Annotated in this window: 102 protein-coding genes, 7 tRNA genes and 2 pseudogenes (1 of these 111 running past the window's edge); 89 read left to right on the top strand and 22 right to left on the bottom strand. The window is 60.4% G+C overall.

The window, feature by feature from the left end; all coding sequences use genetic code 11:
- The 8 genes from AAAX36_RS02820 to AAAX36_RS02785 form a co-directional block, all read left to right on the top strand.
- Window positions 1–1,590: the 3' portion of an energy-coupling factor transporter ATPase gene (locus tag AAAX36_RS02820; protein ID WP_349073913.1), read on the top strand. 315 nt of this gene lie to the left of the window's left edge; the window shows 1,590 of its 1,905 coding nt (coding positions 316–1,905); the start codon falls outside the window, past its left edge; its stop codon occupies window positions 1,588–1,590.
- Window positions 1,590–2,390 (top strand): energy-coupling factor transporter transmembrane component T, encoded by an 801-nt coding sequence (locus AAAX36_RS02815; RefSeq protein WP_349073911.1) that lies wholly within the window; start codon window positions 1,590–1,592, stop codon window positions 2,388–2,390. Before AAAX36_RS02820 ends, AAAX36_RS02815 begins: the two co-directional genes overlap by 1 nt.
- A 30-nt stretch (window positions 2,391–2,420) precedes the next feature.
- Window positions 2,421–2,867 (top strand): pyridoxamine 5'-phosphate oxidase family protein, encoded by a 447-nt coding sequence (locus AAAX36_RS02810; RefSeq protein ID WP_117648255.1) that lies wholly within the window; start codon window positions 2,421–2,423, stop codon window positions 2,865–2,867.
- Window positions 2,868–2,918: 51 nt separating this feature from the next.
- Window positions 2,919–3,329: a pyridoxamine 5'-phosphate oxidase family protein gene (locus tag AAAX36_RS02805; RefSeq protein ID WP_117745769.1), complete on the top strand. Its 411-nt coding sequence runs from the start codon at window positions 2,919–2,921 to the stop codon at window positions 3,327–3,329.
- A gap of 257 nt (window positions 3,330–3,586) precedes the next feature.
- Window positions 3,587–4,657: an N-acetyl-gamma-glutamyl-phosphate reductase gene (argC, locus tag AAAX36_RS02800; RefSeq protein WP_349073910.1), complete on the top strand. Its 1,071-nt coding sequence runs from the start codon at window positions 3,587–3,589 to the stop codon at window positions 4,655–4,657.
- A gap of 134 nt (window positions 4,658–4,791) precedes the next feature.
- Window positions 4,792–6,060, top strand: a complete 1,269-nt coding sequence (argJ, locus tag AAAX36_RS02795; protein ID WP_346976715.1) for a bifunctional glutamate N-acetyltransferase/amino-acid acetyltransferase ArgJ — start codon at window positions 4,792–4,794, stop codon at window positions 6,058–6,060.
- Between the two features lie 81 nt (window positions 6,061–6,141).
- Window positions 6,142–7,122 (top strand): acetylglutamate kinase, encoded by a 981-nt coding sequence (argB, locus tag AAAX36_RS02790; protein WP_117583122.1) that lies wholly within the window; start codon window positions 6,142–6,144, stop codon window positions 7,120–7,122.
- Between the two features lie 69 nt (window positions 7,123–7,191).
- On the top strand, window positions 7,192–8,475 hold the full coding sequence (locus AAAX36_RS02785; protein ID WP_346976716.1) for an aminotransferase class III-fold pyridoxal phosphate-dependent enzyme: 1,284 nt from the start codon (window positions 7,192–7,194) through the stop codon (window positions 8,473–8,475).
- 799 nt (window positions 8,476–9,274) lie between these two features.
- Here the strand turns inward: AAAX36_RS02785 and AAAX36_RS02780 are convergent.
- Window positions 9,275–9,350, bottom strand: a tRNA-Val gene (locus AAAX36_RS02780).
- Between the two features lie 187 nt (window positions 9,351–9,537).
- On the opposite strand from AAAX36_RS02780, the gene asnB reads away from it, so the two are divergent.
- The 19 genes from asnB to AAAX36_RS02685 all read left to right on the top strand — a co-directional run bounded on the left by asnB (window position 9,538) and on the right by AAAX36_RS02685 (window position 34,230).
- The gene (gene asnB / locus AAAX36_RS02775; RefSeq protein WP_349073909.1) at window positions 9,538–11,418 is read left to right on the top strand and encodes an asparagine synthase (glutamine-hydrolyzing); all 1,881 of its coding nucleotides are present in this window, start codon (window positions 9,538–9,540) and stop codon (window positions 11,416–11,418) included.
- Window positions 11,419–11,530: 112 nt separating this feature from the next.
- The gene (locus AAAX36_RS02770) at window positions 11,531–13,093 is read left to right on the top strand and encodes a UDP-N-acetylmuramoyl-L-alanyl-D-glutamate--2,6-diaminopimelate ligase (protein ID WP_349073908.1); all 1,563 of its coding nucleotides are present in this window, start codon (window positions 11,531–11,533) and stop codon (window positions 13,091–13,093) included.
- Window positions 13,094–13,200: 107 nt separating this feature from the next.
- Window positions 13,201–14,112 carry an HAD family hydrolase gene (locus AAAX36_RS02765; RefSeq protein WP_138113161.1) on the top strand — a complete coding sequence of 304 codons (912 nt, stop codon included), beginning with the start codon at window positions 13,201–13,203 and terminating at the stop codon, window positions 14,110–14,112.
- 51 nt (window positions 14,113–14,163) lie between these two features.
- The gene (murI, locus tag AAAX36_RS02760) at window positions 14,164–15,048 is read left to right on the top strand and encodes a glutamate racemase (protein ID WP_349073907.1); all 885 of its coding nucleotides are present in this window, start codon (window positions 14,164–14,166) and stop codon (window positions 15,046–15,048) included.
- Between the two features lie 54 nt (window positions 15,049–15,102).
- Complete coding sequence (gene rph / locus AAAX36_RS02755) at window positions 15,103–15,828, top strand: ribonuclease PH (RefSeq protein WP_349073906.1); 726 nt, start codon at window positions 15,103–15,105, stop codon at window positions 15,826–15,828.
- A 141-nt stretch (window positions 15,829–15,969) separates the two neighbouring features.
- Entirely contained in the window at window positions 15,970–16,611 is a 642-nt protein-coding gene (gene rdgB, locus AAAX36_RS02750) for an RdgB/HAM1 family non-canonical purine NTP pyrophosphatase (RefSeq protein ID WP_022094898.1), read from the top strand.
- Between the two features lie 3 nt (window positions 16,612–16,614).
- Complete coding sequence (dtd, locus tag AAAX36_RS02745) at window positions 16,615–17,061, top strand: D-aminoacyl-tRNA deacylase (protein ID WP_055286755.1); 447 nt, start codon at window positions 16,615–16,617, stop codon at window positions 17,059–17,061.
- 183 nt (window positions 17,062–17,244) lie between these two features.
- A complete protein-coding gene (locus AAAX36_RS02740; RefSeq protein WP_006234957.1) occupies window positions 17,245–17,541 on the top strand; it encodes a Veg family protein in 297 nt (98 codons plus the stop codon).
- A gap of 2 nt (window positions 17,542–17,543) precedes the next feature.
- Window positions 17,544–18,440 carry a 4-(cytidine 5'-diphospho)-2-C-methyl-D-erythritol kinase gene (ispE, locus tag AAAX36_RS02735; RefSeq protein ID WP_349073904.1) on the top strand — a complete coding sequence of 299 codons (897 nt, stop codon included), beginning with the start codon at window positions 17,544–17,546 and terminating at the stop codon, window positions 18,438–18,440.
- 49 nt (window positions 18,441–18,489) lie between these two features.
- A tRNA-Pro gene (locus tag AAAX36_RS02730) sits at window positions 18,490–18,566 on the top strand.
- Between the two features lie 112 nt (window positions 18,567–18,678).
- Window positions 18,679–18,954, top strand: coding sequence for a twin-arginine translocase TatA/TatE family subunit (gene tatA / locus AAAX36_RS02725; RefSeq protein WP_022094895.1), 276 nt, complete (start codon window positions 18,679–18,681; stop codon window positions 18,952–18,954).
- Window positions 18,955–19,060: 106 nt separating this feature from the next.
- On the top strand, window positions 19,061–19,531 hold the full coding sequence (gene greA / locus AAAX36_RS02720) for a transcription elongation factor GreA (protein ID WP_006234960.1): 471 nt from the start codon (window positions 19,061–19,063) through the stop codon (window positions 19,529–19,531).
- Window positions 19,532–19,610: 79 nt separating this feature from the next.
- Window positions 19,611–21,575 (top strand): lysine--tRNA ligase, encoded by a 1,965-nt coding sequence (gene lysS, locus AAAX36_RS02715; RefSeq protein WP_349073902.1) that lies wholly within the window; start codon window positions 19,611–19,613, stop codon window positions 21,573–21,575.
- Between the two features lie 321 nt (window positions 21,576–21,896).
- A complete protein-coding gene (locus AAAX36_RS02710) occupies window positions 21,897–23,465 on the top strand; it encodes a threonine/serine exporter family protein (protein WP_349073900.1) in 1,569 nt (522 codons plus the stop codon).
- 316 nt (window positions 23,466–23,781) lie between these two features.
- Window positions 23,782–24,330, top strand: coding sequence for a hypothetical protein (locus AAAX36_RS02705; RefSeq protein ID WP_055285230.1), 549 nt, complete (start codon window positions 23,782–23,784; stop codon window positions 24,328–24,330).
- Between the two features lie 281 nt (window positions 24,331–24,611).
- On the top strand, window positions 24,612–29,051 hold the full coding sequence (locus AAAX36_RS02700; protein WP_349073899.1) for an acyl-CoA dehydratase activase: 4,440 nt from the start codon (window positions 24,612–24,614) through the stop codon (window positions 29,049–29,051).
- Window positions 29,035–29,724, top strand: coding sequence for a TetR/AcrR family transcriptional regulator (locus tag AAAX36_RS02695; protein ID WP_349073898.1), 690 nt, complete (start codon window positions 29,035–29,037; stop codon window positions 29,722–29,724). Before AAAX36_RS02700 ends, AAAX36_RS02695 begins: the two co-directional genes overlap by 17 nt.
- 192 nt (window positions 29,725–29,916) lie before the next feature.
- Window positions 29,917–32,559 carry an ATP-dependent Clp protease ATP-binding subunit gene (locus AAAX36_RS02690; protein ID WP_349073896.1) on the top strand — a complete coding sequence of 881 codons (2,643 nt, stop codon included), beginning with the start codon at window positions 29,917–29,919 and terminating at the stop codon, window positions 32,557–32,559.
- A 213-nt stretch (window positions 32,560–32,772) separates the two neighbouring features.
- Entirely contained in the window at window positions 32,773–34,230 is a 1,458-nt protein-coding gene (locus AAAX36_RS02685; RefSeq protein WP_349073894.1) for an aminoacyl-histidine dipeptidase, read from the top strand.
- Window positions 34,231–34,355: 125 nt separating this feature from the next.
- Here AAAX36_RS02685 and AAAX36_RS02680 read toward each other — a convergent pair whose 3' ends face one another.
- The 3 genes from AAAX36_RS02680 to AAAX36_RS02670 all read right to left on the bottom strand — a co-directional run bounded on the left by AAAX36_RS02680 (window position 34,356) and on the right by AAAX36_RS02670 (window position 36,833).
- Entirely contained in the window at window positions 34,356–35,660 is a 1,305-nt protein-coding gene (locus tag AAAX36_RS02680; protein WP_349073893.1) for a type II toxin-antitoxin system HipA family toxin, read from the bottom strand.
- Between the two features lie 3 nt (window positions 35,661–35,663).
- Complete coding sequence (locus AAAX36_RS02675) at window positions 35,664–36,191, bottom strand: helix-turn-helix domain-containing protein (protein ID WP_349073892.1); 528 nt, start codon at window positions 36,189–36,191, stop codon at window positions 35,664–35,666.
- 63 nt (window positions 36,192–36,254) lie between these two features.
- A complete protein-coding gene (locus AAAX36_RS02670; RefSeq protein ID WP_349073891.1) occupies window positions 36,255–36,833 on the bottom strand; it encodes a manganese efflux pump MntP family protein in 579 nt (192 codons plus the stop codon).
- A 221-nt stretch (window positions 36,834–37,054) separates the two neighbouring features.
- Between AAAX36_RS02670 and disA the strand changes: the two genes are divergently transcribed.
- The 6 genes from disA to AAAX36_RS02640 all read left to right on the top strand — a co-directional run bounded on the left by disA (window position 37,055) and on the right by AAAX36_RS02640 (window position 42,586).
- On the top strand, window positions 37,055–38,122 hold the full coding sequence (gene disA, locus AAAX36_RS02665; protein WP_022093923.1) for a DNA integrity scanning diadenylate cyclase DisA: 1,068 nt from the start codon (window positions 37,055–37,057) through the stop codon (window positions 38,120–38,122).
- Entirely contained in the window at window positions 38,122–38,850 is a 729-nt protein-coding gene (gene ispD / locus AAAX36_RS02660; protein WP_349073890.1) for a 2-C-methyl-D-erythritol 4-phosphate cytidylyltransferase, read from the top strand. Before disA ends, ispD begins: the two co-directional genes overlap by 1 nt.
- Window positions 38,840–39,334, top strand: a complete 495-nt coding sequence (gene ispF / locus AAAX36_RS02655) for a 2-C-methyl-D-erythritol 2,4-cyclodiphosphate synthase (protein ID WP_006234975.1) — start codon at window positions 38,840–38,842, stop codon at window positions 39,332–39,334. Before ispD ends, ispF begins: the two co-directional genes overlap by 11 nt.
- 3 nt (window positions 39,335–39,337) lie before the next feature.
- Window positions 39,338–40,804 carry a cysteine--tRNA ligase gene (gene cysS / locus AAAX36_RS02650; RefSeq protein WP_117647641.1) on the top strand — a complete coding sequence of 489 codons (1,467 nt, stop codon included), beginning with the start codon at window positions 39,338–39,340 and terminating at the stop codon, window positions 40,802–40,804.
- Between the two features lie 186 nt (window positions 40,805–40,990).
- Entirely contained in the window at window positions 40,991–41,905 is a 915-nt protein-coding gene (rlmB, locus tag AAAX36_RS02645) for a 23S rRNA (guanosine(2251)-2'-O)-methyltransferase RlmB (RefSeq protein ID WP_346981797.1), read from the top strand.
- 3 nt (window positions 41,906–41,908) lie between these two features.
- Complete coding sequence (locus tag AAAX36_RS02640) at window positions 41,909–42,586, top strand: NYN domain-containing protein (RefSeq protein ID WP_349073887.1); 678 nt, start codon at window positions 41,909–41,911, stop codon at window positions 42,584–42,586.
- Between the two features lie 27 nt (window positions 42,587–42,613).
- Here AAAX36_RS02640 and AAAX36_RS02635 read toward each other — a convergent pair whose 3' ends face one another.
- Window positions 42,614–43,954, bottom strand: coding sequence for a DNA-binding protein (locus AAAX36_RS02635; protein WP_349073885.1), 1,341 nt, complete (start codon window positions 43,952–43,954; stop codon window positions 42,614–42,616).
- 223 nt (window positions 43,955–44,177) lie between these two features.
- Between AAAX36_RS02635 and AAAX36_RS02630 the strand changes: the two genes are divergently transcribed.
- Window positions 44,178–44,252: transfer RNA gene (locus AAAX36_RS02630), tRNA-Thr, on the top strand.
- A 531-nt stretch (window positions 44,253–44,783) separates the two neighbouring features.
- Here AAAX36_RS02630 and AAAX36_RS02625 read toward each other — a convergent pair.
- Entirely contained in the window at window positions 44,784–46,184 is a 1,401-nt protein-coding gene (locus tag AAAX36_RS02625) for a PTS transporter subunit EIIC (RefSeq protein WP_349073883.1), read from the bottom strand.
- A gap of 9 nt (window positions 46,185–46,193) precedes the next feature.
- Window positions 46,194–47,612 (bottom strand): glycoside hydrolase family 1 protein, encoded by a 1,419-nt coding sequence (locus AAAX36_RS02620; RefSeq protein WP_349073882.1) that lies wholly within the window; start codon window positions 47,610–47,612, stop codon window positions 46,194–46,196.
- A gap of 151 nt (window positions 47,613–47,763) precedes the next feature.
- Between AAAX36_RS02620 and AAAX36_RS02615 the strand changes: the two genes are divergently transcribed.
- From AAAX36_RS02615 to rplA, 11 genes are all read left to right on the top strand, one after another.
- A complete protein-coding gene (locus AAAX36_RS02615) occupies window positions 47,764–48,597 on the top strand; it encodes a hypothetical protein (protein WP_349073881.1) in 834 nt (277 codons plus the stop codon).
- Window positions 48,598–49,028: 431 nt separating this feature from the next.
- Window positions 49,029–49,110 (top strand) — tRNA-Tyr (locus AAAX36_RS02610).
- Between the two features lie 10 nt (window positions 49,111–49,120).
- Window positions 49,121–49,196, top strand: a tRNA-Thr gene (locus tag AAAX36_RS02605).
- Between the two features lie 3 nt (window positions 49,197–49,199).
- Window positions 49,200–49,276: transfer RNA gene (locus AAAX36_RS02600), tRNA-Met, on the top strand.
- Between the two features lie 96 nt (window positions 49,277–49,372).
- Window positions 49,373–50,563 carry an elongation factor Tu gene (gene tuf / locus AAAX36_RS02595; protein WP_035137538.1) on the top strand — a complete coding sequence of 397 codons (1,191 nt, stop codon included), beginning with the start codon at window positions 49,373–49,375 and terminating at the stop codon, window positions 50,561–50,563.
- Window positions 50,564–50,842: 279 nt separating this feature from the next.
- A complete protein-coding gene (gene rpmG, locus AAAX36_RS02590; RefSeq protein ID WP_022093895.1) occupies window positions 50,843–50,992 on the top strand; it encodes a 50S ribosomal protein L33 in 150 nt (49 codons plus the stop codon).
- Window positions 50,993–51,005: 13 nt separating this feature from the next.
- A tRNA-Trp gene (locus AAAX36_RS02585) sits at window positions 51,006–51,081 on the top strand.
- A 76-nt stretch (window positions 51,082–51,157) separates the two neighbouring features.
- The gene (gene secE, locus AAAX36_RS02580; RefSeq protein ID WP_006234983.1) at window positions 51,158–51,496 is read left to right on the top strand and encodes a preprotein translocase subunit SecE; all 339 of its coding nucleotides are present in this window, start codon (window positions 51,158–51,160) and stop codon (window positions 51,494–51,496) included.
- A gap of 3 nt (window positions 51,497–51,499) precedes the next feature.
- Window positions 51,500–52,036 carry a transcription termination/antitermination protein NusG gene (nusG, locus tag AAAX36_RS02575; RefSeq protein WP_006234984.1) on the top strand — a complete coding sequence of 179 codons (537 nt, stop codon included), beginning with the start codon at window positions 51,500–51,502 and terminating at the stop codon, window positions 52,034–52,036.
- Window positions 52,037–52,156: 120 nt separating this feature from the next.
- The gene (gene rplK, locus AAAX36_RS02570) at window positions 52,157–52,585 is read left to right on the top strand and encodes a 50S ribosomal protein L11 (protein WP_022093893.1); all 429 of its coding nucleotides are present in this window, start codon (window positions 52,157–52,159) and stop codon (window positions 52,583–52,585) included.
- A 117-nt stretch (window positions 52,586–52,702) separates the two neighbouring features.
- A complete protein-coding gene (gene rplA, locus AAAX36_RS02565; RefSeq protein WP_022093892.1) occupies window positions 52,703–53,410 on the top strand; it encodes a 50S ribosomal protein L1 in 708 nt (235 codons plus the stop codon).
- Between the two features lie 127 nt (window positions 53,411–53,537).
- Here the strand turns inward: rplA and AAAX36_RS02560 are convergent, their stop codons facing one another.
- From AAAX36_RS02560 to AAAX36_RS02515, 10 genes are all read right to left on the bottom strand, one after another.
- Window positions 53,538–54,248, bottom strand: coding sequence for a metallophosphoesterase (locus AAAX36_RS02560; RefSeq protein WP_117563789.1), 711 nt, complete (start codon window positions 54,246–54,248; stop codon window positions 53,538–53,540).
- Window positions 54,245–56,161: a BMP family ABC transporter substrate-binding protein gene (locus AAAX36_RS02555; protein ID WP_349073880.1), complete on the bottom strand. Its 1,917-nt coding sequence runs from the start codon at window positions 56,159–56,161 to the stop codon at window positions 54,245–54,247. Before AAAX36_RS02555 ends, AAAX36_RS02560 begins: the two co-directional genes overlap by 4 nt.
- A gap of 93 nt (window positions 56,162–56,254) precedes the next feature.
- Window positions 56,255–57,022 carry a mechanosensitive ion channel domain-containing protein gene (locus AAAX36_RS02550; protein WP_195239368.1) on the bottom strand — a complete coding sequence of 256 codons (768 nt, stop codon included), beginning with the start codon at window positions 57,020–57,022 and terminating at the stop codon, window positions 56,255–56,257.
- Window positions 57,023–57,151: 129 nt separating this feature from the next.
- Window positions 57,152–59,176 (bottom strand): 5'-nucleotidase C-terminal domain-containing protein, encoded by a 2,025-nt coding sequence (locus AAAX36_RS02545; RefSeq protein ID WP_349073879.1) that lies wholly within the window; start codon window positions 59,174–59,176, stop codon window positions 57,152–57,154.
- A gap of 158 nt (window positions 59,177–59,334) precedes the next feature.
- Entirely contained in the window at window positions 59,335–60,129 is a 795-nt protein-coding gene (locus tag AAAX36_RS02540; RefSeq protein ID WP_055250279.1) for an ATP-binding cassette domain-containing protein, read from the bottom strand.
- The gene (locus AAAX36_RS02535) at window positions 60,122–61,045 is read right to left on the bottom strand and encodes an ABC transporter permease (RefSeq protein WP_138374757.1); all 924 of its coding nucleotides are present in this window, start codon (window positions 61,043–61,045) and stop codon (window positions 60,122–60,124) included. The genes AAAX36_RS02540 and AAAX36_RS02535 overlap by 8 nt, the downstream gene beginning before the upstream one ends.
- A gap of 203 nt (window positions 61,046–61,248) precedes the next feature.
- Window positions 61,249–62,229 carry an ABC transporter substrate-binding protein gene (locus tag AAAX36_RS02530; protein ID WP_022093885.1) on the bottom strand — a complete coding sequence of 327 codons (981 nt, stop codon included), beginning with the start codon at window positions 62,227–62,229 and terminating at the stop codon, window positions 61,249–61,251.
- A gap of 160 nt (window positions 62,230–62,389) precedes the next feature.
- Entirely contained in the window at window positions 62,390–63,175 is a 786-nt protein-coding gene (locus AAAX36_RS02525) for a hypothetical protein (RefSeq protein ID WP_022093884.1), read from the bottom strand.
- A 260-nt stretch (window positions 63,176–63,435) separates the two neighbouring features.
- Window positions 63,436–64,839, bottom strand: a complete 1,404-nt coding sequence (asnS, locus tag AAAX36_RS02520) for an asparagine--tRNA ligase (protein WP_138374758.1) — start codon at window positions 64,837–64,839, stop codon at window positions 63,436–63,438.
- 181 nt (window positions 64,840–65,020) lie between these two features.
- Window positions 65,021–65,584 carry a PTS glucose transporter subunit IIA gene (locus tag AAAX36_RS02515; RefSeq protein WP_040359007.1) on the bottom strand — a complete coding sequence of 188 codons (564 nt, stop codon included), beginning with the start codon at window positions 65,582–65,584 and terminating at the stop codon, window positions 65,021–65,023.
- 244 nt (window positions 65,585–65,828) lie between these two features.
- On the opposite strand from AAAX36_RS02515, the gene AAAX36_RS02510 reads away from it, so the two are divergent.
- The gene (locus tag AAAX36_RS02510; RefSeq protein ID WP_138374759.1) at window positions 65,829–66,731 is read left to right on the top strand and encodes an alpha/beta hydrolase; all 903 of its coding nucleotides are present in this window, start codon (window positions 65,829–65,831) and stop codon (window positions 66,729–66,731) included.
- Window positions 66,732–67,153: 422 nt separating this feature from the next.
- Here the strand turns inward: AAAX36_RS02510 and AAAX36_RS02505 are convergent, their stop codons facing one another.
- Window positions 67,154–68,275, bottom strand: a complete 1,122-nt coding sequence (locus tag AAAX36_RS02505) for an IS110 family transposase (RefSeq protein ID WP_270226979.1) — start codon at window positions 68,273–68,275, stop codon at window positions 67,154–67,156.
- A 350-nt stretch (window positions 68,276–68,625) separates the two neighbouring features.
- Here AAAX36_RS02505 and feoB point away from each other — a divergent pair, with 350 nt between their 5' ends.
- The 4 genes from feoB to AAAX36_RS02485 all read left to right on the top strand — a co-directional run bounded on the left by feoB (window position 68,626) and on the right by AAAX36_RS02485 (window position 74,403).
- Entirely contained in the window at window positions 68,626–70,986 is a 2,361-nt protein-coding gene (gene feoB / locus AAAX36_RS02500) for a ferrous iron transport protein B (RefSeq protein WP_138374761.1), read from the top strand.
- A gap of 123 nt (window positions 70,987–71,109) precedes the next feature.
- Window positions 71,110–72,306 (top strand): MFS transporter, encoded by a 1,197-nt coding sequence (locus AAAX36_RS02495; RefSeq protein ID WP_349073876.1) that lies wholly within the window; start codon window positions 71,110–71,112, stop codon window positions 72,304–72,306.
- A gap of 153 nt (window positions 72,307–72,459) precedes the next feature.
- Entirely contained in the window at window positions 72,460–73,836 is a 1,377-nt protein-coding gene (locus AAAX36_RS02490) for an alpha-amylase family glycosyl hydrolase (protein ID WP_349073874.1), read from the top strand.
- A 3-nt stretch (window positions 73,837–73,839) separates the two neighbouring features.
- Complete coding sequence (locus tag AAAX36_RS02485) at window positions 73,840–74,403, top strand: DNA-deoxyinosine glycosylase (protein ID WP_349073872.1); 564 nt, start codon at window positions 73,840–73,842, stop codon at window positions 74,401–74,403.
- Window position 74,404: 1 nt separating this feature from the next.
- On the opposite strand, the gene AAAX36_RS02480 is transcribed toward AAAX36_RS02485, so the two are convergent.
- Window positions 74,405–75,061 (bottom strand): hypothetical protein, encoded by a 657-nt coding sequence (locus AAAX36_RS02480; RefSeq protein ID WP_349073871.1) that lies wholly within the window; start codon window positions 75,059–75,061, stop codon window positions 74,405–74,407.
- 93 nt (window positions 75,062–75,154) lie between these two features.
- On the opposite strand from AAAX36_RS02480, the gene AAAX36_RS02475 reads away from it, so the two are divergent.
- From AAAX36_RS02475 to AAAX36_RS02450, 6 genes are all read left to right on the top strand, one after another.
- The gene (locus AAAX36_RS02475) at window positions 75,155–76,291 is read left to right on the top strand and encodes an aminotransferase class I/II-fold pyridoxal phosphate-dependent enzyme (protein WP_349073870.1); all 1,137 of its coding nucleotides are present in this window, start codon (window positions 75,155–75,157) and stop codon (window positions 76,289–76,291) included.
- Window positions 76,292–76,796: 505 nt separating this feature from the next.
- A complete protein-coding gene (gene rplJ / locus AAAX36_RS02470) occupies window positions 76,797–77,318 on the top strand; it encodes a 50S ribosomal protein L10 (RefSeq protein ID WP_117745807.1) in 522 nt (173 codons plus the stop codon).
- A gap of 102 nt (window positions 77,319–77,420) precedes the next feature.
- A complete protein-coding gene (rplL, locus tag AAAX36_RS02465; RefSeq protein ID WP_006235005.1) occupies window positions 77,421–77,798 on the top strand; it encodes a 50S ribosomal protein L7/L12 in 378 nt (125 codons plus the stop codon).
- A 314-nt stretch (window positions 77,799–78,112) separates the two neighbouring features.
- Window positions 78,113–79,021 carry a UTP--glucose-1-phosphate uridylyltransferase gene (locus tag AAAX36_RS02460; RefSeq protein ID WP_117745808.1) on the top strand — a complete coding sequence of 303 codons (909 nt, stop codon included), beginning with the start codon at window positions 78,113–78,115 and terminating at the stop codon, window positions 79,019–79,021.
- 287 nt (window positions 79,022–79,308) lie between these two features.
- On the top strand, window positions 79,309–82,800 hold the full coding sequence (locus tag AAAX36_RS02455) for a DNA-directed RNA polymerase subunit beta (RefSeq protein ID WP_329738329.1): 3,492 nt from the start codon (window positions 79,309–79,311) through the stop codon (window positions 82,798–82,800).
- Between the two features lie 6 nt (window positions 82,801–82,806).
- Window positions 82,807–87,282, top strand: coding sequence for a DNA-directed RNA polymerase subunit beta' (locus AAAX36_RS02450; RefSeq protein WP_329738328.1), 4,476 nt, complete (start codon window positions 82,807–82,809; stop codon window positions 87,280–87,282).
- A gap of 12 nt (window positions 87,283–87,294) precedes the next feature.
- On the opposite strand, the gene AAAX36_RS02445 is transcribed toward AAAX36_RS02450, so the two are convergent.
- The gene (locus AAAX36_RS02445) at window positions 87,295–87,591 is read right to left on the bottom strand and encodes a hypothetical protein (protein ID WP_349073927.1); all 297 of its coding nucleotides are present in this window, start codon (window positions 87,589–87,591) and stop codon (window positions 87,295–87,297) included.
- On the opposite strand from AAAX36_RS02445, the gene AAAX36_RS02440 reads away from it, so the two are divergent.
- The 6 genes from AAAX36_RS02440 to rpsJ all read left to right on the top strand — a co-directional run bounded on the left by AAAX36_RS02440 (window position 87,484) and on the right by rpsJ (window position 93,122).
- Window positions 87,484–88,002: an RNA polymerase sigma factor gene (locus tag AAAX36_RS02440; protein WP_349073868.1), complete on the top strand. Its 519-nt coding sequence runs from the start codon at window positions 87,484–87,486 to the stop codon at window positions 88,000–88,002. The genes AAAX36_RS02445 and AAAX36_RS02440 overlap by 108 nt on opposite strands.
- Complete coding sequence (locus AAAX36_RS02435; RefSeq protein ID WP_349073867.1) at window positions 87,953–89,029, top strand: DUF4179 domain-containing protein; 1,077 nt, start codon at window positions 87,953–87,955, stop codon at window positions 89,027–89,029. The genes AAAX36_RS02440 and AAAX36_RS02435 overlap by 50 nt, the downstream gene beginning before the upstream one ends.
- 680 nt (window positions 89,030–89,709) lie before the next feature.
- On the top strand, window positions 89,710–90,087 hold the full coding sequence (gene rpsL / locus AAAX36_RS02430; protein WP_006235012.1) for a 30S ribosomal protein S12: 378 nt from the start codon (window positions 89,710–89,712) through the stop codon (window positions 90,085–90,087).
- Between the two features lie 73 nt (window positions 90,088–90,160).
- Window positions 90,161–90,634, top strand: coding sequence for a 30S ribosomal protein S7 (gene rpsG / locus AAAX36_RS02425; RefSeq protein WP_006235013.1), 474 nt, complete (start codon window positions 90,161–90,163; stop codon window positions 90,632–90,634).
- A gap of 19 nt (window positions 90,635–90,653) precedes the next feature.
- Window positions 90,654–92,753: an elongation factor G gene (gene fusA / locus AAAX36_RS02420; RefSeq protein ID WP_117790123.1), complete on the top strand. Its 2,100-nt coding sequence runs from the start codon at window positions 90,654–90,656 to the stop codon at window positions 92,751–92,753.
- Between the two features lie 60 nt (window positions 92,754–92,813).
- The gene (rpsJ, locus tag AAAX36_RS02415) at window positions 92,814–93,122 is read left to right on the top strand and encodes a 30S ribosomal protein S10 (RefSeq protein WP_022094184.1); all 309 of its coding nucleotides are present in this window, start codon (window positions 92,814–92,816) and stop codon (window positions 93,120–93,122) included.
- Between the two features lie 115 nt (window positions 93,123–93,237).
- Here the strand turns inward: rpsJ and AAAX36_RS02410 are convergent, their stop codons facing one another.
- Entirely contained in the window at window positions 93,238–94,014 is a 777-nt protein-coding gene (locus tag AAAX36_RS02410) for a biotin--[acetyl-CoA-carboxylase] ligase (protein WP_349073866.1), read from the bottom strand.
- Between the two features lie 176 nt (window positions 94,015–94,190).
- On the opposite strand from AAAX36_RS02410, the gene AAAX36_RS02405 reads away from it, so the two are divergent.
- The 27 genes and pseudogenes from AAAX36_RS02405 to AAAX36_RS02275 all read left to right on the top strand — a co-directional run bounded on the left by AAAX36_RS02405 (window position 94,191) and on the right by AAAX36_RS02275 (window position 115,172).
- The gene (locus tag AAAX36_RS02405) at window positions 94,191–95,150 is read left to right on the top strand and encodes a beta-ketoacyl-ACP synthase III (RefSeq protein ID WP_349073865.1); all 960 of its coding nucleotides are present in this window, start codon (window positions 94,191–94,193) and stop codon (window positions 95,148–95,150) included.
- Between the two features lie 52 nt (window positions 95,151–95,202).
- Entirely contained in the window at window positions 95,203–95,439 is a 237-nt protein-coding gene (locus AAAX36_RS02400; protein WP_006235019.1) for an acyl carrier protein, read from the top strand.
- Window positions 95,440–95,441: 2 nt separating this feature from the next.
- A complete protein-coding gene (gene fabK / locus AAAX36_RS02395) occupies window positions 95,442–96,386 on the top strand; it encodes an enoyl-[acyl-carrier-protein] reductase FabK (RefSeq protein ID WP_349073864.1) in 945 nt (314 codons plus the stop codon).
- Complete coding sequence (locus tag AAAX36_RS02390; RefSeq protein ID WP_195625288.1) at window positions 96,374–97,300, top strand: ACP S-malonyltransferase; 927 nt, start codon at window positions 96,374–96,376, stop codon at window positions 97,298–97,300. Before fabK ends, AAAX36_RS02390 begins: the two co-directional genes overlap by 13 nt.
- Window positions 97,301–97,330: 30 nt before the next feature.
- Entirely contained in the window at window positions 97,331–98,104 is a 774-nt protein-coding gene (gene fabG, locus AAAX36_RS02385) for a 3-oxoacyl-[acyl-carrier-protein] reductase (protein ID WP_195625289.1), read from the top strand.
- A 39-nt stretch (window positions 98,105–98,143) separates the two neighbouring features.
- Window positions 98,144–99,391: a beta-ketoacyl-ACP synthase II gene (fabF, locus tag AAAX36_RS02380; protein WP_349073863.1), complete on the top strand. Its 1,248-nt coding sequence runs from the start codon at window positions 98,144–98,146 to the stop codon at window positions 99,389–99,391.
- A gap of 3 nt (window positions 99,392–99,394) precedes the next feature.
- Window positions 99,395–99,868: an acetyl-CoA carboxylase biotin carboxyl carrier protein gene (gene accB / locus AAAX36_RS02375; RefSeq protein WP_022094191.1), complete on the top strand. Its 474-nt coding sequence runs from the start codon at window positions 99,395–99,397 to the stop codon at window positions 99,866–99,868.
- Window positions 99,869–99,877: 9 nt separating this feature from the next.
- Entirely contained in the window at window positions 99,878–100,300 is a 423-nt protein-coding gene (gene fabZ / locus AAAX36_RS02370; RefSeq protein WP_022094192.1) for a 3-hydroxyacyl-ACP dehydratase FabZ, read from the top strand.
- Window positions 100,301–100,310: 10 nt separating this feature from the next.
- The gene (locus tag AAAX36_RS02365) at window positions 100,311–101,654 is read left to right on the top strand and encodes an acetyl-CoA carboxylase biotin carboxylase subunit (protein WP_349073862.1); all 1,344 of its coding nucleotides are present in this window, start codon (window positions 100,311–100,313) and stop codon (window positions 101,652–101,654) included.
- On the top strand, window positions 101,641–103,365 hold the full coding sequence (gene accD, locus AAAX36_RS02360; protein ID WP_349073861.1) for an acetyl-CoA carboxylase, carboxyltransferase subunit beta: 1,725 nt from the start codon (window positions 101,641–101,643) through the stop codon (window positions 103,363–103,365). The genes AAAX36_RS02365 and accD overlap by 14 nt, the downstream gene beginning before the upstream one ends.
- Window positions 103,366–103,405: 40 nt before the next feature.
- Window positions 103,406–104,620 (top strand): PTS transporter subunit EIIC, encoded by a 1,215-nt coding sequence (locus AAAX36_RS02355; RefSeq protein WP_349073860.1) that lies wholly within the window; start codon window positions 103,406–103,408, stop codon window positions 104,618–104,620.
- A 150-nt stretch (window positions 104,621–104,770) separates the two neighbouring features.
- Window positions 104,771–105,925: a cation diffusion facilitator family transporter gene (locus AAAX36_RS02350; protein ID WP_349073859.1), complete on the top strand. Its 1,155-nt coding sequence runs from the start codon at window positions 104,771–104,773 to the stop codon at window positions 105,923–105,925.
- 39 nt (window positions 105,926–105,964) lie between these two features.
- Entirely contained in the window at window positions 105,965–106,591 is a 627-nt protein-coding gene (locus AAAX36_RS02345) for a histidine phosphatase family protein (RefSeq protein WP_349073858.1), read from the top strand.
- 459 nt (window positions 106,592–107,050) lie between these two features.
- A complete protein-coding gene (rplC, locus tag AAAX36_RS02340) occupies window positions 107,051–107,671 on the top strand; it encodes a 50S ribosomal protein L3 (protein ID WP_035137484.1) in 621 nt (206 codons plus the stop codon).
- Window positions 107,672–107,717: 46 nt separating this feature from the next.
- Window positions 107,718–108,344, top strand: coding sequence for a 50S ribosomal protein L4 (gene rplD, locus AAAX36_RS02335; RefSeq protein ID WP_006235032.1), 627 nt, complete (start codon window positions 107,718–107,720; stop codon window positions 108,342–108,344).
- Window positions 108,345–108,632 (top strand): 50S ribosomal protein L23, encoded by a 288-nt coding sequence (rplW, locus tag AAAX36_RS02330; RefSeq protein WP_022094197.1) that lies wholly within the window; start codon window positions 108,345–108,347, stop codon window positions 108,630–108,632.
- A gap of 179 nt (window positions 108,633–108,811) precedes the next feature.
- The gene (rplB, locus tag AAAX36_RS02325) at window positions 108,812–109,642 is read left to right on the top strand and encodes a 50S ribosomal protein L2 (protein WP_349073857.1); all 831 of its coding nucleotides are present in this window, start codon (window positions 108,812–108,814) and stop codon (window positions 109,640–109,642) included.
- Window positions 109,643–109,674: 32 nt separating this feature from the next.
- Window positions 109,675–109,935 carry a 30S ribosomal protein S19 gene (gene rpsS, locus AAAX36_RS02320; RefSeq protein ID WP_006235035.1) on the top strand — a complete coding sequence of 87 codons (261 nt, stop codon included), beginning with the start codon at window positions 109,675–109,677 and terminating at the stop codon, window positions 109,933–109,935.
- A 14-nt stretch (window positions 109,936–109,949) separates the two neighbouring features.
- Window positions 109,950–110,321, top strand: coding sequence for a 50S ribosomal protein L22 (gene rplV / locus AAAX36_RS02315; RefSeq protein ID WP_006235036.1), 372 nt, complete (start codon window positions 109,950–109,952; stop codon window positions 110,319–110,321).
- Window positions 110,322–110,327: 6 nt separating this feature from the next.
- Complete coding sequence (rpsC, locus tag AAAX36_RS02310) at window positions 110,328–111,038, top strand: 30S ribosomal protein S3 (protein ID WP_006235037.1); 711 nt, start codon at window positions 110,328–110,330, stop codon at window positions 111,036–111,038.
- A pseudogene (gene rplP / locus AAAX36_RS02305) lies at window positions 111,038–111,433 on the top strand (50S ribosomal protein L16); the annotation flags it as partial. The gene rpsC and the pseudogene rplP, both read left to right, overlap by 1 nt.
- A gap of 107 nt (window positions 111,434–111,540) precedes the next feature.
- Window positions 111,541–111,756: a 50S ribosomal protein L29 gene (gene rpmC / locus AAAX36_RS02300; protein WP_006235039.1), complete on the top strand. Its 216-nt coding sequence runs from the start codon at window positions 111,541–111,543 to the stop codon at window positions 111,754–111,756.
- A gap of 16 nt (window positions 111,757–111,772) precedes the next feature.
- Window positions 111,773–112,033, top strand: a complete 261-nt coding sequence (gene rpsQ / locus AAAX36_RS02295) for a 30S ribosomal protein S17 (RefSeq protein WP_006235040.1) — start codon at window positions 111,773–111,775, stop codon at window positions 112,031–112,033.
- Between the two features lie 118 nt (window positions 112,034–112,151).
- The gene (rplN, locus tag AAAX36_RS02290) at window positions 112,152–112,520 is read left to right on the top strand and encodes a 50S ribosomal protein L14 (protein WP_006235041.1); all 369 of its coding nucleotides are present in this window, start codon (window positions 112,152–112,154) and stop codon (window positions 112,518–112,520) included.
- Between the two features lie 13 nt (window positions 112,521–112,533).
- Entirely contained in the window at window positions 112,534–112,839 is a 306-nt protein-coding gene (gene rplX, locus AAAX36_RS02285) for a 50S ribosomal protein L24 (protein ID WP_117773438.1), read from the top strand.
- A 503-nt stretch (window positions 112,840–113,342) separates the two neighbouring features.
- Window positions 113,343–114,422 carry a Gfo/Idh/MocA family oxidoreductase gene (locus tag AAAX36_RS02280; protein ID WP_349073856.1) on the top strand — a complete coding sequence of 360 codons (1,080 nt, stop codon included), beginning with the start codon at window positions 113,343–113,345 and terminating at the stop codon, window positions 114,420–114,422.
- A gap of 3 nt (window positions 114,423–114,425) precedes the next feature.
- Complete coding sequence (locus AAAX36_RS02275) at window positions 114,426–115,172, top strand: DeoR/GlpR family DNA-binding transcription regulator (RefSeq protein WP_349073855.1); 747 nt, start codon at window positions 114,426–114,428, stop codon at window positions 115,170–115,172.
- Between the two features lie 45 nt (window positions 115,173–115,217).
- On the opposite strand, the pseudogene AAAX36_RS02270 reads toward AAAX36_RS02275, so the two are convergent.
- Window positions 115,218–115,343 (bottom strand): annotated as a pseudogene (locus AAAX36_RS02270) (Hsp20/alpha crystallin family protein); the annotation flags it as partial.

The raw sequence follows: 115,343 nt of genomic DNA, 5'->3' as shown, positions 1-115,343 counted from the left end.
CTTGGCGTGCCATCGGCGCAAATTGCGCAGCTCGTACGCGAGGCGCTGAAGGGTGTGGGCCTGGTGGGCTTTGAGCGCCACGAGACCCATGCGCTTTCGGGCGGCCAAAAGCAGCGCGTGGCGCTTGCCGGCGTGCTCGCCATGGAACCGCGCGTGCTCATATTGGACGAGGCTTCCTCGATGCTCGATCCGCGTGGACGCAAGGGCCTCATGAAGGCTTGCCGCGCGTTGCACGCTCGCGGCATGACCATCGTGATGATTACGCACTTTATGGAGGAGGCTGCCGAGGCCGATCGTGTCGCCGTGTTTCAGACGGGACGAGTTGCCATGCTGGGCACGCCCGATGAGATTCTGACGCGGGCGAATGAACTCGTTCAGCTCAACCTTGACATGCCAGAGTCGTGCCGTTTGGGCATGGCACTTCGTGCGGAGGGCGTGCCCGTTTGCGCGCAGGTACGTGAGGCGGATATGGTCGCCGAGATTGCGCAGGCTTATGCCGAGCGAAGTGGGGCAGGCATCGCGGGGCAGTCTTCCGTATCCCAGTCGGAAATCGCTGACGGCACTGTTCCGGTAGACAACGAGGGCAACGCGTCGGAGCCCGTCATCGAGCTATCCCATGTTTCGTACAGTTATTCGCTCAGTCCGCGCGAGCGCCGCCGCTGGCATAAGCGCTCGGCCACTGCGGGCAAATCGAGCAAACAGGCTCTCTGGGGAAACGACCCAAGCAGCCCGTGGGCGCTGCGCGATGTATCGCTGACGGTGCGTCGCGGCGAGTTCCTGGGCTTGGCAGGTCATACCGGTTCGGGTAAGTCGACGCTGGTCCAGCATCTCAACGGTTTGATTCGCCCCCAGGAGGGATCCGTTCGCGCGCTGGGGCTCGATCTGTCAAACAAGAAAGACGCCGCCGCGGTTAAGGCCAAGGTCGGCGTGGTGTTTCAATATCCTGAGCGTCAGCTGTTTGCCGAAACCGTGGCGCAGGACGTGGCGTTTGGTCCACATAACCTTGGCTTGCCGCAAGATGAAGTCGACCGTCGTGTCGAGTCATCGCTCTCACGCGTGGGCCTCGACCTTTCCACGGTCGGCGACAAGAGTCCCTTTGAGCTTTCGGGCGGTCAGCAACGGCGTGTGGCATTCGCCGGCGTGCTCGCCATGGAGCCCGAAGTCCTGGTGCTCGATGAGCCCATGGCGGGGCTCGATCCGGCTGCGCGCAGGGATTTCCTTGAGCTTATCGATCGACTTCACCGCGATGGCCTGACCGTTGTCATGGTTTCGCATAGTATGGATGACCTGGCCAATTGCTGCGACCGTATTGTCGTGATGAACGAGGGCGCGGTGTTTGCCGAGGGCACGCCCGCTCAGGTTTTTGCGCATGCCGATGAGCTTAAATCAATCGGCTTGGGCGTTCCCGCCGCCCAGCGTATGGCGCTGGCGCTTACGGAGGCGGGCGTGCCGCTGCGCTTTGACGGCCTCTATACGGTTGAGTCGCTGACAGACGAGTTGGTGGACCTGCTAATCGGTTGCTCGGGCGGTCCTTCTAACGTCGCGGACATTGCTAAATTCAAGACGGTCGCGCGAGAGAAGGGCTGCTAATGGAGGCGTTTTCGTTTGGCAGCTACTATCCCGGCGATAGTGCGATCCACCGCCTGGACCCGCGAACTAAGTTGCTCTTGGGCTTTGTGTTTCTGATCACGACGCTGACCGTCGGCGGCTTCCGCGGACTGGCCCCTGTCGCAATGTTTGTCGTGCTGATCTATGCCGTGTCTCGGGTGCCGGTTCGTCGCGTTCTGTCGTCGATGGCGCCGCTGCTGGCAATCGTCGTCGTGGTCGCGGTGCTCAACTTGTTTACCGACCAGAGCGGGCGCATTCTGTGGCAGCTCGGCTTTTTGCAGATAAGCGAGGGCTCGCTGCATTCCGCCGCCTTTATGGCGTGCCGCCTGACCTTGATGATGGCCGGTATGAGCGCTATCACGCTCACCACGCCGACGCTCGACCTCACTGCGGGCTTTGAGCGTCTGCTCGCACCGTTTGCGCGCGTGGGGCTTCCGGCGCATGAGCTCGGCATGATCATGGGTATCGCGTTGCGCTTTATGCCGCAGTTCGCTACCGAGATGAAGCAGACGGCCGATGCGCAGGCGAGCCGCGGTGCGCGCGTGACGGGAGGCCCGCTCGGCGGCGTGCGTATGCTCGGCAGTGTGGCCATTCCGCTGTTCACGGGCGTGTTCCGTCATGCCGAGACGCTTTCGGCCGCCATGGATGCGCGTTGCTATCACGGCGAACAGGGACGCACGCGTCTGCATGCACTTACGTTTGGCCGCGGCGATGCGTTGGCGGCGGTGGTGACGGCGTTGCTGCTCATCTGCGTCATCGTCATCAACCTTCAACTTGTTTAGGCGCGATTCGAGCGCAAGAAAGGGGTCCCTATGACCGACAACGACCGCACGGCTCAGCTTGAGCGCGCCTGTTCGTATCTCAGGCGCATTCCGGCGTGGTATCTGGCCACGACCGATGTAGCCGACGGGCATCAGCCTCGCGTGAGGCCGTTTTCGTTTGCCATGGTCGATGACGGTAAACTGTGGTTTTGTACGTCGCGCGACAAAGATGTGTGGGCGGAGCTGAGCGCGAATCCCAAGTTTGAGCTCTCGGGCTGGAAGCCGGGGGAATGTTGGATCGTATTGACCGGCGAAGCCGCACTTGAGGACGACGCAGTTGCGAGCGACAAGGTGCGTCAAGCGGGTTTTAAGCACATGGTGGGCATTGGCGAGGAACACGAGAGTGCCAACGACGGCCGCCTTGCTTTCTTTTCGGTCCGCAACATTGCCGCGCGCTTCTGTGATATCGACGGCAGCGAGGAGCGCCTGGAGCTCTAGCGTGTCTCAAATTAACTACCCGTTCTGAATTAGCTAGTGCCAGGAGGACACATGGACGGATTGAATACGGTTTTGGAGTATCTGACGTCAGTGCCGGCATGGTATTTGGCGACGAGCGTTGACGGACAGCCGCATGTGCGTCCGTTTTCGTTTGCGCAGATCCAGGACGGCAAGCTGTGGTTTGTAACGGCGCGCACCAAAGATGTGTGGCAGGAGCTGCTGCAAAACCAGCGCTTTGAGGCCACGAGTTGGTGGCCGGGCCATGGCTGGCTCATCTTGCGCGGGCGTGCCGGCTTGGATGACCGGGCTTTAGACGAAATGCGCGAAGCCGGGTGGAAGCATCTAGAGCACCTGGGCGAGCACTATGAGGGGCCTAACGACCCCACGCTCGTCTTCTTTAGCGTCGAGGATCCCGAGGCTTTTATCTGCAATCACGACGAATGGGTGCCGGTCGAGCTCTAGCCGGCTGGCTCATCCTAACAACTTGGTTTTCGCATGGGCGGGCCCCGTATTGCCCGGTGCCGTTAGGAGCGCCGGTCAATACGGGGCCCGCTCCATTTGTCAATTCCTTCAAGCGAATGTGTCGGGATTGTTTCAATGCATGAATATGCAAGCCATTTACGTGTTCATGCATCTTTTGGTGCTAAAGTTTCAACCCACTTCATAACAACCGCTGCGAAATGCGCATCGGTGCATAAATCGCAGACAAGGAGTCTGATATGTCTTTGAAGGTTGGAATCGTCGGCGCGGCTGGATATGCCGGCGCCGAACTCATTCGCCTCGTGCTTGGCCATCCCGAGTTTGAACTTGTCGCCATTACGTCCAACGCCGATGCCGGCCAGCCGCTGTCCGCGGTGTATCCGAGCTTTGCTGGCGTGAGCGATCTGGTTTTCACCACGCATGACGCCCCCGAGCTTAAATCCTGCGACGCCGTCTTCTTGGCCGTGCCGCACACGGCTGCCATGGCACAGGTGCCCGCACTGCTTGCATCTGGCGTCTCCTGCTTCGATCTTTCGGCCGATTACCGTCTGAGCGACGCGTCTGTCTTTGAGGCATGGTATGCCGCCGAGCACACGAGCCCCGAGTTGCTCAAGACCCGCGCTTTCGGCCTGCCCGAGCTGTTCTGCCAAGACTTGGAGATCGCCGCATCTGACCATGCCGACGGCAAACCCGTGTTGGTCGCCTGCGCTGGTTGCTATCCCACCGCAACGAGCCTTGCCGCCGCGCCCGCCGTGCGCGCCGGCTGGGTTGCCCAGAGCGGCCCCGTGATCGTTGATGCCATTAGCGGCGTGACGGGTGCCGGTAAGTCCTGTAACGCTCGCACCCATTTTTGTGGCGCAGACGAGAACCTGGAGGCCTATGGCGTAGGCAAGCATCGTCATACGCCCGAGATTGAGCAGATCCTTGGTCTGACCGATCGTGTCGTCTTCACCCCGCATCTGGCACCGCTCAAGCGCGGCCTGCTCTCCACGGTGACGCTGCCGCTCACGCCGCAGGCTATCGATACCTTGACCCTTGAGGACGTTGTCGACTATTACAAGCAGTTCTACGCTGGACGCACCTTCGTGCGCGTACTCGATGCCGGCCAGCAGCCCAAGACGGCTTCGGTCGTCGGCACCAACGCCGCCCAGATTGGCCTCGCGCTCAACAAGCGTGCGGGCGTGCTGGTGGCGACGGGCGCCATCGACAATCTGTGCAAGGGCGCTGCGGGCCAAGCAGTCCAGTGCGCCAATATCGTCTTTGGCTTTGACGAGCGACGAGGCTTGCCCACAGTGGCGTGCCCGGTGTAGCACATTCGATTGTTAACGATTTGGTAGTCGGGCATCGAGTGGGGCGCCACTCTTAAGCTGGTCTCATGATTACGACTGGCATGGCGCACCAACCGATGTCCGTTTTTTGTTTGACATAAGGAGTCATAAAGACGATGAATACCGAGCTGTTTGATATCAAGATTCGCGCCGTCGAGGGTGGCGTTACGGCTGCGGCTGGTTTTAAGGCTGCAGGCATCCACGCTGGGTTCCGCAAGAACCCCGAGCGTCTGGATTACGCGCTCGTCGTGCCCGATAAACCCTGTCCCGGTGCCGGCGTGTTTACCACCAATCGCTTTTGCGCGGCGCCCGTGCAGGTGAGCCGTGCCAACCTGGGCGGTGCCGACAAGGGCTACGGAATCATCGCCGGCGTTTCGGTCAACTCTGGCAATGCTAACGCCGCCACGGGTGAGACCGGCCTTGCATGCGCGCGCGAGACGTGCAGCATCGCATCGCAGGTCATCGGCTGTGAGCCCCAGCAGATTCTGGTTGCCTCCACGGGTGTGATTGGCCAGATTCTGCCGATCGACACGTTTGAGACCGCCATTCCTGCCGCCTACGAGGCGCTCTCCGCCCACGGTGGCGCCGATGCCGCTCGCGCCATCATGACGACCGACACGCACTCCAAGGAGTACGCCGTGTCCTACGTCAGCGAGGCGGCGGGTCATGCGGGTAATGTCTATACGGTAGGCGGCATGTGCAAGGGCTCGGGCATGATCATGCCCAACATGGCCACCATGATCGCAGTTATCACCACCGATGCCCCCGTCGAGCCTGCGGCACTTCATGCCCTGCTGCTCTCGACCGTCAAGCAGACCTTTAACAAGGTAACGGTCGATTCCGACACCTCGACCAACGACACCTGCATCATGCTTGCCTCCGGCGCCGCTGCCGCAGATGTCGAGCCTATCGTCGAGGGCTCCGATGCCTTTGACGAGTTGGCATTTGCTGTGCACGAGGTGTGCGAGAGCCTGGCGCGCAATATCGCCGCCGATGGTGAGGGCGCATCCAAGCTTGTTACGGTCAACGTTACCGGCGCCGTGAACGACGAGGAAGCCGATATCGCCGCCCGTGCCGTTGCCAACTCGCCGCTCGTTAAGACCTGCATCGCCGGCCACGACTGCAACTGGGGTCGCGTTGCTATGGCACTCGGCAAGTGCGGCGTGAAGTTTAATCAGGAAGACGTTTCCATCGACATGATGGGCATGCCTGTCTGTCGCGATGGTCTGACTGTTCCCTTTGACGAGGACGAGGCTCTACGACGTTTCGAGGCGCCAGAGATCGTGATCTCGGCCGACCTGGGCGCAGGCGACGCGGCAACGACCGTGTGGACCTGCGACCTCACGCATGAGTACATCTCCATCAACGGTGACTACCGTTCCTAGATTCCGGGCACGCTGCGCATCTTGCCGCGATTGCGGACAGCGGAGCACGGCGCGATAACGATATGAAAGACGAGGCAGATTATGAAATTCGCACGCGATTGTCGTTCGAGCGAATCCAACGAAGCAACCGCGCAGCTGCTGTTCGAAGCGCTGCCGTGGATTAAGAACCTGACCGGCAAGACGGTTGTTATCAAATATGGCGGAGCCGCCATGGTTGATGAGCAGCTGCGCCGCGACGTGATGAGCGACATCGTTTTGCTCAAGATCATCGGTATGCGCCCCGTCATCGTGCACGGCGGCGGCAAGGCTATCAACGAGGCGCTGAGCCATTACGATATTCCCGTCGAGTTTAAGAACGGCCAGCGCGTGACCACGCCGGCGACTATGGATATCGTGCGCGAGGTGTTGGGCGGCAAGGTCAACCAGGAGCTGGTTGCTGCCATCAACCACCACGGCAACCTGGCCGTGGGCGTGTCGGGCAGCGATGCCGGCACGCTCATCGCCGAGCCGCTCGACCCCGAGCTCGGTCGCGTGGGCAAAGTGACGCACGTCAACACCGACTATATCGAGCGCTTACTCGACAGCGAGTACATCCCCGTCATCGCAACCGTCGCGGCGGGGGAGGACGGCGGTTTCTTCAACATCAACGCCGATACCGCCGCCGGTGCCGTTGCTGCGGCGCTCCACGCGCATAAGGCGATCTTTTTGACCGATGTCGATGGCCTGTACAAGGACTTTAGCGACAAGGACTCGCTTATCTCCAACCTAACGCTCGACGAGGTTAACGAGATGCTCTACGGCGGCGAGGTCGATAAGGGCATGATTCCCAAACTGCGCGCGGCCGTCGATGCGCTTGCCGGCGGCGTATTTCGTGCTCACATCATCAACGGCACCACGCCGCATTCGCTGCTGCTGGAGCTGCTGACCGATGCCGGCGTCGGTACCGTGATCCATTCCACCGAGACGGCTTACGAGTTCGATACGCATCCGCATCCGCTTTCGACGTTTGCTGCGCGTCTGACCGAGAACCTCGACGAGGTCGAGAAGCTTCAGACGGTCTAGCTGACCCGCAGCCGCCCCATTCCTGCACCCATAGGTCTGCGCCGTCCGGCGCTCAACGAAAGGCATCCCATGTCACTTGCAGCTCAGCAATCGCTTGAATCCCATTACGTTATGCATACCTTTGGCCGCTCTCCGGTCGAGTTTGTCGAGGGTCACGGCATGAAGCTCACCGGCGACGATGACCGTGAGTACCTCGACTTTCTTGCCGGCATCGGCGTGTGCAGCCTAGGTCATGGCAACCTGGCTGTGCTCTCGGCGCTCGAGGCACAGACCAAAAAGCTCATGCATGTCTCCAACTATTTCTACATCGAGCAGCGCGGACAGGTCGCGGCGCTGCTGTCCAAGCTTGCTAACGACGACGTAGATGGTGCGCGCGTGCTTGCCGATGCCATTGTCGCCGGCGATGAGACCACGGCAGCTGCTCTTGGTGCCCCGGCTGCGGGCGAGCGGGTGTGGGAGACGTTCTTTGCCAACTCCGGCGCCGAGGCCAACGAGGGCTCGATGAAGCTCGCGCGCCTGTACGCCAAGCGTGCCGGTAATGGCGGCAACACCATCGTGTGCATGCGCGGTGGCTTCCACGGTCGTACGCTCGAGACCATTGCCGCCACCATGCAGGATTGGCTGCAGGACAGCTTCCGCCCGCTGCCGGGTGGCTTTGTGGCCTGCACGCCCAACGATGTCGATGAACTGCGTGCAATCTTTAAGCAGCTGGGGAGCGAGATTTGTGCCGTGATGCTCGAGCCGATCCAGGGTGAGAGTGGCGTGCACCCCATGACCGAGGAGTTTATGGCGGCAGCGCGCGACCTGGCACACGAAGTGGGCGCCGTGCTTATCGCCGACGAGGTCCAGTGCGGCATCTTCCGCTCCGGCAAGCCATTTGCATTCCAAACCTATGGCGTGGAGCCTGACATCATGAGCCTTGCCAAGGGCATTGCCGACGGCGTGCCCATGGGTGCCGTCGTGGCAAAGAAGGAGATTGCCGACGTGTTTAAGCCCGGCGATCATGGTTCGACCTTCGGCGGTAGCTGCTTGGCCATCGCGGCGTGTGCCGCGACGCTCTCCGCGCTTGTGCGCGGCGATTATGCCGAGCATGCCGCCAAGGTGGGCGCCTATATGGAGCAGGCGCTGGCTAAGCTTCCGCATGTGGTAGAGGTGCGTGGCCGTGGCCTGATGCTCGGCTGCGATCTTGACGATACTGCGGGTGATGCACACGACGTTGTGGCCCGTGCATTGGGGGCCGGTGCCGTAATCAACGCTACGGGTGCCCATACGCTGCGTTTCCTGCCGCCACTCGTCTGCGAGGAAGCCGACGTGGACAGCCTGATCGAGATCCTGTCGGATGTCTTGGGCTAACGCGGCGCAATAACTCAATTTGGACCGGGTTCCGGACTGTGGGCGTGTCCTATGCGGCATGATTCAGCGGTCTGGAGCCCGTTTTGCCTTAGATTTGCTAAGGCAGGGAGACCTGCTGGTCAAAAAACATCAAATATGAGTACTGTTACCGATTTGGTAGCAGCAATTTTGGACTAATAAGGCCAGATAGCAAGTCGAAATGACGATGAAAGCACGATTTTGATCTAACTGTTAGTCCTTATAATGGACATATGTTGCGTAACTTAAGCAAATACTGTCTATTTATATGTTGCAAACAAAGTAGCAGTACTCATTTTTGCCATTTTTTGACCACGGCCTTTGTGACAGACGTGCTGACGGGTTCGAATCCCTCTGCGATGGGCCTGAAAAAAGAAAGGCCTCCATCGCTGGAGGCCTAACAATTCAGTGGTGGGCGATGAGGGATGTCCGCGTGCGGCTGGCGCCGCCCGCTTTCGCTTCGGGTCTACGGCCCTCGCGTGCTGCGCTGGAAAACGCTTGCGCGTTTCCTCAGCTCCGCACCCTTGCGGGTTCGAATCCCCCTGCGATGGGCGCAAACAAAAACGGTCCCCTTTCGGGGACCGCTTCCAATTCGGTGGTGGGCGATGAGGGATGTCGCGTGCAGCTTCGCCGCCCGCTCTCGCTTCGGGCCTACGGCCCTCGCGTGCTGCGCTGGAAAACGCTTGCGCGTTTCCTCAGCTCCGCACCCTGTCGGGTTCGAATCCCTCTGCGATGGGCCCAGAAAAGAAAGGCTCCCATTGCTGGGAGCCTAACAATTCAGTGGTGGGCGATGAGGGATTCGAACCCCCAGCCTTGTGCGTGTAAAGCACCTGCGCTAACCGTTGCGCCAATCGCCCGTGCGGAGAGAGTATAGCAAAACAATCGCCCCATTCACCTCATATCCATTAAAGGTAACTGGCGCGTGTCGGCACGGAGCTGATTCAGTTGAGATTGCCTGAACATTCCGCCCCTCTTTACGCCCTCGGGTATACTCAAAAGCTACTGATTCGATTTGACGCCCAGCAACAGCAGAGGGGATAGTATATGTGCGGTTTTGTCGGTTTTGTCGGTGGGACGGATAACCAATCCGAGGTGCTCACCAAGATGATGGACCGCATCGTCCATCGCGGTCCCGACATGGGCGGCCAGTTTATCGACGGCCGCGTTGCCCTCGGCTTCCGTCGCCTGTCGATCCTCGACTTGACCGAGGCTGGCGCCCAACCCATGGCCAACGAGGACGGTAGCGTCGTCATTGTCTTCAACGGCGAGATCTACAACTTCCAAGAACTCCGTTCCGAGCTCGAGGCCAAGGGCTACAAGTTCCACTGCGGCGCCGACACCGAGAGCCTCCTACACGGCTACGAGGAGTGGGGCGAGGCCGTACTCGATCGCTTGCGCGGTATGTACGCCTTCGTCATCTGGGACAAAAAGAAGAACAAGCTTTTTGGCGCCCGCGACATCTTTGGCATCAAGCCGCTTTACTACTATCCCATGGCCGATGCGGGCGACGGCGCTCCGGGCGTGCTCTTTGGTTCCGAGATCAAGAGCTTCCTGGACTACCCGCACTTCCACAAGGCGGTCAACAAAAAGGCTCTGCGTCCGTACATGACGCTGCAGTATTCGGCGACTGAGGAGACCTTCTTCGAGGGTGTCTACAAGCTGCCGCCGGCGCACTACTTTACCGTCGATATCCCGACCGGCAAGATGAACATCGAGCGCTACTGGGATTGCGATTACTCTGCCGTCGAGAAGCCGTTCGAGGAGTATGTCGACGAGCTGGACGAGGTCGTGCACGAGAGCGTCGAGGCCCATCGCATCGCCGACGTCAAGGTCGCGTCGTTCCTCTCCGGTGGCGTCGACTCCAGCTACATCGCCGCTTGCCTCATGCCCGACAAGACCTTCTCGGTGGGCTTTGACTACAAGAACTTCAACGAGACCAACTACGCCAAGGAGCTTTCCGATAAGCTCGGCGTCGAGAACGTTCGCAAGATGATTACCGCCGACGAGTTCTTCGGTGCGCTCGAGGACATCCAGTATCACATGGATGAGCCGCAGTCCAATTTGTCTTCCGTGCCGCTGTGGTTCTTGGCCGAGATGGCCCGCAAGGACGTTACCGTCGTGCTTTCGGGCGAAGGCGCCGACGAACTCTTTGGTGGCTACGCCTACTACGAGGATACGGTCCCGGTCCGCAAGTACAAAAAGATGGTGCCGCTGCCTATCCGTCGCGCGCTCGGTAACCTGGCGCTGCATATGCCGTACTTCAAGGGACATAACTTCCTGGTCAAGGGTGCCGAGATCCCCGAGAAGTCGTTCCTGGGACAGGCTCTGGTATGGCCGGAGCGCGAGGTCGACGGCGTGCTCAAGCCCGAGTACAACACCGGCGACGGCGCCTTTGAGCTCGCTGCACCCATCTACGCACGCGTGAAGGGTCAGCCCGAACTGGTCAAGAAGCAGTACCTGGACATGAACATGTGGCTCCCGGGCGACATTCTGCTCAAGGCCGACAAGATGTGCATGGCGCACTCGCTGGAGCTGCGCGTGCCCTTCCTGGACCGCAAAGTCATGGAGTTCGCCGAGCACATTCCCGACCGCTACCGCATCAACGAGAACGGCAACAAACAAGTACTCCGCCACGCTGCCAACAAGTCGCTGCCCGATGAGTGGGCCACCCGTCCCAAGGTGGGCTTCCCGGTGCCGATTGTCTACTGGCTGCGCGAGCAAAAGTGGTACGACTATGTCAAGGAGTACTTCACCGCGCCGTGGGCAAGCGAGTTCTTCGATACCGACGAGCTCATGCACCTACTCGATCTGCACTTTGCGGGCAAGGGCGATTTCCAACGCAAGATCTATACGCCGCTCGTGTTCTTGGTGTGGTACAAGCGCTTCTTTATCGACGAGGACCAGCCCACTGTTCAGGCTGCCTAGCCTCGGCTTACGAACGCCTGCGCGTAACGGCTCCTCCGGGAGCCGTTTTTGCGTGGGTGCGTTTCAGTTACTATAAAAACCGTCCCTGCCAAATGGCTGAGAAAGGTGAAAGATGCACCATTCGGATTCCGCGACCGTGACCACGGTCGATACGCTTGCCAAGCTTCTCGATGTGTGCGGCGAGCTGCGCGCATCAGAGCAGGTTGACGAGCGTGCCGTGACCGGCTGCTCGTTTGATTCGCGCGCGGTCTCGGCAGGTGACGTGTTCTTTTGCAAAGGTGCTGCCTTTAAGCTCGCGTTTTTGCGCATGGCGCTCGATGCGGGCGCCGTCGCATTTGTGTGCGAGGAGTCGCTGGTCGAGTCTCTGGAGCCGCTGGCGCAGGAGAGCGGTGCTGCGATGCTGGTTGTTGATAGCGTTCGCACGGCCATGGCCCTGTTGCCGCCGGAGGTCTACGACCGTCCCGACCACGACGTCAAGATCGTGGGCATCACCGGCACTAAGGGAAAGACCACGGCCGCTTTTATGCTCCAGTCCATCATCAAGGCGGCGGGCGAGTCCTGCGGCATGATCGGCTCGGTGAGTACCGACGATGGTATCGAGTGCTATGAGAGCACCAATACTACGCCCGAGGCCCCCGAGGTCTGGCGCCATATCGCCAACTGCCGCACGTCCGGTCGCCAGTCCATGGTCATGGAGGTCTCGAGCCAGGCGCTCAAGTACCAACGCGTCGAGAATCTGCCGTTTGACGTGGCGTGCTTCCTCAACATCGGCCGCGACCACATCTCGCCGATCGAACACCCCACATTTGAGGATTATTTTGAGAGCAAACTCAGGATCTTTGACCAGGCAAAGACTGCCGTGGTGAATCTGGGCACCGAAGAGGTCGACCGTGTGCTGGAGGCAGCGTCGACGGCCGAGCGCTTGGTGACCGTTGGCGTCGAGCATCCCGAGGCGAGCCTGTGGGCGAGCGACGTACGCATGGTCGGCTTTAGCATCGAGTTCAACTTGCATGGCCTGTGTGCCGACGAGTCCGAGGCGGGGGAGAAGGTCCTGCTGGGCATCGCGGGCGACTTTAACGTGGAGAACGCGCTGGTCGCTATCGCCGCCGCGCGCGAGATCGGCATCGGTATCGAGGCTATCAAGAAGGGCCTCTCCAAACTGCGTGTGCCGGGCCGTATGGAGGTCGTGGAGTCGAAGGACGGCCGCGTGATCTGCGTCGTCGACTATGCGCACAACCAGCTTTCGTTCCGTTCGCTTTTCTCGTCGGTCAAGCGCGCGTTTCCCGCCAGCCCGGTCATCGCGGTGTTTGGCGCTGCCGGCGGCAAGGCGCAGGAGCGCCGCGAGCAGCTTCCGCGCGAGGCCGCACCGTATTCCGACCTGATGATCTTTGCCAATGAGGACCCGGCTCACGAGGACCCGATGAAGGTCTGTCGCGAGCTTGCCGAACATGTTCCCGACGATACGCCGAACAAGATCATCCTCGATCGCGAAGCTGCCGTGCATGCGGCGTTCAAGGCGGCGCGCGAGGAGTACGTCAACCCCGATGCTCCTACCATTGTCTTGCTGCTGGCAAAGGGTGACGAGGAGCTCATGCACGTGGGCGACGAGTTCGTGCCCATCGAGAGCGACCTTTCGTTGGCCAATCGCCTGATCGATGTTACCCAGTTTGACTAATGAACCATGATGGCGGCGGCGCCCTGAGTGCGCTGTCGCCATAAGCGTGTTCCCTCAATCAAAACATGCCGTCCAAGTCCAAATCCTTCTACGTAAACGGAGTAACCATGTCCCACAATACCCTGCCGACCGTTGCCGAGCTTTCGGGCGAGATGCGCGAGCGCTTGGCCAAGGTCAAGTACGTCTTTACCGACCTGGATGCCACGATGCTCGCGCCCGGCTCGTGCGTGCTGCGCGACAACGACGGCAACCCTTCGACCAAACTCGTCGAGGCCGTCGTGGCGCTCGCTCGCGCTGGTATCCAGGTGGTTCCCACCTCGGGCCGCAACCGTACCATGATCCACGAGGACGCGCGCGTGCTCGGCCTCAACTCCTACATCGGCGAGATGGGCGGTCTGGTCATGTACGACCTCAAAGCCAACGATTGGGAGTATCTGACCGGCGACATGCCTTACGACCCCGCCTGCGGCCTTACTCCGCACCAAGTGATCGAGCAGACCGGCGTGTGCGAGAAGATCCTTGCCCGCTGGCCGCACAAGATCGAGTACCACAACGACATGTCGACCGGCTACAAGTACCGTGAGGTCACCGTCGGCATGCGCGGCGATGTGCCCGACGATGAGGTCCAGGCCATCCTGGACGAGGCCGGCTGCGGTCTGGTCTGGGCTTGCAACGGCCATCTGACTCACCTGTCCAAGCCGACGACGCTCGAGCTTAATCGCGTCGAGGACGGTCGCGCCTTCAACATCAATCCGGCGGGTCTTAACAAAGGCGTTGCCATTGCGCGCTTCTGCGAGCACCTGGGGATCGAGCGCGAGGAGACGCTTGCGCTCGGCGACTCCGAGTCCGACTTCTACATGGCCGACCATGTTGGCATGTTCTGCCTGGTCGAGAACGGTCTGACGAGCGCCGGTGCCCCGGAGTTCTTGGACGCCTGCGACAATGCCTATATTACGCGCGGCAAGATTGTCGACGGTTGGGTGGCAACGGCCGAGCTGCTGGTCGCAGCCCGTTCGTAGCGCGACGCATCACGATTGGTCGCATTTTTCGAGAGAGAATCTGGTGAGGTAATGTCCGATATCGATAATATGGCCGGGGACACGCGTCCGATCGGCGTGTTCGACTCGGGCCTGGGCGGCTTGACGGTCGCGCGCGCGATCGCAACGGCACTTCCGCACGAGTCCGTCTACTACTTTGGCGACACCAAGCGCTGTCCCTACGGCACGCGTACCGAGGATGAGGTGCGCTCGTTTGCGTTGCAGGCGGGTCGTTGGCTTTCGAAGCACGACGTCAAGATTATGGTCATCGCTTGCAACACGGCGACCGCTGCGGCCTTGCGTCTGGCCCAGCAGGTGCTCGACGTTCCCGTCATCGGTGTGATCGCGCCGGGTGCCCGTGCGGCGATCAACAGCACCCGCTCGCGTCGCGTGGGCGTGCTCGCCACCAACCTCACCATTCGCTCGGGCGCCTACACGCGCGCCATTCAGGACCTGGATGCCGGCGTCGATGTATACGGCTGTCCTGCCTCGAGCTTTGTCGAGGTTGTCGAACACGAGCTCGCCTCGGGTGCACATCTGCAGGAACAGTGGCTTGAGAACGAGGACATCTTCGATACGCCTGCCGTGCGTGCGCTGGTGGGTGCCACGGTTGAGCCGCTGCGCGACCACGGTATCGATACCGTGGTGCTCGGCTGTACGCATTTCCCGCTGTTGGTGGGACCTATCCGCCATGCGCTGGGGCCTGGGGTGCGCGTCGTGAGTTCCGCCGAGGAGACCACACGCGAGCTGACCGATATCCTCACGCGCCGCGAGCAGCTGGCGGGCGATGCCGCCGAGCCACAGCATCGTTTTGCCACGACGGCCGATAACATTGCCGAGTTTGCGGTGGCGGGCAGCTTTATCTTTGGTCAGCCGCTCAAGAGCATCGAACATATCGATATCGATGAACTGAAATAGATGTAAGGCAGCCGCCAAAGCCTTCGCCACATCTTTTGCCGAAAGGATATTTCTATGGAGTATATGCAGGTCAACCGCGCCAACGGCCGCGCCGCCGATGAGCTGCGCCCCATCAAGCTTACTCGCGGCGTCATGAAGCACGCCCACGGCTCGTGTTTGGCCGAGTTCGGTGACACGCGCGTGCTGTGCGCCGCCACTATCGAGGAGGGCGTGCCGGGCTGGCGAAAGGGAGCTAAGGCCGGCTGGGTGACCGCGGAATACGCCATGCTGCCGGCGTCGACCGGCAAGCGCTGCAAGCGCGAGCACGCCAACCGCAAGGGTCGCTCCATGGAGATCGAGCGCCTCATTGGCCGCAGCCTGCGTACCGTCGTCAACATGAAGGCGCTCGGCGAGTACACCGTCACCGTCGACTGCGATGTAATTCAGGCCGATGGCGGCACGCGTACAGCGAGCATCACCGGCGCCTGGGTGGCACTGCACGACGCCCTCGCCATGTGGGTCGAGGCGGGCAAGATCGAGCGCATCCCGCTTATCGGTCAGGTGGCTGCCATCTCCATGGGCGTTGTCGACGGCAATACGCTGCTTGACCTCGATTATTCCGAGGACAGTCATGCCGAGGTCGACATGAACCTCGTCGCCACCGATACCGGTGAGATGATCGAGCTCCAGGGCACCGGCGAGCAGGCGCCCTTCGACCGCAAACGCCTCAACGCCCTGCTTGACCTGGGCGACAAGGGTGTCGCCGAGCTCATCGAGCTTCAGCGCCAAGCCATCGCCTAACCTGCCAAAAAGGGACAGGTTTATTTTGGTAGGTTTTATCTGCTGAAATGCTGCGTTGAAAGGTCCGATCGCCTGAGAGGGGAGGGGTCAAGTGCCCAAACGCCCCTCACGCGGCTTGCTATAGAGACAAGGAGGCCAGTCATGGCACTTGAGAAGATTGACATCGACACCCTCGACCCGGCGGCGACCATCGTCGTGGCAACGGGCAACGCCCATAAGCTCACCGAGATCGAGGCCATTTTGGGCAAGGTCATGCCCGAGGTGCGCTTTGTGGCGCTCGGCCAGCTGGGTGATTTTGAGGATCCCGAGGAAAACGGCACGACGTTTTTGGAGAACGCCATCATCAAGGCCCAAGCCGCGGTTGAGGAGACGGGCCTTATGGCCATTGCCGACGATTCGGGCTTGGTCGTCGACGCGCTGGACGGTGAGCCCGGTGTGTATAGCGCGCGCTATGCGGGCGTGCACGGAGACGATGCCGCCAACAACGCCAAGCTGCTCGTAAATCTGGAGGGCGTGGCCGACGAGGACCGCACTGCGCGCTTTATGAGCGTCGTCGCGCTCATCGACACGGACGGTTTGGTCACCTATGGTGAGGGCGCCTGCGAGGGCGTTATCGCACACGAGGGCCGCGGCGATCACGGCTTTGGCTACGACCCGCTGTTCCTGCCGGTCGACACGCCGGGCAAGACCATGGCCGAGCTGACGGCTGACGAGAAGAACGCCATCAGCCATCGTTTCCACGCGCTCGAGCATCTGTCCGCCAAGCTGACGGGCGAGGAGTAGGCCATGCGTGCGGTGGTGCAGCGCGTGCTCAACGCCGGCGTGACGGTCGATGGCGAATGCGTGGGTCGCATTGGGCGCGGCTACCTGGTGCTGCTGGGCGTGGGTCACGGCGACACACGTGCCGAGGCCGACAAGCTGTGGGGCAAGCTCCGCGGGCTACGTATCAACGAGGACGAGAACGGCAAGACCAACTTGGCGCTTGCCGATGTCGACGGCGAGGTGCTCGTGGTGTCGCAGTTCACGCTGTTCGCCGACTGCCGCCACGGTCGCCGCCCATCGTTTACGGATGCCGGCGCCCCCGATGTCGCCAACGAGCTCTACGAGTACTTCCTGACGCTCGTTCGTCAAGATGTCGAACACGTGGCGCACGGTATCTTTGGCGCCGATATGAAAGTCGACTTGGTCAACGACGGCCCATTCACCATCGTCTTGGACACCGACAACCTTTAGGTTACGCGGTTTTACCAAACCGCGTAACAACTGGTCATGCGAGGTTGTCGTCTGGTACGTATTTGGGACGGGGCTTATTTAGCTAGTTGCGTATGGCCACAACAGGGTGCTATAGTATTAGAGTTTTGTCTATCTTAGGGGTATTATCCCCTTTTTGAATTGCACCTTCTGGAGGCCCTGTTCATGGAAGAGATGGAAGTCAATCATGTCGACGACATCCACGAGAAGCTGACCGATATGGTGGGCGATCGCGTCAAGGTTAAGGCCAACATGGGCCGCACCCGCGTCGTCGAGCGCATGGGCACCATCAAGAGCGTCCACCCCGCCGTCTTTATCGTCGAGGTTGACGAGCGCCGCGGCCGCAAGTCGCGTCAGTCCTACCAGTACATCGATGTCCTCACCGGCCAGGTCGAGTTGTTCGACCCCGAGAGCGGCGAGCATATCTTTACCCCGCTCGGCAATCAGCTCGAGGAGCATTAACGGTGACCGATTGGTCCCTGACTCTTTCCGCGCCGGCAAAGATTAACCTCTACCTGGGGGTTCATACCGAGCGCGATGACCGCGGCTACCACAGGGTCGATTCCCTGATGGCAGCCGTCGGTCTTTCCGATACCGTGACGGTCGCGCCGGCGCAGGCGCTGACCGTCCAGACGGTTCCGGCATCAGATTTTCCCATGCAAAAGAATACGGCGTATCGGGCTGCGGTTGCTATGGCCGAGCATTATGGTCGCGAGGCAAACATCTGCGTGACGATTGAGAAGCGCATTCCATTGTGCGCCGGCTTGGGCGGCCCCTCGACGGATGCGGCCGCGGTCATTGTCGCCTTGGCAGAGCTCTGGGGCATTGATCGCACCGACCCCGCGCTCGATGACATTGCACGGGGCATTGGTGCCGACGTCCCGTTCTTTTTGCACGCGAGCCCTGCGTTTTACGTAGGTGGGGGAGACGTGCTGGCAACTGAGTACTCCGTGCTGCCCGCGACGCCCGTTGTGCTGGTTAAGCCGCGGGAGGCGAGCGTTTCGACAATTGAAGCCTATCGATGTTTTGACGAGGCCCCGGTGCCTGCGGACAAGCCTGGCGCGATAGCTTCTGCCTTGCGTGCTGGTGATGCCGAGACGGCATATGCGCTCATCCATAACAACCTGGGTGTCATTTCCGCACAGATGGAGCCGCAGATTCAAACGGTTCTCGATTGGCTGCGTAAACAGGACGGCACCATTGCTGTAGATGTGTGCGGATCGGGTGCCTGCTCGTTTGCCATTTGCGACACCGCTGCCACGGCCGAAAGGCTTGCCGATGCTGCCCAGCAAAGTGGCTGGTGGGCCTGCGCGACTGAGCTTATTCCCAACACGGTTCAAATTGACGCGCCAAAGAAATAAAAATTTCTCTAGCACGCGGCGAAAATCTTTGTTATTATAGTCGAGCTAACGGGTTGTGGCTCAGTTTGGTAGAGCACTGCGTTCGGGACGCAGGGGTCGCTGGTTCAAATCCAGTCAACCCGACCAGAGCATGAGGAGGGACCGCTTCTTGCGGTCCCTTTTTTTAGCTAGTGTTGTGATACCGCGATACCCGCGGTATACTCATTCGAGCTTGTCTCGCTGTATTGTGGAGGTCTACATGTTTGGACTGAGGGCTCCTGAGCTCATCATTATTCTCGTCGTTGTCCTGATTATCTTCGGGCCCAAGAACCTGCCGAAGCTCGGCAAGTCCCTCGGCTCTACCGTCAAGAATATCCGCGAGGGTATGGAGGGCGACGATAAGGCCGAGACCAAGCAGGCCGAGGAGGTCGTGGTCGAGCAGTCCGAGGAGGACAAGGAGATCGCTGAGCTCGAGGCCAAGCTCGCTGCTGCCAAGAAGAAGCAGGCAGAGGACAGCGACGCGGACGCAGAGTAGTCCCATCCCTTTGGGGTGAGCACCTGACCGGCTTGCCCGCAGGCTAGCCGGTCTTTTTCGTTTTGTTGACAGTTGATTGTTTGATCAGAGTTGGGGAGATATCCGTATGGACGCAAGCCAGATCGTACTGACCGCTGAGGGCCGCCAGAAGCTCGTCGAGGAGCTCGCCTGGCGTGAGGGCGATTACGCCAAGGAGATCGTCGAGGACATCAAGGAAGCCCGCGCGTTCGGCGACCTTTCGGAGAACTCCGAGTACGATGCCGCCAAGGACAAGCAGGCCCAGAATGCTGCTCGTATCGCCGAGATCCAGGCCATTCTTGCCAACGCTCAGGTTGCTGCCACCACGGGCGATCTGACCGTCTCCATCGGTTCCACCGTTTCGCTGATTGATCCCAACGGCGAGGTCATGGAAGTCACGCTCGTCGGTACCACCGAGACCAACTCGCTCGAGCACAAGATTTCCAACGAGTCTCCGGTCGGTCACGCCATCATCGGTCACGGCGAGGGTGATTCCGTCGAGGTCGTTACGCCTTCCGGCAAGACTCGCGTCTACACCATCGCCAAGATCGCACGCTAGACCACGGTCCCGCGTAAAGGTATGTTTTCGCTCCCTGGGACCGAATCCTGGGGAGCGTTTTAGTTTGAGGAGCTAACTTATGGCAGAGAACCAGAACGCCGCCGATCAGGCATCGACGCTCAACGACGAGCGCGCCACCCGCCTGGCCAAGCGCGCCGCCCTGTTCGAGGCGGGCCAGAACCCCTATCCCGAGCACTCTGAGCTTGAGGACTACGTCGCCGATATCGAGGCTAAGTACGCTGAGCTTGCCGATGGCGAGGACACCGAGGACGTCGTGAAGATCGCTGGCCGTGTGGTCGCCAAGCGCGGTCAGGGCAAGATCATGTTCATCGTCGTGCGCGATGCGACTGCCGAGATTCAGCTGTTCTGCCGCATCAACGACATGGACGAGGCTGCCTGGAGTACGCTCAAGGCCCTCGACCTGGGCGACATCCTGGGCGTGACCGGCGTGGTCGTGCGCACCCAGCGTGGCCAGCTTTCCGTTGCCCCTAAGAGCGCGACCCTGCTTGCCAAGGCCGTTCGTCCGCTGCCCGAGAAGTTCCACGGTCTTTCCGACAAGGAGACCCGCTATCGCCAGCGCTATGTCGACCTGATCGCCAACGACGACGTTCGCGAGACCTTCCGTAAGCGTTCGCAGATTCTCTCCACCTTCCGTCGCTTTATGGAGTCCGACGGCTACATGGAGGTCGAGACCCCCATCCTGCAGACCATCCAAGGCGGCGCTACGGCTAAGCCGTTCATCACCCACTTCAACGCGCTCGATCAGGAGTGCTACCTGCGTATTGCCACCGAGCTGCACCTCAAGCGCTGCATCGTCGGTGGTTTTGAGCGCGTGTTCGAGATCGGCCGCATCTTCCGTAACGAGGGCATGGACCTTACCCACAACCCCGAGTTCACCACGATGGAGGCCTACCGTGCCTTCTCCGACCTCGAGGGCATGAAGGCACTCGCCCAAGGTGTCATCAAGGCTGCCAACAAGGCCATCGGCAACCCCGAGGTCATCGAGTACCAGGACCAGACCATCGACCTTTCTGGTGAGTGGGCCAGCCGTCCCATGACCGACATCGTCTCCGACGTGCTCGGCAAGCAGGTCACCATCGACACGCCGGTCGAGGAGCTTGCTGCCGCCGCGCGCGAGAAGGGCCTGGAGATCAAGCCCGAGTGGACTGCTGGCAAGATCATCGCCGAGATTTACGATGAGCTGGGCGAGGACACCATCGTCAACCCGACGTTCGTGTGCGATTACCCCATCGAGGTCAGCCCGCTTGCCAAGCGTTTTGAGGACGACCCGCGCCTGACGCACCGCTTTGAGCTGGTTATTGCCGGTCACGAGTACGCCAACGCGTTCTCCGAGCTCAACGATCCGGTCGACCAGGCCGAGCGCTTTGCCGCCCAGATGGCCGAGAAGGCCGGCGGTGACGACGAGGCCATGGAGTACGACGAGGACTACGTGCGCGCCCTCGAGTACGGTATGCCTCCCGCGGGCGGCATTGGCATTGGTATCGACCGCGTGGTCATGCTGCTCACCAACCAGGCTTCTATCCGCGACGTGCTGCTGTTCCCGCACATGAAGCCCGAGAAGGGTTTCCAGTCCGGTGCCGCTGCCGCCAAGGCTGCCGAGGCCGGCAACGCCGCGAGCCCGTTCGTTAAGTCGCTTAAGCCCACGCTCGATTACTCCAAGATCGCCGTTGAGCCGCTGTTTGAGGAGTTCGTCGACTTTGATACCTTCTCCAAGAGCGACTTCCGCGCTGTGAAGGTCAAGGCATGCGAGGCCGTCAAGAAGTCCAAGAAGCTGCTGAACTTTACGCTCGACGACGGCACCGGCACCGACCGCACCATCCTCTCCGGTATTCACGCTTATTACGAGCCCGAGGACCTGGTTGGCAAGACCTTGCTCGCCATCACCAACCTGCCTCCGCGCAAGATGATGGGTATTCCCAGCTGCGGCATGCTGATCAGCGCTGTCCACGAGGAGGAGGGCGAGGAGCGCCTCAACCTGATCCAGCTCGACGCCTCCATCCCCGCCGGCGCAAAGATGTACTAGGGGGTTACGGCGTTTTGCCAAACGCCGTAACCAGTTGACGCTGCAAGCCCGCCAGAGCGGCAATCTGCCTTTCAACTTCGGCGGCATGACCAAAAGGTCAATGCCGCCTTGTTTCAAGGCACCTTGCTCGCTCTGGCGGGCTTTCGCTGTCGTTGCCAAGGCATCGGCGTTGCCTTGGCTGTCAATAGTCATTGTGGACATTCTTAAACGACTACCCAACGGCTATTGTGCACATGGCTCGCATGACAGCCGTCTCTTTTATGTTTCCTTTAGCCGTTGCTGCCTAGGATGGGGGTTAGTCGGTAGGAAGGGAGCGCCCGTATGGACGATGTGAGCGAGCGTGCAATCGAAGAGGACATGCTCGATCAGTTCAATTACTTTGATGATGAGGACGAGGAGCTGATCGACCGTCGCGAGCCAGCGCCGCTTGACTCATTTGATCTGGTCGATGAGGAGCCCGGCGAGGACGAGGGCGAATCAACGGAGCCCCCACAGCCTTCGCGCCTTGACTCGCTGCTTTCGAGAGCCCCCCTACACCATGGCGTTCGTGCCGGCGCACTCCATATGAAAACTGACTGGCACCAGATCGTGACGGCAGGCGATGAACTTGCCGTCGATGCGCCGCTCACCGATAAATCATCCATCATTTGCCGCACCGGCATGCTTATGCTGGCAAGCGGAACGGGTGCCTGGCGCGTGCGCGATACCATGAATCGTGTTGCCGCCGTACTCGGTGTCACCATCCACGTTGACTTAAGTCTTTTGTCGTTTGAGTGCACCTGCATCGAAGATGGCCACTGCTTTAACGAGGTTGTCAGCCTGCCCACAACGGGAGTCAATACCCATCGCATTTGGATGATGGAGAGCTTCTTAAAGGAAATCGAGACGTATGGGCGCCGGTTTACCGTGCACGAATACCACGAGATGCTCAAGACCGTTGAGAGTTCAAAACCCGATTACTCTCCCTGGCAACAGGGCCTTGCGGCAGCTTGTGCTTGCGGCGCCTTCGTCTTTTTGCTCGGCGGCGGCCCTATCGAGATGGCCTGCGCGTTTGTGGGCGCGGGTGTCGGCAACTTTGCCCGCTCCCATATTCTCAAGCAAGGCCTTGGTCAGTTCAGCGCGCTGACGACCGGCGTTGCGCTCGCTTGCGTTTCGTATCTGCTGGCATTGCTCGGCCTTGGCCAGGTCGTACCGGGGGCAATGTCGCACCAAGAAGGCTATATCGGCGCCATGCTCTTTGTGATTCCCGGCTTTCCCCTCATTACGGCAGGCCTCGACATCGCTAAGCTCGATATGCGAAGCGGCATTGAGCGTCTTTCGTATGCTGTGTCGATTATTGTGATGGCGACCCTCGTAGGTTGGATGGTTGCCGAGTGCGTGGGACTGGCGCCGGATGACTTCGCCCCGCTCGGCCTCTCACCGTTGGCTCTTACGCTCTTGCGCATACTGATGAGCTTCGTTGGCGTATTCGGCTTCTCGGTGATGTTCAACAGCCCGGTAAAGATGGCCGCGGCAGCTGGGTTGATCGGCGCCGTGTCCAATACCCTGCGTCTGACCCTTGTCGATGCGCCGACGATGATTCCCTTCCTGGGCCTCAGCACGGGAATGCCTCCCGAGGCAGCAGCGTTTATCGGCGCGCTGGTATCGGGGCTGCTCGCAAGCTTGGCTGAAGTCAAGCTCACCTACCCGCGCATCGCCCTCACGGTGCCTTCGATTGTCATTATGGTGCCGGGCTTGTATCTGTATCGCTCGATGTATTACATGTGCACCTTCGACACGGTCAATATGCTCGGCTGGTTTGTGCGCGCAGTGCTCATCGTAGCGTTTCTGCCCGTTGGACTGGGTGTGGCGCGTACGCTCACCGACCCTCGCTGGCGCCACACCAGCTAATTGGTGCAAGGGGGACAGGTTACTTTGCACCCCCAATGAGTTGCGGTGAAATAGGGACTGAATTGCTGCTTAAAGGGTCAAAACAGTCCGTATTCCACCGCAACTTATGGGGTCGGGGGGATTATTGGTGCCCTGCATCTTCATAAACTCAACGCTTACGAAGCGCATGCGTTTCGTGCTAGGCTGGTTCCACCACATAAGTAGTCGCAGACGCGCGTACCACGGGCGGGCGAGATGAAGTTCCAACAGCTCCATCTTGCCCGCCCGTTTTTGTTGCGTGGCGCCGCGGCACAACACAGAGAGGAATCTGCCCTTTATGCCTATCAACAAACGAGAGAGCCTGCTGTTCACCTTTATCATGTGCTTTTGCATGGTGCTCTGGATGAGCATCTACAACGTTGCCCTACAGCACGGGGCCATCAACGGCGAGGTTGTTGCCGCTGCGTGGCTCGGCTTCCCCGTTGCCTACATTTTTGCCATGTGCTGCGACTGGTTCGTCGCCAGCCCGCTCGCCAAGGGTTTCGCCTTTAAGTACTTGGTCACGCCGGGCAAGAGCTCGCCACTTGCCATGACGCTCGCCGTCAGCTCCTGCATGGTCGTTCCCATGGTCATCATCATGTCGCTTTACGGTGCCTGCGAGGGTCTGACGCACATGCCCGGCGGCATCCTTGCGAACCTGTATTCCGTGCCCGCGATCTGGATGATCAACATCCCGCATAATTTTGTGATGGCGCTGCCGTGGAACCTTTTGGTAGCCGGTCCGATTTCCCACTTCGTCTTCCGTCGCGCCTTCCCTGTGGGGACGGTTTTCGAGGAGGAGCATGCCGAGCTCTTGGAGCAGGCTATGGCTCCTGAGTGCGAGTAGCTCGCTTAGGGATCTGCTGAGCGCGGGCGACTTGCTTGGTTGGAGCCCTAAGCGTGGATAGCTCTCTCGGCGACATCGCGGGCGTGAGCGGTGCGCATGACCGGAGGGCCCGTGCTGCTCCGTTGCCCGACGTGCTAGCGCGCAGAACAATCTGTTGGTGCATTCGGCGGCTGCTGAAGCGTTTCGGCAGCCGCGTTTTATACGGAGTTTAAATACAACAGTCTGTTGTATTACGTAGAGTGGTATATCTCTAGCAGGAAAAATGCGAGAGACGGAGCATTATGGCGTTGCTAGTAGGACTGGACGTAGGGTCGACGACGACCAAAGTTTACGCGATGCACGAGGATATGACCGAGGCGTGGTGGGGATATCGCCGCCACGGGGCGTGTCAGACAGCGAGCGTGCGCGCCATGCTCGGCGAGCTCGCCGAGCGCTTTCCCCATGAGTCGCTGCGCGTTGCGGTGACCGGCTCGGGTGCGCGCGATATCGCGACCGCGCTGGGCGCCTCGTACGTTCAGGAGGTGGTCGCCAACGCGCTCGCGATCAGCAGGTTCTATCCGCAGACGCGCTGCGCCATCGAGCTGGGCGGCCAAGACGCCAAGATGATCTTCTTCCGCACCAACGATAAGGGAGACATCGAGGTTGCCGACATGCGCATGAACGGCTCGTGCGCAGGCGGTACCGGTGCATTTATCGACGAGATGGCAAAGCTCATGGGGGTCGGCACCGAATCGGGCGAGTTCGAGCAGCTCGCAAGCCGGGGAACGACCGTCCACGAGGTCTCGGGCCGCTGCGGCGTGTACGCAAAGACCGATATCCAGCCGCTGCTCAACGAGGGCATTCCTACCACCGACCTGGCGCTTTCGGCGCTTCACGCGGTCGCCCGCCAAACGATCGGCGGTCTGGCCCAGGGTATCGACATCGAGCCGCCGGTAATCTTCGAGGGCGGTACGCTCGCCTACAACCCCACGCTGGTCCGCGTGTTCCGGGAGCAACTGAATCTATCGGACGATCAGGTTATCGTCCCGCGCGATCCGCAGATCATGGTCGCGCGCGGTGCCGCCCTGTCGCTGACCGACATGTTCGCATCGTCCCAACCGATCGACCTTCCCGACGCTTTTGTCCGGCTGGATAAGCTCGAGACGGTCGCGCCTGCAAGCGGGGAGGGACGTCTTGCCCAGCCCTTTTTTGCCACACCTGCCGAGCAGGCGGATTTTACGGCACGCCATGGCAAAGAGACGCCGGCAAAGGGTCCGGATGCGTATGCGCCCGGAGAGACGGTGCGTGTGGCGCTCGGTATCGATTCGGGGAGCACGACGACCAAGTTCGCCCTGGTCGATGAGGCGGGTGAGCTTGTCGATTCGTTCTACGCGTCTAATAACGGCAGACCGCTCGACGTCGCCCAACAGGGTCTTGTCAGCTTGAAGAACCGCTGGGAGACAGCGGGAGTCACGCTTGCGATCGATGCCGTGGGCACCACGGGATACGGCGAGGAGCTTTTCGCGCGCGCGTTCCACGCCGACTACCATACGGTCGAGACGGTCGCGCACGCCCGCGCCGCGTGCGCATGCGTTCCAGATGCGACCTTCGTGCTCGACATCGGCGGACAGGATATGAAGGCCATCTGGCTCAACCACGGCGTGCTGACCGATATCGTCGTCAACGAGGCGTGCTCTGCGGGCTGCGGCTCGTTCCTCGAGGGTTTTGCCAAAAACCTCGGAATAGCCGTTGAGGATATCGCGACCGAGGCATTTTCGTCCAAAGCCCCCGCCGTTCTCGGCAGCCGCTGCACGGTGTTCATGAACAGCAGCGTCGTTTCCGAGCAGCGGCGCGGTAAGGGTCCGGGCGACATCATGGCCGGTCTCTGCCGTTCGATTATCGAGAACGTGTTCACCAAGGTCATTCGCGTTTCAAATCTCAACCGTCTGGGCGACAAAGTCGTCGTCCAGGGCGGCACGTTCCGAAACGACGCGGTGCTGCGCGCATTCGAGCAGTATTTGGGCAAACCCGTCACGCGTGCGCCCCACCCGGGGCTGATGGGCGCTATCGGTATCGCCCTGCTCGCGCGCGAGGAATGCCGCAAGGGCGACGCCGGCACGTCGTTTATCGGGCTCGATGCCGTGGAGCGCTTCGAGCATCGCGAGTTCGGCGGCGTTACCTGCCGTCGGTGCAACAACCGCTGCCAGCGCGCGGTCGTGGCATTTGGCGACGGCTCGCTTTACGTCACGGGCAATCGCTGCCCGCGCGGCGGCGCCATCTCATGGGATGAGCTCGTGCGCGAGGTTCCCGCGGCGGAGGAGCTGCGTCCGCAGGGTGCTTGCGAGGCACAGGCACCCGGCACGGGGCGCGACCGGACCGCGGCTGCCCCCAATCTCTTTGTCGACCGCGAGAAGCTGCTGTTCGAGTCGTGCCCCACGGTTCCCGTCTGCGGGGGGCGCGATGTCACGATCGGCATTCCCCGTGTGCTCGAGTTCTGGGACACCATGCCGTTCTGGTCGACGTTCTTCAGCACGCTCGGCTTTAAGGTGCGCGTCTCGGGACGCAGCACCAAGGCGATGTACGAGCGCGGTCTGGCGCACGTCACATCCGACACCGTGTGCTTCCCGGCCAAGCTCGTCCACGGGCACATCCGCAATCTCGTCGACGCCGGCGTCGACCGCATCTTCATGCCCATCATCACGACGGTGCCCACCGAAAACACCGCCTCTACCAGCGAGTGGATGTGCGCCGTCGTAAAGGGATACCCCTACGTGATGCGCAATTCCGATAACCCGGAGGAGCGTTTCGGCGTTCCGTTCGATACGCCGCTGTTCCACTGGTACGACGAGGGCGACCGAAACCGCCAGCTCAAGGCGTGGTGCAAGGAGACCTTCGATATCGATGCCGACCTGGTTGCCAAGGCGACCGAGCAGGCGGACCGCGCGCAGCAGACGTTTGAGAACCAGCTGCAGCTGCGCGGCAGGCAGGTGCTCGAGAACGTGCGCGAGGACGGCGGCTACGCGGTGGTGATCGCTTCGCGCCCGTACCACAACGACCCGCTGGTCAACCACGGGCTGCCCAAGCTCTTCTCTGAGCGCGGCATCCCCGTGCTGACGCCCGATGCGGTGCCGGGGGTCTGCAACGTCGATCTTTCCAACAGCCGCATCGACATCGTGAACAACTACCATGCGCGCATGCTGTCGTGCGCGGTCATCGTCGCATCGACGCCCGAGCTCGAGCTCGTGCAGATGGGCAGCTTCGGCTGCGGCCACGATGCGTATCTCACCGACGAGATCGCGCGCATGATGGGCGAGATGGGCTCCAAGGTTCCGATGATGATCAAGCTCGATGAGAGCGACGTCGCCGGTCCCATGGGCATTCGCGTGCGTTCGTTTATCGAGTCGGTCAACCGTCGTCGCGCGGAGGAGCGTGCCGAGGGCGCCCGGGTGCACGCGGTCCATCCGCTCGACGACCCGTATAAGGTCAAGTACACCAAGCGCGACCGGCACGACAAGATCGCGCTGGTCCCCAACACCTCCCATGCGTTCTGCAGGCTCATGACCGCGGCGATGCGCAATCAGGGCGTGCGCGCCGAGGCCCTTGATATCGGGCGCGAGGATGCCATCCGCCTGGGCAAACGCTATGTGCACAACGACATCTGCTTCCCCGCGCAAATCGTGATCGGCGAGGCGCTCGCGGCACTCGAGAGCGGTAAGTACGACCCGCACGACGTCGCCGTGGTGACTGGCAAGTATATCGGCGACTGCCGCCTGACGCACTACATGCCCCTGCTGCGCCGCGCGCTCGACGACGCGGGATACGACTATGTCCCGGTGCTCACCAACGACGACGTCGATGCCCACAATGCGCATCCGGGCTTCAAGCTCGGCCTTGGCCCGAGCATCCAGATCGCCTACGGTCTTCCCATGATCGATGCCCTCGAGGCCATGCTTAGGCGCATCCGTCCCTACGAGCTCGAGAAGGGCGCGGCGGACGCTGCGTTCGACCGCGCGCTCGATGAGGTTATCGAGGGCATGGAGCGCTCCGGGCTGAGAGGCCAGGCGACGGGCTTCAAACGCGCGCTTGCGATCATGGACGCCGTTCCGTACGACCGCTCGAACCCGCATCCGACCGTTCTCATCGTGGGCGAGTACCTGCTCAATTTCCATCTCGGCGCCAACCACGAGATCGAGCGCTACCTCGAGGACAACGGGCTCGAGGTCATCGAGGCGCGCATGACCGACGTGATCCGCAAGACCTATTTCTACAAGCATGCGCAGTCGCGCGAGTTCCACGTCGACCTGTCGCTGCCCGAAAAGGCCTGGTACGCCACGGCGGACAACCTGTTCGAGCTCGCGCACGACCGTTGCGACCGCCTGGGCGCGGCGAGCCCGCTCTACGAGCCGCCGACGCGCATGCCCGAGCTCGTGCGCGCGAGCGATAAGATCCTGCACCATACGTTCGATGCGGGCGAGGGCGTGCTGATTCCGGCGGAGATCCTCGAGCACGCCAAGCGCGGCTGCCGCAACTTCGTGATCCTGCAGCCGTTCGGGTGTCTGCCCAACCATGTCGTGGGGCGCGGGCTCATCCATGCGCTCAAGGAGCAGTATCCCACGGCGCAGTTCCTGCCGCTCGACTACGATCCCGACGTGAGCTTCGCCAACGTGGAGAACCGTCTTCAGATGCTCATCATGAACGCCAAGGCGCAGGGGTGCGGTGAGGTGCATGGCGAGACCGCGTAAGGACGCCGATGCGCCCGATGCACGCACCCGTATCATCGAGGCGTTTTGGGAGCTCATCGAGAACAACAGCATCTTCGAGCTGTCGGTTGGCGAGGTGACCCGTGCCGCCCAGTGCAATCGCGGAACGTTTTACTACTATTTTCACGATTTCGATGAACTCGTCGCCATCGCCATGACCCAGCTGCTGCAGGATAACGAGCTTATCACCGATGCCCTCTGGCATTTTTCGAGCGAGGGCGACCTTTCGGCGTTCGACCGGCGCGACGTCCGCTGCCTGCTGCGGCGCATCGTCATCACCATGAGGGCGGGTGCCGCCGAGCAGGTCGTGCAGGGCATCCATACGATCATCATCGACCGCGTGAGAGAGATCGTCCACCCCGACGGAGAAGAGCTCAAGGCAGATTCGAGCTTTGCGGTGGGCTTTCTGGTCTCGGGCATCATGGGCTTTGTGATGGCGGTCGGCTTTGCCCGGGAGGGCGGCGAGGAGATAGACCTCGAGCAGCTGGGGGACAGCGCGTGCGCGTACCTGAGGGCGGTCGCCATGCAGACGGTGGAAACGGTCGCGCAAGTCGAGGGCGTCGATACATCCGAGCTGCTCGAACGCGTCTCCAAGGAGGCCGATGCCTATCGCGCATCGCGTGCGACGAGTCCCGACGTGGTGAAAGACACCTAGGGTTTCTCTTGCGGGGCGCCTGTCGCGCATCGCGCGGTGAGTCCCGCGATGCGGTCATAACCTGCATTCATGTGAGCCGGGTTTATAGATATTCCTCCAGCTGTTAACATAGACAACCTGTGGGTAAAGAGACAAAAGCGCCGCCGACGGGCGGGCGTTTTGATTTCGATGAACTCATGTAAGGAAACGAGCATGTTAGATAGATTTACCGATCGCGCGCGTAAGGTCATGTCCATGGCCAAGCAAGAGGCGCTCGATCTGCACTCAAATAAGGTGGGCACCGAGCACCTGCTGCTCGCGCTTGCCAAGGAGGACGAGGGCATTGCCGCCGAGGCACTGCGTTCGCTCGACATCTCCTACGATGACATCATGGATACTCTCAAAGAGGTCCAGACCACGGTTCCCGAGCCCAGCGAGGAGACCGAGGCGGCCAAGCTCGCCTTTACGCCGCTCGTCATTAGCGTGATGGAGCGTTCGTTCCGCGTGGCGCGTGAGAACAACCAGACCTACGTGTCGACCGAGCACTTGCTGATCGGCATCGTCGAAGAGGGTAACGGCATGGCCATGGACATCCTCATGCGCCTGGGTGTGTCGTCCGCCTCCATCAAAAAGGCTATCGAGAAACTTACCGCCAAGGACCAGGACAAGAAGCGTCCGCTCGCCGGCGCCGGTGCCGGGCGTCCCGGTGCGGGCCTGCCGTTCTTTAGCGGCTCGGACGCGTCGCAGCAAAAGGGGAGCGGCACCGATACGCTTAAGCAGTTCGCCACCAACCTTACGCAGAAGGCGCGCGACGGCGAGCTCGACCCTGTAATTGGTCGCGAAAAGGAAGTCCAGCGTATGATGGAGATCCTTTCGCGTCGCACCAAGAACAATCCGCTTATCTTGGGCGACCCCGGCGTGGGCAAGACGGCCATCGTCGAGGGTCTGGCTCAGCAGATCGCTGCCGGCAACGTGCCCGAGAACCTCATGAACCAGAACATCTGGACGCTCGACCTGCCGGGCCTCGTGGCGGGCGCCAAGTATCGCGGTGAGTTTGAGGAGCGTCTCAAGAACGTGATCCAGGAGGCCACCGAAGCCGACGACGTCATCCTGTTTATCGACGAGATGCACACCATCATCGGTGCCGGTTCTGCCGAGGGTTCCATCGACGCGAGCTCCATGCTCAAGCCCGTGCTCGCGCGCGGTGCCTTCCAGATTATCGGCGCCACCACGGCCGAGGAATTCCGCAAGTACCTCACCAAGGACCCGGCCTTTGAGCGTCGCTTCCAGACCATCGATGTCGAGGAGCCGAGCGTCGAGGACACGGTCAAGATCCTGACTGCGCTCAAGCCGCGCTACGAGGAGCACCACCATGTGCGCTATACGCAGGGTGCTATCGAGGCCGCCGCGAACCTTTCCAACCGCTACATCCAGGATCGCTTCCTGCCCGATAAGGCCATCGACCTCATCGACGAGGCCGGTGCCCGCGCTCGCATCGCTGCGAATCGCGCGCCCGAGCCGGTGCGCGAGGCCGAGCATCGCATCGAGGAGCTCAAGGCCGCCGCGCAGGAGGCCACCGAGAGCGACGACATGAACAAGGCCGCCGAGATCACCGAGCAGCAGAAGGCCGCCGAGATTGAACTCGCCGAGGCCAAGGCCGCCTGGACCGCCGAGCTCGACGCCAGCCCGCTCACCATCGATGTGAGTCAGATCGCCGATATCGTGTCCGTGACTTCGGGCGTGCCGGTGTCCTCGCTTACCGAGAGCGAGAGCCGTCGCCTGCTGCAAGCCGAAAGCGTGCTCAAGACGCGCATCATCGGTCAGGATGAGGCTGTCGAGGCAGTTGCCAAGGCCGTGCGCCGCAGCCGTTCGCCGCTCAAGGACCCGCGTCGCCCCGGCGGCAGCTTTATCTTCCTGGGTCCCACCGGCACGGGCAAGACCGAGCTCGCCAAGACGCTCGCCGAGTACCTCTTTGGCAGCAAGGATGCACTCATCAGCTTCGACATGTCCGAGTTCGGTAGCGAGTTCGAGGTCTCCAAGCTCATCGGCAGCCCTCCGGGTTACGTCGGTCACGACGAGGGCGGCCAGCTCACCAAGGCCGTTCGTCGCCACCCGTACTCGGTCGTGCTGTTCGACGAGATCGAGAAGGCGCACCCCGATATCTTCAACATCTTGCTGCAGGTGCTGGAGGAGGGCCGCCTGACCGATAGCCAGGGCAAGACGGTCGACTTCCGCAACACCGTGATCATCATGACGTCCAACGTGGGCGCTCGCGAGATTGCGCAGGATGCGAGCGTTGGCTTTGGCACCACCGGCGAGCAAGGTCTCACGTCGAGTGAGATCCGTGGTCGCGCGATGGGCGAGCTCAAGCGCCTGTTCCGCCCCGAGCTGCTCAACCGTATCGACGACATCGTGGTGTTCCAGAAGCTCTCGGGCGAGAATCTCACCAAGATCGCGCACCTGCTGGTGGGCGACCTGCGTCAGCGTTTGATTGCCAACGGCATGAACATCAAGCTCACCGATGCGGCCTATGACAAGATCGTGGCCGAGGGCACCGACCTCACCAACGGTGCGCGTCCGCTGCGCCGTGCTATTCAAAAGCTTATCGAGGACCCGCTGTCCGAGGAGCTTCTGGCCGGCGAGTGGGGCGAGGGCGATACCGTCCTGTGCGACGTGGCCGATGGCAAGTTTGTCTTTAGCCACGGCACGGGCGAGATCCCGGCACCGCGTCCGGCGGGCACGCTCGGTGGCGATACCGCCCCGGCGGCACCGCACACCGGCAACGTCGCGCCCGTGAGCGGCGGCGTGACCTCGGGCCCCGGCGGCATGATGCAAGCCGGTTCCGGCGCGCTGTAGGGTGTGGCGACAATTTGATCTGTGCAATCGAGGCGCTCTGGCAAGGGCGCCTCGATTTGTAGAGCTGCGAAGTTGTGACCGTTACGCTATGCGGTCCGCCGTTAGCCGATGATGCGAGGGCGCTCGGCGTTTTCGACTGGTTTATGCACGCAAAGTCTGGGAATATACAAGTCGCATGTCTTACTGTCTAACCAGTTGCGCCAAGGAGGCACCATGGACTACAAGATTACCGGCTACGAGCCCGCCCAGCTGTTCCATTTCTTTGAGGAGATCAGCGCGATCCCCCGTGGGTCTGGCAACGAGAAGGGCATCAGCGATTTCCTGGTCGCGTTTGCCAAGGAGCGCGGCCTCGACGTGTATCAGGACGAGGTCTACAACGTCATCATTCGCAAGCCCGCATCTGCCGGCGCCGAGAATGCCCCGACCGTGATGCTGCAGGGCCACATCGACATGGTGTGCGACAAGCTGGGCTCCGTTGAGCACGACTTTACGACCGATGGTATCGACCTGGTCGTCAAGGATGGCGTCCTCACCGCTAACGGTACCACGCTGGGCGCCGACAACGGTATCGCCGTCGCTCTGATGCTCACCGTGCTCAACGACGATTCGATTGCTCATCCGGCCCTCGAGTGCGTGTTCACCACCGACGAGGAGACTGGCCTGGTTGGCGCCGAGACGCTCGACAAGTCCCAGATTAGCGCCCGCACCATGATCAACCTCGATTCCGAGGAGGAGGGCGTGGCCACCGTCAGCTGCGCCGGCGGTGTCGTCGTTACCTACACCTGCCCGATCGTGCGCGAGCACAAGACCGGCAGCACCCTTACGCTCGAGATCTCCGGCCTGCTGGGTGGTCACTCCGGCGCCGACATCCACCTGGAGCGCGGCAACGGCAACCTCATCATGGCCCGCATCATCGACCGCCTGATGGTCGCCGGCGAGCCCGCCATCGTCAGCTTTAACGGCGGCACTAAGGACAACGCCATCAACCGTGAGTGCAAGGCTGTTCTGGTTTACGCCGACCACGCTGCCGCCGAGGCAGCGGCCGAGATCGCAAAGGGCATCATTGCCGACGTCACTGCCGAGCTCGAGGTCTTCGACCCCGGCTTTACCTGCACCGTCGAGATTGCCGACGACGCCGAGGTCGAGGCCATGGACCAGAAGTCCGCGCTTGCCCTCATCCGCGCCCTGCGTCTTGCCCCTAACGGCGTGATTCGCCGCAACGTCGCCACCGACGGCTCCGTCGAGGTTTCCTCCAACATCGGCGTGGTTGCCACCTCTGACGACCAGGTCAAGATCATGCTGTCCCCGCGCTCCTCGATCACCTCGCTGCAGAACGAGTTCAAGGACCGCCTGCAGACGCTGGCCGATGTCCTGGGCTTCGACGCCAAGTTTGAGTTCGAGTATCCCGGCTGGAGCTATGCTGAGCATTCGCCGGTCCGCGACGTCTTTGTCGAGAGCTATCGCGAGCTCTTTGGCTCCGAGCTGCGCATCGAGTCCATCCACGCCGGCCTTGAGTGCGGCCTGTTTGCCGAGGCCCTGCACGGCCTGGACGCCATCGCCGTGGGCCCGACGCTCTCCGATGTCCACACCCCGGACGAGAGCATGGAGCTCGCTTCTGCCGAGCGCTTCTACGAGCTGCTCATCGACGTGCTCAAGCGCCTCGCTGCGTAAAGGTTGCGCTAGCAGCAGTCCGGGCTACGTGCCGGTGGATTGCAAATGACATTATGAGAGGGGGCATCCGAGCTTTTGCGACGGGTGCCCCTCTCTTCTTTTAAGAAATGGGAAATTGTGGCCACCTAGCCCATATCCGCCCTGATGAGGTCGAGGGTTCGCTGGCAGTTTTCGCGGACGGGGCCGAGCATATGCTCTCGCAGGTCCGCCATGCCGGGCAGGTCGGCGTATTCATCCATGACCTCTTCCATGCAAATGGGCACCTCGTAGGCGAGGTCCATCATGGTCGTAAAGCAAAACTTCTCGGATAGCCCGGCATCGGTGAGTGCCGCCTCCAGCGCGGGGTCGCCCATACCGTGGTATCGGCGGATAGCGCCTGGACCGATGCGCCCCACACGATTTTCGCCGCCAACGCTCATGGCGAGGCGCGCTCGGCGGCGCATGCGTTCGTATGCCAGCCCCGATGCAACGTCATACATACGGGCCATCATAGCTGTGTCGCCGTTTCCAAGAAGCAGGGAATAGTTCTTCGCATGCGCGTCCGGTGCGCCGATGATGGCGTTAAAGAAAAGAATCTGCGTAAACAGATACAGGTTAAGTTGATGATGACTCGTATTGACGAGGAGTTCCTGAATATCGCGTGCGGTCGGGCCGCCGTCTGCTGTGTACCTTTGAGCGGGCATCACTCCAAGGGCCTGACAGAGGTCTTCTTGATGTAGACGCATGATTGTTCCGTCTTTGACTTTCACGCGGTCATATCGCTCAACAATGAGGGCAGGTTCGTCCTCAAACATACGATATTCGACGTTTGCCGTTGCGATGCCGGCGCGCTGGGCGCTTTTCATGCAGACAAACTCATTCAGAGCCTCGAGTTTAAATCCGATAACGCCATTTTTGAAAATATGCGTCGTGGGCGAGGAGCCCATGCATTCGCACCAGCGGCCGTTTATGAACGCGAGCGCGAATTTGCCCTGGTTGCCTCCAAGCGACCAACTTTCATCTAGACCCATCCACGATGCATCGCGGTCATCTCTGATCGACTTGAGACGGAGAGCAATTTCGTGGTCGTCTATAGGGCGGTATTCGCCAGCGCGATGCAGGACGGCATCGGCATCTTCTTCGGCACAAAACTGCACTCCGCCCGGACAGTCGAGTCCGATATGGCTGAGCAACGCAACGGGATTGTTGGGCCTAACGTCGAATTCGGCGGCAATCGCTTTTCGCTGGTCCTCGCTGTCGGGTAGAAGGCCAAACAGGTACGGATTCATGACCTGTTGTCCGTATGTGCGATTCGATACGGGTATGTTGGTCGATAGGGCTGGCCCGTCATAGTCATGATCGTAGGTAAAACTGATAAGACCGTTCTCATCTTGCGTGAGCGTTCCCGCAGGTACGTCGCAAATAATGGTCCGAAGTGATGTTCTGGCCATTGGCTATTTCCCTTCGGGCTTGGTTTGGTTAGATACGTTTGCGGCAATCGAGACTCCGAGATTGGACATGGCGAAATCGGCGAAGGCCTTGTCGTAGAGCTCGGCCGTAAAGGGGGTATCTGGAAGAGCTGAAATGGCTGCGCCGCGTCGGTTGCGATGGTGAAGACGTTGAGTGTGATGGCACCTGGGGGTGCTACAAGGTTGCAAATCAGCATGCGGGGCGTCGGTTGGCTGCTCATGTTTCGTGTCGTCGATATTCCCTTGAGCAACTAGAGCAAGTCCGAGAGCACCGAAAACCGCCAGCAGCTTGTCGAGTCGAATGCCGGTGGCGTCGCCCAGCTCGAGCGATGCGAGCAGGCGCTCCGAAACACCGGCCTTTTTAGCGAGGGTCGCACGGGTGAGACCCTGCGCCTCGCGTGCCTGGCGCACGTAGATGCCAGCTTGGCGCGGTGTGGTGATGGGAAGGGTGTCCACGGCGATCTCCAAACATGCAGACTTTTGCATATCAGTATGACATGCAAAAGTCTGCATGAAAAGGCCTCATGCAAAACTCTGCATGAGACCTTGCCCGGACGTTTAGTTTTGAAGGGTGTTTTACAGCGTCAAAAACCCCAAGTGTTCCAGCAGAATCTTGAGGCCGATAAGGATGAGCACGACGCCACCCACGATGGTGGCGGGTTTTTCGTAGCGCGCGCCAAAGGTGTGGCCGATCGCTACGCCGGCGACGGAGAAGATAAACGTTGTGACGCCGATAAGCGATACAGCGGGAACGATGTCAACCGAGAGCGCCGCAAACGAGATACCTACGGCTAGGGCGTCAATCGAGGTGGCAATGGCAAGAATCAGATATTCTGCCAGGTCAATCTTTTCGGCATCCTTGCCGTCGCCCCCATCCTCGTCTTCGGTAAAGGCTTCCCACAGCATTTTGCCGCCGATAAAGGCCAAAAGGATAAAGGCGATCCAATGGTCGATGGGTCCGATGATGCCCATGAATTGACTGCCGAGCGCCCATCCGATTACGGGCATGCCGGCCTGAAAGCCGCCAAAGAACAGGCCGAGCACTACGGCGACTTTAAGGTTGATCTTTTTCATGCCAAGGCCCTTGCAGATGGATACGGCAAAAGCGTCCATAGAAAGGCCGATAGCGAGCAACACAAGCTCTGCGAGTCCCATAGTCTGGCTCCCTCTCTGCGGGCGAGCCCGATTACGCGACTACTCCCTCATTTATATGAGACCCGATGCTACCACACGAGCAGTCAAAAGAACCCCGTCCCAAATGAGCTACCTAAGCGGTGTTCGCTCATTCTGTAAGCATCGGATTTCGCAAGCGCCGCAGGGACAAACCGTGAGAAACTATTTAGCGTTTATGGAGCGTATACGATGGGAGCGATGCCTTGGATAAGAACGAGCTGCAAAAGCGTATGGAACAGGCCATCCGCCTGACGGCACCTGGTCAGCCGATCCGCACCGCCCTCGACATGATCATCGCCGGTCACCTGGGCGCCCTTATCTGCGTCGGCGACACCGAAAACGTGCTCGCTGCCGGTAACGACGGCTTCCCGCTCAACATTTCGTTCACCTCGAACCGTCTGTTCGAGCTCTCCAAGATGGACGGTGCTATCGTTATCGACGGCGACCTCACCCAGATCCTGCGCGCCAACTTCCACCTCAATCCCGATCCCTCGCTTGCCACGAGCGAGACGGGCATGCGTCACCGCACCGCCGCTCGCATGTCGGTGCTCACCGATGCCATCGTGATCTCGGTCTCGGCTCGTCGTGCCGTCGTCAACGTGTACGTTCACGGCAAGAGCTACGAGATCCAGCCCGTCACTACCATCATGAGCTCGGTCAACCAGCTCGTCGCCACGCTCCAGACTACCCGTCAGTCGCTCGATCGCTCCCTGCTGCGCCTGACGGCCCTCGAGCTCGACGACTACGTCACGCTCGCCGACATTACCGGTATTTTCTCGAGCTTCGAGATCATGCAGCAGGCAAAGACCGAGCTTAAGGATTGCATTGTCAAGCTGGGCAACCAGGGCAAGCTCGTGCAGATGCAGCTCGAGCAGCTCGCCGGCTCCAGTATGGATACCGAGTACGACCTGATGATTCGCGACTACGCAAGTGATTCTTCCGAGGCTAATGCCGAGAAGATCCGCGCCGAGCTTAGCCGCATGACGCCTAAGGACCTGTCCGACCCGCAACACGTGGCGGCAGTTCTGGGCTATGACGACCTGGACGAGGACTCCGTCATGACGCCGCTGGGCCTGCGCACGCTTTCGCGCGTGTCCGTCGTGCGCGACGGCGTGGCCGAGAAGATCGTCGACGAGTACGGCTCGCTGCAGGAGCTCATGGACGACATCAGCGAGGATCCGGAGCGCCTGGGCGACTTTGGCGTTAACAACCCTGCCATTCTTGCGGACTCGCTGTACCGCATGAAGGGCACCAAACAGGGGAACGCATAATGGCGCCCGTATGCGCCGTGGTCGTTGCCGGTGGCAGCGGCCAGCGCTTTGGAAATCCCGGCGGCAAGCAGCTTGTTAACGTGGCGGGCCGTCCGCTCATGAGCTGGTCCATCCGCGCGTTCGATCGTAGCGACAAGGTCGGCCACATCGTGGTGGTGTGCCCTGCCGAGCGCCGTGCCGAGATGCGCCGCCTGGCCATCGACCCGTTTGACTATGACACGCCCATCAGCTTTGCCGATGCCGGCGCGACCCGCCAGGATTCCACCCGTGCCGGCGTGCATGCGGCTCCGGCGGGCTTTGAATATGTCGCCATCCACGATGGCGCTCGTCCGCTCATTACGACCGAGGCCATCGACCACGCTATCGACGTGCTCATGGGCGACCGCTCGCTCGACGGTGTCGTGTGCGGTCAGCCCGCGATCGACACGCTCAAGATCGTCGACGGCGATAATATCGTCGAGACGCCGCCGCGCGAGCTCTATTGGGCCGCGCAGACGCCGCAGATCTTTAGCGTCGACGCGATGAAGCGTGCCCATGCCGCGGCGATTGCCGAGGGCTTTATCGGTACCGACGATTCATCGCTGGTCGAGCGCATGGGTGGGCGCGTCCGCTGTGTCCAGAGCCCGCGCGATAACCTTAAGGTGACGGTGCCCGAGGATCTGCGTCCCGTAACCGCGATTCTACTCGGTCGCATGGCCGAGGGAGAGGACCTTCTCCATGTTCAGTAACCTGCGCATTGGCCACGGCTACGACGTCCACCGTTTGGTGGAGGGGCGTCGATGTATCATCGGCGGGGTCGACATTCCCTACGAGCGCGGCCTGCTGGGCCACTCGGATGCCGATGTGCTCGCGCACGCCTTGGCCGACGCCATTCTGGGCGCCTGCCGCGGGGGAGACATCGGCAAGCTATTCCCCGACACCGATCCCGCCTACGAGGGTGCCGATTCGATGGTGCTGCTCGCTCGCGTGATGGACTATGCGCGCGAGCTGGGCTTTGAGTTTGTCGATGCCGATTGCACCATTGCCTGCCAGCAACCCAAGATCACCCCGCACCGCGATGCCATGCGCGCCAACCTTGCCCATGCCCTGGGCGTTGACGTCGAAAATGTAGGCGTCGCCGCCACTACGACCGAAAAGCTCGGTTGGGAAGGCCAGGGCGAGGGAATCGGCGCCTGGGCCGTCTGCCTGCTACAGAAAACCGTTAAGGAGTAACGAATGCGTATCTACAACAGCGCTACCCATAAAAAGGAAGAGTTCCAGCCCATCGAGTCCGGCAAGGTCCGCATGTACGTGTGCGGCCCCACGGTCTACGACAACATCCACATCGGCAATGCCCGCACGTTCATCAGCTTCGATGTGATTCGACGCTGGCTCATCGCGAGCGGCTACGAGGTCACGTTCGCCCAGAACCTCACCGATGTCGATGACAAGATCATCAAGCGCGCCAACGAGCAGGGCCGTACGGCTGCCGAGGTCGCGACGGAGTTCTCCGACAAGTTCATCGGCGTCATGCGCGCCGCCAACGTGCTCGATCCCGATGTGCGTCCCCGCGCCACCAAGGAGATCGGCCCCATGATCGCCATGATCAAGACGCTTATCGAGCAGGGCCACGCTTACGCAGCCGATAACGGCGATGTGTACTTTGCCGTGCGCAGCGATCCCAACTACGGTCAGGTCTCGGGCCGCAACATCGACGACCTTATGGTTGGCGCGCGTATCGAGGAGAACGAGGACAAGAACGACCCGCTCGACTTTGCCCTGTGGAAGGCCGCCAAGCCCGGCGAGCCCAGCTGGCCGAGCCCCTGGGGCGAGGGCCGTCCCGGTTGGCACACCGAGTGCGCCGCCATGGTGCATCGCTACCTGGGCACTCCGATCGACATCCACGGCGGCGGCTCCGACCTTGCCTTCCCGCATCACGAGAACGAGTGCGCCCAGGCCACCTGCGCCTGGCACCAGGGCTTCTCCAACACCTGGATGCACACGGGCATGCTGCTGGTAGACGGCGAGAAGATGTCCAAGTCGCTCGGCAACTTCTTTACGCTGGCCGAGGTCCTCGAGCAGCACTCCGCTGCCGCCCTGCGCCTGCTGATGCTGCAGACGAGCTATCGCTCGCCGCTCGACTTTTCTTGGGAGCGCCTGGAGGGTGCCGAGAACTCGCTCACGCGTATCGCCGGTACGGTCGAGAACCTGCGCTGGGCTGCGAACCACGCGACGGCCGATGCCGATGAGGCAGCATCCGAGGCGTTTGCCGCCAAGGCCGCCGAGACCCGCGCCACCTTTAAGGAGTGCATGGACGACGACTTTAACACCGCTGGTGCCATGGGTGCCGTCTTTGGCTTTGTGACCGAGTGCAACCAGTACCTGGAGCAGGCCGGTGACGCTGCCGACAAGGCCGCAGTCCTGGCTGCCGCCGATACGCTGGCCGAGCTGCTCGATACGTTTGGCGTCGAGCTTCCCGAGCCCAAGGTGGAGCTGCCGCTGGGTCTGCTGGGTGTTGCCGCCGGTTTGGTTGCCTATACGGGCGACGACGTGGACGAGGCTGCTGCCAAGATTCTCGAGGCCCGCGCCGAGGCCCGTGCCGCCAAGAACTGGGATCTGGCCGACGCCATCCGCGACCAGCTCAAGGACCTGGGCCTCACCATTGAGGATACCGCCGCCGGCACCCGTATCAAATCTCTCTAATCCCCGCGGGTTTCCCAAGCACCCGACCTTGCCGTTCAAACCGTCGCTCGCGTACTCAAGTACGCGTCGCTCCTCTTTCACGGCAATCTCGGGCACTTGGAAAACCCGTACCGACCGCTTGAGCTATTCGTCTTAAGCGGTCGCTTCTTTTGTCCTGTTTGAAAAGTATTTAAAGGAGGCCGTTTTATGGCCGACAATCGCAAGCGTGCATCGCGTGGAGGCAAGCAGGCTGCTTCTGGCTCGCGTCCGATTCGCCGCAACGACCGCGCTGCCGCTCCCAAGGGCCAGCGCGAGCGCTCACAGGCTGCTCGCCCGCAGCGCGAGCGTAGCCGCGATAACGTCCAGGTTCCCAAGGGCGAGTTTATCGAAGGTCGCCGTGCTGCCGCCGAGGCGCTGCGTACCGGCTTTCCCGTCAAGTGCGCGCTCATCGCTGAGGGCGGGGAGCGCGATGCCGCCTTGTCGCGCCTGGTCGACGACCTCAACGCTGCAGGCGTCCGCATTAAGTATGTGCCGCGCGCGCAGCTCGATGCGCTGTCGAGCCATGGCGCTCACCAGGGCATTGCGCTCGAGGTGGGCAATTTCCCCTATGCCGATGTTGCCGATATCCTCGACCGTGCGGGCGACGGTCCGGCGCTCGTCGTCGTGCTCGACCATGTGACCGACGACGGCAACTTTGGCGCCATCGTGCGCTCCGCCGAGGTCGTGGGCGCGGCGGGCGTCATCATTGCCAACAAGCGCGCCGCCGGTGTGACCGTCGGCAGCTACAAGACTTCTGCCGGCGCCGTCATGCACCTGCCCATCGCGCAGGTTCCCAATATCGCCCGTGCGCTCGATGACCTCAAGGCCGCCGGCTTTTGGGTGGGCGGCGCCTCCGAGCACGCCGAAGGCAGTTGCTGGGACGCCCCCTTCGAGGGCCGCGTTGCGCTCGTCATGGGTTCCGAGGGCGACGGCATCTCGCGTCTTGTGCTCGAGAAATGCGACTTTTTGACCAAGCTTCCCCAGCGCGGCATGACCGAGAGTCTCAACGTGGCCCAGGCGACCACCGCTCTGTGCTTTGAGTGGCTGCGCCGCAATGCCGGCGAGCTCATGGGGGAGGAGTAGCGCATGTCCAAGAAGAACCGCGCCAAGTCCAAGGCCAAGCGCTTTGGCGAAGGCTCGGCCAAGCCGATTGTTTCGGCCGCGACCTATGGCGTGGGCGGCAATGCGTTTGCGCAGGCCATCGCCGATCCGGTCTCGACGGTGCACTCCAATAAGCCCGAGCTGCTGGTGGTCGACGGCTACAACGTGATTCACTGCACGCCGCGCTACGAAAAGCTCGTGTACGACCATTCCGATGATCCGTATTCCAGCGACGTTCACGATATGGCGCGCACCGCGCTCATCAACGATGTTGCGGCGTTTGCCCAGGGCCGCTACGAGGCTGTGATCGTGTTCGACGGTGCGGGCAATATCTCCAGCGAGCGCCCCAACCTGCCGGCTCGTGGCGTGCGCATCGAGTTCTCGCCGACGGGCGTATCGGCCGATACCGTGGTGCAGAAGCTCTGTATCGAGGCGCGCGAGGAGGGCCGCGCGTGCTCCGTGGTGTCGAGCGACGGCACGATCCAGGCCGTCGTTATGGGCAAGGGCGTCACGCGCATCTCGAGCCGCATGCTGGTGGACGAGATCAAACAGATCGATAACGACGTTCACGAGGCCGAGGAAGCCCCGCAGATCAAGATGACCCTGGGCAGCCGCCTGAGCCCCGATACCCTGGCCAAGCTCAAGGCCCTTCGCGGGAGGTAGGGAAGTTGTCGGGGCAATGCTGCCTCGCTAACTCCATTCAGCGATGTCGATCATTCTTTCGAGGCGCCATGTTAGCGCCTCTTTTAGATAAGGCAGTCTCGTTGTAAGAGCGTCGTTTTTGGATAGGATTTCGATCGCCTCGTCGACAAAGCCCTCGAGTTTGTCGCCGTCAAACCAGCCCATGTCCTCGACGAGCAACATTTGTTTGGCGGGACTTGAATGAAATTGTGCGCTGGTAAAACTGTGCTCTCCCGCCCTAAGCTCCTCTAGTGATATGTTGCACCAGAGTGATGAGCCCGAATCGAAGATGGGGGCTGGTCTGCAGGCCAGTGAGTTGACGTTTCGCACGAGGCCGAAGTTGCGCCAATGACGGTCGTAGTTGGCAATGATGTCATCGCATACGATCATGCGGTCAAGGGCGTCTTTTATATCTGTCGCTCCAAGCTCCTCGCTGTTTGCTACATACCGTTCGTAATCGGTTAGTCGCTCGTCTGCATTTGCATGCTGGTTTACATAGAACGCAGGGACATATTCTTCTTCGTCAGTTAAGAAGACATTGCATGTGCTCAAGGCGGAAGTACCCGCGCCTTCGAGCGAATAGGGTACATAATCGCAACCGTTTAGGATGCGACGGTGAAGTGCAGTCGCCACCAGCTCGTTATAAGGTTCCTGGTTTAGATGTGCACCTGCCTTGTGGAGGATTCGACGGTCACCCTCGCATGTCCAGTACTTTTGAAGATTGCCGTCCGAGGTGTTGTCAGGCTTTGCGGCAGCTGCCTTACCCTCCGGGGCGAAGGGTGCAATGGTTAGCGAGACGTCGTCAAAAGCATTATTGAAGAAATTGATATCTTCCCACGCGAGACCGGAGTCTTGGGGCCTAATCCAATACTGGTCGGATAAGGAGAGGCCAAGATTTCGCTGTACGAGTTCATCGGGAACATCGACTGCGGCTTCTGCAAGCAGGGAGGCTAGCCCAATGCGTGCGAGCGGGATACCGCGGCCGCGCCACCAGATGCGGAAGGAGTCGAGCGATACAGGTTTGCTGGGAGCAAAAACTCCAATAGGGGCGTGGGCACGATCGACGTCGGCGCCGATGTGGGTGAAGTCTTTCCGTGATCTGCTGTAGACCAGCTGGGCCACTTCGTGCGTGCGGTTCATGAGGGTAAATGCGATTTCGCTTTTCCCGTGTCCACGACGAGGCCGTCCCCCTCTTTTGGTTGCGGAGCGGAGTCGCGTGTCTACGCTGCCTTTGTCGATAAGCCATACACCAGAAGCCTTGCGGGCCTCAAGTGCTCCGTTTTTTATGAGCTCCTGCACCCTGCGCGGAGTGATGCCGAGCAGCTCGGCTGCTTCTTTTGTAGTCAACATCGCGAAACCCTTCGCCAAAACGAATAGTTTTATATAGCCAATTGTAATTAAAACTATTCGTTCTGGCGAATGGTTTTAAGATTGAGAGCGCACTGACAGAAATGAACGGGCCTGGTACGCGCTGTTGCTGGATTTTGCATATTTGTATAACGCCGTGCGGCCTGTTGCGCCCCGTCCGTAATTCCTTTATTCTTAACAGGCTTCGCGCGAAAGCGCCAAGTGTGCCAGTGTGGCGCAACGGTAGCGCAACTGATTTGTAATCAGTGGGTTGCAGGTTCGATTCCTGTCACTGGCTCCATGAGAGTTTCGGGCTTTGTTCCTTGTGGGACAGGGCCCGTTTCTATTTAGGTGGTGCGCCATCGGGTTAGCGCCCATCCCGTTTTTGGTTTGTCTCGTCCTCCAGTTTGTCTAAATCTGTAACACCAAGACCGATATTTGGCATCTAACTGTTACAGATTGAGATGAAACTTAGGGTGTTTTAGGAATATCTTGATCTGTAACATGTAGGAGCGGAATAGGCCTCTTGCCGTTACAGATCGAGACAAGGGCGGGTACGGACCTGGATGTCCTGCTCGAGCGTGGATTTCTGGACGCGCGAGAGAAAAAATCTCCCGACCGGAGAACGAGCGTGGATAATTAACTTGGATAGGGAGCTAAGGTAAACACCGATTGTCTATCGAAGGCTTTAGAAACAACGACCCCGATTTCATTGTGGAATCGGGGTCGTTTGTGCCTCAGGAATCCGAATGGATTAATCGAGCTCCTAAGGGACTTCTTGGGTTCTTGCTAATGGTCTGCCGAGGGTGTCCCCAATGCAAACAGCGGGCATTTACTCAATATAGTTGGGATTCTTCTTGATAATCACGCGTGCAGCGATGAACGAGACGACGATGGCGATGACGGCGACAACGCACGCCAGTACGAAGTTGCCCATGGATCCATCGGGAGCGATAAAGATCAGCGCCGAAAGAAGACCGGGGCATGCTCCCGCAACATACTCCTTCAGGACGAAGATGCCTGCAGGGAGTCCCGCGCAGAGGGCGCCGATTGCCGTGCCGACAAGCAGGCGGGGACGCTCGATGAGGCAGCCGTAAAATGCGGGCTCAGTTACGCCGCAAAGTGCGGTGACGGCAACCGTGGTGACCATACCTCTCTTCTCCTTGTTGCCTTTCATTGCAGTTGCCAAGGCGAGACTCGTGCCGCCAATGCAGAGGTTTGAGATGAAGCCAAAGATGATGGGTGCCCAACCGAGCTGCGCCAGGCTCGTAACTTCGATTGCGATGTAAGCCTTATCGAGACCGAGCATGACGAAATAGGGGTTAAGGGCTGCCAGGATCGGGGTAGCGATAAATGCCACGTTGTCCATGAGCCATGTGGCGGCATCACTCAGCGCGTAGCCCATCATGCTGCCGGCGGGGCCGAGAACAATCAGCTCAACAGGCACGACGATGAACATGGTGAGTAGCGGCTTCAAGAACAGTTTGGTAACGTCGGGGATGATTTTCTGAAGACCGCGATCAACAAAGTACATGAACACAACGCCCAGTACGATTGGCACCACCGTGCTCGAGTAGTCATTCGTCGGGATGGGGATGCCAAGAAAGTCGAGACCCTCAGCACCGCTAATAGACGAGCTAATCATGATTGCGCCCAGCAGTGCGCCCATGATAGGCTGCATCTTCATGACGGCGGCGAGCTGATAGCCGAGGTAAACGGGTAAGAAGCTAAACGAAGCGCTAAAGATCGCCAACAGGACCTGGGCGGTTCCGCTATCGGTGCTCAATCCGCAATAATTGACCAGGAGATTCTTGATCGAAAGAATGAGTCCGCCAACGATGAGCGCCGGGACGATGGGCATGAATACCTGTGCAGAGACGTTCCCGAATTTCTCAATCAAGCCCATGGCGGTGTTACCGCTTTTAATGCCTTCTGCAAGGTCTTTGGCGGTTTGGGCATCGTCGGCAACCGTGCCACCGCCGACTTCGATTCCCGCGAAGTCGAGGAAGTCGTTGTAAGCCTCGGTGACGTTGGGGCCGATGATCACCTGAAGCTGGCCACCGCTGACTACTGCCCCGAGCGCCTGATCGGCCGATTTGGCGAGCTGGAGATCAATGATCGAGGTGTCTCGTGCGTCGATGCGAAGGCGCGTCGCACAATGAGTTACCGATGTAATATTCTCTTTGCCGCCAACAGCCTTTAGGACTGTTTCGGACATTGCCTGATATTTCATCTCTTTCTCCTAACCTTCCTGCTCCTGATACTTCGAGATAAGGTCTCGGTACCAATACCAGCTCTTTTTGGGGGTGCGCTCCAGATTGTTTTCGAAGTCGATATGGACAAGTCCGTATCGTTTTTCGTAGCCGTTGATCCAGCTATACAGATCCATCGTCGACCAGAGGTAGTAGCCCTCAACGCGCGCGCCGTCGCGCTTAGCCCTCATCATGTGCTCGATGAACTGGCCCAGAAGCTCGATGCGGTCATCATCGTGGATCATTCCGTCTGCGTCTGGTTGCTCATAGGCGCCATGTCCGTTTTCCGTAATAAAGATGCGGGGCGCGTCATAGCGCTCGTGGACATCCATGATGGTTGAATACATGCAACTTGGGAGTATTTCGCGGCCCCATTTATTGCGGGGAACATTGCTGTCGCGGGCGCTTTCAAACAAGGGCGCAATGCATTTTCCTTCGACCTTTTTGCTCGAACCGCCCTTATTGTTCGCCGAAACGGCAAGCTCTCCACCGTGCCAGTCGGTTACATACTCTCGGCAATACACGTTGAGTCCAATAAAATCGACTTTACCGTCTCTGAATTCTTCTACGTCATTTGGGGATCGATAGAGCGAGACGCCAAGTTTTTCAAGGATTTCGTCCATTTCTGGCGGCAGTTGACCCTGAAGTGCTGGTGCCAGAATCATGCGATTGGCGAAAAAGTCTGCGTATCGAAATACGTCATCGGGGTGCTCGGTTGCCGGGTCGAGTTCGACAACGCCGCCATCGTGGACGGCGCCGATGATGCCGTCGTAGCCCATTTGACGATATGCTCGGACTGCGAGTGCGCTGGCGCGCATCAGGTTGTACTGAAACTGCATGTACGACTGAACGTCGAGCGATCGATTGGGGGGATAGTTGCCCAACATGTTTACGCAGTAGCTGTAGAAATGCGGCTCGTTAACGGTAGCCCAGATTTTGACGCGGTCTCCAAAGCGCTCAAAGCAAATCCTGGCGTATTTGCAGAACCACTCTGCCATGTCGTTGTTCAGCCATCCGCCTTTGCAAGCAAGCGTGAATGGCAGATCGTAATGGAACAGCGTAACGTTGGGCTCTATGCCATTTTCGAGGCAGCAATCAATGACCCGATTATAAAAATCGATACCCTTTTCATTCACTTCGCCGATACCCGTGGGAATGATTCGACTCCATGAAAGAGAGAAGCGATAGGTGTTTTGTCCGCCTTCTTTCATCATGCGGATATCTTCTTCATAGCGATGGTAGAAGTCGCAAGATACATCACCGTCAACATGGTTGATGTTCTTATTGCTTGTGTGGTTAAAGAAATCCCACTCGCCAAGGCCTTTGCCGCCTTCGTTCCAGGCACCCTCGCACTGATAAGACGCCGTGGCGGAACCCCAGAGAAACGGCATGTTGTTCACGTTGTCCATGAATCCCCTTTCCATCATTCAACACGGTGGATACGTGTGACGGAATTACGATTAAGATGACGTCAACTGATTTGAATCATAGGAGAACGACCAAAGCTGTTTGATTCAATAAATGAACTATGATTTCGAGGAGAGCGGAAAGAGGAATCACGTGAATATCAATGACTTCGATGTGCTCAATCGCATTAGCTCCATCATCAACAGCGAGTTTGGGTCAAACGATGCCGCCATCGCTCGATATCTCATCGCTCACATTAGGCGTTCGAGCGAAATCAATGTTGCCGCAATAACCCGCGATGCATTCGTGACCCGTTCCGCTGTTCGTCGTTTCTGCAATCGTTTGGGCTACCAGTCTCTTAGCGATTTGAAAGAATCATTTACTCAATCAGTCTTTCCAAGCGACTTAAGCCATCGAGAGGAGGAATTTGGCTACGAGGAGTACAGGGCAGAACTCGACGTTCGCATGATCGAGATGTTCGCTGAGGTTGAAAGCGGCGTGTCCGATATCGCTATTAAGCACCTTGCCGACGAAATTGATGGCCATAATAACGTTGAAATCTGGTGCACCAATAATGTGAGCGCCAATCTCGTACGATTTCAGCAGGAAATGTTTTATGCGGGCAAGATAGTTCGCATAGTTGCTGGGGCTAACGTCGCGGAATTGAAAAACATGGGAGATGCTTCGCAGTCATTGATAATTCTCGTATCGGTCTCCGGGCTATTTGCGTCACAGGCGCGTGAGTATCTTGATTGCCGTTCGGGGAGGAAGATTCTAATTACTGCGTTTAGCAACGATGACAAATCGAGGTCTTTTGACCGTGTATATCGTCTTGGAAATGCGGGAAACGGAATTGACCGACTCGGCGTTTATTCGAAATACGCCATGACCTATTTCTTCGACTTGCTATCGTCGTGTTACTTGAGTCGCTACCCTTGCACCAAGGGGGAGCCGCTCTATGGGTCTACTTTGGTCTGGCCCGAGTAGTAGCGGCTCTATAGTTCTCCCGCCTAGTGAATGAGCGTGGATAATCTGCCACTTTGGGTTCGAAGCCGTGCTAAAAGAGGGAGATTATCCACGCTCGATTTCAAACGGGAGAAAATCCACGCTCGTTCGTGCCGGAAAAGTCCGATCGCAACCTATGTAATAGTGCAAGAGGGTCGTTATCGAGGGTCGATATTGCAGGCGTACTCCACCGTGCCAAAGTGTTCCCTTGGGAAATGTCACCAGCGTAGCGAAATCCACCGCCCTTCATATCTAAACTCAACAAAAACGCAGGTCAAAGGCATATAGATACGCCCGGCACCGTGTATCTAGAGGTTTTCGTTGACAGCCCCCAAGGTTGCATCGTATTATCTTTTTCGTTCGCGGGGGCGGCGGTCCAAAAGACCAAAGAACCTGCGGATACTTGAACGATTGGGAGTTTGCCCGAGTGGTTAATGGGGACGGGCTGTAAACCCGTTGGCTCTGCCTACATAGGTTCGAATCCTATAGCTCCCACCCGTCAAGTGCCTGTATAGCTCAGTCGGTAGAGCACTTCGTTGGTAACGAAGAGGTCACCAGTTCAAGTCTGGTTGCAGGCTCCATCCGGCGGTGTAGCTCAGTTGGTTAGAGCACACGGTTCATACCCGTGGCGTCACTGGTTCGAATCCAGTCACCGCTACCATAGGTAACACGGTGGCTTCTCAATAGTATGTTGAGAGGCCACTATGGTATAAAGGCAAAGTCCCGTCCGGGGACGACCTGTTAAGAGGAGGGCTTTATGGCCAAAGAGAAGTTTGAGCGCACTAAGCCGCATGTTAACATCGGCACCATTGGTCACGTCGACCACGGCAAGACCACGCTGACCGCTGCCATCACCAAGGTTCTCTCCGAGACCGAGGGCTGCAAGGCTGACTTCACTGCGTTCGAGAACATCGACAAGGCTCCCGAGGAGCGCGAGCGCGGCATTACGATCTCCGTCTCCCACGTTGAGTACGAGACTGCTGCCCGTCACTACGCTCACGTTGACTGCCCGGGCCACGCTGACTACGTCAAGAACATGATCTCCGGCGCTGCTCAGATGGACGGCGCTATCCTGGTCATCGCCGCTACCGACGGCCCCATGGCTCAGACCCGCGAGCACATCCTGCTCGCCCGTCAGGTCGGCGTTCCCTACATCGTCGTCTTCCTGAACAAGTGCGACATGGTCGACGATGACGAGCTCATCGACCTCGTCGAGATGGAGACCCGTGAGCTCCTCTCCGAGTACGATTTCCCCGGCGACGACATCCCCGTCATCCGTGGTTCCGCTCTGGGCGCTCTCGAGGGCGACGCCAAGTGGATGGACGCCATTCGCGAGCTCATGAAGGCCGTCGACGAGTACATCCCGACGCCTGCTCGTAACAACGACCTTCCGTTCCTGATGGCCGTTGAGGACGTTATGACCATCTCCGGCCGTGGTACCGTTGCTACCGGCCGTGTCGAGCGCGGTGAGCTCAAGCTCAACGAGCCCGTCGAGATCGTCGGCATCAAGGATACCCAGAACACCGTCGTTACCGGTATCGAGATGTTCCGTAAGTCCATGGACTTCTGCGAGGCTGGCGACAATGTCGGTCTGCTGCTCCGCGGCATCAAGCGCGAGGACATCGAGCGCGGCCAGGTTCTCTGCAAGCCTGGTTCGGTTACCCCGCACACCAAGTTCACCGGCGAGATCTACGTTCTGACCAAGGAGGAGGGCGGTCGTCACACCCCGTTCTTCGATGGTTATCGTCCTCAGTTCTACTTCCGTACCACCGACGTTACCGGTACGGTCAAGCTGCCCGAGGGCACCGAGATGGCTATGCCTGGTGACCACATCACCATCGAGGGCGACCTCATTCACCCGATCGCCATGGAGGAGGGCCTGCGCTTCGCTATCCGCGAGGGTGGCCACACCGTCGGTTCGGGCATCGTCTCCACGATCATTGAGTAAATTAGCTCTTTGATATAGCTGACTCAGAGAACCCGGCACTTATATGGGTGCCGGGTTCTTTTCTGCAATGGATGTTGAGCCGTTGCTGGTGTCGAGAGGATCGATAATGGTCCTGGATGCACCGTCGATTAGCTCTCGATGGCTTCATTGATGTGTTCCAAATATGAATGGATCCACCGAGAACCAATTGACTCGAGGTTTTCATTGACAGCACTTACGTGGAGCTGATAAAGTAACAACTCGTGCCCGTACGGGGCGGAAATGAAAGGTTCAGGATACATGCGTACTCTAGTTACTCTTGCGTGCACTGAGTGCAAGCGCCGCAACTATACGACCACCAAGAACAAGTCGACCATGCCTGATCGTATGGAGATCAAGAAGTATTGCCCCTGGTGCCGTCACCACACGCTGCACAAAGAGACTCGCTAGTCTCTAGTCACATACGCCAGTAGTTCAATTGGTAGAGCATCGGTCTCCAAAACCGAGTGTTGAGGGTTCGAGTCCTTCCTGGCGTGCCAGTCATTATTCCGTAAGCTCCCACTTGGGGGCTTACGGTTTACTCATGTATAAGCGCATTGCGCGGAGGTAACCCAAATGGCCAACAAGAAGAACAAGAAGAAGGCACAGCAGCAGGCGCCTGCCAACAACGCTGCCGCCAACTCCAAGGTTGAGGCCAAGAAGGCCGTTGCCAAGAAGAACGAGAAGGCTGCGAAGTCCAAGAAGAACGAGAAGCCTGGTTTCTTCGCCCGCACCAAGAAGTATTTCGCTTCGGTCAAGTCCGAGATGAAGCGTGTCACGTGGCCCGATAAGAAGGAGCTCGTGAACTACTCGGTCGTCGTTTGCGCTTCTCTGATCGTCGTCGGCGTCGTCATCGCTCTGCTCGATGCTGGCTTTGGCGAGGCTCTTGCTCTGTTCTCTGGATTGAGGGGCTAAACCATGTCTAAGCGTTGGTACGTCGTTCACACTTACTCTGGATACGAGAACCGTGTTAAGTCCGATCTCGAGCACCGCATCGAGACTATGGGCATGCAGGACCGTATCTTTGATATCGAGATTCCTATGGAGCGCGTCACCGAGATTAAAGAGGGTGGCAAGCGCGAGACCAAGGATTCCAAGATCTTCCCGGGTTATGTCCTGGTCCGCATGGAGATGGATGACGATGCTTGGACGTGCGTTCGTAACACGCCCGGCGTCACCGGTTTCCTGGGCGGCAACGGCAAGCCCGCTCCGCTTTCCCGCGACGAGTACAACAAGATGACTCGTCGTCCCGGTAAGGGCGATTCGCCCAAGCGCACCTCGGTTGATATTCAGGTCGGCACGTCCGTCCGCGTCACCGATGGCCCGCTTACCGACTTTGATGGCAAGGTCTCCGAGGTTAACACCGAGGCCGGCAAGCTCAAGGTCACGCTGATGATCTTTGGTCGCGAGACGCCGGTCGAGCTCGACTTTAACCAGGTCGCTGTCATCGCTTAAGTTTTCGTCCGTTCGCGCGAGCGTGCTTCTTCTGTGACTGCTCATCTCAGGAGTGCTTCTAACACGTGCGTGCTTACGATATAGCAAGTACTTCACACTCGTGATTCGAAAGGAATGACCATGGCTGAGAAGAAGGTTGCCAACGTCATTAAGCTCCAGATTCCTGCTGGTGCCGCTAACCCCGCTCCTCCCGTCGGCCCCGCCCTGGGCGCTGCTGGCGTGAACATCATGCAGTTCTGCCAGGCCTTTAACGCCGAGACGCAGGACAAGAAGGGCGACATCATCCCCGTTGAGATCTCTGTCTACGAGGATAAGTCCTTCTCCTTCATCACCAAGACCCCGCCGGCGGCTCACCTCATCAAGAAGGAGCTGAACCTCAAGTCTGGTTCCGCTAAGCCCCAGGCTGACAAGGTCGGTCAGCTCTCCCAGGAGCAGCTCACCAAGATCGCCGAGATCAAGATGCCGGACCTCAATGCCAACGACATTGACGCCGCCAAGAAGATCATCGCCGGTACCGCCCGTTCCATGGGCGTCACCATCGCTGAGTAGCGATTTCTTTAGGTAATGACGGGTTCTCCGACCGGGGCGCCCGTTAAATGTGTGCAATAGGGCACACGATACGATGTGGGAGGGCTCACGCCCGTTTAACCACAGGAGGTAATGCACATGGCTAAGCATGGTAAGAGCTATAACGCCGCTGCCGAGAAGATCGACCGCGCCACGCTCTACACGCCCCTTCAGGCTGCCAAGCTCATCAAGGAGCTCGACACCGCCAAGTTCGACGAGACCGTCGAGGCCCACTTCCGTCTGGGCATCGATACTCGTAAGGCTGACCAGAACATCCGTGGTTCCATCTCCCTGCCCCACGGCACCGGCAAGACCGTTCGTGTTGCCGTCTTCGCCGAGGGCGAGAAGGCCCGCGAGGCCGAGGCTGCCGGCGCCGACATCATCGGTTCCGACGAGCTCGTCGCCCAGATCCAGAAGGGCGAGATCAACTTCGACGCCGCTATCGCTACGCCGAACATGATGGCCAAGGTTGGCCGCATCGGTAAGATCCTTGGTCCCCGTGGCCTTATGCCGAACCCCAAGCTCGGCACCGTGACCATGGACGTCGCCAAGATGGTCTCCGAGCTCAAGGCCGGCCGCGTTGAGTATCGCGCCGACCGTTACGGCATCTGCCACGTGCCCCTGGGCAAGAAGTCCTTCTCTGAGCAGCAGCTCGTCGAGAACTACGCTGCCCTGTACACCGAGATCCTGCGCGTCAAGCCCTCTTCTGCTAAGGGCAAGTACGTCAAGTCCATCTCCGTGTCTTCCACCATGGGCCCTGGCGTCAAGGTCGATCCCGCTGTCCAGCGCGACTTCCTGGCTGAGTAACTGCTAGTTACTGCCTGAGCAAAGCAAGCATTGCTAAAGAAACCCGGTTCTGCCTCGTGCAGGACCGGGTTTCTTGCTATCTCGGGGTAAAACCACCCCAAAGGGGAAAGTGACCTCTTTGAGGTGGTTACCAGGGTGTTCTGGCGGTAGAGGACTCGATGGCCTCGTGGCGTTTGAGCTCGCGGCGCATGGTTTGCGAGTTGAGCCAGGCTGCCTGCCAGCCACGGATGGGGTAGCGCGTCTGGTCGAGCTCAAACTGCGTATAGCCGCAGGCGTTGATGATCGTCGTTCCACACACATGCTGCCGCTCGCGCTGAAAATCGTAACCGTAGCTTTGGTGTACATGCCCATGCACCATGTAGTCGGCCCCCCAGGACTCAAGCGCTGTGTTAAAGCACTCAAACCCTCGATGCGGCAGATCATCCAGATCACCCATACCGGCGGCGGGTGCATGGGTAAGCAGAATGTCGCACCCGCCGACCATCCTAACCTTACGCGACAGCTTACGCATGCGCTTGGACATCTCGCGTTCGGTGTACATGTTGGCGCCGTCGCGATAACGCATGGACCCGCCAAGGCCCGCAATGCGAATCCCTCGGTACGTGTACACGCTGTCTTCCACGCAGATACATCCGCCCGGTGCATGACGTGCGTAGCGGTCGTCGTGGTTGCCGCGAACGTAGATGAGCGGTTTGTTGATGACGGTGACCAAAAACTCAAGATAGTCCGGGTCCAGATCGCCGGCAGACAGAATCAGGTCGACACCCTCAAAGCGCTCCTTGCGAAAGCACTCCCAAAGGCATCGTTCTTCGGTATCTGCTATGGCAAGGATCTTCATAGGGCGGTAACTCCCGGCTCATCGTCGAGCTGCGGAATGGTGCCTACCACGTTGTCCGCCAGCCAATTCATCTCGACAATCTGCGCGCTCGGCAGTGGGGGAAAGCCCTCGATCTGCACCACGCCGTCTTGGCTATGAAGCTCGCCGCCAAAGGGATTGATGGAGCCTTCGACGATGCCATTGCGGAGCAGCTGCACCAGTTTGCGCGTCTGATAGGGCAGGCCTGGAGCGTAGCGAATGTCGATGACGCCGGAGCTCATGCCGTACCAGTAGTTGACGGCGCGCACTTGGTTGTCGTCGCTGGTCTCGTCCCACGTGCCGTGCAGAAGGCTGCGAACGATAAGTTCGTAGTAACGGCCCCAGTTCCATACGGGCATGGCGATGCCGGCGACTTTGCCGTCGACTAGGCGGTGGAGTCCGTAGGCGGTGGGGTCTTCCAGCGACTTGGACATGTCGGCGCCGGTCATGACGCTCACGCCTTCGCGGCACATGGCCTCGGCGAGACCTCCAGCGGGCACATCGCCCCAGGTCAGGATAATTTGCGCGCGGGGGTCGAGCAGCGAGGCGCCGATGGCAAAGGCGTTGATCTCGCTAAGCGCGCCCGAGGCGAAGACCGACGCGTGGTAGCCGATACGGTGGTTGTCCGCCATACTGGCGGCAAGGGCGCCCAGGAGGAACTTGGCCTCGTACATCTTGCCAAAGTACGAACGGACGCTTTGGTGGGGAAGGCCGATAGAGCAGTTAAGGAACCGCACCTGGGGATACTCAACGGCAGCTCTGAGCGTGTATTCCATCAGGCGGTGCGAGGTCGAGAAGATGACGTTAGCTCCATGTTTGACAGCCGTTTCCACGGCGGCGTAGAACACGTCCGGATTGTGACAGTCCTCGAACGCCTCGGTGTGCACGATACCGCCAAAGTGCTCATTGAGATACTGACGCCCTTGGTCGTGCAGGCTGTCCCAGCTCGACGTCGCACAGGGGAACTCATGGATAAAGGCGATGCGCAGGGGGTTGGCCGCCGAGTAGACGGTCTTGCCCATAAAGAAGTTGAGCACGCCGGAGGTGGACTTGGCGGGCGCCTCTTCCTCATCGACACTCGGCGCCTCGACAAGATCGACCTTGTCCTCGTCACTTTTGCCGGCAATGACCAGCTCGCGCCAAATCTTGCACAGGCGGTTTACGACGATATCCGTCGGCGTATCCAGCAGACGGTCCTGGTTGTACACGTTGAGGTAGACGAGCATGGCGTCGGCGGGCGTAATGTCCAGGTGGTCGCCGCCTGCGCGAAGGTAGGCGCGCTTAAAGAGTAGGAAGGTGTGGCGCAGGTAGTCGACCTTTTTCTGCGGCCATTTTTCGATAAGGTTCTGACCGAGCATCTTGGCGAGCGTCTCGTAGCTTCCCTCACGCGAGAACTCGATCTCGTATAGGGGGCAGACGCGCCAAAACGCGCAGAATTCACCGTACAGGCGGCTTTCGACGGAATCCCATGTGCCGGGGTAGAGACGGGTGACCCTGGCCGAAACCGTTGGAGCGTCCAGGAATTTGAGGACACTGACGCGTTTGTTGCCTTCCTGGACATAGAACCGATGCATGAACTCGGTGACGATGATGGGGTCGCGATAGCCCTCGGTTACCTGGATGTCGTAGAGGTTGGACCACTTGCGGGCGAACTCGGTGTTAAACGGCAGCAGGGGCATAAAGTTGCATGAAAAGGCGGACTGACGGCCTTTGGTGACCGTGCCGACGACCATTTCGAGCGGAATATCCCGCAGGCCGACGCTCACTCGCTGACCTAAGGGGAGCTGAGCAACCAAGCTATCGAGGTCCGTAAGGTATGGATGCTCGCTTTGGCTAATGGCGCGACGGCGTCCCTGCTCGCCGCGCTTGCGTGCTTGACGATAGGCCTCTTCCATGGTGTCTACTCCCTTAGTCGTTTAAACAACGATATGAACCATGGTACCACGAATGAAAACCACTACAAAGATGCCTGTCCCCTTTGCGGTGGTTTAGGCGATGATGGGGGCGATGGCGCGGATGCAGGCGTCGGCTGCCGTGAAAGTAGTGCTGTCGTCGCTGACGATAAAGATGATCTTTCCTTTGATGCCAAAGTCGCCGATTTCGCTAAAGAGTACGTAGGGCTCCTTGTCAAAGCCCGAGATGGGCGAGACGGCCGTTTTGGTTGCGCTCGTGAGCTCGTCTGCCAGCACGTCAAGGGAAGCCCACTTAGACGTGTCCTTTACGGCAACGGGCACGGCCACGCGCCCAAAGGGCATCAAATGCACGAGCGTGTTCTTGGAGATGTTGGAATTGGGCACAATGATGGTCTGTCCACAGGCATCCTCAATCGTTGTATGGCGCCAAGTGATGTCTTGGACAACGCCGGATACGCCGCCGACCTCGATATTGTCGCCGGGTTTGATGATGCCCATAAAGGTCACCTGCATGCCGCCGATAAGGTTTGATAACGTGTCCTGAAAGCCGAGCGAGATGGCGATGCCGCCGACGCCAAGAGCGGCGACGAGCGCGTTTGCGTTAATGCCAAAACAGTTGTCGAGGATAAAGCTGCCGCCAATCATCCAGATGACGGCGCGCGCGATGTTGATGAAGATACTCGATGCCGGAAGCGGGTTATCGTCTCGGTTAAGCAGATGGTTCAGGGTCTTGGATACGACCTTGGCGGCGACGGCGGTGCCTATCGCCAAGATGACGGCCCAGATGATGTTGTGGACCCACCGTTGCTCAAAGAAATGAAGAATCGGCTCAAACAATTCCATGTAGGGAAAACCTCCTAATGATCGTTCAACCATGATACCCACCAAGAAGCCCGTCCGATCAAATTCGGACGGGCTTCTGTGCTCGATATAAGGTTTACGCGGCGGGGCTGTAAGGCCCGGCGGTGTAGCTTAGCGTCGACGCTTCCAGATAATACCGAGCATGATGACGATGATGCCGCCGATAAGGCACGCGCCAACTACTGCCAGCGTGCGGTCTCCCGTTGCGGCGAGCTTACCGGTCGTCTTCTTGGTGATGACCTTCGTGGTCGTCGTGTCCGTCTTAGGCGAGGGCTTAGGCGTCGGGGCCGGTGTGGGCGTGGGGTCCACGGCTGCGGAGCCGAAGCCGATGGTGCCGGCGAGCCCGGCCATCTTGCTCTCCCAGCCGTTCTGCCCAATCAGCGCCCTCAGCGCCGCCTCGCACGTGCCCCACTCGGTGTACTTGGTGGCGTGTGCAAAGGTGGGAAAGTCGGTCGTGTTGGTAATGATGTAGTTGTTGGTGGCGACGGTATAGGTCTTGGCGGGGTCGAGCGTACTGCCGTCCTTGGTGAGTGTGGCACTCACAATGCGCTTGCCTTCGGGCTGCGTCCAATCAATCGTCACGTTGATGCCGCCAAAGGAGAGAACGCTGCCAGAGTCATCGCGCCACTTGTACTTGTCTTGCGCCTCCTGCTCGGTATGGCCGGCTGCCACGTAGGCTTGCTGAAGCTCGTAGCTGTGATTGCACTCGTCGCTGATCTGCAGTGAGTGCTCGAGCGCTGCCAGGAAGTCCGCGCCGGTCATGGTCCAGGTCTCCACGGTGTTGCCGTAAGGCGAGATAGCGATGACGTTGCCGGCGGTCACGTTGCCCGCCGCGATGCCGCCGCGGATGCCGCCAGCGTTTTCGATAGCGAAGTCCGCGCCCGTCAGGGCAAGATAGGAGCCGCAAATCACGTGGCCGATGGTCTGGGCCTTGGTGGTGTCGCCCTCCTTGCCGGGGCGGAAATCGGTGGTGCGCACCATTTCCCAACCATGCGTGCCTGCGGCGTCCTCGCCGTAGAAATAGTTGGTGGTGGATGTGCCGAGCACCTTGTTCGATTCGTTTTCAAAGTCCTCGTCGAGCGGCTTGATCTTGTTGCGGACGGCTTCAAGGCGGCTTTGGTAGTCGGAGCCCTTGTCGGGGTCTGTCAAAAGGTCGTTGACGTTCTTGGCGGTGTAGAGCTTCTCGTCGCTGCCGTCTGCAGGGACCGTGACCGTGTCATCGTCGGTCGTCTCGGTGCCATTCGTGTCGTATTTGTACGGAATGGAAAGCAGCCCCACCTCGGCAAAGGCGCTGCCTGCCTCGACAACGTGGATCGTCTTGCCGTCGGCTCCCGTCACCTTCTCGTTAAGGTTGATGTGCTCGTGGCCTGCGATAAGGGCATCGACGCCACGGAGCCGCGTGGCAAAGGTCTTTGCGTCGAGCGTGTGCGCGATACACACAACAACATCGCAGCCCTCCTTGCGCAGCTGCTCTGCCTCGGCATTGATGGCGTTCGCGGCACTCGAGAAGCTGGTGCCCGCGACCAGGTCCGCGCGCAGCGAGGAACCTAGCGACTCATCCATGGCTCCGACGACGCCGACCTTGATTTTGTAGTCGAATGTGGAGTGATCCTCGCTATCCTCCCAGGTGCGATCGAGCGTCTTCGTGATGCTCGAGCTCCATGCGCCGTTCGAGGACGTTGCATTCGCGCAGAGCATGGCGAAGGGCGTGCCGGTGGTGCTGTAGCCGGTCATGGTGCGGAGTTTGTCCGCGCCGTAGCTCCAGTCGTGGTTGCCTGGCGTGGTTGCGTCGTAGCCGTCGGCGTAGAAGGTGTCCATGAGCTCGGCGATGCTCTTGCCCTCGCTCATGGTGGCGAAGGACTGTCCGTGGAAGGTGTCGCCCGCATCGAGTAAAAGATCGGGGGCGCTGCTTTGGGCGCTATAGAGAACCGCCAGTCCGTCAAAGCCCACAGTGCCGGTGCCCTTGCTTGCGTTGTAGCTGTACTTGTAGCTGCCGTGGATATCGTTGGTGTGCATGACGGTCACAGAGCCGTCAATAGCGGCGGGCAGGTTCCCGGCGAAAGCGAGGCTTGGGGTGCCTGCGAGCGCGCCGGCAAACAACGCGGCGGCTAACGCAAGGCGGGGGAGTCTTTTCATGGCAGTTTCCTTAGTCCTTAGCCAGAATGTCTGGTTGAATATCGGATTATCGACATAATATGCGAAAACCGCCGCAAGGACGTTTGCCCCTTTGCGGCGGTTTTGACGTTTGTGCAGATAAAACCTACCAAAATAAACTTGTCCCTTTTTGGCAGGTTTTAGCTCAGCAGCATGCGGTCGTTGGCGAGCTCGCCGCCCGAGACCTCCTCGAACTTCTGCAGCAGGTCGGCTACGGTGAGCGACTTCTTCTCATCGCCCGCCACGTCGTAGATCACGTGGCCTTCGTGCATCATGATCAGACGGTTGCCCAGACGGATGGCGTCATTCATGTTATGCGTGACCATGAGCGTGGTCAGGTGGTTCTCGTCGACGATCTCCTCGGTCAGGTTAAGCACCTTAGAGGCCGTCTTGGGGTCGAGGGCCGCGGTGTGCTCGTCGAGCAGCAGCAGGCGCGGCCTGGTGAGCGTGGCCATCAGCAGGGTGAGTGCCTGGCGCTGGCCACCCGAGAGCAGGCCGACCTTGGCGTTGAGACGCGTGTCCAGACCAAGGTCCAGGCGCTTGAGCAACTCAACGTACTCATCTTTCTCGGCCTTGGTGACGCCCCACGAAAGGCCGCGACGCTGGCCGCGACGCTTGGCGAGGGCCAAGTTCTCGGCAATCTGCATGTCGGCAGCGGTACCGCGCATGGGGTCCTGAAACACGCGGCCCAGGTACTTGGCGCGCTGCGACTCGCTCAGGCGCGAGATGTCGGTGCCGTCGAGCTCAATAACGCCCGAATCGAGCGGGTACACGCCGGCGATCATGTTGAGCAGCGTGGACTTGCCGGCGCCGTTGCCGCCGATCACGGTTACAAAGTCGCCGTCATTCAAGGTGAGGTCGACGCCGGTGAGCGCGCGCTTCTCGGTGACGGTGCCCTTGTTAAAGGTCTTCTTGACATGCGAGAGCTTAAGCATCTGCCTCATCTCCCTTCGTGTAGGAGCTGCGGAGCTTATAGCGCTCCCAAACCACGGGCACGCACAGGGCCACAGCGACAATTACGGCGGAGAGCAGCTTCATGTCGTTGGCGTCCATGCCCAACTGCAGCACGATGGCGCGGATAAGGAAGTACACCACGGAGCCAAAGACGGCGGAGGCAAGACGGACGCTAAACTGCGTGAGGCCGCCGGGCAGCAGACGGCCGAGCACCTCGCCGATAACAATGGCGGCAAGACCGATAACGATGGCACCGGTGCCCATACCAATGTCGGCATACTTTTGGCTCTGGCAGATGAGAGCGCCCGAAAGGCCGATGAGGGCGTTGGAGAGCACGAGGGCGATCATCTTGGTGGAGTTGGTGTTGACGCCCAGAGCGCGGATCATGTACTCGTTGTTGCCGGTGGCTCGCAGCGCCGAGCCGATCTCGGTGCCAAAGAACCAATACAGGATGGCAACGATAGCCACGGCGAGCAGGATGCCCAAGATGATGGTAACGGTGGACTGCGGCAGACCGGTCATATTGCTGACGGCGGAGAACACGGTGCCCTTGGCAAGAATGGGCGTATTGGACTTGCCCATGATGCGCAGGTTGATGGACCACAGGCTGATCTGGGTGAGGATTCCGGCGAGGATCGCGGGAATCTCAAAGACGGTGGTCAGAATGCCCGTGACGGCGCCCGCGATGGCGCCGGCGCACATACCGGCCAGCACGGCGAACAGCGGGTCGACGTTGTTATTGACGATGAGCACAGCGCAGACGCAGCCGCCGAGGGCAAAGCTGCCGTCGCAGGTCATATCGGGAATGTCGAGCAGGCGGAACGTGATAAACACGCCAAGCACCATAATGCCCCAGAGGACGCCCTGCGAAACGGCGCCCTGCAATGCAATGAGCATGCTTCATACCTCCTAGGATAGGGTGGACACGTGATTCACCATAATAGCGGTAACAATGCATAGACGAGTTACGGACAGACGTTTTGTTTTACCTGAAACAAGCAGGGCGGACGCCGGTCTACAGCGCCCGCCCCTGTGGCTCAGATATTGAATAACGCGGCTAAAGCGCGAGCACGGGCTCTAGACGCATGCCGCGTATAGCATTACGCGTCCAGAGCGGAAAGGTCGATGCCCAGGGCCTCGGCCATCTCGTCATTCTTGACGACGACCAGGTCCTTGCTCGAGAGGTGTTTGATCGGCATGTCTTCGGGCTTGGCCTCGCCTTTCAGGATCTTAACGGCCATCTCGCCCGCGGCGTAGCCCAGGTCCTCATAGTTGATGGAGAGGGTGAACAGGCCGCCGGCCATGCACATGCCCTCCTCGCCAGTCACGAAGGGGAGCTTGTTCTCCTTGCAGATCTGGCCCACCTGCGAGGCGCCCGCGGCGATGGTGTTGTCGGTGGGGGAGTACAGCGCGTCGACCTTGCCCACGGCAGACTCGACGACGGACTGAATCTCGTTGGAGCTCGAGACGGTGAAGTCAGTGTACTCGAGGCCCAGCTTGTCGAGCTCCTTCTTGGCGGCCTTGATCTGGACGTCGGAGTTGGACTCGGCGGTGCAGTAGAGCAGGCCGACCTTTTTAACGTCGGGCAGGACCTTCTGCATCATCTCGAGCTGCTCGGCGACCGGGGTGAGGTCGGAAGCGCCCGTGACGTTGGTGCCGGGCTTGTCGTTGTCCTGGACCAGGCCGGAGGCGGCGTAGTCGGTGATGGCGCAGCCCACGATGGGGATATCGGCCGTGGCGCCGGCGGCAGCCTGCGCGGCGGGCGTGGCGATGGCATAAATCAGGTTGACGTTGTCGCCCACAAACTTGTCGGCAATGGACTTACACGTGGACTGGTCGTTCTGGGCGTTCTTCTGGTCGATCTTGACCTTAAGGCCGCTCTCCTTGATGGCCTTGACAAAGCCGTCGTTGGCGGCATCGAGTGCGGAGTGCTCGGTGAGCTGCAGAACGCCGATGGTGTAGTCGGAACCGGCGGCAGCAGAGCCGGAGCCAGAGTTGCCGCCGCATCCGGCGAGCGGGGCGAGCGCGAGCAGGCCGGCGGAGACCAGAAGGCTCCTGCGGCTGATGGTGATGTCCTTCATATCATTACCCCCAGTATAAAAATGGCTGGAAACACTGCACTGGGACAAAGTGCAAGTGGAACTATAGTAGCGCTGATGTCCATTTTTACAACAGCCTGGCGGGTTTTTTAATACAGAATCGGATGGGCGGTACGGGTAGTCGAATGGGCGGCGGAGGGTCTTATGCGGCGGAGGAGGCGTCGTCCTCGTCTAGGGCGGCGAAGAGCTTCTTGCCGTCGAGGAGACGTGTGGTGACGTTTCTCATTCGGCCAATCTCTACGGTACGCAACGTGTCATCGGCGCCTCGGGCGTCGTAGACCGTTCCCAGCAGATACGAGATGCCATCGCGCTGCCTGATGGCAAAGGGACGGAGTGTCATCCGTGCTGCTTCGGTTTCGCCACGCGTCGTGACGCTCGAAATATCAAAACTCACCGTGGTTCCGTGGTCGATGGCCTGCTCGACGAGCTCGCACGTGTCGATGCGCTTGATGGGCGTGCGTGTTGCCTTGGTAGCCTTGCTGCCTGCGCTTGGAGCAGGTTCGGGTGTATCGAGATAGCCGCGAACGTCGGCACTCGCCATGGCAACTAAGTGCTGCGCCATGCTCTTGCGGATGGCGATAGGCGTGGAGCGGTTGCGCATGACCATACCGTGGAGCCGGATGATCTCCTCGTCGGTGAGTGGACGGGTCAAGAGCCGATACCCCACGCCGCGCTTGTATTCAATCTCATATCCGGCATGGCGAAGCGCGGAGATGGCGGTGTAGATGCTGCGCCGCGCCGCCGAGATGGGCATGCGGGCGGGGTCGTCGGGATGGGCGAGGCGCCGGATCAGCTCATCGGAAAGCATGGCCTTGTCTTCGCCGGTGTTTTCGCTCAAGAGCTGCAGGATACGAACGGCGCGATAGGCTGCCATCGAGGCGGCGCCCCTCGTCGTGGTGTCGTAGGTTTCAACAGCGGCTTCGGTCATCGTGCCCACGTCCTTTCCGTTTTGGGTGGCGACGGTATGGAGCCTAGGACGTGGGGCTTTCCCAGGGGCGCAGGGCGCTCTGGGCGGTCGGTAGTCGTCGGCAAACGGTGGGTCGAGTTTTCAACAGCCCTGCTCAACTGACCAAAAACTTGCCAAAAGCTTGACGGATGCTGTTGAAAAAAAAGCGTCTCTCGACCGATGTCGAGAGACGCTTATGCGATGAGCGTTGGCGTGTGGCGACGCGAGCTAGCGTCCGACGATTAGAAGTCGGCGTTGCCCACGGTGCGCGGGTGCGGCAGGACGTCGCGGATGTTGCCCACGCCGGTCAGATACATGACCAAGCGCTCGAAGCCCAGACCGTAGCCGGCGTGCTTGCAGGAACCGTAGCGGCGCAGGTCAAGGTAGTACTTGTACTGCTCGGGATTCATGCCCAGGTCCTTGATGCGGGCCTCGAGCAGATCCAGGCGCTCCTCGCGCTGGGAGCCGCCGATAATCTCGCCGATACCGGGAACCAGGCAGTCGGCGGCGGCGACGGTCTTGCCGTCCTCGTTCATGCGCATGTAGAACGCCTTGATCTCGGCCGGGTAGTCGGTCACGAAGGTCGGGCGCTTAAAGTGCTCCTCGGTCAGGAAGCGCTCGTGCTCGGTCTGCAAGTCGATGCCCCAGCTGACGGGGTAATCAAACTGGTGGCCAGCAGCGACTGCCTGCTCCAGGATCTCGACGGCCTCGGTGTAGGTAACGCGGGCAAAGTCGGAGTTGGCGACATGGTCCAGGCGCTCGAGCAGACCCTTGTCCACAAACTTGTTGAGCATATTGAGCTCGTCGGGGCAGGTTGCCATGACGTCCTTGAGGACATACTTGAGCATGGCCTCGGCGTTATCCATGTAGTCGTTAAGGTCGGCAAAGGCCATCTCAGGTTCGATCATCCAAAACTCGGCGGCGTGGCGCGTGGTGTTGGAGTTCTCGGCACGGAAAGTGGGGCCAAAGGTGTACACGTCGCCAAAGGCCATGGCAAAGTTCTCGGCATTGAGCTGGCCGGACACGGTGAGGCTCGCATGCTTGCCAAAGAAGTCCTGGCTCCAGTCGACCTCGCCGGACTCGGTGAGGGGCGGATTTTTGGGGTCGAGTGTGGTCACGCGGAACATCTCGCCGGCGCCCTCGCAGTCACTCGTGGTGATGATGGGGGTGTTGACGTAGACAAAACCCTGCTCCTGGAAGAAGCGGTGGATGGCGGCAGCCGCGACAGAGCGGATGCGGAACACGGCGCGGAACAGGTTGGTGCGCGGGCGCAGGTGCTGCTGGGTGCGCAGGAACTCGACGGTTGCGCGCTTCTTCTGCAGCGGGTAATCCGGGGCGCTCGTGCCCTCGACCTCGATGGAAGTGGCAGAAAGCTCGAAAGGCTGGGGTGCATCGGGGGTCAGTTTGGCGGTGCCGGTGCAAATGAGTGCGGCCGAGACGTTTTGATGGGCGATCTCGTCGTAGTTGTCGAGTGCCTCGCGGTTCATGACGACCTGCAGGTCGCGGAAGCAGCTGCCGTCGTTGAGCGTAACAAAGCCAAAGTTCTTCATGTCGCGGACGGACTTGACCCAGCCGGCGACGGTGACGGTCTGGCCGCCGAGCGACTCGGCATCGGCATAGAGCTGCGCGATTTTGGTGCGGTTCACGTATCCTCCCATAACGGTTGAATGATAGTTATCCATACAGTTCGATATTCTAGCAGCTCGGCTCATTTGGGCTATACAGATAAAGCATTGGCGGGATGGTTTTTCAAACGAAAAGCGCCCGCGGCCAAATGGTCGCGGGCGCTTGACGAGGTGCCTTTTGGCTGTGTGGCGCGGGGCCTGGCTACTTGGTCTTGGCAACCAGCAGCGGGTCGCCAAGCTTGACGAGCGGGTTGCCGCCGATAAGCGTTCCAGACTCGCCGACATGGTCGATGCTCTTAAGACGATCGAGCTCGGAGACGATGACGGTCACGATGTCCTCGTGACCAGCGGCCTTAATGGCCTCGCGGTCGAAGCTGATGAGCGGCTGGCCTGCCTTGACCACATCGCCCATCTCGACAAAGCGGGCAAAACCCTTGCCGTTCATTTCCACGGTGCCCAGGCCAACATGGATGAACACGCGCAGGCCGTCCTCGGTAATCATGCCGATGGAGTGGTTGGTGACGGTGGTGGCGCCGATGCGGCCGTTGGCGGGCGCATAGATGGTGCCGGTAATGGGCTCGATGCCATAGCCCTGGCCAAGCATGCCCGAGGCGATCGTCTCGTCGGGAACCTCGTTCAGGTTGACGAGCACGCCGTTGACGGGGGCATAGATGACGCCTTCGCGGGTGGCGAAGCTTGCTGCGGGCGGAACGGACGCCTCGCCGGTCGAGGTGAAGGTGGACTTAAGCGAATCGAGCAGACCCATAGTTGCCTCCAACTTAAATAGGCGCATATCGCGCGTTTGGTTTGCCGGAAACGTTTCATATGTGTTTCGCGGCTTGGTCAACGCCCCCTATTCTACGCTGCTCAACGATACCTCTGAACTGGGATTATGTGATATATCAGTTGAAGGGAAACTTATTGCCGGAGTGTTTCTGCGCCACGGGTTCAAGTGGGGTACGCTTGAAGGCGAAAAACAAGGGCGCATAATTTGCGCGAAGGGAGCACATATGATTGTCGAGAACCATGCGCTGTGGGGCGAGGAGCCGACCGAGGATTATCCGGCGACGTTTACGTATTTGGGTGCCGAGCCGCTGCCCGATAAACCGAATGGCCGCCGCCCCGCGGTGATCATCTGCGGCGGAGGCGGGTTTACACATATCGCTCCGCACGAGCAGGACCCGGTGGCGTTTGCATTTTTGGATCACGGTTACCAGGCCTTTGTGCTCAACTATGTCACGAGCTCTACGGGTGACGTGAGCTTTCCGCACCCCCAGGCAGATCTTGCCAAGATGGTCGCCACGGTGCGCGCCAACGCCGACGAGTGGCATGTCGATCCTAAGCGCGTGTGCGTCGTGGGATTCTCGGCGGGCGGCATGATCTGTGCCTCGCTGGCAACGCAGTGGAAGACCGGCCCCTTCGCGGCACTTGCCGGGGCACGTCCGGACGACATTCGTCCCGATGCCGTGGTGCTGGGCTATCCGCTGCTCGACTTTGCCTATGTGCGCGACATGCAGACGCGCGATCCGCGCATTGACTTGCGCGTGCCCAAGACGGGCGGCAAGACGGGGCGCGATTTGCTCAACGACTACCTGTCGATGGTGACGGGTGGCGAGGCAACTGACGAGCATTTGGCCGATATCTGCCCCACCACGCATGTTTCGCGTCAGATGCCGCCGACCTTTGTGTGGGGCGTGTCCGACGACAAGACGGCGCCGATCGCGCAGGTCTACCCGTTTGCGCAGCGCATGGCCGAGGAGGGCGTTGCATGCGAGATGCACGTCTTCGACCAGGGTGGTCACGGCCTTTCGCTCGGCAACGCCAACACCGCGGTCGACAACGAGGACAAGCAGGTGGCGGTCCGTCCCTGGATCCGCCTAGCCTTCCGCTTCCTGGAGCGCCACGGGTTTTAGTTACGGCGTTTTACCAAACGCCGTAACCACTTGACGCTGCAAGCCCGCCAGGGCGGCAATCTGCCTTTCAACTTCGGCGGCATGACCAGAAGGTCAATGCCGCCTCGTTTCAGGGCACCTTGCTCGCCCTGGCGGGCTTTCGCTCATATGACCCAATCCGCTGTCAAGAGCCACAATGGCCCCGCCGACCGCTTGCAATCGGTCGGCGGGGCCTGCCGTTAACCCGTCCCGGTCCGCCCCCGGCATGTCATCGACGCCTTCGGCTCAGTCTCATATCCGCGGATACCGCTCCGGCGGCCCGCAATCCTCTCCTTCGGCGGGGTTCCCCAAGTCTGTCGAGGCGCATGCGGAGGGCTCCGCGCGCACAGCGAAATAGGGGGTATCCCCGAAGGCCGCCCGGCTCGCCGGGACGGGGGCTATGTCTATTCCGCGCCCTCCCGGCACATCATGCCGAGGGCCCAGAGCCACCTCACGAGCTCGGCCGCGGTGGCCGCGTTGGCCTTCGCCGCGGGCATGCCGCGGGCGAGCATCTCCTCGCGCCGCCGCAGGAGCCGCTCGGACCCCTTCCTCCCGTGCATCCTTATCTCGAGGGGCACGCCCGTGTCCCTTGGCATGAGCTTCGGCTGGTGCCGTGCCGCGGCGTAGCACCATGAACCCTCAACGGCCAGCTTCCTCACGAGCGCGTTGCCCGCACCGCTGATGCCTCCGAGCCGCACGGAGTCGCCACTCGACCTCTGACTCGGCGCGAGGCCGAAATAGGCCGTGACCTGCCTTCCGGAACGGAACCTCGTGAAGTCGCCGACCTCGGCCGAGAAGGCTGCGGCCAGCGCGAAGGCGCAGCCCTTGATCGACTGGAGGGCGGCCACCTCCGCGGCGATCGGGCTGGCATCCACGGCGGCCCTGTACTCGGAGAGCAGGTCCGCCCGGGCCTCCGCCGCGGCCTCGACCTCGTTCCTCAGGGCGGCGAGCGTCCGAACCCCGCCATCGTCCTCCGGCCTGACCTTGTCGAGCCACCTCAGGAAGTCGTAGGTCCAGTACTTCCTCGGGTTGCCGGCGGGCGTGGTGCCGCCGTAGACGAACCCCCGCTTTGCGAGGAAGGCGAGCAGCCGCTGCTTGGCGGTCGCCAGGCGCGCGGTCGCCCCGTCGTAGGCGCCGGCGAGGTCCCTGATGCCTTCGACCTCGGGGGAGGGGACCCATACGGGGGAGATGTCGTGGGCGAGTATCGCCTTGGCCATCCTGGCGGCGTCGTTCCTGTCGTTCTTGGAGGCCGAGTCGGCGGCCGACCTGGGGATCTTCGAGACCGCGGCGACGACGCACTCGACGCCGAGCCCGGCGAGCTCCCTTTGCGGGGCGAAGCCGAGGTAGCCGCTCTCGTAGGCCGCGAGCGACGGCCCGGGGAACCCATCCATCCACCCGGCGATCTCGCCCCAGGGGTTGCCGGGGAACCTCCTCGTCACGGCCTCGCCGGTGTCCGCGTCGAGGGCGCAGACGGTGGTCGACCTCAGGTGGACGTCCATCCCGAACGCGGTAGAATACTTTGGCATGGGAGCCTCCCAACCTCGTTGCGGCGCGGCTGCGCCTATGGCACTTCAACATCATTGTCGCAGCCCCGACCCGCGGCCACGAGCGGGGGCTCCTATCTTTTTAGTGCCCTCGGATTGGGTCATAGTGTCTGTTCGCGCCAAAACATCGGCGTTGCCATGGCCCAGATGCGGCACTTGGGGACGTTCCTTTTGTGCCGGCACTTGGGGACGGTCCTTGCAGCAATCTGTCGATTGAACGTCGTTGTGCGTTCGCGCTATCATGCATGGTTACAATTGGTTAGCCGTGGCAAACGGTTAGCCAAGGTAAACTAAATGCAACGCCCTGTGGGCGTCGGGGGAGGAGCACGGACGTGAAGCTCGATACACTCGAGATTGGAAAGGACGCCGTTGTCGCATCGGTGGCATCGGACGATCAGGCACTCCGACAGCATATTTTGGACATGGGTCTAACGCCGGGCACCGAAGTCACCATGATGAAGTACGCCCCCATGGGTGACCCGCTCGAGATCCGCCTACGTGGCTACGAGTTGACGCTGCGCAAGGACGATGCCGCACGCATTGAGCTCGTGGATGTGCACGACACCGATACCGGCCCGCGCGTTAACGCCGCAATCGGCACGACGGACCACCCGGCCCTGGGCGAGGGGACGTATTCACCCCGTGCGGCAAAAACGGCCGTGCCCGAGGGCGCGCCGCTGCATTTTGCCCTTGCCGGTAACCAAAACTGCGGCAAGACCACGCTGTTCAACCAGCTTACGGGCTCCAACCAGCACGTCGGTAACTTTCCCGGCGTGACGGTCGACCGCAAGGACGGCACCATTCGCAACCACCCCGAGGCGAGCGTTACCGACCTGCCCGGCATTTACTCCCTGTCGCCGTACACAGGCGAAGAAGTCGTGAGCCGTCAGTTCATCCTCGACGAGCGCCCGGACGCCATCATCGACATCATTGACGCCACCAACATCGAGCGCAACCTGTACCTGACGCTGCAGCTTATGGAGCTCGACCGCCCCATGGTCATCGCGCTCAACATGATGGACGAGGTGACGGCCAACGGCGGCGCCGTGGACGTCAACCTGCTCGAGAGCCTGCTGGGCGTGCCCGTTGTCCCCATTAGCGCTGCCCGCAACGAGGGTATCGGCGAGCTGGTGGATCATGCCTTGCACGTGGCGCGGTTCCGCGAGCGTCCCGGTCGCCTGGACTTTTGCGCACCCGATGGTCCAGACGGCGGTGCGCTGCATCGCTGCATCCACGGCATCGCCAACCTTATCGAGGACCATGCCGCGACGGCGCACATTCCCGTGCGTTTTGCGGCGACCAAGCTGGTTGAGGGCGACGAGCTGGTGACCGAGGCGCTTCACCTGGATCGCAACGAGCTCGACGCTATCGAGCACATCATTACTCAGATGGAGGGCGAGGCCGGCACCGACCGCCTGTCCGCGCTGGCCGATATGCGCTTTAGCTTTATCGGCGACGTGTGTGGGCGCTGCGTCGTCAAACCGCACGAGAGCCGCGAGCACGTGCGCTCCGTCAAGATCGACCGCATCCTGACGGGCCGCTACACGGCCATTCCGGCGTTCCTGGTGATCATGGGCCTCGTCTTTTGGCTGACGTTTGGCGTGATCGGCGCGGCGTTGCAGGGGCTCATGGAGGACGGCATCGCTGTCATCATCGCCTCGGCCGATGCGGGCCTCAAGGCGTTCGGAACCAACGACGTGGTGCGCTCGCTGGCTGTCGACGGCGTGCTTACGGGCGTGGGCAGCGTGCTGACCTTCCTTCCGATTATCGTCGTGCTCTTCTTGTTCCTCTCCATTCTGGAAGACTCCGGATACATGGCACGCGTGGCCTTTGTCATGGATAAGGTGCTGCGTCGCTTTGGCCTGTCGGGCCGCAGCTTCGTGCCTATGCTCGTCGGTTTTGGCTGTACCGTGCCGGCTATCATGTCGACCCGTACGCTCCCATCCGAGCATGACCGCAAGATGACGGTCATGCTCACGCCGTTCATGAGCTGCTCGGCCAAGTTGCCGGTCTATGGTCTGCTGTGCGGGGCGTTTTTCCCACAGGCGACGGTTCCCGCCATGGTCTCGCTCTATCTGATTGGTATTGCGGTTGGTTGCATTGCGGCTTTGGTGCTCAACCGTACGGCATTTAAGGGCGACCCGGTGCCGTTTATCATGGAGCTTCCCAACTACCGCCTGCCGAGCGTCAAGACGACGGTGATGCTGGCATGGGATAAGGCCAAGGACTTTATTACCAAGGCCTTTACCATTATCTTTGCCGCTACCGTGGTCATCTGGTTCCTTCAGACGTTCGATATCCGCTTTAATGTGGTCGCCGATCAGTCGCAGAGTCTGCTTGCCGGTCTGGGTAGCATCATCGCGCCGGTGTTGACCCCGCTCGGTTTTGGCGACTGGCGCGCCTCGACGGCGCTCGTCACGGGACTCATCGCCAAGGAGAGCGTCATCTCGACGCTCACGGTGCTTTTGGGCGCAACGTCGCCCGCGGTGCTGTCAACCATGTTTTCGCCGTTTACCGCTTACGTGTTCCTGGTCTTTACGCTGCTGTACCCGCCCTGCGTGGCGTCCATCGGCGCCGTCAAGAGCGAGCTGGGCACGCGCTATGCCGTTGCTGTGTTCGCGTTTCAGGTGACGGTCGCCTGGATCGTGGCGTTTGTCGTGCATTCGGCGGGCATATTGCTGGGTTTGGCTTAGTTATTTATTGACGGCGCAACCTCTGTGTATTGAGTTGATTGCGGCCCCGCATCTGTACTGACGGATGCGGGGCCGTTGCTATATAATCGCCCACCGCCCAAGACAATCGGAGAGGTTTCCTACATGACTCAGGCAAGACAAGATGGCATCTCACTCAAGCAGTGGCTCCCGCTTATTGGGCTCGCCTGTTGCGCGTTCGTATTCAACACGTCGGAGTTCATGCCCATCGGTCTTCTGACTGATATTGCCGCATCGTTCTCGCTCACGGAGGCCCAAGCAGGCATCATGATCTCGGTCTACGCCTGGGGCGTCATGCTGCTGTCGCTGCCGCTTATGGTGTTTGCCTCGCGCTTTGAGTTCAAGCGGATGCTGCTCGGCGTGCTCGCCGTGTTCTCGCTGGGCCAGTTCCTGTCCGCCGTGGCTCCCACCTATCCTATTTTGGTTTGCGCACGTCTGGTGGTCGCCTGCGCGCATGCCGTGTTCTGGTCGGTCGCCTCGATTATGGCCTCGCGCCTGGTCGACAGTCGCCACGGAGCGCTCGCCATCAGCATGATCGCCACGGGCTCGTCCATCGCGCAGATCTTTGGCCTGCCGATCGGCCGCGCCATCGGGCTGGCCGTGGGCTGGCGCATGACGTTTGCCGTGGTCGGGGCCCTCTCAGCCATCGCGGTCGTCTACCAGGCCGCGGTGTTCCCGGCCATGCCGGCGGGCGAGCGCTTTACCGTCAAACAGCTGCCCGAGCTGCTCAAGAATCCGTTCCTGGTCGCGCTCTACGCGGTCACGGTTTTTATGGCGACCGGCTATTACGCAAGCTACAGCTACATTGAGCCTTTCCTGGCGCAGGTCGCACACGTCGACGCGGGCGCCATCACCATGACGCTGACGGCGTTTGGCTGCTCTGGTCTGCTCGGAAGCTGGCTGTTTGGCCGCCTGTTCGATGGGCATCGCTTCCCGTTCTTGGCTATTACGCTCTCCGGCGTGCCGGCGGCCCTGCTGCTTATGGCCCCCGCAGCCTCGGCGCTCGTGTTGGTGCTTGCCGTCTGCGCGCTGTGGGGCTGCTGCGCCACGGCCTTCAATGTGGCGTTCCAGGCCGAGCTCATCAAGTATACGCCGGCGGATTCGTCGGCCGTCGCCATGTCGATCTTCTCGGGCCTGTTCAATCTGGGTATCGGCACGGGCACCGCAATCGGTGGTGCCGTGGTTTCGGGCCCCGGTATCTCCTGGATTGGCTTCGTGGGCGGGGCGATTACCGTCCTGGGCGTCATCCTCGCCATCACCGTGCTGTTCCCGGCCATCCGCCGCGCCAAGCCCGTCGCCTAATCACGTCCCCTCATCAGTTGCGGTGGAATAGTTCCTGTTTAAGGCCTCTGAAGGCCCAAGCAGGAACTATTTCACCGCAACTTATTTTGGGGGAGAGGATACGAGCTGGGCATACAATGGATGTCGTTGTGTTGAGCTTACCGGGAGGTTGCTATGTGGGCATACGAGACGACGTTCTATCAGATCTATCCGCTGGGCTTTTGTGGAGCTCCGCGCGAGAACGCCGCACCCGTTGCCGAGGACGAGCTCGTCCAGGTTGCCAACGCTGCGCCCAACCCCGATGCCCCCATCATGAAAATCGCCCAATGGGCCGACTACCTGCAGGAACTCGGCGTTGGCGCCGTGCTCATCAACCCACCGCTCGAGTCTGATAGCCATGGCTACGATACGCGTAGCCTGCGCCATCTCGACCGTCGCCTGGGCGGGGATGCCGATTTTGCCGCCGTGTGCGAGACGCTGCATGCCCACGGCATCCGCGTGGTGCTCGATGCCGTCTTTAACCATGTGGGTCGTGGCTTTTGGGCCTTCCGCGATGTGCAGGAGCGTAAGTGGGACTCGCCCTACAAGGATTGGTTCCACATTAGCTTTGACGGTGACTCCTGCTATGGCGACGGCTTTTGGTACGAGGGCTGGGAAGGCCATTTTGAGCTTGTGAAGCTCAACTTGCAAAATCCCGCCGTGGTCGATTACCTGCTTGAGTCCGTGCGCCGTTGGGCCGACGTCTTTGGCGTCGACGGTCTGCGCCTGGACGTTGCCTATATGCTCGACCGCGACTTCATGCGCCGTCTGCATACTTTTACCCGTGAGATCAAGCCTGACTTCGTGCTGATCGGCGAGACGCTCCACGGCGACTACAGCCAGATCGTCAACGACGAGATGCTCGACTCCTGCACCAACTACGAGTGCTACAAGGGCCTGTACTCTAGCTTTAACTCGGTCAACATGTTCGAGATCGCGCATTCGCTGCACCGTCAGTTTGGCGGCGACCCGTGGTGCATCTACCGCGGCAAACACCTGCTGTCGTTTGCCGACAACCACGATGTGCCGCGCCTGGCGAGCATCCTCACCGACAAGTCCTGTCTGCGCCCCGCTTATGGCATGCTCTTTGGCATGCCGGGCATCCCATGCGTCTACTATGGCAGCGAGTGGGGAATTGCCGGCGAAAAGGGCGGCCCCGATGGCGACTGGGCGCTGCGACCTGCGCTCGATGAGCCTGCGCCCAACGAGCTGACGGCCTTCATCAAGCAGCTCGCTCACCTGCGCTCGGCCGACGACGCGGCGGCCCGTGCTCTCAACTACGGTGCCTATCGCAACGTGGTGATCCAGAACAAGCAGCTGCTGTTCGAGCGCGCCTGCGACGATGCGACGGTGCTCGTGGCGGTGAGCGCCGTGGGCGAGCCTTACACCTTTGGCGCCGGCGAGCTCGACGGCTCCTTTGTCGACCTGCTTGCCGACGATGCGCCCACGGTCGAGCTGGCGGGCTCTCTTGAGCTTGCGCCCTACGAGGTGCGCTATCTGTTGAGGGCCTAGGCCATGGCAGCGTCTGACGAGGGCTATCAACATATTGAACATGGGTTTGAGCCCGTGTTCGACCAGCACTCGCGCGTTTTGGTGCTCGGGTCGTTTCCTTCGGTGCTTTCGCGCGCCAATGCCTTTTATTACGGCAACCCTCAGAATCGCTTTTGGCGTGTGATGGCCGCGTGCCTCGGTGTGCCTGTGCCACCCAACGAGGGCGACCTTTTGGCGGACAGCGAGCCCGCGACGCTCGACGCCTCGATTGCTGCCAAGCGATCCATGCTGCTTAACGGCGGCGTAGCCCTGTGGGATGTGATTGAGAGCTGCGACATTAAGGGCTCGAGTGACGCGAGCATTCGCAACGTTGTGCCGGCACATATCGAGCGCATTACCGGTGCAGCTCCCATTGAGCAGGTGATATGCAACGGAGGTACGGCGGGGCGCCTCTATAAGCGCTATCTACAGGAGCGGACGGGTCTGTCCGCTGTCGTATTGCCGTCAACTAGTCCCGCTAACGCGGCTTGGCGTCTGGAGCGCCTTGTTGAGTGCTGGCACGAAGCCGTTGACTGGGCCGCTCTCTAATTTAGATATTTGATTGAGCATGGGCGCCCAGACGTTTCAGAACGCCTCGCCAGATTGGCGCGGGCACGGCTGGCTCGGCGCAAACCATGCCGTCGACGTTGACGGCATTGCCGCCGCCAAGTCGCTGCGCATGCTCGACGGAGCAGCCCATGCGAACGGCGCCTACGAGCTTGTCCATCGCTTCGGAAAATGGCCGGCGCAAGAGGCCCATACGCGGGGAGTGGCGAAGCGCCGCAATACCGCTGCCGGCACAGACGACAACGCCGCCACACCACAATTGGTCATGGCGCTCACATGCCTTGTGCAGACGAACGGCGGTCCCGCGCGCCTGCTTAGCGCCCTCTTGTGCGGCTCGAATCGCGGCATAGACGCGCGTTCCCGTACCGCCAAAGCGCTCAAGCGCCTGCTCGATAGCTGTCAACGTCTCATCGTCAGCCACATCTTCAATGGCCAGCACGATGCCATCGGCAACGCTGCCGGCATCATCCGCCTCCAAATCAACCGGGCGGGGGAGCGCGGTGCCGGAAAGCTGTGCATAGGCGGCGATGGCATCTTGCAGGTCCCAGAGCAAAAACTCAAGATCGGCGCTATCGGGAATGCTGATATACGCAATGGTTCGCAACGTTTTTGGTACATCGCCGCGTGAGGTCGTCTCCATGCCGCCTCCTTTCCGGTTGGTTTCCGTTTAGGTTACACCGTCTGGCGGTGTCTCGCCGCGCTATCCTAATGCAACCCTTACGAAAGGAACGCCATGCGCCTGCCCATGAATACCTCGCTTGCCACGCTCAAGCCCTCCGGCATCCGTCGGATCAACGCGCTCGCTGCCCAGCACCCAGGATGCATTGCACTCGCGCTCGGCGAGCCCGATTTTCCCACGCCCGATGCGATTAGCGCCGAGGTGACGGCCGCGCTGGGCCGCGGCGACACGCACTATCCGCCCAACAACGGTCGCCCCGCCCTGCGCGAGGCGCTGTCTGCCTATATGGGGGACGCGGGCCTGGCGTTTTCGGCCGACGAGGTCATCCTGACCGACGGCGCGACCGAGGCCCTGTCGGCAGCATTCATGGCTATGCTCAACCCCGGCGACGAGGTCATCATCCCCACGCCGGCCTTTGGCCTGTACGAGAGCATCGTCGTGGCCAACCACGCCAAAGCGGTCTTTTTGGATACGGAGCCTGCGCAATTCCAGATCGATGAGGAGGCGCTTCGTGCCTGCATGACGCCGGCGACTAAGGCCATCGTCATCTGCTCGCCTAACAATCCCACGGGCTGCATCCTCGATGCGGCGTCGCTCGACGCCGTGGCACGCGTGGCGGAGCAGGCGGGCATCTACGTGGTCTGCGACGACGTATATAACCGCCTGGTCTATGTGGATGGCTACGAGCGCTTTGCCCAGCGCCACCCGGAGCTACGCGAGCAGACGGTGGTCATCGAGAGCTTCTCCAAGCCCTGGGCTATGACCGGCTGGCGCCTGGGTTGGCTCGCAGCCGTAACCCCCGTCATCGCCGAGATCGCAAAAGCCCACCAATACCTAGTATCGAGCGCCGTCTCCTTCGAGATGGACGCCGCAACGCGAGCCCTGACCGTCGACCCAACCCCCATGCTCAATGTCTACCGAGCCCGCCGCGAACGCGTGCTCGCAGCCTTAAGCGCCATGGGCCTCGACGTAGTGGAACCGGCGGGCGCCTTCTACGCTTTCCCGAGCATCAAAAAGTTCGGCCTAACCAGCGAAGACTTCTGTATCAAAGCCATCAAAGAAGCAAACGTAGCCCTAGTCCCGGGCGACTGTTTCGGCACCGAAGGCCACATCCGCCTAAGCTACTGCGTCTCCGACAAAGACCTGGACGAAGGTCTCCACCGCCTATCCACCTTCGTCTCAACCCTATAGCCATCAGGGACGCAACACATCAGCCCACCGACCCAAGCATTACGAGTGGGGGCGTCAGCCAATGAAAAACCGGGCTGCCCCAAAGTTGACGTAGGCCGCGCCGCCAAAGGCCAGGCGCAAGGTTTTCGTAGATTCCGCACGAGCCGGAAAGCACTTAATGTGCTTTCCGAGCGAGCCCAGGACCTGACCGAGCGAAAACCTTGCGCCCGGCCTTCGGCGGTGCGGCCGGATGGTGGAATTGTGTGCAGCCCGGTTTTCCGTTGACCGACGCCGGGGTCCCCGCCATAATACTTTCGGTTCACGCACGAATCCGCTGCCAGAGACAGCCGGCGCAAACGGGCATCGCCCGCGAGCTTAATGGGATATCCCGCCAGCCGAGGTGGTCGAGTAGATATGTCTTCTCGCCCCCGTCGCTCATGCAGCGCGGGGGCTTTCTTTTTGGACATGCCCCCGTCACGTCCTTGTGGCGGACCGTGCCCGGAAAGAATTCGAGGAGGTGTAATTCATGCCCCAGCAGTACAAAATCGACAAGGTTGCAGAGATCGAGTCCCGTATCGCCGAGAACGCCGGTCTGTTCGTCGTCAACTACAACGGTCTGACGGTTAAGCAGGCTCAGGAGCTGCGTCATCAGCTTCGCGAGTGCGGCGCCGAGATGAAGGTCTACAAGAACAACCTGGTCAAGATCGCCCTCAAGAACCAGGAGCAGCCCGAGATCGACGAGATCCTCGCCGGCCCCGTCGCTTATGTGTTCTACGAGTCCGAGCCGGTCGAGGCCGCTAAGGCCCTTAAGGACTTCTCCGCTAAGTCCAAGGGCGTCCTTGAGATCAAGGGCGGTATCTCCGACGGCAAGGCCGTTTCCGCTGATGATGTTAAGGCTATCGCCGAGCTGCCCACCAAGGATCAGCTTCTCGGCCAGATCGCCGGTCTCATCTCCGGTTTCGCTCGCGACATCGCTGTCTGCGTCAACGGCGTTTCCTCTGGTCTCGCTCGTTCGATTCAGCAGGTCTCCGAGCAGAAGGCAGCCTAGTTGCTGTTTTCACCCGCGGCGGCAACGCCGCACCCCTGGCGCATTCACGCCGTGTTTTAACTGATCTCCGTGCACAGACACGGAAACCGAAAGGACTTAGAAATGGCTAAGCTTACCACCGATGAGATCATCGATGCTCTTAAGGAAATGACCCTTCTCGAGGCTTCCGAGCTCGTCAAGGCTATCGAGGACACCTTCGGCGTTTCCGCCGCTGCTCCTGCCGCTGTTGTCGCCGCTCCCGCTGCTGGCGCCGCTGAGGCCGAGGAGAAGACCGAGTTTGACGTCGTGCTCGAGGGCTTCGGCGACAACAAGATCCAGGTCATCAAGGCCGTCCGTGAGCTCACCAACCTTGGCCTGAAGGAGGCCAAGGAGGTCGTCGAGGGCGCTCCCAAGGCTGTTCTCGAGGGTGCCAAGAAGGAGGACGCCGAGGCTGCCAAGGAGAAGCTCGAGGCTGCTGGCGCTGCTGTCACCCTCAAGTAATCAGGCTTTCTCGCCAGATTTCTTTGCAGACGGGGTTCGCATTGCGAGCCCCGTCTTTTTTGTTTTTCGGTCCCTCGACATCGGTAGCTCAAACTGCCATGTTCTGTGATTTGCGTCGTATCGGGCGCCCTGCCGTTGGGCAATAAAATTGCACCATTCGAGCAATAATTTGCGTTGACCTGCTGAAGAATTGTCTCTGCCTTGTAGCGACATATAGTTCCAGCGGTAAGATGCTTGGGTATCGCAATTTGGTCTGCGGCTGTGTGCCGCACGCATGGGGCGCTTTTGCGCCTGCGAAAGGATCTTTGAATAACATGAAGGCAATCATCCCCGCCGCCGGTCTTGGCACGCGTTTTCTGCCTGGCACCAAGTGCACGCCCAAAGAGATGCTGCCGGTGCTCGACAAGCCCGTCATTCAGTACGTCGTCGAGGAGGCGCTCGACCCCGAGGAAGTCGACGACGCCATCATCGTTACTTCTCCCGGCAAGCCCGAGCTGCTGAACTACTTCCAGCCCGATCGCTCGCTCGAGAACCTGCTGCGCGAGCGCGGCAAGAACGCCTATGCCGATGCCGTCGCCCACGCTGGCGGTATGCCGGTCGACTTCCGCTATCAGTACGAGCCCAAGGGCCTCGGCCATGCTATCCGCTCTGCTGCCGACGCCGTGGCAGGGGAGAACTTCCTGGTTCTTCTGGGCGACTACGTTGTGCCTAACCGCGACATCTGCGACAAGATGCTCGCCGTTTCCAAGGAGCACGGTGGCGCTTCGGTTATCGCCGTCGCTGCTTGCTCGCCCGAGGAAGTCAGCCGCTACGGCGTTATCGCCGGTGAGCGCGTCGGTTCGCTCGAGGGCGCCGAGGACGTTGCCGATGCAGAGCCGGGCGCTGTCTGGCGTATCGGCGGTCTGGTCGAGAAGCCCGCTCCCGAGGCGGCTCCGTCCAACCTGTACATTGTCGGCCGTTATCTGCTGAGCCCGCTGGTCATGGACCTGCTCGCTGATCAGCAGGCCGGCAAGGGCGGCGAGATTCAGCTCACCGACGCCATGGCCCGCTCGCTCGATCGCGAGGCTATGTACGCTGTCGTTATCGACCCGCTGTCGGGCTACGACACCGGCACCCCGTCTGGCTGGATGGCCACCAACGCCCTCATGGCCGCAAGCGATCCTCGCTTTGCCAGCGCCTTCTGGGACGCCATCGACGAGCGCGGCGGATTGATGCGCAAGTAAGCCTTCGGGCATCGACATTTACGGGCGCGGACCTCGGTTCGCGCCCGTTTTTTATAAGAGCTGCGATTGCCGGCTCTCTGTTCACAGAAAATATATGAACAGATGTTCGATACATATACATCTACCTGCGTGTTTTCTGTCGAAAAACTTTGCTACTCCAAAAACTCAATCGCGTCAAGGCTTTTCTTGCCCAACGGTCGGTACCTGATAAACTATTAGGTTGCGATAACTGGCGAAGCTATGCCTCGCCAACCCACCGAGCATTTCCGTGAAGGAGGAAAAACCTGGTGACCTACGCATACACTGCCACTGAGCGCAAGCGCGTCAGCTTCGGGAAAATCCCGGAGGCCATGGAGCTCCCCAACCTTATCTCTGTTCAAAGGGAATCCTTTGAGCGTTTTAAGGACGAGGGCCTTCGTGAGGCGTTCAAGGAATCCAGCCCCATCCAGAGCCAGAACCATGTTCTCGAGGTTACCTTCGGCGAGCATCAGTTCGGCGACCCTGCGCACACCGTCGAGGAGTGCCGCGAGAAGGACATGACCTATCAGGCCCCGCTCCTGACCGACGTCCGTCTCACCAACAAGGAGACCGGCGAGATCAAGGAGCAGCTCGTCTTTATGGGCGACTTCCCCATGATGACCGATCAGGGCACCTTCATCATCAACGGTACCGAGCGTATCGTCGTCTCGCAGCTCGTCCGTTCCCCGGGTGTGTACTACAGCTCCGAGATGGATTCGGGCAAGCAGATCTACAAGGCCCAGATCATCCCGTCCCGCGGTGCCTGGCTTGAGTTTGAGGTCGACAAGCGCGACCAGCTCATGGTCTCCATCGACCGTAAGCGTAAGCAGAGCGCCACGATGTTCCTGCGCGCCCTTGGCATCGCCGTCACCAACGACGACATCATCGAGCTGCTCGGCAACTCCGATGTGATTAAGCGCACCCTGGAGCGCGACACCGCTCTCACTCGCGAGGACGCCCTTATCGAGATCTACCGTCGCCTGCGCCCGGGCGAGCCTCCCACCGTGGACGCTTCCCGCAGCCTGCTCGAGGGCCTGCTCTTTAACCCGCAGCGCTACGATCTGGCCCGCGTCGGTCGTTACAAGGTCAACAAGAAGCTCAACCTCACCACCGAGGAAGAGGTCACGGTGCTCACCGACGAGGATATCGTCGCTACGCTGCGCTACCTGCTGTCCCTCGCCGCCGGCGAGCAGGGCTTCAAGGTCGACGACATCGACCACTTTGGCAACCGCCGCATCCGCACCGTCGGCGAGCTCGTCGCCAACCAGTTCCGTATCGGCATGAGCCGTATGGAGCGCGTTGTCCGTGAGCGCATGAGCTCCCAGGACATCGACGAGATCACCCCGCAGTCGCTCATCAACATCCGCCCGATCGTAGCCTCCATCAAGGAGTTCTTCGGTTCCTCGCAGCTCTCGCAGTTCATGGACCAGGCGAACCCCCTGACCGGTCTGACCCACAAGCGCCGTCTGTCCGCACTCGGCCCTGGCGGTCTTGCCGGCCACAAGTCCGGCTCCAGCCGCCGCACCAACGTGCCGACGGCCGTCCGCGACGTTCACAACTCGCACTACAGCCGCATGTGCCCGATCGAGACCCCCGAAGGCCCCAACATCGGCCTGATCGGCTCGCTCGCCCTCTACGCCCGCGTCAACGAGTACGGCTTCATCGAGGCCCCGTTCCGTCGCGTCGAGAACGGCGTTGCCACCGACCAGATCGACTGGATGACCGCTGACGAGGAAGAGAAGCACGTCATCGCGCCGGCCAACACGCCGCTCGATCCCAAGACCAACGAGTTCATCACGACCGATGCCGAGGGCAAGATCGTCCGTCCGCACACCGTGATCGCCCGTACCCGCGACTTCGACGGCTCCTTCGGCGCTCCCGCCGACGTGCCCGTCGAGGACGTCGACTACATGGACGTCTCGCCGCGTCAGATGCTCTCCGTCGCAGCCACGCTGATCCCGTTCCTCGAGCACGACGACGCCAAGCGTACGCTGATGGGCGCCAACATGCAGCGTCAGGCCGTGCCGCTGGTTCACCCTGCCGCTCCCTATGTCGGTACCGGCATGGAGCGTCGCGCCGCCCTGGACTCTGGCGAGGTCACCCTGGCCAAGAACGCCGGCGAGGTCATCTTTGCCGACGCTTCCAAGATTATCGTCAAGCATGCCGGTGGCATGGACGAGTATCACCTGGCCAAGTACCAGCGCTCCAACCAGTCCACTTGCATCAACCACCGTCCGCTCGTGCGTGTCGGTGACACCGTTGAGCAGGGCGAGCCTCTGGCCGATGGTCCTTCGACCGATCATGGCGAGCTCGCACTGGGCCAGAACCTCACCGTGGCATACATGCCGTGGGAAGGCTTCAACTACGAGGACGGTATCGTCGTGTCCGAGCGCCTGGTGGCCGAGGACCTGCTGACGACCATCAATATCACCCGTCACGAGATCGACGCCCGCGACACCAAGCTCGGTCCCGAGGAGATCACTCGCGAGATCCCGAACCTCTCCGAGGATATGCTTGCCAACCTCGACGAGGACGGCATCATCCGCATCGGCGCCGAGGTCGGTCCTGGTGACATCCTGGTCGGCAAGGTCACGCCTAAGGGCGAGAGCGCTCTGACCGCCGAGGAGCGCCTGCTGCGCGCCATCTTCGGTGCCAAGGCTCACGACGTTCGCGACACTTCCCTTAAGATGCCTCACGGCGCTTACGGCCGCGTCATCGACGTCGTCCGCTTTAGCCGCGAGAACGGCGACGATCTGGCCCCCGGCGTTAACGAGCAGGTGCGCGTCTACGTCGCCCAGCGTCGTAAGATCCAGCAGGGCGATAAGATCGCCGGTCGCCACGGCAACAAGGGTGTTATCTGTAACGTTCTGCCGGTCGAGGACATGCCCTACATGGCTGACGGTACCCCGATCGACGTTATCCTCAACCCGCTGGGCGTTCCTTCGCGTATGAACGTCGGCCAGCTGCTCGAGTGCCACCTTGGCTGGGCTGCTGCCTGCGGTTGGGATACCGAGGATGCCGACTCCGACAAGTATGTCCCCGGTCCGTTCTTCACCGCGACGCCCGTCTTCGACGGCGCCAAGGAGGACGAGATCGCCGAGGTCATCCGTCGCGCCAACAAGAACATGCTCAACAAGGCCACCGCTGCCTTTGGCGATCATATGCGCCCCGAGTTTGTCACCCAGCTTGACGAGCGCGGCAAGACCCGTCTGTTCGACGGCCGCACCGGCGAGGAGTTCCGCGAGCCCATTACCGTGGGCACGTCCTACATCCTCAAGCTCGGCCACATGGTCGATGACAAGATTCACGCACGTTCGACCGGTCCTTACAGCCTGGTTACCCAGCAGCCTCTGGGCGGCAAGGCTCAGTTCGGCGGCCAGCGCTTCGGCGAGATGGAAGTTTGGGCACTGTACGCTTACGGTGCTTCCAACGTCCTGCAGGAGATCCTGACCGTCAAGTCCGACGATACCGTGGGCCGCGTCAAGACCTACGAGTCCATCGTCAAGGGCGAGAACGTTCCTGTTCCGGGTATCCCCGAGTCCTTCAAGGTTCTCGTCAAGGAGATTCGCTCCCTCGCGCTGGACATCGAGCCCATGCACGATGCCGACGAGGACGCCTCCGCCCCTGTGACCGCCGAGGAGACCTCTGCTCTCGACGACCTGGCTGCGCTCGCCGGCGTTGACGCCGACGTCGAGGCCCAGGATGCCGAGACCGCCGAGGCACCCGAGGCTGTCGCCGCCACGACCACTGATAAGGAGTAGTTGACTGTGGCAGATTTCGAAGCTACTGATTTTGACTCGGTAAAGATCTCCCTTGCCTCCGCCGACCAGATCCGTTCCTGGTCGCACGGTGAGGTCAAGAAGCCGGAGACCATTAATTACCGTACCCTCAAGCCCGAGAAGGACGGCCTGTTCTGCGAGAAGATCTTCGGTCCCGCCAAGGACTGGGAGTGCTCCTGCGGCAAGTACAAGGGCATCCGCTTTAAGGGCATCGTCTGCGAGCGCTGCGGCGTCGAGGTCACCTCGGCCAAGGTGCGTCGCGACCGCATGGGTCACATCGAGCTCGCCGCTCCCGTGTCCCACATCTGGTACTTCAAGAGCCCCACGAGCTTCCCGATGAGCCGTATGCTCGACATCAAGTCCAAGGACCTCGAGAAGGTTCTGTACTTTGCCAGCTACATCATCACCGAGGTCGACTACGAGGCTCGCGAGGCCGACGCTGACGACCTGCGCGAGGAGCTCGCCGCCGATCTGGAAGAGATCGATGCCGAGTGCGCCCGCCAGATCGAGTCCCTCAAGGAGCAGGGCAACCCCGAGAACTTTGACGAGTTCTCCGACGAGGAGCCGCTGACCCCCGAGGAGATCGCCTCTGGCATCGTCGACATCGAGGAAGAGTGCAAGGACGAGAAGCAGCTCCGCACGGACGCCTTCAACGCCTTCATGAAGCTCACCGAGCGCGACCTCATCTCCGATGAGCCGCTGTTCCGCGAGATGACCCGTTACTACTCCATGTACTTCAAGGGTGGTATGGGTGCCGAGGCCGTCCGCGACCTGCTCGCTGCCATCGACCTCCCCTCCGAGGCCGAGAAGCTCAAGGCCATCATCGCCGACGAGGACTCCCAGAAGCAGAAGCGCGAGAAGGCCGTCAAGCGCCTCGAAGTCGTTGACGCCTTCCTGAAGGGCGGCAACAGCCCCGCGAACATGATCCTGGACGTCATCCCGGTCATTCCGCCCGATCTGCGCCCGATGGTTCAGCTCGACGGCGGCCGCTTCGCCGCATCCGACCTCAACGACCTGTATCGTCGCGTGATCAACCGTAACAACCGACTCAAGCGCCTGCTCGACCTGGACGCCCCCGCGATCATCGTGAACAACGAGAAGCGCATGCTCCAGGAGTCCGTGGACGCCCTGTTCGACAACGGCCGTCGTGGTCGCCCGGTCTCTGGCCGTGGCGGTCGCCCGCTCAAGTCGCTCGCCGAGGCCCTCAAGGGCAAGCAGGGTCGTTTCCGTCAGAACCTGCTGGGCAAGCGTGTCGACTACTCCGGCCGTTCGGTCATCGTTACCGACCCCAAGCTGCTGCTGCACCAGTGCGGTCTGCCCAAGACCATGGCGCTGGAGCTCTTCAAGCCCTTCGTCATGAAGCGCCTGGTCGAGCTTGGCAAGGTCGAGAACATCAAGGGCGCCAAGCGCGCTATCGACCGCGGTGCCACCTTTGTGTGGGATATCCTCGAAGAGGTCATCGACGGCCGCGTCGTGCTGCTCAACCGTGCACCGACCCTGCACCGTCTGTCCATCCAGGCCTTTGAGCCGGTGCTGGTCGAGGGCAAGGCTATCCACCTGCATCCGCTGGTCTGCTCGCCCTTCAACGCCGACTTCGACGGCGACCAGATGTCTGTCCACGTGCCGCTGTCCAGCCAGGCTCAGGCCGAGGCTCGCGTGCTCATGCTCTCTGCGAACAACCTGCGCTCGCCGGCATCCGGCAAGCCGGTCAACATCCCCTCGCAGGACATGATCATCGGTGTGTACTACCTCACCCAGGTCCGCGACGGCCTGCCCGGCGAGAACCACGTGTTCGCCAGCTTCGACGACGCGCTGCACGCCTATGACTGCCGCTCCGAGGTCGACATGCAGGCCAAGATCCAGGTCCGCGTGTCCGCCGAGAACGCCAACGTCATCAACGAGGACGGCACCCGTATCTTCCGCGTCAAGAACGGCAAGAACGAGTTTGTCGACTACGACGTCACCGGCAACAAGACCGCGCGCTTTGAGACCTCTATCGGCCGCATCATCTTCAACCGCCAGTGCCTGCCCGAAGACTACGAGTTCATGAACTACAAGATGGTCAAGGGCGATGTGGCCAAGCTGGTTGCCGACTGCTGCGATCGTTACCCCGAGGCCAAGGTCGGCCCGATTCTCGACGCCATCAAGTACTCCGGCTTCCACTACGCTACCCGCGCCGGCCTCACCATCTCGGTATGGGACGCTCTCATCCCTGCCGAGAAGCAGGAACTGCTCGATCGCGCCCAGGCCAACGTCGACCAGATCAACGAGTACTTCGAGGAGGGCTTCATCAACGAGACGGAGCGCCACATCGAAGTCGTTAACGAGTGGACCGCTTGTACCGACAAGGTCGCAGCGCTCATGCTCGACATGTTCGACGAGGAGAACCCGCTCTACATGATGGCCGACTCCGGCGCCCGTGGTTCTAAGACCCAGCTGCGTCAGCTCGGTGGTATGCGTGGCCTGATGGCAGACATGTCCGGCGAGACGATCGACCTTCCCATTAAGGCGAACTTCCGCGAGGGCCTGCTGCCGCTCGAGTACTTCATTTCGACCTACGGCGCCCGTAAGGGCCTGGTCGATACTGCATCCCACACCTCGGACTCTGGTTACCTGACCCGTCGTCTGGTCGACGTGGCCCAGGACGTCATCGTCCGCGAGGAGGACTGTGGTACGCACGAGGGCGTCACCTACAACCTCATCATTCCCGGCACCACCGACCTCAACACCGACCTCGTCGGCCGTTGCTTCATTGAGGACGTCGTGGCTCCCGATGGCACCGTGCTCTTTGAACAGGACGGCTACATCGAGAAGGTCGCCGACATCCAGAAGATGGTCGATGCGGGCCTCAAGAAGGTCAAGCTCCGCGCGCTGCTCACCTGCCGCTCCAAGTACGGCGTGTGCCAGAAGTGCTATGGCTGGGATCTTTCCACCCGTCGTCCGGTCGCCATCGGTACCGCGGTCGGCATTATTGCCGCCCAGTCCATCGGCGAGCCCGGTACGCAGCTTACGATGCGTACCATTCACTCCGGCGGCGTCGCTGGCGTCGACGATATTACGCAGGGTCTGCCTACGGTCAGCCGTATGTTCGATATCGTCGGCAACGTCAACGAGAAGATCCTGGGTCGCGAGGCCGAGCTGGCTCCGTACTCCGGTCACCTCTCGATTAAGCCCGAGAAGTCCGAGTACGTGCTGACGCTCACCGACTCCGAGGACCACACCCGTGTCCTCGACGAGCGTCGCGTCCCCGCTTCGGTGCGCTTTATGCCCGAGATCGAGGACGGCTGTGAGGTTCGCGCCGGCGACCAGATCACCAAGGGCTTCGTCAACTTCCGCAACCTGCGTAAGCTGACCGACATCGAGTCGACGATGCACACCTTCGTCGAGAGCGTTAAGGACGTCTACACCAGCCAGGGCGTCGACCTGAACGACAAGCACATCGAGGTACTCGCACGTCAGATGCTGCGTCGCGTTCAGATCACCAACCCCGGCGACTCCAAGTACCTGCTTGGTCAGTACGTCGATCGCTACGAGTTCGCCGACGAGGTCGAGCGCGTTGCCCGTCTGGGCGGTCAGGCTCCTGTGGCCGAGCCCGTCATCCTGGGTACGCTCAAGGTCGCGTCCAACATCGACTCCTGGCTGTCGAGCGCTTCGTTCATCCGTACCGCTGGCGTCCTTACCGAGGCTGCCATTGAGGGCAAGGTCGATCACCTGCTCGACCTTAAGTCCAACGTCATCGTCGGTAAGAAGATCCCGGCTGGTACCGGCCTCAAGCCGTACGCCAACGCCAAGCTGACGTATCGCACGGCCGACGGCTATGTCGACATCGACGGCCCGGCTTCGCCCAACGCCAAGTCGCTGCCCGAGTGGGCTCCGGTTGAGCTCAAGGACCTGGACGAGCAGCTCCCGCAGCAGCTCGACTGGGCCGGCTACGACGAGTTCGGTGGTGCTGACGGTTCGTTCACCCGCAACGGCCACACCATCTCCGCCGAGAAGGCTCGCCTGTACCTGTTCGACGACCTGGGCGTGTCGCAGCGCTGGACCAACAAGTTCAGCGAGGTCGGCATCGAGACGGTCGGCGACCTGGTTGGCAAGTCCGAGGAGGATCTGCTGCGCATCGATGGCATCGGTGCCAAGGCAATCGAGGAGCTCCGTGACGGTCTGGAGGCCCACGACCTGCTCTACATCCTCGAGAACAACGACGACGTTGCCGACGAGGAAGACCTCTCGCAGCTGCTGCAGATGGTCTTTAGCCCCGACGGTCCGGACGATATCCTGCTGGGCACCTCCGCTCCGACGCATCACGCCGACGCCGACGAGGAGCTCCTGGGCGCCCCGATCGACGACAAGAAGGCTCCCGCCAACGGCGCGATCAACGAGGACATGGCTTCTCTCGACGAGCTGCTTAACCAGCTCGTGGACACCGACGACGCCGAAGAGGCCAAGGACAACGACGAGGAGTAATTTCCTAGTACGTTAACCGCCCTTCCAAAGACCCGTTTCCCAACAGGGAAGCGGGTCTTTTTTGTTGAGGAAAACCTGCCAAAAGGGGACAGGTTTATTTTGGTAGGTTTTTCCTGCTTGAATTTGAAACATTTCGTCCGGCCAGAGCGTATCTATGGTGAGGGCCTCATCAAGAATCATTAACGTCACCGGGAGGTGATTATGGAAGAACAAGCATTTAGACAGGCGGTCGAAGATCACCGGGATGTCGTGTTTCGGATCGCATTGACGTACCTGCGCGATCGTGCCGACGCTGACGATGTTGCCCAAGATGTCTTTCTTAAGTTGCTTAAAAGCGATGGAAACTTTGAGAGTTGGGAGCATCTTCGCCGCTGGCTTATCCGGGTCACGATCAATGAATGCAAATCGCTCTTTCGAAAGCCATGGAGGCGCGTGGAGGATATTGAGAACCTGGCCGATTCGCTTTCGGCGGCGCAGGATGAGACCAAGGCGGTCCTGTCAGACGTTATGCGACTTCCGGAGCGATTCCGCGTTCCCATCGTGCTCTATTACTATCTGGGCTTTTCGACCTCAGAGATTGCCGAGTTGTTGCATGTACCAGCCGCGACCGTTCGAACGCGTTTGGCTCGCGGCAGGTCGAAGCTCAAGTTCATCCTAGAGGAGGGCGACCGTGAAATCCAATCAAATCAAGCAGGCCTTCGAGTCCATCCAAGCCGATAGCGATCTTGCCGATCGCGTTCTTAATGCAGCTGAAGGCGAGCCGCTTCGCAAAAGGGGTCATGCTAAGCCCCTCTATGTTGCGGTTATCGGGTGTCTTGTCGGAGTGTTGGCGACCGGAGGGGTCGCCTACGCCGTTATCAATTCCAGCTATTTTGCCTCAGCCTGGGGAAACCACGGCAACGGGGATTCCATTACCTGGACAAACGGCGGCTCATCGGGGACTAAATATACCTACACCAGAGAGTTTGGTGATGGCATCGCGCCCCAAAGCCTAGAAGGCGCAGTCCAGGAGGTTAATCTGTCCGTCGAGGGTAATGGCTATACGCTCGATATCCATGAGATGGCTATCGACCAAAACGGCTGCGGAGCCGTGACGTTTACGTTGTCGAATCCAAATGGCGTTAACTACTACAAGCCGGCAGCAGAGACAGGCGAACTTGTTCTCTATGGTGAAGAAGAACAAGGCATCGGCACGCCCAGCATGAACTTCGGCGAGGAATGGGCTGACACACGCTGCACCACTGATAAAGACACATCAAGCGACACGGTCATTAACGGCACGATGTACTTTGCATCTTGGAATCGCGATCGAGATTTACGACATGCGGTCACCTGGAATATCTGCTGGACTGAGGGCGAAGGCGAGGACGCGAAGCTGTTCGAAGCATCGACGCCCGAGTTTAGCGTTGGAGCGTACGTCGATACAAAGGAACTCCGCTCCGATGACTCGCCTCTCGAGATCAGCCCGTTTTCCATCCAGACGCACATCGATGATCTGGGCTATGAAGCAGTTGATCATAAACTGACCGTCAGCTACAAGGATGGATCGGAGCAGATTATCGAAGATGACGACGCAGGGGCGTACAATTTCTATGTTTCGATGGCACGCAATAGCGGAGAGAACATTTGGGTGCCAACGAAGTTGATTGATGTCGACCAAGTGGTTTCAGTAACGCTCGAAGGCACACGCTGCACTTCAACAGGGGGCGCCGAAACGTCGGAACCCTTTACCATCGTCTATTCGTAAGATTTGGGGCCGCTTCCTACTAGGGGAAGCGGCCTTCTTTGCGGTAAATGGGCGGTTAGACCGCACGATATTCGCCTGTATTTCTGAAGTATGCGGCAAAATCTTGATGGGTCGACCACACCGTATATGCTCAAGCGTTCTACCTGCGGGTTTGTTATCGCAAAATCCCTGTGTGCTCGGTAAGTTCATAATTTGCCGCATACTTCCGAAAACACCGTCAATCTACAGTGTTAGTGAGGTCGGATCACCGCTGGAGCGCGACGTTTCCCCAGATAAAACCGACCAAAATAAACCTGTCCCTTTTTGGTAGGGAACGTTGCCCCGACGAGCACGTCGGATTCCCGGTCCGGGCGGCCCGCTGTTTAAGTTTGTCGCGAGTTCCGCACGCAAAGGAAAGCACTTAATGTGCTTTCCGTCTTGCGCAGGACTGTAGAGCAGCAAACTTAAACAGCGGGCCGCCCGGACCGGGAATCCGCCCCCGCGCACAGAAGGGGATTCCTTTTGTGTAGGCTTTGCGGAAATGTGCCTATTTTGGGATACGCCCGGCGGCGTGGTCTGTTGACGGCACAGCTAACGCCACGTATCCTATCGAACTGCGTGTTTCGTAGGGGGATGCTGACCCCTCGATTCAAGCCGTTGCACTTTACAGAAAGCTGGAATCATTCGAGAAGGAGTACGCTTTGCCTACTATTAACCAGCTGGTTCGCCAGGGCCGTCGTTCCGTGCCCAAGAAGTCCAAGAACGCTGCTCTGCAGCACAACTCCCAGAAGCGCGGCGTGTGCACCCGCGTCTTCACCACGAGCCCCAAGAAGCCGAACTCGGCTCTTCGTAAGGTTGCCCGTGTTCGCCTTGTCAACGGCATCGAAGTTACTGCTTACATCCCGGGTGAGGGCCACAACCTGCAGGAGCACTCCATCGTGCTCGTCCGCGGCGGTCGTGTCCGTGACCTCCCTGGTGTCCGTTATCACGTCATCCGTGGCGCCTACGACGCTGCTCCGGTCCAGAACCGTATGCAGGCCCGTTCCAAGTACGGTGCTAAGCGCCCCAAGGCCAAATAAGCCAGATAACGTTTTGATACTTTCGCCGTGTGCCGCCTAAGCGCCGCACGGTAGACACTTAAGGAGATTTCACATGCCGCGTCGTGCAGCAGCTAATCGTCGTGAGGTTCAGCCTGACGCCGTTTACAACAACCGCCTGGTGACTCAGCTCATCAACAAGGTCCTTCTTGACGGCAAGAAGGCCACCGCTGAGCGCATCGTTTACACCGCTTTCGAGATCGTTGCCGAGAAGTCCGAGGGTGGCGACGCTCTCGCTACCTTCAAGAAGGCTATGGACAACGTCAAGCCCACGCTCGAGGTTAAGCCCAAGCGTGTCGGTGGCGCTACCTATCAGGTCCCGATGGAGGTCAACTCCCGTCGTTCCACCGCTCTGGGTATCCGCTGGATCGTCAACTTCTCCCGCGCTCGCAAGGAGAAGACCATGGCCGAGCGTCTCGCTAACGAGATCCTCGACGCTTCCAACGGCCTGGGCGCTTCCGTCAAGAAGCGTGAGGACGTCTTCAAGATGGCCGAGGCCAACCGCGCGTTCTCTCACTATCGTTGGTAAGTTAAGGTAAGGAACTAACATGGCTAAGCCTAAGTACAAGCTTTCCGATACCCGTAACATCGGCATCATGGCCCACATCGATGCCGGTAAGACCACCACGACCGAGCGTATTCTTTACTACACCGGTAAGACCCACAAGATCGGTGAGGTCCATGAGGGCGCTGCCACCATGGACTGGATGGTTCAGGAGCAGGAGCGCGGCGTAACCATTACCTCCGCTGCTACCACGTGCTTCTGGAACAAGGACGGTAAGGACTACCGCATCCAGATCATCGACACCCCGGGCCACGTTGACTTCACCGCCGAGGTCGAGCGCTGCCTGCGCGTCCTCGATGGTGCTGTCGCCGTCTTCGACGCCGTTGCCGGCGTTCAGCCCCAGTCTGAGACCGTTTGGCGTCAGGCTTCTACCTTCAACGTCCCCCGCATCGCCTTCATCAACAAGTATGACCGCGTGGGCGCTGACTTCTTCAACGCTATCGAGACCATGAAGGATCGTCTCGACGCCAACGCTGTGGCCGCTCAGGTCCCGATGGGCGCCGAGGACAACTTCTGGGGCGTCATCGACCTCGTCACCATGACCGCATGGGACTTCAAGGCCGACGACAAGGGCATGACCTACCCCGAGCCGATGGACGAGATCCCGGCTGAGTTCGCCGACATCGCTGCCACCAAGCGCGAGGAGCTCCTCGACGCTGCTGCCAGCTTTGACGACGAGCTCATGGAGAAGATCCTCATGGAGGAGGACTTCACCGTCGAGGAGCTCAAGGCTGCTCTGCGCAAGGGCGTTCTGGCCAACGAGCTCAACCTCGTCTTCGTGGGTTCCGCCTACAAGAACAAGGGTGTTCAGGAGCTGCTCGACGCTGTCGTCGACTACCTGCCCAGCCCGCTTGACGTTGAGGCCGTCACTGGTACCGATCCGGACACCGGCGAGGAGATCCAGCGTCATCCTTCCTTCGACGAGCCCTTCTCCGGCCTGGTCTTCAAGATCATGACCGACCCGTTCGTCGGTAAGCTCACCTACGTCCGCGTTTACTCCGGCCGTGCCGAGTCCGGCTCCTACGTGGTCAACGCCTCCAACGGTCAGCGCGAGCGCCTCGGCCGCATCCTCGAGATGAACGCTGCCGAGCGTATCGACCGTGACGACGCTGCCGCCGGCGACATCGTCGCTTGCGTCGGTTTCAAGAACTCCACCACCGGTGACACCCTGTGCGCCGAGGGCAAGGAGATCGTCCTCGAGAAGATCGAGTTCGCTAAGCCCGTTATCGACGTTGCCATCGAGCCCAAGACTAAGGCCGAGCAGGACAAGATGTCCCTGGCTCTGACCAAGCTCGCCGAGGAGGACCCGACCTTCCAGGTGTCCACCAACCACGAGACCGGCCAGACCATCATCGCCGGCATGGGCGAGCTGCACCTCGAGATCATCGTCGACCGTCTGCTCCGCGAGTTCAAGGTTGACGCTAACGTTGGTAAGCCCCAGGTTGCCTACCGCGAGACCGCTGGTCACGACGTCGAGAAGGCTGAGGGCAAGTTCGTCCGTCAGTCCGGCGGTCGCGGTCAGTACGGCCATGCTGTCATCAAGCTCGAGAAGATGGAGGAGGGCTTCGGCTACGAGTTCGTCAACGCTATCGTCGGCGGCGTCGTGCCCAAGGAGTACATCCCGTCCATCGACAAGGGCATCCAGGAGGCCCTGAACACCGGTGTTATCGCCGGCTTCCCGGTCCTCGACGTTAAGGTCACCCTGTTCGACGGTTCTTACCACGAGGTCGACTCCTCCGAGGCCGCCTTCAAGATCGCCGGTTCCATGGCTATCAAGGACGCCCTCAAGAAGTCCGATCCGCAGCTGCTCGAGCCGATCATGGCTGTCGAGGTCGAGACCCCCGAGCAGTACATGGGCGACGTTATGGGCAACCTCTCCGGTCGCCGCGGCAAGATCGAGGGCATGGAGGATCGCAAGAACAGCAAGCTCATCCGTGCCAAGGTGCCGCTGGGCGAGATGTTCGGTTACGCTACCGACCTTCGCTCCCAGACCCAGGGCCGTGCATCCTACACGATGCAGTTCGACTCTTATGAGCCCGCGCCCAAGTCCATTGTGGACGAGGTCATGAGCAAGAACGCCTAAGTTCGAGCTCCCTGTTACGTAATCCGCGAGAACATCTCTCGCACTCTTTGGAGGTTTAAGTTGGCTACCCAGAAGATCCGCATTCGCCTCAAGGGCTATGATCACGAGGTCGTCGATCAGTCCGCGAAGCTCATCGTCGAGACCGCTCAGAAGACCGGCGCTCGCGTTTCCGGTCCTGTCCCCCTGCCCACCGAGCGCAACCTGTACACGGTTATCCGCTCGCCGCACGTGAACAAGGACTCCCGTGAGCAGTTCGAGATGCGCACCCACAAGCGCCTCATCGACATCCTCGACCCCACCTCGGGCACCGTTGATTCGCTCATGCGTCTCGACCTCCCCGCTGGCGTCGACATCGACATCAAGCTCTAAGCGATATCGCTCATAGCTTAAAGGGCCCCGCTGCCGTAACGGCAGCGGGGCCCTTTTGTTTTGAATGATGGTTTGGACTGCGGGGTAATGCTGCCGAGTAGGTGGTTGCGGCGTCCTATTCGCTCAAGGGGCGCAGCGATGCCTCCTCAAAATGGAAGGATCGCAAGCCGTCTTCCGTTTCGATACATGCGCGACCAAAGGCATCGACGGTTTTAAAGACGCCTCGCGTCAGCTCGCCTCCAGCGGGGGAGCGGGCGATAACGTGCTTCCCAATCCAATTGAGGTGAGCGATATATTCGTCGTGGACGGGCGCGAGCGGACCGGCGTCTTCTTCCTTGGCGTTGAGGCGTTCTGCCCAGGCATCTACAGCGTCTATAACTGCGTGATAGACCTCATCGAGGAGCATGTCGACGGCGGGAACGCTCTCGTTGAGGTCCGAGAGGCCAATTGCCGCCAGGCCGCCATCGGGCACCTCTTGGGGCGTGTAGTTTACGTTGACGCCAATGCCGCAGACGGCGAAAGGTTTGCCTTCGTTATCGCGTGCGGCCTCGACCAGAATGCCGCCGAGCTTGCGTCCTCGCGCGACCAGGTCGTTGGGCCATTTGAGGCCAATCTCGTTTGCAAGACCCTGCTTTTCGAGTGCTTCGAGCACCGCTAGGCCGCTGACGGCGGCAAGACCAGAGTACTTTGCGGGATTAACGCATGGACGCAGGACAATCGAAAGCAATAGGTTGCCGGCGGTTGAATCCCACTTGTGGCCGCGCCGGCCGCGTCCTGCCGTTTGCGCGCGGGCGGCAAGTCCTGTGCCGTGCGGCGCACCCTGTTTTCCTGCCTCGAGCAGGTCATCGTTGGTCGATCCGGTTACGTCGACAATCGTTAATTGGGCATCCATAGCGGCTGCTACCTCCTTATTGAATAAGTGAATGACGCAATGGTGTCGAGAGATAGACACAATGTGAAGCCTTTGTCGCATTTGGACAATTTAATGTTAACACGTCAACAAAGACTGAAATGCGTTATCCTCTCTTGGTCGATGTAAACACGTCAACAACTCAAAGGAGGTTAGTGATGGGTTTCACGATTCTTGGAACAGGTTCGGCACTTCCTGAGCGCAGTGTTTCCAATGACGAGCTGTCTGAGTTCCTCGATACCTCGAATGAGTGGATTTTTACTCGCACAGGTATCAAGAGCCGCCACGTCTGCACCACCGAGTCACTTGACGACCTTGCCGTAGCGGCGAGCGAGCGGGCACTCCAGGTGTCCGGAATCGACGCGAGCCAGCTGGATCTGATCGTCTGCTCGACGACGACGGGTGACCACCTTGTTCCCGCTGAGGCGTGTGCCGTTGCTGAGCGACTAGGCGCGACGTGCCCTGCCTTCGATGTCTCGGCGGCTTGTGCCGGCTTCGTATTTGCGCTCGATGTCGCCGAGGGCTATATCGCCCGCAGCCGTGCCGAGCGCGTGCTTGTTGTTGCTGCCGAGCAGATGACGCGCGCGCTCGACTGGACCGACCGTGCCACCTGCGTGCTTTTTGGCGATGGGGCAGGCGCCGCAGTGATTGAAGCTGGGGGAGACAACCCCCTTGCCGTTGAGCTTTTGACGGCGCCCGACGTCGAGACGTTGCGCGTTCCCGGTCTGGTCGGTACCTCGCCGTTTAAGGCTTCTGCAGATAGCGCGAGCGTGCTGTCCATGAATGGCCGCCGCGTGTTCAAGTTCGGCGTCAACGCCATCTGCGACACGGTCCATAATCTTGCGATCGATGCGGGCATTTTGGTCGAAGACATCGATCATTTTGTATTCCATCAGGCTAACGAACGAATCCTGAGCCAGGCGGTCAAGCGCCTGGGCGTGCCGGACGAGCGCGTGGTTCGCACGTTGCGCGAGACCGGCAACATTTCGAGCGCATGCATTCCGCTTGCCCTCGACCGGCTGGCAAACGCCGGTGCACTTCACACAGGCGACACCATCGCCTTGGTTGGATTTGGCGCCGGTCTGGATATAGGTGGCTATCTGCTTCGTTGGAAGTAGTCGCACATAGGAAATAAAAACGCCCCTAGGGCACAAACAAAGGAGAACTACCATGGCAGATCAGAAGACCTTCGAGCGCGTTTGCGACGTTATCCGCGAGACCGCCGGTCTTGACGATGTCGAGATGAAGCCCGAGTCCACGCTCGAGGAGATTGGTCTCGACAGCCTGGGCACCGTCGAGATCCTCGTTGCCGTCGAGGACGAGTTTGGCATCCAGCTCGATACCGAGGAGAACCCCAAGACGGTCGGCGAGTTCGCCGATACGGTCGAGGCGGCATTGGAGAAGTAGAGATGCTCAAGACTCCTCTCTGCGATCTGCTCGGCATCGAAAAGCCCGTGTTCCAGGGCGGTATGGCCTGGATTGCCGATGCCTCGCTGGCGTCCGCAGTGTCCGAGGCGGGTGGCTTAGGCATCATCGCGGCCATGAACGCCGACGCCAACTGGCTTCGCGACCAGATTCATGAGCTGCGCGCCAAAACGGATAAGCCCTTTGGCGTCAACGTCATGCTCATGAGCCCGTTTGCCGACGAGGTCGCGCAGGTCGTGATTGACGAGCGAGTGCCGGTCGTCGTGACGGGCGCCGGCAATCCCGCCAAGTACATGAAGGCGTGGAACGAGGCGGGCATCAAGGTCATCCCGGTCGTTGCCTCGGTGGCGCTGGCGCGCCTCGTGGCACGTCGTGGAGCCACGGCGGTTGTTGCCGAGGGTACCGAATCGGGCGGCCATATTGGCGAGACCTCGACGATGGCACTGGTGCCGCAGGTCGTCGATGCGGTCGACATTCCCGTCGTGGCCGCCGGCGGTATTGCCGACGGCCGCGGCGTGGCGGCCGCCTTTATGCTGGGCGCCGAAGGCGTGCAAGTGGGTACGCGCTTTCTGGTCGCAGACGAGTGCACCGTCTCGGAGCAGTACAAAGAGATGGTCCTGAAGGCCAACGACACTTCGACGCGTGCGACCGGTCGCTCGACGGGACATCCAGTGCGCGCCCTCAAGAGCCCCTTCACCAACGCCTATGCCAAGAGCGAGGGTTCCGGCGCGAGTGCCGAGGAGCTCGGTGCTTTGGGAACCGGTGCACTGCGTAAGGCCGCCAAGGACGGCAACTACGAAGAGGGTTCGTTTTTGTGTGGACAGATTGCCGGCATGGTCAACGAGCGTCAGAGCGCACGCGAAATCGTTGACGATCTGGTCGATGGCGCCGAGCGCGTCCTGAAGGGTGCGTGCGCATGGGTGGCGTAGCGTTTTTGTTTGCCGGCCAGGGTGCCCAACACCCCGCGATGGGCGTCGACTTGATCGAGACATCGCCGGCGGCCGCCGAGGTGTTCGCCATTGCCGATGAGGTGCGCCCGGGGACGAGCGAGCAGTGCCGGAGCGCCTCCAAGGAGGAGCTCTCGCAGACCGAGAACACGCAGCCTTGCGTGTTCGTGCACGACCTGGCAGCAGCTGCCGCCCTGCGCGAGCGCGGCGTGGCACCTGCCGCCTGTGCGGGTTTTTCGCTTGGCGAGGTCGCCGCGCTCACCTTTGCGGGGGCATTCGATACGCGAGCAGGCTTTGAGCTCGTGTGCGAGCGCGCGGCGCTGATGGCCGCGGCTGCCGAGCGCCATCCGGGCGGCATGCGCGCCGTCATCAAGCTTGATGCGGCGCAAGTCGAGGGCCTGGCTGCGCAGGCCGGCGAGGACTGCTGGCCGGTCAACTACAACAGCCCGCAGCAGACGGTTGTTGCCGGAGCGCCCGAGGCACTGCAGGAGCTCGACGTCCTCGTAAAAGAGGCTGGCGGCCGCGCTATGAAAGTCGCGGTGTCGGGTGCATTTCATAGCCCCTATATGGCCGAGGCGACTGAGGGGCTGGCGACGTATATCCAAGCCGGCCACGCGCCATCTCCGCTGTTGATTCCGGTCATGGCAAATATGACGGCGGCGCCCTATCCGGCGGACCCGCGAGCGGCATCGGATGTCTTGGTCAACCAGGTGAGCCATGCCGTGCGCTGGGTCGACACGCTGCATACTCTGCAGGATCAGGGCATCGACACGTTTATTGAGGTCGGCCCTGGCAAAACGCTGTCGGGCCTGGTCAAGCGTACGCTGAGCGACGTTCGCGTGTATTCGTGCGAAACGGCCGAGCAGGTCGCAGCTATTGCCGACGAGCTCGCATAGTCCACAGGGCTGTAACCCGAAAGGAATGACATGGGCAACTTGAACAACGGCGCGCTCGAGCGCAACGACTCACGTCGCGTGGCACTGGTCACGGGCGGCTCGCGGGGTATCGGCCGCGCCTGCGCTGTCGGTCTGGCGGAGGACGGCTTTGATATCGCCGTCGTCTATGCCGGTAGCGTCGATGCGGCGCGCGAGACGTGCGAAGCCTGCGAGGCGGTTGGCGCCGCGGCACGTGCATATCAATGCGACGTGGCCGATCCCGCTGCCGTCAACGCGTGCGTGGAGGCGGTCCTCAACGACTTTGGCTCCATTTGGGCGCTCGTCAACAACGCCGGCATCACCCGCGATGGCCTGCTCATGCGCATGGGCGATGACGCCTTCGACCGCGTGCTCGATGTCAATCTCAAGGGAACATTCAATATGACGCGCGCGCTCACCAAGACCTTTATGCGCCAGCGCGGCGGCTGCGTCGTCAACATGAGCTCGGTCGTGGGCCTGATGGGCAATGCCGGGCAAGCCAACTACGCTGCCTCCAAGGCGGGCGTGATAGGGCTTACCAAGGCGGTGGCGCGCGAGCTTGCGCCCCGCGGCGTACGAGTGAACGCGGTCGCCCCCGGGTTTGTCGAGACGGATATGACGGCAAAGCTCTCGGAGAAGGTTCGCGCGGCAACCGAGGAGCAGATTCCCCTAAAGCGCATGGCGCGCCCCGAGGAAGTGGCCGGCGTGGTGCGCTTTTTGGCAAGCGATGCGGCGGCCTACATTACGGGTGAGGTCGTGCGCGTCGACGGCGGAATGGCGATGTAGAAACCAGGGCCGAAGAATGGCTTGGATGAGGAGACCATGATGGAACAGAGAGTTGCAATCACCGGCATCGGTGCCGTATCGCCGCTCGGCAACACCGCGCTTGCCACTTGGGCAGCCATGTGCGCCGGCACGTGCGGCATCGGCCCGATCACGCACTTCGATACCGATGCGTTTACCGTCAAGGTGGCGGCCGAGGTAAAAGGGTTTGACGGCAACGAGTACTTTGGTAAGCGTGACGCCAAGCATCTCGACCCCTGCGTTCAGTTTGCGATGGCGGCTTCGGACGAGGCCATGCACGATGCGGGCTTTGATGTCGAAGGTGCCATCGATCGCGAGCGCCTGGGCGTCTACGTGGGTTCAGGCGTGGGCGGCATGCAGACACTCGTTGACAACGTCCATACGATTGCCGACCGTGGGCCCCGCCGCGCATCGCCCTATATGATCGCGATGATGATCCCCAATATGGCTTCGGGCAATATCGCGATCCGCCACAAGGCAAAGGGCCCGACCCTGCCCGTGGTGACCGCCTGCGCGACCTCGGCCCATGCCGTGGGCGAGGCGTTCCGCGCCATCAAGCATGGCTATGCCGATGCAATCCTGGCTGGCGGCGCCGAGGCCGCAATCATCCCCGATGCCGTTGCGGGCTTTACGTCCTGCCGTGCTCTCACCACTAATCCTGACCCGTCGACGGCATGCCGTCCGTTCGATGCAGACCGCGACGGCTTTGTGATGGGCGAGGGCGCCTGCGTGCTGGTGCTCGAGAGCATGGAACACGCGCTGGCTCGCGGGGCGCACATTTATGCCGAGGTCGTGGGTTACGGCAACACCGATGATGCCTATCACATCACGAGCCCCGATCCCGAGGCTGCCGGCATCGCCCGTGCGATATCGCTGGCGGTGGCCGAGGGCGACGTTAAGCCTTCCGAGGGCCTCTACATCAACGCTCACGGCACCTCGACCAAGCTCAACGATTCGTCCGAGACGGCGGGCATTAAGCGTGCGCTCGGCGAGGACGCGGCACGCGCCGCGCACGTCTCGTCGACCAAGTCGATGACCGGCCACATGATCGGTGCTACGGGCGCCATCGAGGTCATGGCCTGTGCCATGGCGCTCGAGCAGGGCGTGGTGCCCCCGACCATTAACTACCACACGCCCGATCCCGTCTGCGATCTTGATTACACGCCTAATCGAGCGGTTCGCGCCGACCTTACCTGGGCGCTTTCGACCAACCTGGGCTTTGGCGGACACAACGCCGCCATCGCGCTGCGTAGATATACGAGGAGCTAGAGCATGGATTCCAAAAGACTTGCCGAGATAGCCGATGTTATGGAGGACCGCGGCCTCACGCGCGTACGCGTTGAGGAGCCCGATGGCACCGCGGTCGAGCTCGAGCGCGCGAGCGCCGCGCAGCCGGTTGCCGTGCCCATGCCTATGCCGAGCGCTATGGCCGCTCCAGTTGCAGCTCCCACAGTCGCGCCTGCCGCACCGGAGCCCGCCGCGCAGACACCTGCCGCCGCACCGGAGCCCAAGGGCACCGAGGTGACCGCTCCCATGGTCGGCGTTTTCTATGCTGCCCCGGCGCCGGGCGACGAACCGTTTGTGCACGTGGGCTCCAAGGTCAAGGCTGGCGAGACCCTTTGCATCATCGAGGCCATGAAGGTTCTCAACGAGGTGACGGCAGAGGCGGATGGCGAGGTGCTCGAGATCTGCGTGGCCGACGGCGACCTCGTGGAGTTCGGTAGCTGCCTCATGAGGATCGGATAGGTGATATCCATGAACAAAGAAGAGCTCAAGAAGCTGTTACCGCATCGCGAGCCGATGCTTTTGCTCGACGAGGCCGAGCTGGTGGGCGACGAGGCCCACGGCAAGATCACGATCACGGGCGACGAGTACTTTTTGCAGGGGCATTTTCCGGGAAACCCGGTCGTCCCCGGCGTGATTCAGTGCGAGATGCTCGCCCAGAACTGCTGCGTGCTGCTGATGGGCGATGAGGAGGCGCGCGGCGCGACGCCGTTCTATACGAGCCTCGATAAGGTGCGCTTTAAGCGTCCGGTGCGCCCGGGCGACACGGTTGATCTGGTGTGCACCATCACGCGTGCGCGCGGGCCGTTCCGCTTTGCGACGGGTACTGCGAGCGTCAACGGTGAGGTTTGCTGCCGCGCCGATATGTCCTTTGCACTCATGCACGAAAGTTAAGGAAGGCTTCATGTTCGACAAAGTGCTCATTGCCAACCGTGGCGAAGTCGCGGTCCGTGTTATCCGCGCGTGCCGCGATATGGGCATCAAGACCGTCGCCGTCTATTCCACGGCCGATGCGGACGCGCTGCACGTGCAACTTGCCGACGAGGCGTATTGCATCGGTGGCCCGCGTCTTGCCGAGAGCTACCTCAACGACGATGCCGTGCTCACCTGTGCCGTAAAGTCGGGAGCTAAGGCAATTCATCCCGGCTATGGCTTTTTCTCCGAGAAGGCGAGCTTCGTACGCGACTGCGACAAGTATGGCCTGGCGTTTGTCGGTCCTTCGGCCGAGGTGATCGACAGCATGGGCGATAAGGACGCCGCGCGTCGAACGGCTGCCGCGGCGGGCGTGCCCATCGTGCCGGGCTGCAATTTGCTCAAAAGCCCCGAGGAGGCAACGGCCGAGGCCGAGCGCATTGGTTGCCCCGTGCTCATTAAGGCGCGTGCAGGCGGCGGCGGTCGCGGCATTCGCAAGGTCGATCGCGTGGAAGATGCGGCAAAGGCGTTCATCGAGGCGCGTGCCGAGGGCGAGGCCGTTTTTGGCGACGGCGAGTGCTACATGGAGAAGTTCGTCGCGCCGGCGCACCACGTTGAGGTGCAGATTATGGCCGATAAGCAGGGCCATGTATTTTCGCTCGGCGAGCGCGAGTGCTCGGTGCAGCGTCGCAACCAAAAGCTGATCGAAGAGAGTCCCGCGCCGTGCCTCGACGGACACGACGACATTCGTGTTCGCATGCATAAGGCGGCGCGTGACCTGGCTCGTGCCGTCGGCTACGAAGGAGCCGGTACCATCGAATTCCTGTATTCGGACGACGGCAATTTCTACTTTATGGAAATGAACACGCGCTTGCAGGTGGAGCATCCGGTTACGGAGTTTGTGACCGATACCGACTTGGTCAAGTGGCAGCTGCGCGTGGCAGCCGGCCAACCTCTGCCCTTTGAGCAGGAGGACATGCCGGTCCGCAACCACGCCATGGAGTGCCGCATCAATGCCGAAACGCCGGACTTTCTGCCGTCATGCGGAACGGTCACCGCGTTGCGTGTGCCGGGTGGTCCGCGCGTGCGCTGGGATTCCGCCATGTTTACCGGTGCGAAAGTTCCGCCGTACTACGACTCCATGCTTGGCAAGCTCATCGTGTGTGCGCCCACGCGTGACGGCGCCATTCGCAAGATGCGCTCGGCCCTGGGCGAGCTCGTGATTGAGGGCGTGAGCGAAAACAGCGAGCTTCAGCTCGACGTGCTGGCAAACGACGAGTTCTTGTCGGGCATGTACCACACCGATCTGATGGGGCATCTCTATGCTGATGAATAGAAAAGCGAAGACGGTCAACGTCCTCGAGGGACCGATGACCGAGTCGTGCGCCGAGTTTCCCGCGCGCCATGTGTTTATCAAGTGCCCGGAGTGCCGCCGCGTGATCGATGAGGCGCGTCTGCACGACAACCTCGAGGTCTGCCCTCGTTGCGGAAAACACTTTCGCGTGAGCGGTCGCGCGCGCATGCGCATGACGGTTGACGAGGGCACGTTTGAGGAATGGGATGCCAATCTGGCGTCGGAGGACTTCCTCTCGTTTCCCGGTTATGCCGACAAGCTCAAGAGCGTGAGCGAGCGTTCGGGCGAGCGCGATGCCGTTGTGTGCGGTAGAGGCAAAATCTGCGGTTGCGATACGGCGCTCTTCTTTATGGACGCCAACTTTATGATGGGCTCGATGGGTTCCGTGGTGGGCGAGAAGATCTGTCGCACATTTGAGCATGCGACCGAGCTGGGGTTGTCAGTTGTCGGCTTTACCGTTTCGGGCGGTGCGCGCATGCAAGAGGGCGTGACATCGCTTATGCAGATGGCCAAGATTTCTGCGGCGGTTAGGCGCCACAGCGAGGCGGGCGGCCTGTATATCACGGTGCTCACCGACCCCACGACCGGAGGCGTAACCGCGAGTTTTGCCATGGAGGGCGACATTATCCTGGCCGAGCCCGATGCCCTGACGGCATTTGCCGGCCCGCGCGTGATCGAGCAGAACATGCACAAGCGCCTGCCCAAGGGATTCCAGCGCTCCGAGTTTTTGCTGGAGCACGGCTTTTGCGATGCCGTTGTTCCGCGTGGCGAGATTGCGCTCACGGTAGGCGAGCTGCTGGCGCTGCACGAAGGGCACGCGCCCGGCCTGGGGGCACCGCATGAGATCGTGCATATGGGTCGCCGCGGCAAAAAGCTGGGACACTTGTTCAAGCGCTCGGCCGCACCAAAAACCGCGCTCGAGATTGTCAAGCAGACCCGCTCGGCAGATCGCGCCACGGCAGGCGAGATGATCTCGCTGGGCCTGGATGGATTTGTGGAGCTGCACGGCGACCGCTACTTTGGCGACGACGCTGCTGTGGTGGCTGGCATTGGCTGGAAAGACGGACGCCCCGTAACGGTCATCGCCATCGAGCGCGGCACCACGACCAAAGAGCGCATGCGTCGCAACTTTGGTATGGCACATCCCGAGGGCTACCGCAAAGCGCGTCGCCTTATGCGCCAGGCCGAAAAGTTTGGTCGACCGGTTCTGTGCCTGGTCGATACTTCGGGCGCGTTTTGCGGTATCGGTGCCGAGGAACGCGGCCAGGGTGAGGCGATTGCCCAGAACCTCATGGAGATGAGCGGCCTTAAGACGCCGATTGTCTCGGTGGTGACAGGCGAGGGCGGCTCTGGTGGCGCGCTGGCGCTGTCCGTGGCCGACCGCATCCTGATGCTCTCGAGCTCGGCCTATTCGGTCGTGAGCCCCGAGGCCTGTGCGTCGATCCTGTGGAAGGATACCGAGCGTGCGAATGAGGCCGCCGAGGCGCTTAAGCTCACGGCCCCCGATCTGCTGGCGCTCGGCATCATCGACGGCATTGTTGACGATAAGGGCCTGTCGCATGAGGAGATCGCCGGTGCCGTCATGTCCTCGGCATTTGATGCCTTCGATACGCTTGGGCGGCTCGACGACGCGACCCTCACAAACCTCCGCTACCAAAAGTACCGCGCAATCGGTCAGTACCGCACGATGTGACAAAGGGACGGCCCGTATGTCACATTGGGAAAGGCGTTCCATGTCACAAGTTTCTAGAACCTCGTTTACAACGACGGTTTCATCAAACGCCATGGCCGTGGTGGACTATCTGTCCAAAAGCATGATGTCGGCGCTGCCCTTTATTGTCTGCGCGGCGTTGTTCCGCACCGTCGCCGTCATTATGGGCGAAGGCATGCTGGGCCTGTGGTCTGCCGATTCCGAAATCTATCGCCTGTTCTACAGTTGGCTCTATAACGCCGGCTACTACTTTTTGCCCATTTATCTTGGTTGGGCGGCCGCCCGCCAGCTCGGTTGCTCGGAGCAGCTGGGCATGATGCTGGGCGGCGTATTGATTGCGCCCGATCTGCTTAAGCTTGTCGATGCCGCATCGACGACGGGGGCATCGATGACTTCCGTGTATGGTCTGCTTCCTGCGCCGGTCAACGATTACACGACGACTGTTATTCCGGTTCTCATCTCGGTGCCCGTGCTATGGCGAGTGGAGTGTTTCTTTAAGCGCGTTATCCCTAAGGCCGTGGCGTTTTCGTTCGTTCCGTTTGCGACCATGCTTGTCATGGTTCCGGTTTCGCTGTGTATTACGGCGCCGGCGGGCAGCTATCTGGGCATGCTGTTGGGCCAGCTTATGTTTATGCTTGGCAATTCCGGTGGCATCGTGTCGCTGCTCACGCTCATGGGGCTTGCCGCGGGCTGGGAGTTCCTAAAGATCGCCGGCGTCAGCAACGTTGTCCTATCGCTCGCCTATGCGCAGTTTATGAGTGTGGGAACGGATTCGTGCATCCTGATCGCCGCGACGATGGCAACGTTCGCCGTTTGGGGCATGCCCTTTGGCGCGTCGCTTCGCGTTGCGGATAAGGACGAGAAGGCGCTCATGCTGGGCTATTCAATCTCGGGTGTTCTTGGCGGCGTAAGCGAGCCGGCGCTGTACGGTTGCGGCTTTAAATATGGCAGGTGCCTGACGTACATGGCCATTGGCGGCGCCGTCGGAGGCCTTGTTGCGGCCGTGGGCCACGTTACGGCCTATACCATCGGCATGACGAATGTCCTTATGGTCATTGGCTTTGCCACGGGCGGCATCTCGAACCTGCTGTGGTGCTGCGTTGCCGGCGGTGTGGCATTTGCGGTGTCTGCGGCGCTGAGCTACTGCTTTGGCGTGGTACCGACGAAGGGGCAGGTGGCAGAAGACGAAGCCGATTCGCCCGAAACAGTGGCGAGCGCTGCTGAAGCAAGCGCATAAACCTGTGTGACAAAAGGACGATTCCTTTGTCATATTCCAAGGCCGTGGCCCGTGTGGGTTGCGGCCTTTTTGTATCTGAAGGACAAAGTGGCTACACTACAATCCGTTTGAGCAATAGATATATAGGCAGTACCGTGGGGGCGGATGTAGATGGTCGAGTGGATTGTTAAGCGCGCGCAGGGCGACCGTGCGCGCGTGGGCACGTTGACGGGCATGGTGTGTATTCTCGCTAATGTTGCGCTTTGTGCTGCGAAGGGCGCAATTGGTGTGCTGTCGGGATCGGTTTCGATTGTGGCGGATGCCATGAACAACCTGTCCGATGCCAGCTCGAATATCGTGAGCGTGCTGGGCTTTAAGCTGGCGAGCAAGCCGGCGGACCCCGAGCATCCTTACGGACATGGCCGCTACGAGTATCTCTCGGGTCTGGTCGTGGCGGCGCTCGTGCTGCTGATCGGCGTTGAGCTGGTGAAGTCCTCGGTTGAGCGCATCATCCACCCCGAACCTGTCGAGTTCTCGCTTGCCCTGGTGGCAGTTCTAGTGCTTTCGATGGTCGTAAAGCTCTGGATGGCGGCCCTCAACCAAAAGCTCGGCGATCGCATTGAGTCCGAGACGCTGCATGCGACCGCGCAGGATTCCAAGAACGATGTCCTTGCCACAGGCGCCGTGCTGGCATGTGCGATTGTTTCGCAGGTGACGCACATCAATCTTGACGCATGGGTTGGCCTTGCCGTTGGCGCCTATATTGGCTGGAGCGGCCTTGAACTTATTCAAGATACGGTGAGCCCGCTTTTGGGCCAGTCACCCGATCCTAAGCTGGTCAAGCACATTCGAGACAAGATCATGAGCTATCCCGGCGTTTTGGGCGTTCACGATTTGATGGTTCACGACTACGGCCCGGGCAGGAAGTTTGCAAGTGCGCACGCCGAGATGGCGGCCGAGGCCAGCCCGCTGGAAAGCCACGACACGCTCGATAACATCGAACAGTCGTTTAGGGACGAAGACGGCATGATCGTCACGCTTCACTACGATCCCATCGTGACCGATGACCCCAAGGTGGCGAGCATGCGCTTGCGCATTCACGCCATGGCTCAGGAGATCGATAACCGCCTCTCGATTCATGACCTACGCTGTGTGCCGGGTCCTACGCACACCAACGTGATCTTTGACTGCGTGCGTCCCTCGGATCTGCAGATGAGTGCCGAAGACTTAAAGCACGCGCTGGCACAACGGGTCGAATCGGAATATCCCAAGTCGATTGCCAAGATTACGATCGACGAAGACTACGTAGGGCATACCCACGAGTAAGGCTGTGCCGGCAAAGCAGGTTATGCAGAAGGGGAGAGCATGAAGAAACTGTATCTACTCCGCCACGGTCAGACGGAGTTCAACGTCAAAAAGCTGGTCCAGGGCCGCTGCGATTCGCCGCTGACCGACCTGGGCCGTCAGCAGGCGCGGGTGGCAGCCGCATGGCTCAAAGCCCACGGCGTCGTCCCCGACAAAGTGGTCTCATCACCCTTAGGCCGAGCCATGGACACGGCAAGTCTCGTCGCAAACGAGCTCCTTGGCCCGGACGCAGCAGTCGAGCCCTGCGAAGGCATTATCGAGCGCTGCTACGGTGCCTTCGAAGAAGGTCCCCACGACGCGCTACCCACCGACGTTTGGGATCCGGGCGAGGATCTGGTCCCCTTCGGAGGAGAAGGAAGCCGCGCACTGCAAGAACGCATGGTAGGCGCCCTCACCAATCTCATGGGCTCCGAGGGCATCGAAACCCTCCTAGCAGTAAGCCACGGCAGCGCCAGCCGCCAATTCATCAAGGCTGCAGCCCCAGAGGGCTTCGAGCTCCCAACAAAACTCCCCAACTGCGCCATCATGATCTTCAATTTCGATGAGGCAAAGCCACAAGCAGAAGGCGAGCCAATGCAATGCAAGTTCACCCTCCAGCAAATAGTGGACCCCCAACAAAGTCATTAGCCTGAGCGAGCAAGGTTTAGCAGACATCAACGTGGCGTTCCCAGTGTGCGGCGGAGGGGGCGGGCCTGAGACATATTAAGGTTGTCGCGAGTTCCGCACGAATAGGAGAGCACTTAATGTGCTCTCCGTCGTGAGCAGGACTGTAGAGCAGCAACCTTAATATGTCTCAGGCCCGCCCCCTCCGCCGCACACTGGGAACGTGCCACGCACTTTACCTGCGTAAACAATGTGAGTGAAATATGAATCTCGATGGATACGCCCGCAGCCGTGTATACTAAACAGCTGTGTGTAACCAGGGGAGTATTCTGGCTGGACAAAATGCCTGCTTAATAGGGTTGTCAGGTAGTCCGGGCGAAATACAAGGCTGGGGAGCACGTCGTGTAAGTAGTGGTCCTCTAGGGGCGTACGCTCGGTGGTGTACGCATTGTCCCAAGACCACGCGAGAGTTGGGATCATATCTTGATCAGCATGATTCTCGGCCGCAAGATTGGCATGACCCAGGTTTGGGACGAGGACGACAACGTCGTTCCCGTCACGGTCATCCAGGCTGGCCCCTGCGCTGTCTCGCAGGTTAAAACTCAGGCAACCGACGGCTATGACGCCGTCCAGATCGGTTTCGGCGACATCAAGGCCAAGAACGTGAACAAGCCCATGGCTGGTCACTTCGCCAAGGCTGGCGTCGAGCCTGTTCGCTTCCTTCGTGAGGTCCGCGTCGAGAACGGCGAGGAGCACAAGGTCGGCGAGGTCGTCACCGTCGCTGATTTCGCTGATGTCGAGAAGGTCGACGTCATCGGTACCTCCAAGGGTAAGGGTTTCCAGGGTCGCATCAAGCGCTGGGGTCAGCGCCGCGGTCCTATGACGCATGGTTCTCACTTCCAGCGTCACCCCGGTTCTATCGGTCAGTGCGCCTATCCTGCGCGCGTCCTCAAGGGCGTCAAGATGGCCGGTCACATGGGTAACGAGCGCGTTACCGTCAAGAACCTTTCCGTTGTCCGCATCGATGCCGAGCAGAACCTCATCTTGGTCAAGGGCGCTGTCCCGGGTGCCAAGAATGGTCTCGTCGCCATCCGTATGGCCTAAGGGCCCAGCCCATTTAGCCCAGCGTCATACCAAGGAGAACACTTAAATGGCAAAGTTTGAAGTAAAGAACAGCGAGGGCAAGAAGGTCGCCGAGGCCGAGCTCGCCGCTGAGGTGTACGGCATCGAGCCGAACATCCACGTTATGCACCACATCGTCAAGTGCCAGATGGCCTCTTGGCGTCAGGGCACCCAGTCTGCTAAGGGTCGCTCTGAGGTTTCCGGTGGCGGCAAGAAGCCTTGGCGTCAGAAGGGCACCGGCCGTGCCCGCCAGGGTTCCATCCGTGCTGCCCAGTGGCGTCACGGTGGCGTTGTCTTCGCCCCCAAGCCCCGTTCCTACGCTAAGCGTATGAACAACAAGGAGGTCAAGCTGGCTATGCGCTCCGCGCTGTCCGCCAAGCTGGCCGATGGCGAGCTCGTGCTCGTCGACGACTACGGCTTCGAGAAGCCTTCCACCAAGGCTGCCGTCGCCATGCTCAAGGCTCTCGGTCTTGAGGGCAAGCGTCTGACCATCATCGTTCGCGATGAGGACGTCAACGCCTACCTGTCGTTCCGCAACATTCCCAAGACGTTCATCATCACCGCTGACGAGGCCAACACCTACGATCTCGTCAACAACAACGCTGTGCTGATGCCCGCCGACATCGCCGCTCACTTCGGGGAGGTGCTTGCATAAATGACCGCCCACGAGATCATCATCCGTCCGATCGTGTCCGAGCGTTCCTTCTCCGGCATGGAGCTGAACAAGTACACGTTCGAGGTCGCCAAGGATGCTAACAAGTATCAGATCAAGGACGCTGTCGAGGAGATCTTCGGCGTCAAGGTCGTTCGCGTGAACACCCTGACGGTCAAGCCCAAGACCAAGCGCGTGCGCTATGTCGCCGGCAAGACCCGTTCTTGGAAGAAGGCCATCGTCACGCTGGCCGAGGGCGACACCATCGAGGTCTTTGGCAACCAGGCCTAAGACTCGCTGCTGTTGAGTGAGCTCATGCCTCCCAAATAGGGGAGGCGAGAGCTCAAGGTTTTGGGCGTATAAAATGGACACGCCCGGAACCGTGTATACGTCCGGTGTCATCGCACCCGAGGCAGAACCTCGAATCCCTGTCTGCGATGGCTAACGGATTCCTATTGAAAGGGATTGTAATGGCTGTAAAGCACCTTAAGCCGACCTCCGCTGGTAGGCGTTGGCAGACGATCTCCGATTTCTCCGAGATCACCTGCACCAAGCCCGAGAAGTCTCTTCTCGAGCCCCTGCCCAAGAAGGCCGGTCGTAACAACAACGGCCGCATCACCACCCGCCACCAGGGCGGCGGCGTGAAGCGTCGTTACCGCGTGATCGACTTCAAGCGCAACAAGGACGGCGTGCCCGCCAAGGTTGCCACGATCGAGTACGATCCGAACCGTTCCGCTCGCATCGCTCTGCTGCGCTACGCTGACGGTGAGAAGCGCTACATCCTGGCCCCCAAGGGCCTCGAGGTCGGTCAGACCATCATGTCCGGTTCTGACGCCGACATCAAGCCGGGCAACGCTCTGCCCCTCGCCGACATTCCCGTCGGTACGCTCATCCACGCCGTCGAGTTCCAGCCGGGCAAGGGCGCTGCTATCGCCCGTTCCGCCGGTAACTCCTGCCAGCTGATGGGTAAGGAGGGCAAGTACGCTATCGTCCGTATGCCTTCCTCCGAGATGCGCCGCATCCTCGTTACCTGCCGCGCCACCGTCGGTGAGGTCGGCAACGCCGATCACTCCAACATCGTCATCGGCAAGGCCGGCCGTAAGCGTCACATGAACGTGCGCCCGACCGTCCGCGGTACCGTCATGAACCCTGTCGACCACCCGCACGGCGGTGGCGAGGGCAAGAACCACACCTCTGGTCGTCCCTCCGTTACCCCCTGGGGTAAGCCGACGAAGGGCCTTCGTACGCGCAAGAAGAAGAAGGTCTCGAACCAGCACATCATTCGTCGCCGTAAGAAGTAATTTCGGATACCGAGTTTTAGGAGAAAGCACTTATGAGCAGAAGTCTCAAAAAGGGCCCGTTCGTGGAGACTCGCCTTCTCTCGCGTATCACCGCGATGAACGAGGCTGGCAAGAAGGACGTCGTGAAGACCTGGTCCCGCGCGTCCACCATCTTCCCCGAGATGGTTGGTCACACCATCGCCGTCCACGACGGCCGCAAGCATGTGCCCGTGTATGTTACCGAGTCCATGGTTGGTCACAAGCTCGGCGAGTTCGCGCCGACTCGTACGTTCCGTGGCCACAAGGCCAAATAGGGGGTTAACCGTAAATGGCAACTAAGTCTATTGAAACTGAGGCCACCGAGGTTCGCGCCGTCGCTAAGTACGTGCGTGTTTCCCCCAGCAAGGCCCGCCTGGTGGTCGATCTGATCCGCCGCAAGCCTGTCGCTCAGGCCTTCGACATCCTCCACTTCTGCGACCGCGCCGTCGCCGTGGATGTCGAGAAGGTTCTCCGTTCCGCCGTTGCGAACGCCGAGAACAACAACGGTCTGCGTGCCGACAACCTGGTTGTCGCCGCTGCCTATGTTGACGAGGGTCCGACGCTTAAGCGCATCCGTCCCCGCGCCAAGGGTTCCGCTTCTCGCATTCTGAAGCGTACTTCCCACATCACCGTCGTCGTTGCTCCTCGAAAGGAGGCGTAAAGCTGTATGGGTCAGAAAGTCTACCCCACCGGCTTCCGTCTTGGCATCACCGAGAACTGGCGCTCCCGCTGGTTCGCAGAGAAGGATTACGCTAAGACCCTCGGTAACGATCTCGAGATTCGTAAGTACCTCGAGAAGCGTCTTTCCCGCGCAGCTGTCTCCCGCGTCGAGATCGAGCGCGCTGGCGACAAGGTGAAGGTCATCATCCTCACTGCTCGCCCCGGCGTTGTCATCGGTAAGAAGGGTGCCGAGATCGATACCCTCCGTACCGAGCTCGAGAAGGTCGCTGGCGTCTCCAAGGGCCAGCTCTCCGTTGACGTTGTCGAGATCAAGCGCCCCGAGCTCGACGCCAACCTCGTTGCTCAGTCTATCGCCGAGCAGCTCGAGGGCCGCGTTGCCTTCCGTCGCGCTATGCGCAAGGCTGTCCAGTCCGCCCGCAAGGCCGGCGCTAAGGGCATCCGTATCCAGTGCTCCGGTCGTCTCGGCGGTGCCGAGATGGGCCGTCGTGAGTGGTACCGCGAGGGTCGCGTGCCTCTGCACACCCTCCGTGCCAAGATCGACTACGGCACGGCTGTCGCCAGCACCACCATGGGCGCTTGCGGCGTGAAGGTCTGGATTTACCTGGGCGAGAAGCTCCCGGGCCAGCCTGTTCCCAACCCTGCACTCGAGGGCTCTTCCCGTCCTCGTCGTCGTAACTCCGAGAGGAGGGGTCAGTAGTGCTTGCCCCTAAGCGTATTCTTCACCGCAAGGTGCAGCGTGGCTCCATGAAGGGCCAGGCCAAGGGTAATACCGAGCTGCATTTCGGCGAGTTTGGTATCCAGGCTCTCGAGGCCCATTGGATCACCAACCGTCAGATCGAGGCCGCTCGTATTGCCATGACCCGCTACATGAAGCGTGGCGGTCGTGTCTACATCACGATCTTCCCCGATAAGCCCATCACCAAGAAGCCTGCCGAGACTCGCATGGGTTCTGGTAAGGGTAACCCCGAGGAGTGGGTGGCCGTCGTCAAGCCCGGCCGCATCATGTTCGAGGTCAAGGGTGTTCCCGAGGAGGTCGCTCGCGAGGCTCTGCGTCTTGCGCAGCACAAGCTCCCCATCAAGACCAAGATTGTTGCTGCTAAGAACGCTGAGCAGCGCATCGAGAAGGAGATGGCTGAGGAGGCCGCTCTCGAGGCCAAGTGGGCTGCTGAGGACGCCGCCGCCGCCAAGGAGGAGAACTAATGAAGCCCGCAGAGATTCGTGAGCTCTCGGACGCTCAGCTCGTTGAGAAGCTGAAGGAAATGCGCGCCGAGCTCTTTAACCTTCGTTTCCAGATGGCCACCAGCCAGCTGGACAACACCGCTCGCGTCAACACCGTGAAGAAGGACATCGCTCGCGTCCTCACGGAGCAGCGCGCCCGCGAGATCGCAGCGGAGAAATCCGCTGTCGCCGAGTAGGACCTAAGGAGAGAACATGACTGATTCGCGTAACTCGCGTAAGGTCCGTACGGGTGTCGTTACCTCCGTCTCCGGTGCCAAGACCATTGTTGTCACCATCACCGAGCGCAAGCGTCACCCCAAGTACGGCAAGATGATGACCAGCTCCAAGAAGCTGCACGCTCACGACGAGGAGTGCACGGCTGGCGTGGGCGATACCGTCCGCGTTATGGAGACCCGTCCTATGTCCAAGATGAAGCGTTGGCGCCTCATCGAGGTCGTCGAGCGCGCTAAATAAGCAGTCGCTCTTACGACTTGTACGTTTCCGAAGACGTGCGTATGCCTGGCTTGCATACCACGGGCCGTATAAAGGCTGCGCACCTCTCTTCGGTTCTTAGTTCGGAGGAACATCTACCATGATTCAGATGCAAACCATGCTGAACGTCGCCGACAACTCCGGCGCTCGCAAGATTCGCTGCATCAAGGTGCTTGGCGGTTCCAAGCGTCGTTATGCAGGCATCGGCGATGTGTTCATCGGTGCTGTCCAGGAGGCTACCCCTGGCGCCAACGTCAAGAAGAAGGACGTTGTCCGTTGCGTCGTCGTTCGCACCGTTAAGGAGATCCGCCGCAAGGATGGCTCCTACATTCGCTTTGATGAGAACGCCTGCGTTGTCATCAACAACGATGGTTCGCCCGTCGGCACCCGTATCTTCGGGCCCGTCGCTCGCGAGCTTCGTGACAAGAAGTACATGAAGATCGTCTCGCTCGCTCCCGAGACCCTGTAGTTAGGGGAGATATATGTATATCAAGAAGGGCGATAAGGTCCAGGTTCTCTCTGGTAAGAATCGCGGCAAGCAGGGCGTTGTCCTGCGTGCTCTCCCCGCCGAGAACAAGGTCGTTGTCGAGGGCGTTTCGGTCGTCAAGAAGGCCGTCAAGCCCAACGCTGCCAACCAGCAGGGCGGCATCGTTTCGCAGGAGGCTCCTATCGACGCCTCCAACGTCAATCTCGTTTGCCCCGAGTGCGGTAAGGTTACCCGCGTCGGTCACGAGAAGGACGGCAAGAACAAGCTGCGCGTCTGTAAGAAGTGCGGCCACAAGTTCTAAGCTGCCCGCAACATCAAGTTGCTAGCAAAGGCCCGGATGCCCCAAGGCACCCGGGCCTTTTTCTATCCCTACTCATTGGGGACAGACTTAAATGAGTGGTCGTCGCTTGGCATTCATTGGGGACAGGCTTAAATGAGTGCCGTTGAAACGCCGGTAGCTGGGGACGTTCCCTATGTGCCGGCAGTTAGGGAAGTCCCTATCTGCCGGCAGTTTGGAACAGTCCTTTGATGGCTGCGCCCCCCAGAGGGGTGGAGTAATACAGCCTACTCTGTCTTTTATGGCTATGGTGTTCCGCCCTTTTATGTTTCATAAGGATCGTCGCATGCGCATTTACGCGCATAGCCTTGCGCGATAATGCGCATAACCGCGCAAACATCTGCCAACTATGGCTAAATAATGACCGATAAGCAAATAAGCACGCAAACACGAGCAGATACGCGCGCAATTGTGCGAATATAGGGTTGTTAGAAATGAAGGACTTCCGATACCTCAGGAGGCACATAATGGCAGATTCCAAACAGGCTCCGCTCGACGCCGAAGCAGCCGCTAAGGCGGCATTTGCCTCGGTCCAGGACAAGCGATTCCCCAACGATATTTTTACGGCTCCCGAGCTTCGTTGGGCTGTGATCGGGTGCGGCGTTATCGCCAACCAGATGGCCCAGTCTCTCGCTCTTGCCGGCCGCAAGCTTGCGGGCGTTGCCAACCGCACTCTGTCCAAGGCTCAAGCTTTTGCAGAGCAGTATGGCGTTGAGAAGGTCTATGAAACGGTCGAGGATCTCTATGCCGATCCGAACATTGACGCAGTCTATATCACCACGCCGCACAACACTCACATCACCTACCTGCGATCCGCTCTGGCAGCCGGCAAGCACGTGCTCTGTGAGAAGGCTATTACCCTCAACTCCGCCGAGCTCGACGAGGCCCGCGCCATTGCCGGTGATCACAACGTCGTCCTTATGGACGCCACCACGGTGCTTCACATGCCCTTATATCAAGAGCTGCGTCGCCGCATGGATGACGGTGAGTTCGGCCGCATGAATCTCGCCCAACTCAACTTTGGCAGCTATAAGGAGTACGGCGACCTGACCAACCGCTTCTACAACCGCAACCTTGCTGGCGGTGCCATGCTCGATATTGGCGTGTATGCCCTGTCTGTCATGCGCCTCTTTATGGCGAGCCAGCCCGCTGAGGTTGTCTCGCTGGGCAATACCTGTGAGACCGGCGTTGACGTTGCGGGCGGCATCGTATGCCGTAATTCCGAACAGCAGCTGGGCGTGGTGAGCCTCACGCTCCACTCCAAGCAGCCCAAGCGCTCGGTCATCAGCTTCGATAAGTGCTACATCGAGGTCAACGATTATCCGCGTGCCGATCACGCGACCATCGTGTGGACTGCGGACGGCCACCGCGAGGAGGTCCACGCCGGCACCGAGGCTTACGCCCTGTGCTATGAGATGGCCGATCTTGAGAAGGCCGTTGCCGGCGACGACTCCAAGCGCGAGCTGCTGGGTTATGCTTCTGATGTTATGGAGCTTATGACCAGGCTTCGCGCCGACTGGGGAGTCGTGTATCCCGAGGAGGATTAAGCGATGCTAGCGGAAGATAGGCTTAATGCGATTGTGTCGATGGTGCAGCAGGCTGGCTCGGTTACTGTGCCAGAGCTTGCCGATACCCTGGGCGTGACGGCGTCTACCATTCGGCGCGACCTGCAGACGCTCGACCGAGCGCATCGCATCGCCAAGGTCCACGGTGGAGCGACGAGTCTTGAACGCGCGCACGTGACGCGCGACCTAACGCTTAATGAGCGCAGCGACCTCCATAACGACGACAAGGAGCGTATCTGCGCCCGCGCCGCGGCGCTCGTGGAGCCCGAGAGCTTTGTGTACATCGATTCGGGTTCGACAACGCTCAGACTCATCGAGCATCTTCCGCATCTCGAATCGGTCACCTATGTGACTGATTCCGTGCTCCATGCTCAGCATCTCGCTGTGCGCGGCATGCGCACCGTGGTGCTGGGCGGCGAGCTTAAACCCGAGACCGAGGCGCTCGTTGGCCCCGATGCTCTGGCAACCCTAGACCGCTACAACTTTAACTGCGGCTTTTGGGGTTCTAACGGCATTGCCGCCGAGCAGGGCTTTACGACGCCCGATATCGAGGAAGCGCAGGTCAAGCGTATCTCGATGCGCCATACCGCCAAACGCTTCGTAATCTCGGACGCCAGTAAATTTGGTATGGTGGCGCCCATCAAGTTCGCGGACTTCCGAGACGCAACGATTATTACCGCAGGCGAGGTCCCCACCAAGTACCGGGCAATGGACAACGTCATCACGGTCTAGCAGCAGGGGACGGGCTAAGGCCAAAACCACCACAAAGGGGACAGTGAACTCCTTCTGCAGGAAGTTCTTGCCCTCGTTCTCCTCGTCTTCCTCGACATTCACGCTAATGGACAGACGGCCCTCATTAAGCTCGACATCGATATCGTCCTTGGCGACGCCGGTCAGATAAGC

Origin of the sequence: Collinsella sp. CLA-ER-H10 (assembly GCF_040092475.1) — a bacterium.
Lineage (GTDB): Bacteria > Actinomycetota > Coriobacteriia > Coriobacteriales > Coriobacteriaceae > Collinsella.
The sequence above is the reverse complement of the archived record's forward strand: the minus strand, read 5'-3'. Positions and strand labels throughout refer to the sequence as shown.

Coding starts and splice junctions, on each gene's coding strand:
- AAAX36_RS02815 (WP_349073911.1), top strand. CDS start 1,590: ATGGAGGCGTTTTCGTTTGGCAGCTACTATCCCGGCGATAGTGCGATC.
- AAAX36_RS02810 (WP_117648255.1), top strand. CDS start 2,421: ATGACCGACAACGACCGCACGGCTCAGCTTGAGCGCGCCTGTTCGTAT.
- AAAX36_RS02805 (WP_117745769.1), top strand. CDS start 2,919: ATGGACGGATTGAATACGGTTTTGGAGTATCTGACGTCAGTGCCGGCA.
- argC (WP_349073910.1), top strand. CDS start 3,587: ATGTCTTTGAAGGTTGGAATCGTCGGCGCGGCTGGATATGCCGGCGCC.
- argJ (WP_346976715.1), top strand. CDS start 4,792: ATGAATACCGAGCTGTTTGATATCAAGATTCGCGCCGTCGAGGGTGGC.
- argB (WP_117583122.1), top strand. CDS start 6,142: ATGAAATTCGCACGCGATTGTCGTTCGAGCGAATCCAACGAAGCAACC.
- AAAX36_RS02785 (WP_346976716.1), top strand. CDS start 7,192: ATGTCACTTGCAGCTCAGCAATCGCTTGAATCCCATTACGTTATGCAT.
- asnB (WP_349073909.1), top strand. CDS start 9,538: ATGTGCGGTTTTGTCGGTTTTGTCGGTGGGACGGATAACCAATCCGAG.
- AAAX36_RS02770 (WP_349073908.1), top strand. CDS start 11,531: ATGCACCATTCGGATTCCGCGACCGTGACCACGGTCGATACGCTTGCC.
- AAAX36_RS02765 (WP_138113161.1), top strand. CDS start 13,201: ATGTCCCACAATACCCTGCCGACCGTTGCCGAGCTTTCGGGCGAGATG.
- murI (WP_349073907.1), top strand. CDS start 14,164: ATGTCCGATATCGATAATATGGCCGGGGACACGCGTCCGATCGGCGTG.
- rph (WP_349073906.1), top strand. CDS start 15,103: ATGGAGTATATGCAGGTCAACCGCGCCAACGGCCGCGCCGCCGATGAG.
- rdgB (WP_022094898.1), top strand. CDS start 15,970: ATGGCACTTGAGAAGATTGACATCGACACCCTCGACCCGGCGGCGACC.
- dtd (WP_055286755.1), top strand. CDS start 16,615: ATGCGTGCGGTGGTGCAGCGCGTGCTCAACGCCGGCGTGACGGTCGAT.
- AAAX36_RS02740 (WP_006234957.1), top strand. CDS start 17,245: ATGGAAGAGATGGAAGTCAATCATGTCGACGACATCCACGAGAAGCTG.
- tatA (WP_022094895.1), top strand. CDS start 18,679: ATGTTTGGACTGAGGGCTCCTGAGCTCATCATTATTCTCGTCGTTGTC.
- greA (WP_006234960.1), top strand. CDS start 19,061: ATGGACGCAAGCCAGATCGTACTGACCGCTGAGGGCCGCCAGAAGCTC.
- lysS (WP_349073902.1), top strand. CDS start 19,611: ATGGCAGAGAACCAGAACGCCGCCGATCAGGCATCGACGCTCAACGAC.
- AAAX36_RS02710 (WP_349073900.1), top strand. CDS start 21,897: ATGGACGATGTGAGCGAGCGTGCAATCGAAGAGGACATGCTCGATCAG.
- AAAX36_RS02705 (WP_055285230.1), top strand. CDS start 23,782: ATGCCTATCAACAAACGAGAGAGCCTGCTGTTCACCTTTATCATGTGC.
- AAAX36_RS02700 (WP_349073899.1), top strand. CDS start 24,612: ATGGCGTTGCTAGTAGGACTGGACGTAGGGTCGACGACGACCAAAGTT.
- AAAX36_RS02695 (WP_349073898.1), top strand. CDS start 29,035: ATGGCGAGACCGCGTAAGGACGCCGATGCGCCCGATGCACGCACCCGT.
- AAAX36_RS02690 (WP_349073896.1), top strand. CDS start 29,917: ATGTTAGATAGATTTACCGATCGCGCGCGTAAGGTCATGTCCATGGCC.
- AAAX36_RS02685 (WP_349073894.1), top strand. CDS start 32,773: ATGGACTACAAGATTACCGGCTACGAGCCCGCCCAGCTGTTCCATTTC.
- AAAX36_RS02680 (WP_349073893.1), bottom strand. CDS start 35,660: ATGGCCAGAACATCACTTCGGACCATTATTTGCGACGTACCTGCGGGA.
- AAAX36_RS02675 (WP_349073892.1), bottom strand. CDS start 36,191: ATGCAGACTTTTGCATGTCATACTGATATGCAAAAGTCTGCATGTTTG.
- AAAX36_RS02670 (WP_349073891.1), bottom strand. CDS start 36,833: ATGGGACTCGCAGAGCTTGTGTTGCTCGCTATCGGCCTTTCTATGGAC.
- ispD (WP_349073890.1), top strand. CDS start 38,122: ATGGCGCCCGTATGCGCCGTGGTCGTTGCCGGTGGCAGCGGCCAGCGC.
- ispF (WP_006234975.1), top strand. CDS start 38,840: ATGTTCAGTAACCTGCGCATTGGCCACGGCTACGACGTCCACCGTTTG.
- cysS (WP_117647641.1), top strand. CDS start 39,338: ATGCGTATCTACAACAGCGCTACCCATAAAAAGGAAGAGTTCCAGCCC.
- rlmB (WP_346981797.1), top strand. CDS start 40,991: ATGGCCGACAATCGCAAGCGTGCATCGCGTGGAGGCAAGCAGGCTGCT.
- AAAX36_RS02640 (WP_349073887.1), top strand. CDS start 41,909: ATGTCCAAGAAGAACCGCGCCAAGTCCAAGGCCAAGCGCTTTGGCGAA.
- AAAX36_RS02635 (WP_349073885.1), bottom strand. CDS start 43,954: ATGTTGACTACAAAAGAAGCAGCCGAGCTGCTCGGCATCACTCCGCGC.
- AAAX36_RS02625 (WP_349073883.1), bottom strand. CDS start 46,184: ATGAAATATCAGGCAATGTCCGAAACAGTCCTAAAGGCTGTTGGCGGC.
- AAAX36_RS02620 (WP_349073882.1), bottom strand. CDS start 47,612: ATGGACAACGTGAACAACATGCCGTTTCTCTGGGGTTCCGCCACGGCG.
- tuf (WP_035137538.1), top strand. CDS start 49,373: ATGGCCAAAGAGAAGTTTGAGCGCACTAAGCCGCATGTTAACATCGGC.
- rpmG (WP_022093895.1), top strand. CDS start 50,843: ATGCGTACTCTAGTTACTCTTGCGTGCACTGAGTGCAAGCGCCGCAAC.
- secE (WP_006234983.1), top strand. CDS start 51,158: ATGGCCAACAAGAAGAACAAGAAGAAGGCACAGCAGCAGGCGCCTGCC.
- nusG (WP_006234984.1), top strand. CDS start 51,500: ATGTCTAAGCGTTGGTACGTCGTTCACACTTACTCTGGATACGAGAAC.
- rplK (WP_022093893.1), top strand. CDS start 52,157: ATGGCTGAGAAGAAGGTTGCCAACGTCATTAAGCTCCAGATTCCTGCT.
- rplA (WP_022093892.1), top strand. CDS start 52,703: ATGGCTAAGCATGGTAAGAGCTATAACGCCGCTGCCGAGAAGATCGAC.
- AAAX36_RS02560 (WP_117563789.1), bottom strand. CDS start 54,248: ATGAAGATCCTTGCCATAGCAGATACCGAAGAACGATGCCTTTGGGAG.
- AAAX36_RS02555 (WP_349073880.1), bottom strand. CDS start 56,161: ATGGAAGAGGCCTATCGTCAAGCACGCAAGCGCGGCGAGCAGGGACGC.
- AAAX36_RS02550 (WP_195239368.1), bottom strand. CDS start 57,022: ATGGAATTGTTTGAGCCGATTCTTCATTTCTTTGAGCAACGGTGGGTC.
- AAAX36_RS02545 (WP_349073879.1), bottom strand. CDS start 59,176: ATGAAAAGACTCCCCCGCCTTGCGTTAGCCGCCGCGTTGTTTGCCGGC.
- AAAX36_RS02540 (WP_055250279.1), bottom strand. CDS start 60,129: ATGCTTAAGCTCTCGCATGTCAAGAAGACCTTTAACAAGGGCACCGTC.
- AAAX36_RS02535 (WP_138374757.1), bottom strand. CDS start 61,045: ATGCTCATTGCATTGCAGGGCGCCGTTTCGCAGGGCGTCCTCTGGGGC.
- AAAX36_RS02530 (WP_022093885.1), bottom strand. CDS start 62,229: ATGAAGGACATCACCATCAGCCGCAGGAGCCTTCTGGTCTCCGCCGGC.
- AAAX36_RS02525 (WP_022093884.1), bottom strand. CDS start 63,175: ATGACCGAAGCCGCTGTTGAAACCTACGACACCACGACGAGGGGCGCC.
- AAAX36_RS02515 (WP_040359007.1), bottom strand. CDS start 65,584: ATGGGTCTGCTCGATTCGCTTAAGTCCACCTTCACCTCGACCGGCGAG.
- AAAX36_RS02510 (WP_138374759.1), top strand. CDS start 65,829: ATGATTGTCGAGAACCATGCGCTGTGGGGCGAGGAGCCGACCGAGGAT.
- AAAX36_RS02505 (WP_270226979.1), bottom strand. CDS start 68,275: ATGCCAAAGTATTCTACCGCGTTCGGGATGGACGTCCACCTGAGGTCG.
- AAAX36_RS02495 (WP_349073876.1), top strand. CDS start 71,110: ATGACTCAGGCAAGACAAGATGGCATCTCACTCAAGCAGTGGCTCCCG.
- AAAX36_RS02490 (WP_349073874.1), top strand. CDS start 72,460: ATGTGGGCATACGAGACGACGTTCTATCAGATCTATCCGCTGGGCTTT.
- AAAX36_RS02485 (WP_349073872.1), top strand. CDS start 73,840: ATGGCAGCGTCTGACGAGGGCTATCAACATATTGAACATGGGTTTGAG.
- AAAX36_RS02480 (WP_349073871.1), bottom strand. CDS start 75,061: ATGGAGACGACCTCACGCGGCGATGTACCAAAAACGTTGCGAACCATT.
- AAAX36_RS02475 (WP_349073870.1), top strand. CDS start 75,155: ATGCGCCTGCCCATGAATACCTCGCTTGCCACGCTCAAGCCCTCCGGC.
- rplJ (WP_117745807.1), top strand. CDS start 76,797: ATGCCCCAGCAGTACAAAATCGACAAGGTTGCAGAGATCGAGTCCCGT.
- rplL (WP_006235005.1), top strand. CDS start 77,421: ATGGCTAAGCTTACCACCGATGAGATCATCGATGCTCTTAAGGAAATG.
- AAAX36_RS02460 (WP_117745808.1), top strand. CDS start 78,113: ATGAAGGCAATCATCCCCGCCGCCGGTCTTGGCACGCGTTTTCTGCCT.
- AAAX36_RS02440 (WP_349073868.1), top strand. CDS start 87,484: ATGGAAGAACAAGCATTTAGACAGGCGGTCGAAGATCACCGGGATGTC.
- rpsG (WP_006235013.1), top strand. CDS start 90,161: ATGCCGCGTCGTGCAGCAGCTAATCGTCGTGAGGTTCAGCCTGACGCC.
- fusA (WP_117790123.1), top strand. CDS start 90,654: ATGGCTAAGCCTAAGTACAAGCTTTCCGATACCCGTAACATCGGCATC.
- AAAX36_RS02410 (WP_349073866.1), bottom strand. CDS start 94,014: ATGGATGCCCAATTAACGATTGTCGACGTAACCGGATCGACCAACGAT.
- AAAX36_RS02405 (WP_349073865.1), top strand. CDS start 94,191: ATGGGTTTCACGATTCTTGGAACAGGTTCGGCACTTCCTGAGCGCAGT.
- AAAX36_RS02400 (WP_006235019.1), top strand. CDS start 95,203: ATGGCAGATCAGAAGACCTTCGAGCGCGTTTGCGACGTTATCCGCGAG.
- fabK (WP_349073864.1), top strand. CDS start 95,442: ATGCTCAAGACTCCTCTCTGCGATCTGCTCGGCATCGAAAAGCCCGTG.
- AAAX36_RS02390 (WP_195625288.1), top strand. CDS start 96,374: ATGGGTGGCGTAGCGTTTTTGTTTGCCGGCCAGGGTGCCCAACACCCC.
- fabG (WP_195625289.1), top strand. CDS start 97,331: ATGGGCAACTTGAACAACGGCGCGCTCGAGCGCAACGACTCACGTCGC.
- fabF (WP_349073863.1), top strand. CDS start 98,144: ATGGAACAGAGAGTTGCAATCACCGGCATCGGTGCCGTATCGCCGCTC.
- accB (WP_022094191.1), top strand. CDS start 99,395: ATGGATTCCAAAAGACTTGCCGAGATAGCCGATGTTATGGAGGACCGC.
- fabZ (WP_022094192.1), top strand. CDS start 99,878: ATGAACAAAGAAGAGCTCAAGAAGCTGTTACCGCATCGCGAGCCGATG.
- AAAX36_RS02365 (WP_349073862.1), top strand. CDS start 100,311: ATGTTCGACAAAGTGCTCATTGCCAACCGTGGCGAAGTCGCGGTCCGT.
- accD (WP_349073861.1), top strand. CDS start 101,641: ATGCTGATGAATAGAAAAGCGAAGACGGTCAACGTCCTCGAGGGACCG.
- AAAX36_RS02355 (WP_349073860.1), top strand. CDS start 103,406: ATGTCACAAGTTTCTAGAACCTCGTTTACAACGACGGTTTCATCAAAC.
- AAAX36_RS02350 (WP_349073859.1), top strand. CDS start 104,771: ATGGTCGAGTGGATTGTTAAGCGCGCGCAGGGCGACCGTGCGCGCGTG.
- AAAX36_RS02345 (WP_349073858.1), top strand. CDS start 105,965: ATGAAGAAACTGTATCTACTCCGCCACGGTCAGACGGAGTTCAACGTC.
- rplD (WP_006235032.1), top strand. CDS start 107,718: ATGGCAAAGTTTGAAGTAAAGAACAGCGAGGGCAAGAAGGTCGCCGAG.
- rplW (WP_022094197.1), top strand. CDS start 108,345: ATGACCGCCCACGAGATCATCATCCGTCCGATCGTGTCCGAGCGTTCC.
- rplB (WP_349073857.1), top strand. CDS start 108,812: ATGGCTGTAAAGCACCTTAAGCCGACCTCCGCTGGTAGGCGTTGGCAG.
- rpsS (WP_006235035.1), top strand. CDS start 109,675: ATGAGCAGAAGTCTCAAAAAGGGCCCGTTCGTGGAGACTCGCCTTCTC.
- rplV (WP_006235036.1), top strand. CDS start 109,950: ATGGCAACTAAGTCTATTGAAACTGAGGCCACCGAGGTTCGCGCCGTC.
- rpsC (WP_006235037.1), top strand. CDS start 110,328: ATGGGTCAGAAAGTCTACCCCACCGGCTTCCGTCTTGGCATCACCGAG.
- rpmC (WP_006235039.1), top strand. CDS start 111,541: ATGAAGCCCGCAGAGATTCGTGAGCTCTCGGACGCTCAGCTCGTTGAG.
- rpsQ (WP_006235040.1), top strand. CDS start 111,773: ATGACTGATTCGCGTAACTCGCGTAAGGTCCGTACGGGTGTCGTTACC.
- rplN (WP_006235041.1), top strand. CDS start 112,152: ATGATTCAGATGCAAACCATGCTGAACGTCGCCGACAACTCCGGCGCT.
- rplX (WP_117773438.1), top strand. CDS start 112,534: ATGTATATCAAGAAGGGCGATAAGGTCCAGGTTCTCTCTGGTAAGAAT.
- AAAX36_RS02280 (WP_349073856.1), top strand. CDS start 113,343: ATGGCAGATTCCAAACAGGCTCCGCTCGACGCCGAAGCAGCCGCTAAG.
- AAAX36_RS02275 (WP_349073855.1), top strand. CDS start 114,426: ATGCTAGCGGAAGATAGGCTTAATGCGATTGTGTCGATGGTGCAGCAG.